The organism is Nonomuraea marmarensis, assembly GCF_043197025.1.
Classification (GTDB): domain Bacteria; phylum Actinomycetota; class Actinomycetes; order Streptosporangiales; family Streptosporangiaceae; genus Nonomuraea; species Nonomuraea marmarensis.
In genome coordinates this window covers 1-110,458 of the sequence record NZ_JBICRM010000021.1, presented here as the reverse complement: position 1 = coordinate 110,458, position 110,458 = coordinate 1, and the positions used below count along the sequence as shown (strand labels likewise).

Annotated in this window: 115 protein-coding genes (1 of these 115 cut by a window edge); 64 read left to right on the top strand and 51 right to left on the bottom strand. The window is 68.8% G+C overall.

Translation table 11 applies throughout. The features are described from left to right. The 5 genes from ACFLIM_RS30485 to ACFLIM_RS30465 form a co-directional block, all read right to left on the bottom strand. Positions 1-719, bottom strand: partial view of an ABC transporter substrate-binding protein gene (locus tag ACFLIM_RS30485; RefSeq protein ID WP_393171289.1) — the 5' portion only. 499 nt of this gene lie to the left of the window's left edge; the window shows 719 of its 1,218 coding nt (coding positions 1-719); it begins with the start codon at positions 717-719; its stop codon lies beyond the left edge, outside the window. 10 nt (positions 720-729) lie between these two features. After that, complete coding sequence (locus ACFLIM_RS30480; protein WP_393171389.1) at positions 730-2,298, bottom strand: FAD-dependent oxidoreductase; 1,569 nt, start codon at positions 2,296-2,298, stop codon at positions 730-732. Between the two features lies 1 nt (position 2,299). Further along, positions 2,300-3,319: a LacI family DNA-binding transcriptional regulator gene (locus ACFLIM_RS30475; protein ID WP_393171287.1), complete on the bottom strand. Its 1,020-nt coding sequence runs from the start codon at positions 3,317-3,319 to the stop codon at positions 2,300-2,302. A gap of 207 nt (positions 3,320-3,526) precedes the next feature. Beyond that, positions 3,527-4,972, bottom strand: coding sequence for an alpha/beta hydrolase (locus ACFLIM_RS30470; RefSeq protein WP_393171285.1), 1,446 nt, complete (start codon positions 4,970-4,972; stop codon positions 3,527-3,529). A gap of 93 nt (positions 4,973-5,065) precedes the next feature. Continuing rightward, positions 5,066-5,278: a DUF2530 domain-containing protein gene (locus tag ACFLIM_RS30465; protein WP_393171283.1), complete on the bottom strand. Its 213-nt coding sequence runs from the start codon at positions 5,276-5,278 to the stop codon at positions 5,066-5,068. Between the two features lie 82 nt (positions 5,279-5,360). Between ACFLIM_RS30465 and ACFLIM_RS30460 the strand changes: the two genes are divergently transcribed. The 4 genes from ACFLIM_RS30460 to thpR all read left to right on the top strand — a co-directional run bounded on the left by ACFLIM_RS30460 (position 5,361) and on the right by thpR (position 9,428). After that, on the top strand, positions 5,361-6,803 hold the full coding sequence (locus ACFLIM_RS30460; protein ID WP_393171281.1) for an NCS2 family permease: 1,443 nt from the start codon (positions 5,361-5,363) through the stop codon (positions 6,801-6,803). A gap of 226 nt (positions 6,804-7,029) precedes the next feature. Next, complete coding sequence (locus ACFLIM_RS30455; protein WP_393171279.1) at positions 7,030-7,482, top strand: MarR family winged helix-turn-helix transcriptional regulator; 453 nt, start codon at positions 7,030-7,032, stop codon at positions 7,480-7,482. Between the two features lie 23 nt (positions 7,483-7,505). Beyond that, positions 7,506-8,729, top strand: coding sequence for an MFS transporter (locus ACFLIM_RS30450; protein ID WP_393171278.1), 1,224 nt, complete (start codon positions 7,506-7,508; stop codon positions 8,727-8,729). 141 nt (positions 8,730-8,870) lie between these two features. Continuing rightward, positions 8,871-9,428: an RNA 2',3'-cyclic phosphodiesterase gene (gene thpR / locus ACFLIM_RS30445; RefSeq protein ID WP_393171276.1), complete on the top strand. Its 558-nt coding sequence runs from the start codon at positions 8,871-8,873 to the stop codon at positions 9,426-9,428. A gap of 137 nt (positions 9,429-9,565) precedes the next feature. On the opposite strand, the gene ACFLIM_RS30440 is transcribed toward thpR, so the two are convergent. After that, on the bottom strand, positions 9,566-10,534 hold the full coding sequence (locus tag ACFLIM_RS30440) for an aldo/keto reductase (RefSeq protein ID WP_393171274.1): 969 nt from the start codon (positions 10,532-10,534) through the stop codon (positions 9,566-9,568). Between the two features lie 84 nt (positions 10,535-10,618). Between ACFLIM_RS30440 and ACFLIM_RS30435 the strand changes: the two genes are divergently transcribed. Continuing rightward, positions 10,619-11,893, top strand: a complete 1,275-nt coding sequence (locus ACFLIM_RS30435; protein WP_393171272.1) for an MATE family efflux transporter — start codon at positions 10,619-10,621, stop codon at positions 11,891-11,893. A 63-nt stretch (positions 11,894-11,956) separates the two neighbouring features. Beyond that, complete coding sequence (locus tag ACFLIM_RS30430) at positions 11,957-12,961, top strand: hypothetical protein (RefSeq protein ID WP_393171271.1); 1,005 nt, start codon at positions 11,957-11,959, stop codon at positions 12,959-12,961. 20 nt (positions 12,962-12,981) lie between these two features. Here the strand turns inward: ACFLIM_RS30430 and ACFLIM_RS30425 are convergent, their stop codons facing one another. Further along, the gene (locus ACFLIM_RS30425; protein ID WP_393171269.1) at positions 12,982-13,353 is read right to left on the bottom strand and encodes a hypothetical protein; all 372 of its coding nucleotides are present in this window, start codon (positions 13,351-13,353) and stop codon (positions 12,982-12,984) included. 71 nt (positions 13,354-13,424) lie between these two features. Here ACFLIM_RS30425 and lhgO point away from each other — a divergent pair, with 71 nt between their 5' ends. The 6 genes from lhgO (at position 13,425) to ACFLIM_RS30395 (ending at position 21,081) form a co-directional block, all read left to right on the top strand. After that, a complete protein-coding gene (gene lhgO / locus ACFLIM_RS30420; protein WP_393171267.1) occupies positions 13,425-14,615 on the top strand; it encodes an L-2-hydroxyglutarate oxidase in 1,191 nt (396 codons plus the stop codon). Between the two features lie 17 nt (positions 14,616-14,632). Continuing rightward, positions 14,633-15,325 carry a response regulator transcription factor gene (locus tag ACFLIM_RS30415; RefSeq protein WP_393171265.1) on the top strand — a complete coding sequence of 231 codons (693 nt, stop codon included), beginning with the start codon at positions 14,633-14,635 and terminating at the stop codon, positions 15,323-15,325. Next, positions 15,325-16,734 carry a sensor histidine kinase gene (locus ACFLIM_RS30410; protein WP_393171263.1) on the top strand — a complete coding sequence of 470 codons (1,410 nt, stop codon included), beginning with the start codon at positions 15,325-15,327 and terminating at the stop codon, positions 16,732-16,734. Before ACFLIM_RS30415 ends, ACFLIM_RS30410 begins: the two co-directional genes overlap by 1 nt. 104 nt (positions 16,735-16,838) lie before the next feature. Then, complete coding sequence (locus ACFLIM_RS30405) at positions 16,839-17,495, top strand: response regulator transcription factor (RefSeq protein WP_393171387.1); 657 nt, start codon at positions 16,839-16,841, stop codon at positions 17,493-17,495. Positions 17,496-17,554: 59 nt separating this feature from the next. Then, positions 17,555-19,357: an ABC transporter gene (locus ACFLIM_RS30400; RefSeq protein WP_393171261.1), complete on the top strand. Its 1,803-nt coding sequence runs from the start codon at positions 17,555-17,557 to the stop codon at positions 19,355-19,357. Beyond that, positions 19,354-21,081 (top strand): YfjP family GTPase, encoded by a 1,728-nt coding sequence (locus ACFLIM_RS30395; protein ID WP_393171259.1) that lies wholly within the window; start codon positions 19,354-19,356, stop codon positions 21,079-21,081. Before ACFLIM_RS30400 ends, ACFLIM_RS30395 begins: the two co-directional genes overlap by 4 nt. Before the next feature lie 87 nt (positions 21,082-21,168). Here the strand turns inward: ACFLIM_RS30395 and ACFLIM_RS30390 are convergent, their stop codons facing one another. From ACFLIM_RS30390 to tdh, 3 genes are all read right to left on the bottom strand, one after another. After that, complete coding sequence (locus ACFLIM_RS30390) at positions 21,169-22,071, bottom strand: LysR family transcriptional regulator (RefSeq protein WP_393171257.1); 903 nt, start codon at positions 22,069-22,071, stop codon at positions 21,169-21,171. Between the two features lie 67 nt (positions 22,072-22,138). Then, the gene (locus ACFLIM_RS30385) at positions 22,139-23,308 is read right to left on the bottom strand and encodes a glycine C-acetyltransferase (RefSeq protein ID WP_393171256.1); all 1,170 of its coding nucleotides are present in this window, start codon (positions 23,306-23,308) and stop codon (positions 22,139-22,141) included. A 1-nt stretch (position 23,309) separates the two neighbouring features. Next, positions 23,310-24,410, bottom strand: a complete 1,101-nt coding sequence (gene tdh, locus ACFLIM_RS30380; protein ID WP_393171255.1) for an L-threonine 3-dehydrogenase — start codon at positions 24,408-24,410, stop codon at positions 23,310-23,312. Positions 24,411-24,580: 170 nt separating this feature from the next. Between tdh and ACFLIM_RS30375 the strand changes: the two genes are divergently transcribed. The 3 genes from ACFLIM_RS30375 to ACFLIM_RS30365 all read left to right on the top strand — a co-directional run bounded on the left by ACFLIM_RS30375 (position 24,581) and on the right by ACFLIM_RS30365 (position 27,744). Beyond that, complete coding sequence (locus ACFLIM_RS30375) at positions 24,581-25,729, top strand: ROK family transcriptional regulator (RefSeq protein WP_393171254.1); 1,149 nt, start codon at positions 24,581-24,583, stop codon at positions 25,727-25,729. Between the two features lie 10 nt (positions 25,730-25,739). Beyond that, positions 25,740-26,912 carry a Gfo/Idh/MocA family protein gene (locus tag ACFLIM_RS30370; RefSeq protein WP_393171252.1) on the top strand — a complete coding sequence of 391 codons (1,173 nt, stop codon included), beginning with the start codon at positions 25,740-25,742 and terminating at the stop codon, positions 26,910-26,912. A gap of 301 nt (positions 26,913-27,213) precedes the next feature. Beyond that, positions 27,214-27,744, top strand: a complete 531-nt coding sequence (locus ACFLIM_RS30365) for a hypothetical protein (RefSeq protein ID WP_393171251.1) — start codon at positions 27,214-27,216, stop codon at positions 27,742-27,744. A gap of 84 nt (positions 27,745-27,828) precedes the next feature. Here the strand turns inward: ACFLIM_RS30365 and ACFLIM_RS30360 are convergent, their stop codons facing one another. The 7 genes from ACFLIM_RS30360 to ACFLIM_RS30330 all read right to left on the bottom strand — a co-directional run bounded on the left by ACFLIM_RS30360 (position 27,829) and on the right by ACFLIM_RS30330 (position 34,467). Then, on the bottom strand, positions 27,829-28,905 hold the full coding sequence (locus ACFLIM_RS30360; RefSeq protein WP_393171250.1) for an SPFH domain-containing protein: 1,077 nt from the start codon (positions 28,903-28,905) through the stop codon (positions 27,829-27,831). 3 nt (positions 28,906-28,908) lie between these two features. Then, positions 28,909-29,340: an NfeD family protein gene (locus tag ACFLIM_RS30355; RefSeq protein ID WP_393171248.1), complete on the bottom strand. Its 432-nt coding sequence runs from the start codon at positions 29,338-29,340 to the stop codon at positions 28,909-28,911. 73 nt (positions 29,341-29,413) lie between these two features. Beyond that, the gene (locus ACFLIM_RS30350) at positions 29,414-30,586 is read right to left on the bottom strand and encodes a L,D-transpeptidase (protein WP_393171246.1); all 1,173 of its coding nucleotides are present in this window, start codon (positions 30,584-30,586) and stop codon (positions 29,414-29,416) included. A gap of 78 nt (positions 30,587-30,664) precedes the next feature. Then, a complete protein-coding gene (gene fahA / locus ACFLIM_RS30345; RefSeq protein ID WP_393171245.1) occupies positions 30,665-31,768 on the bottom strand; it encodes a fumarylacetoacetase in 1,104 nt (367 codons plus the stop codon). 64 nt (positions 31,769-31,832) lie between these two features. Further along, positions 31,833-32,630 (bottom strand): hypothetical protein, encoded by a 798-nt coding sequence (locus ACFLIM_RS30340; protein ID WP_393171243.1) that lies wholly within the window; start codon positions 32,628-32,630, stop codon positions 31,833-31,835. After that, the gene (locus tag ACFLIM_RS30335; RefSeq protein WP_393171242.1) at positions 32,591-33,760 is read right to left on the bottom strand and encodes a homogentisate 1,2-dioxygenase; all 1,170 of its coding nucleotides are present in this window, start codon (positions 33,758-33,760) and stop codon (positions 32,591-32,593) included. The genes ACFLIM_RS30340 and ACFLIM_RS30335 overlap by 40 nt, the downstream gene beginning before the upstream one ends. A 77-nt stretch (positions 33,761-33,837) precedes the next feature. Continuing rightward, positions 33,838-34,467: an IclR family transcriptional regulator gene (locus ACFLIM_RS30330; RefSeq protein WP_393171241.1), complete on the bottom strand. Its 630-nt coding sequence runs from the start codon at positions 34,465-34,467 to the stop codon at positions 33,838-33,840. A gap of 89 nt (positions 34,468-34,556) precedes the next feature. Between ACFLIM_RS30330 and ACFLIM_RS30325 the strand changes: the two genes are divergently transcribed. From ACFLIM_RS30325 to ACFLIM_RS30315, 3 genes are all read left to right on the top strand, one after another. Continuing rightward, positions 34,557-35,171: a hypothetical protein gene (locus ACFLIM_RS30325; protein ID WP_393171240.1), complete on the top strand. Its 615-nt coding sequence runs from the start codon at positions 34,557-34,559 to the stop codon at positions 35,169-35,171. A gap of 39 nt (positions 35,172-35,210) precedes the next feature. Then, on the top strand, positions 35,211-36,338 hold the full coding sequence (locus ACFLIM_RS30320; protein ID WP_393171239.1) for an NAD(P)/FAD-dependent oxidoreductase: 1,128 nt from the start codon (positions 35,211-35,213) through the stop codon (positions 36,336-36,338). Positions 36,339-36,437: 99 nt separating this feature from the next. Continuing rightward, complete coding sequence (locus ACFLIM_RS30315; protein ID WP_393171237.1) at positions 36,438-36,890, top strand: hypothetical protein; 453 nt, start codon at positions 36,438-36,440, stop codon at positions 36,888-36,890. Here the strand turns inward: ACFLIM_RS30315 and ACFLIM_RS30310 are convergent. After that, positions 36,877-38,115 (bottom strand): MFS transporter, encoded by a 1,239-nt coding sequence (locus ACFLIM_RS30310; protein WP_393171235.1) that lies wholly within the window; start codon positions 38,113-38,115, stop codon positions 36,877-36,879. The genes ACFLIM_RS30315 and ACFLIM_RS30310 overlap by 14 nt on opposite strands. A gap of 194 nt (positions 38,116-38,309) precedes the next feature. Here ACFLIM_RS30310 and ACFLIM_RS30305 point away from each other — a divergent pair, with 194 nt between their 5' ends. From ACFLIM_RS30305 to ACFLIM_RS30295, 3 genes are all read left to right on the top strand, one after another. Then, positions 38,310-40,280: an MMPL family transporter gene (locus ACFLIM_RS30305; protein ID WP_393171234.1), complete on the top strand. Its 1,971-nt coding sequence runs from the start codon at positions 38,310-38,312 to the stop codon at positions 40,278-40,280. 146 nt (positions 40,281-40,426) lie between these two features. Beyond that, a complete protein-coding gene (locus ACFLIM_RS30300) occupies positions 40,427-41,713 on the top strand; it encodes a hypothetical protein (RefSeq protein WP_393171232.1) in 1,287 nt (428 codons plus the stop codon). Positions 41,714-41,988: 275 nt separating this feature from the next. After that, a complete protein-coding gene (locus ACFLIM_RS30295) occupies positions 41,989-42,321 on the top strand; it encodes a hypothetical protein (protein WP_393171231.1) in 333 nt (110 codons plus the stop codon). A gap of 52 nt (positions 42,322-42,373) precedes the next feature. Here the strand turns inward: ACFLIM_RS30295 and ACFLIM_RS30290 are convergent, their stop codons facing one another. Beyond that, positions 42,374-43,354 (bottom strand): aldo/keto reductase, encoded by a 981-nt coding sequence (locus ACFLIM_RS30290; protein ID WP_393171229.1) that lies wholly within the window; start codon positions 43,352-43,354, stop codon positions 42,374-42,376. Positions 43,355-43,417: 63 nt separating this feature from the next. On the opposite strand from ACFLIM_RS30290, the gene ACFLIM_RS30285 reads away from it, so the two are divergent. The 4 genes from ACFLIM_RS30285 to ACFLIM_RS30270 all read left to right on the top strand — a co-directional run bounded on the left by ACFLIM_RS30285 (position 43,418) and on the right by ACFLIM_RS30270 (position 46,166). After that, positions 43,418-44,290, top strand: coding sequence for a LysR family transcriptional regulator (locus tag ACFLIM_RS30285; protein ID WP_393171228.1), 873 nt, complete (start codon positions 43,418-43,420; stop codon positions 44,288-44,290). Further along, positions 44,221-44,709 carry a glycosyltransferase gene (locus ACFLIM_RS30280; RefSeq protein ID WP_393171385.1) on the top strand — a complete coding sequence of 163 codons (489 nt, stop codon included), beginning with the start codon at positions 44,221-44,223 and terminating at the stop codon, positions 44,707-44,709. The genes ACFLIM_RS30285 and ACFLIM_RS30280 overlap by 70 nt, the downstream gene beginning before the upstream one ends. Before the next feature lie 35 nt (positions 44,710-44,744). After that, a complete protein-coding gene (locus ACFLIM_RS30275; protein WP_393171227.1) occupies positions 44,745-44,945 on the top strand; it encodes an EF-hand domain-containing protein in 201 nt (66 codons plus the stop codon). A 63-nt stretch (positions 44,946-45,008) separates the two neighbouring features. Next, on the top strand, positions 45,009-46,166 hold the full coding sequence (locus ACFLIM_RS30270; RefSeq protein WP_393171225.1) for a helix-turn-helix domain-containing protein: 1,158 nt from the start codon (positions 45,009-45,011) through the stop codon (positions 46,164-46,166). 9 nt (positions 46,167-46,175) lie between these two features. Here the strand turns inward: ACFLIM_RS30270 and ACFLIM_RS30265 are convergent, their stop codons facing one another. After that, positions 46,176-46,358 (bottom strand): pyridoxamine 5'-phosphate oxidase family protein, encoded by a 183-nt coding sequence (locus ACFLIM_RS30265; RefSeq protein ID WP_393171223.1) that lies wholly within the window; start codon positions 46,356-46,358, stop codon positions 46,176-46,178. Between the two features lie 35 nt (positions 46,359-46,393). Beyond that, positions 46,394-47,008 (bottom strand): TetR/AcrR family transcriptional regulator, encoded by a 615-nt coding sequence (locus tag ACFLIM_RS30260; protein ID WP_393171221.1) that lies wholly within the window; start codon positions 47,006-47,008, stop codon positions 46,394-46,396. 66 nt (positions 47,009-47,074) lie between these two features. Here ACFLIM_RS30260 and ACFLIM_RS30255 point away from each other — a divergent pair, with 66 nt between their 5' ends. Genes ACFLIM_RS30255 through ACFLIM_RS30245 form a run of 3 tightly spaced genes read left to right on the top strand, consistent with a single transcriptional unit; the run spans position 47,075 to position 50,368 of the window. Next, positions 47,075-47,809, top strand: coding sequence for an SDR family NAD(P)-dependent oxidoreductase (locus ACFLIM_RS30255; RefSeq protein ID WP_393171219.1), 735 nt, complete (start codon positions 47,075-47,077; stop codon positions 47,807-47,809). 9 nt (positions 47,810-47,818) lie between these two features. Next, positions 47,819-48,583 (top strand): alpha/beta fold hydrolase, encoded by a 765-nt coding sequence (locus ACFLIM_RS30250; protein WP_393171217.1) that lies wholly within the window; start codon positions 47,819-47,821, stop codon positions 48,581-48,583. A gap of 36 nt (positions 48,584-48,619) precedes the next feature. Next, a complete protein-coding gene (locus tag ACFLIM_RS30245) occupies positions 48,620-50,368 on the top strand; it encodes a bifunctional metallophosphatase/5'-nucleotidase (protein ID WP_393171216.1) in 1,749 nt (582 codons plus the stop codon). Here the strand turns inward: ACFLIM_RS30245 and ACFLIM_RS30240 are convergent. Next, on the bottom strand, positions 50,365-51,105 hold the full coding sequence (locus ACFLIM_RS30240; RefSeq protein WP_393171215.1) for a cytochrome d ubiquinol oxidase subunit II: 741 nt from the start codon (positions 51,103-51,105) through the stop codon (positions 50,365-50,367). The two genes, ACFLIM_RS30245 and ACFLIM_RS30240, sit on opposite strands and share 4 nt — an antisense overlap. A gap of 192 nt (positions 51,106-51,297) precedes the next feature. Here ACFLIM_RS30240 and ACFLIM_RS30235 point away from each other — a divergent pair, with 192 nt between their 5' ends. Continuing rightward, positions 51,298-51,513 carry a hypothetical protein gene (locus ACFLIM_RS30235; protein WP_393171213.1) on the top strand — a complete coding sequence of 72 codons (216 nt, stop codon included), beginning with the start codon at positions 51,298-51,300 and terminating at the stop codon, positions 51,511-51,513. Positions 51,514-51,520: 7 nt separating this feature from the next. Here ACFLIM_RS30235 and ACFLIM_RS30230 read toward each other — a convergent pair whose 3' ends face one another. Beyond that, positions 51,521-52,546, bottom strand: coding sequence for a fatty acid desaturase family protein (locus ACFLIM_RS30230; RefSeq protein ID WP_393171211.1), 1,026 nt, complete (start codon positions 52,544-52,546; stop codon positions 51,521-51,523). A 184-nt stretch (positions 52,547-52,730) separates the two neighbouring features. Here ACFLIM_RS30230 and ACFLIM_RS30225 point away from each other — a divergent pair, with 184 nt between their 5' ends. Beyond that, the gene (locus ACFLIM_RS30225; RefSeq protein WP_393171209.1) at positions 52,731-54,026 is read left to right on the top strand and encodes an FAD-dependent monooxygenase; all 1,296 of its coding nucleotides are present in this window, start codon (positions 52,731-52,733) and stop codon (positions 54,024-54,026) included. Here the strand turns inward: ACFLIM_RS30225 and ACFLIM_RS30220 are convergent. From ACFLIM_RS30220 to ACFLIM_RS30210, 3 genes are read right to left on the bottom strand one after another with little or no spacing between them, the layout of a single operon-like run. Further along, positions 53,948-56,797, bottom strand: coding sequence for a BTAD domain-containing putative transcriptional regulator (locus ACFLIM_RS30220; RefSeq protein ID WP_393171207.1), 2,850 nt, complete (start codon positions 56,795-56,797; stop codon positions 53,948-53,950). The two genes, ACFLIM_RS30225 and ACFLIM_RS30220, sit on opposite strands and share 79 nt — an antisense overlap. 56 nt (positions 56,798-56,853) lie before the next feature. Continuing rightward, entirely contained in the window at positions 56,854-57,984 is a 1,131-nt protein-coding gene (locus tag ACFLIM_RS30215) for an amidohydrolase family protein (protein ID WP_393171205.1), read from the bottom strand. Between the two features lie 57 nt (positions 57,985-58,041). After that, positions 58,042-58,779, bottom strand: coding sequence for a hypothetical protein (locus ACFLIM_RS30210; RefSeq protein ID WP_393171203.1), 738 nt, complete (start codon positions 58,777-58,779; stop codon positions 58,042-58,044). Between the two features lie 113 nt (positions 58,780-58,892). Here ACFLIM_RS30210 and ACFLIM_RS30205 point away from each other — a divergent pair, with 113 nt between their 5' ends. Both ACFLIM_RS30205 and ACFLIM_RS30200 read left to right on the top strand, forming a co-directional pair. Beyond that, positions 58,893-59,861, top strand: a complete 969-nt coding sequence (locus tag ACFLIM_RS30205) for an NAD-dependent epimerase/dehydratase family protein (protein ID WP_393171202.1) — start codon at positions 58,893-58,895, stop codon at positions 59,859-59,861. A gap of 107 nt (positions 59,862-59,968) precedes the next feature. Beyond that, positions 59,969-60,649, top strand: coding sequence for a glycosyltransferase family 2 protein (locus ACFLIM_RS30200; protein WP_393171200.1), 681 nt, complete (start codon positions 59,969-59,971; stop codon positions 60,647-60,649). Here the strand turns inward: ACFLIM_RS30200 and ACFLIM_RS30195 are convergent. Beyond that, positions 60,619-61,557: a beta-ketoacyl-ACP synthase III gene (locus ACFLIM_RS30195; protein ID WP_393171198.1), complete on the bottom strand. Its 939-nt coding sequence runs from the start codon at positions 61,555-61,557 to the stop codon at positions 60,619-60,621. The two genes, ACFLIM_RS30200 and ACFLIM_RS30195, sit on opposite strands and share 31 nt — an antisense overlap. Positions 61,558-61,603: 46 nt before the next feature. Here ACFLIM_RS30195 and ACFLIM_RS30190 point away from each other — a divergent pair, with 46 nt between their 5' ends. Further along, positions 61,604-62,203 carry a TetR/AcrR family transcriptional regulator gene (locus tag ACFLIM_RS30190; protein ID WP_393171197.1) on the top strand — a complete coding sequence of 200 codons (600 nt, stop codon included), beginning with the start codon at positions 61,604-61,606 and terminating at the stop codon, positions 62,201-62,203. An 82-nt stretch (positions 62,204-62,285) separates the two neighbouring features. Here ACFLIM_RS30190 and ACFLIM_RS30185 read toward each other — a convergent pair whose 3' ends face one another. From ACFLIM_RS30185 to ACFLIM_RS30150, 8 genes are all read right to left on the bottom strand, one after another. Further along, entirely contained in the window at positions 62,286-62,498 is a 213-nt protein-coding gene (locus ACFLIM_RS30185; protein WP_393171195.1) for a hypothetical protein, read from the bottom strand. Positions 62,499-62,535: 37 nt separating this feature from the next. After that, positions 62,536-62,886 (bottom strand): nuclear transport factor 2 family protein, encoded by a 351-nt coding sequence (locus tag ACFLIM_RS30180; RefSeq protein ID WP_393171194.1) that lies wholly within the window; start codon positions 62,884-62,886, stop codon positions 62,536-62,538. Positions 62,887-62,889: 3 nt separating this feature from the next. Beyond that, positions 62,890-63,207, bottom strand: coding sequence for a DUF3140 domain-containing protein (locus tag ACFLIM_RS30175; protein WP_393171193.1), 318 nt, complete (start codon positions 63,205-63,207; stop codon positions 62,890-62,892). Between the two features lie 50 nt (positions 63,208-63,257). Next, positions 63,258-63,704 (bottom strand): YdeI/OmpD-associated family protein, encoded by a 447-nt coding sequence (locus tag ACFLIM_RS30170; RefSeq protein ID WP_393171191.1) that lies wholly within the window; start codon positions 63,702-63,704, stop codon positions 63,258-63,260. Further along, positions 63,701-64,495 carry an alpha/beta fold hydrolase gene (locus ACFLIM_RS30165; RefSeq protein WP_393171190.1) on the bottom strand — a complete coding sequence of 265 codons (795 nt, stop codon included), beginning with the start codon at positions 64,493-64,495 and terminating at the stop codon, positions 63,701-63,703. The genes ACFLIM_RS30170 and ACFLIM_RS30165 overlap by 4 nt, the downstream gene beginning before the upstream one ends. A 275-nt stretch (positions 64,496-64,770) precedes the next feature. Next, positions 64,771-65,787, bottom strand: coding sequence for a LacI family DNA-binding transcriptional regulator (locus ACFLIM_RS30160; RefSeq protein WP_393171189.1), 1,017 nt, complete (start codon positions 65,785-65,787; stop codon positions 64,771-64,773). A gap of 68 nt (positions 65,788-65,855) precedes the next feature. Beyond that, positions 65,856-66,125, bottom strand: a complete 270-nt coding sequence (locus ACFLIM_RS30155) for a sulfurtransferase TusA family protein (RefSeq protein ID WP_393171187.1) — start codon at positions 66,123-66,125, stop codon at positions 65,856-65,858. Between the two features lie 24 nt (positions 66,126-66,149). After that, positions 66,150-67,163 (bottom strand): LacI family DNA-binding transcriptional regulator, encoded by a 1,014-nt coding sequence (locus tag ACFLIM_RS30150; protein WP_393171185.1) that lies wholly within the window; start codon positions 67,161-67,163, stop codon positions 66,150-66,152. A 109-nt stretch (positions 67,164-67,272) separates the two neighbouring features. On the opposite strand from ACFLIM_RS30150, the gene ACFLIM_RS30145 reads away from it, so the two are divergent. The 5 genes from ACFLIM_RS30145 to ACFLIM_RS30125 are packed head-to-tail and all read left to right on the top strand — an operon-like array spanning position 67,273 to position 72,291. Then, complete coding sequence (locus tag ACFLIM_RS30145; protein WP_393171183.1) at positions 67,273-68,544, top strand: ABC transporter substrate-binding protein; 1,272 nt, start codon at positions 67,273-67,275, stop codon at positions 68,542-68,544. Next, positions 68,541-69,455 (top strand): carbohydrate ABC transporter permease, encoded by a 915-nt coding sequence (locus ACFLIM_RS30140; protein WP_393171181.1) that lies wholly within the window; start codon positions 68,541-68,543, stop codon positions 69,453-69,455. Before ACFLIM_RS30145 ends, ACFLIM_RS30140 begins: the two co-directional genes overlap by 4 nt. Then, positions 69,452-70,216: a carbohydrate ABC transporter permease gene (locus ACFLIM_RS30135; RefSeq protein WP_393171179.1), complete on the top strand. Its 765-nt coding sequence runs from the start codon at positions 69,452-69,454 to the stop codon at positions 70,214-70,216. The genes ACFLIM_RS30140 and ACFLIM_RS30135 overlap by 4 nt, the downstream gene beginning before the upstream one ends. Continuing rightward, positions 70,209-72,038 (top strand): glycoside hydrolase family 127 protein, encoded by a 1,830-nt coding sequence (locus tag ACFLIM_RS30130; RefSeq protein ID WP_393171178.1) that lies wholly within the window; start codon positions 70,209-70,211, stop codon positions 72,036-72,038. Before ACFLIM_RS30135 ends, ACFLIM_RS30130 begins: the two co-directional genes overlap by 8 nt. A gap of 58 nt (positions 72,039-72,096) precedes the next feature. Further along, the gene (locus ACFLIM_RS30125; RefSeq protein ID WP_393171176.1) at positions 72,097-72,291 is read left to right on the top strand and encodes a hypothetical protein; all 195 of its coding nucleotides are present in this window, start codon (positions 72,097-72,099) and stop codon (positions 72,289-72,291) included. A 6-nt stretch (positions 72,292-72,297) separates the two neighbouring features. Here the strand turns inward: ACFLIM_RS30125 and ACFLIM_RS30120 are convergent, their stop codons facing one another. Next, positions 72,298-72,948 carry a TetR/AcrR family transcriptional regulator gene (locus tag ACFLIM_RS30120; protein WP_393171175.1) on the bottom strand — a complete coding sequence of 217 codons (651 nt, stop codon included), beginning with the start codon at positions 72,946-72,948 and terminating at the stop codon, positions 72,298-72,300. A 125-nt stretch (positions 72,949-73,073) separates the two neighbouring features. Between ACFLIM_RS30120 and ACFLIM_RS30115 the strand changes: the two genes are divergently transcribed. The 4 genes from ACFLIM_RS30115 to ACFLIM_RS30100 are packed head-to-tail and all read left to right on the top strand — an operon-like array spanning position 73,074 to position 77,257. Further along, positions 73,074-73,544: a (2Fe-2S)-binding protein gene (locus tag ACFLIM_RS30115; protein WP_393171383.1), complete on the top strand. Its 471-nt coding sequence runs from the start codon at positions 73,074-73,076 to the stop codon at positions 73,542-73,544. After that, complete coding sequence (locus tag ACFLIM_RS30110; RefSeq protein ID WP_393171173.1) at positions 73,541-74,536, top strand: FAD binding domain-containing protein; 996 nt, start codon at positions 73,541-73,543, stop codon at positions 74,534-74,536. Before ACFLIM_RS30115 ends, ACFLIM_RS30110 begins: the two co-directional genes overlap by 4 nt. Continuing rightward, the gene (locus tag ACFLIM_RS30105; RefSeq protein WP_393171172.1) at positions 74,533-76,794 is read left to right on the top strand and encodes a xanthine dehydrogenase family protein molybdopterin-binding subunit; all 2,262 of its coding nucleotides are present in this window, start codon (positions 74,533-74,535) and stop codon (positions 76,792-76,794) included. Before ACFLIM_RS30110 ends, ACFLIM_RS30105 begins: the two co-directional genes overlap by 4 nt. Positions 76,795-76,804: 10 nt before the next feature. Next, positions 76,805-77,257: a nuclear transport factor 2 family protein gene (locus tag ACFLIM_RS30100; protein ID WP_393171170.1), complete on the top strand. Its 453-nt coding sequence runs from the start codon at positions 76,805-76,807 to the stop codon at positions 77,255-77,257. A gap of 6 nt (positions 77,258-77,263) precedes the next feature. On the opposite strand, the gene ACFLIM_RS30095 is transcribed toward ACFLIM_RS30100, so the two are convergent. Continuing rightward, complete coding sequence (locus ACFLIM_RS30095; protein ID WP_393171169.1) at positions 77,264-78,556, bottom strand: ArsB/NhaD family transporter; 1,293 nt, start codon at positions 78,554-78,556, stop codon at positions 77,264-77,266. A 291-nt stretch (positions 78,557-78,847) separates the two neighbouring features. After that, positions 78,848-81,319, bottom strand: coding sequence for an ATP-binding protein (locus ACFLIM_RS30090; RefSeq protein ID WP_393171168.1), 2,472 nt, complete (start codon positions 81,317-81,319; stop codon positions 78,848-78,850). A 242-nt stretch (positions 81,320-81,561) separates the two neighbouring features. Between ACFLIM_RS30090 and ACFLIM_RS30085 the strand changes: the two genes are divergently transcribed. The 5 genes from ACFLIM_RS30085 (at position 81,562) to ACFLIM_RS30065 (ending at position 85,429) form a co-directional block, all read left to right on the top strand. Further along, a complete protein-coding gene (locus ACFLIM_RS30085) occupies positions 81,562-81,927 on the top strand; it encodes a DsrE family protein (protein WP_393171166.1) in 366 nt (121 codons plus the stop codon). An 11-nt stretch (positions 81,928-81,938) separates the two neighbouring features. Continuing rightward, entirely contained in the window at positions 81,939-82,529 is a 591-nt protein-coding gene (locus tag ACFLIM_RS30080) for a carboxymuconolactone decarboxylase family protein (protein WP_393171165.1), read from the top strand. A 112-nt stretch (positions 82,530-82,641) separates the two neighbouring features. Then, on the top strand, positions 82,642-83,406 hold the full coding sequence (locus ACFLIM_RS30075; protein ID WP_393171164.1) for a DUF429 domain-containing protein: 765 nt from the start codon (positions 82,642-82,644) through the stop codon (positions 83,404-83,406). A 161-nt stretch (positions 83,407-83,567) separates the two neighbouring features. Then, complete coding sequence (locus tag ACFLIM_RS30070) at positions 83,568-84,818, top strand: ATP-binding protein (RefSeq protein WP_393171163.1); 1,251 nt, start codon at positions 83,568-83,570, stop codon at positions 84,816-84,818. Positions 84,819-85,132: 314 nt separating this feature from the next. Next, on the top strand, positions 85,133-85,429 hold the full coding sequence (locus ACFLIM_RS30065; protein WP_393171162.1) for a hypothetical protein: 297 nt from the start codon (positions 85,133-85,135) through the stop codon (positions 85,427-85,429). A 152-nt stretch (positions 85,430-85,581) separates the two neighbouring features. On the opposite strand, the gene ACFLIM_RS30060 is transcribed toward ACFLIM_RS30065, so the two are convergent. Then, positions 85,582-85,740, bottom strand: coding sequence for a hypothetical protein (locus ACFLIM_RS30060; RefSeq protein ID WP_393171160.1), 159 nt, complete (start codon positions 85,738-85,740; stop codon positions 85,582-85,584). A gap of 344 nt (positions 85,741-86,084) precedes the next feature. On the opposite strand from ACFLIM_RS30060, the gene ACFLIM_RS30055 reads away from it, so the two are divergent. After that, on the top strand, positions 86,085-86,603 hold the full coding sequence (locus tag ACFLIM_RS30055; RefSeq protein WP_393171159.1) for a plastocyanin/azurin family copper-binding protein: 519 nt from the start codon (positions 86,085-86,087) through the stop codon (positions 86,601-86,603). An 81-nt stretch (positions 86,604-86,684) separates the two neighbouring features. Here ACFLIM_RS30055 and ACFLIM_RS30050 read toward each other — a convergent pair whose 3' ends face one another. Beyond that, a complete protein-coding gene (locus tag ACFLIM_RS30050; RefSeq protein ID WP_393171158.1) occupies positions 86,685-87,014 on the bottom strand; it encodes a hypothetical protein in 330 nt (109 codons plus the stop codon). A gap of 252 nt (positions 87,015-87,266) precedes the next feature. On the opposite strand from ACFLIM_RS30050, the gene ACFLIM_RS30045 reads away from it, so the two are divergent. Beyond that, positions 87,267-88,211: a hypothetical protein gene (locus ACFLIM_RS30045; protein WP_393171157.1), complete on the top strand. Its 945-nt coding sequence runs from the start codon at positions 87,267-87,269 to the stop codon at positions 88,209-88,211. Between the two features lie 284 nt (positions 88,212-88,495). Here the strand turns inward: ACFLIM_RS30045 and ACFLIM_RS30040 are convergent, their stop codons facing one another. Together ACFLIM_RS30040 and ACFLIM_RS30035 are read right to left on the bottom strand one after the other, a co-directional pair. Next, positions 88,496-88,897: a nuclear transport factor 2 family protein gene (locus ACFLIM_RS30040; protein ID WP_393171156.1), complete on the bottom strand. Its 402-nt coding sequence runs from the start codon at positions 88,895-88,897 to the stop codon at positions 88,496-88,498. 160 nt (positions 88,898-89,057) lie between these two features. Further along, positions 89,058-89,423, bottom strand: a complete 366-nt coding sequence (locus ACFLIM_RS30035; RefSeq protein WP_393171155.1) for a DUF4345 family protein — start codon at positions 89,421-89,423, stop codon at positions 89,058-89,060. A gap of 159 nt (positions 89,424-89,582) precedes the next feature. Between ACFLIM_RS30035 and ACFLIM_RS30030 the strand changes: the two genes are divergently transcribed. The 3 genes from ACFLIM_RS30030 to ACFLIM_RS30020 are packed head-to-tail and all read left to right on the top strand — an operon-like array spanning position 89,583 to position 93,282. Continuing rightward, a complete protein-coding gene (locus ACFLIM_RS30030) occupies positions 89,583-90,092 on the top strand; it encodes a PadR family transcriptional regulator (protein ID WP_393171154.1) in 510 nt (169 codons plus the stop codon). Beyond that, positions 90,089-90,781, top strand: coding sequence for an ABC transporter ATP-binding protein (locus ACFLIM_RS30025; protein WP_393171153.1), 693 nt, complete (start codon positions 90,089-90,091; stop codon positions 90,779-90,781). The genes ACFLIM_RS30030 and ACFLIM_RS30025 overlap by 4 nt, the downstream gene beginning before the upstream one ends. After that, on the top strand, positions 90,778-93,282 hold the full coding sequence (locus tag ACFLIM_RS30020; RefSeq protein WP_393171151.1) for an FtsX-like permease family protein: 2,505 nt from the start codon (positions 90,778-90,780) through the stop codon (positions 93,280-93,282). The genes ACFLIM_RS30025 and ACFLIM_RS30020 overlap by 4 nt, the downstream gene beginning before the upstream one ends. 43 nt (positions 93,283-93,325) lie before the next feature. On the opposite strand, the gene ACFLIM_RS30015 is transcribed toward ACFLIM_RS30020, so the two are convergent. The 4 genes from ACFLIM_RS30015 to ACFLIM_RS30000 all read right to left on the bottom strand — a co-directional run bounded on the left by ACFLIM_RS30015 (position 93,326) and on the right by ACFLIM_RS30000 (position 95,110). Further along, entirely contained in the window at positions 93,326-93,958 is a 633-nt protein-coding gene (locus ACFLIM_RS30015; protein WP_393171150.1) for a dihydrofolate reductase family protein, read from the bottom strand. A gap of 196 nt (positions 93,959-94,154) precedes the next feature. Further along, on the bottom strand, positions 94,155-94,484 hold the full coding sequence (locus ACFLIM_RS30010; RefSeq protein WP_393171148.1) for a hypothetical protein: 330 nt from the start codon (positions 94,482-94,484) through the stop codon (positions 94,155-94,157). A gap of 156 nt (positions 94,485-94,640) precedes the next feature. After that, a complete protein-coding gene (locus ACFLIM_RS30005) occupies positions 94,641-94,931 on the bottom strand; it encodes a hypothetical protein (RefSeq protein WP_393171147.1) in 291 nt (96 codons plus the stop codon). Further along, the gene (locus ACFLIM_RS30000; protein ID WP_393171145.1) at positions 94,928-95,110 is read right to left on the bottom strand and encodes a hypothetical protein; all 183 of its coding nucleotides are present in this window, start codon (positions 95,108-95,110) and stop codon (positions 94,928-94,930) included. Before ACFLIM_RS30000 ends, ACFLIM_RS30005 begins: the two co-directional genes overlap by 4 nt. A 166-nt stretch (positions 95,111-95,276) precedes the next feature. Between ACFLIM_RS30000 and ACFLIM_RS29995 the strand changes: the two genes are divergently transcribed. Further along, positions 95,277-95,531 carry a GntR family transcriptional regulator gene (locus tag ACFLIM_RS29995; RefSeq protein ID WP_393171143.1) on the top strand — a complete coding sequence of 85 codons (255 nt, stop codon included), beginning with the start codon at positions 95,277-95,279 and terminating at the stop codon, positions 95,529-95,531. Positions 95,532-96,136: 605 nt separating this feature from the next. Beyond that, positions 96,137-97,687 carry a PIN-like domain-containing protein gene (locus ACFLIM_RS29990; protein WP_393171141.1) on the top strand — a complete coding sequence of 517 codons (1,551 nt, stop codon included), beginning with the start codon at positions 96,137-96,139 and terminating at the stop codon, positions 97,685-97,687. Here the strand turns inward: ACFLIM_RS29990 and ACFLIM_RS29985 are convergent. Continuing rightward, a complete protein-coding gene (locus ACFLIM_RS29985) occupies positions 97,684-98,958 on the bottom strand; it encodes a DNA cytosine methyltransferase (RefSeq protein WP_393171139.1) in 1,275 nt (424 codons plus the stop codon). The two genes, ACFLIM_RS29990 and ACFLIM_RS29985, sit on opposite strands and share 4 nt — an antisense overlap. On the opposite strand from ACFLIM_RS29985, the gene ACFLIM_RS29980 reads away from it, so the two are divergent. After that, complete coding sequence (locus ACFLIM_RS29980; RefSeq protein WP_393171137.1) at positions 98,957-99,541, top strand: very short patch repair endonuclease; 585 nt, start codon at positions 98,957-98,959, stop codon at positions 99,539-99,541. The genes ACFLIM_RS29985 and ACFLIM_RS29980 overlap by 2 nt on opposite strands. Before the next feature lie 94 nt (positions 99,542-99,635). Here ACFLIM_RS29980 and ACFLIM_RS29975 read toward each other — a convergent pair whose 3' ends face one another. From ACFLIM_RS29975 to ACFLIM_RS29960, 4 genes are all read right to left on the bottom strand, one after another. Beyond that, positions 99,636-100,841, bottom strand: coding sequence for a DNA cytosine methyltransferase (locus ACFLIM_RS29975; protein ID WP_393171135.1), 1,206 nt, complete (start codon positions 100,839-100,841; stop codon positions 99,636-99,638). 22 nt (positions 100,842-100,863) lie between these two features. Further along, positions 100,864-101,841: a NaeI family type II restriction endonuclease gene (locus ACFLIM_RS29970; protein ID WP_393171133.1), complete on the bottom strand. Its 978-nt coding sequence runs from the start codon at positions 101,839-101,841 to the stop codon at positions 100,864-100,866. 63 nt (positions 101,842-101,904) lie between these two features. After that, positions 101,905-102,441, bottom strand: a complete 537-nt coding sequence (locus ACFLIM_RS29965) for a hypothetical protein (protein WP_393171132.1) — start codon at positions 102,439-102,441, stop codon at positions 101,905-101,907. 279 nt (positions 102,442-102,720) lie between these two features. After that, entirely contained in the window at positions 102,721-104,067 is a 1,347-nt protein-coding gene (locus ACFLIM_RS29960) for a helix-turn-helix domain-containing protein (protein WP_393171131.1), read from the bottom strand. Between the two features lie 195 nt (positions 104,068-104,262). Here ACFLIM_RS29960 and ACFLIM_RS29955 point away from each other — a divergent pair, with 195 nt between their 5' ends. The 9 genes from ACFLIM_RS29955 to ACFLIM_RS29915 all read left to right on the top strand — a co-directional run bounded on the left by ACFLIM_RS29955 (position 104,263) and on the right by ACFLIM_RS29915 (position 110,334). Continuing rightward, positions 104,263-104,655, top strand: a complete 393-nt coding sequence (locus ACFLIM_RS29955; RefSeq protein WP_393171129.1) for a dihydroneopterin aldolase — start codon at positions 104,263-104,265, stop codon at positions 104,653-104,655. Further along, the gene (gene folE / locus ACFLIM_RS29950; RefSeq protein WP_393171381.1) at positions 104,652-105,269 is read left to right on the top strand and encodes a GTP cyclohydrolase I; all 618 of its coding nucleotides are present in this window, start codon (positions 104,652-104,654) and stop codon (positions 105,267-105,269) included. Before ACFLIM_RS29955 ends, folE begins: the two co-directional genes overlap by 4 nt. 26 nt (positions 105,270-105,295) lie before the next feature. Then, positions 105,296-105,784, top strand: a complete 489-nt coding sequence (locus ACFLIM_RS29945; RefSeq protein WP_393171128.1) for a 6-pyruvoyl trahydropterin synthase family protein — start codon at positions 105,296-105,298, stop codon at positions 105,782-105,784. Beyond that, on the top strand, positions 105,781-106,593 hold the full coding sequence (locus ACFLIM_RS29940) for a hypothetical protein (protein WP_393171126.1): 813 nt from the start codon (positions 105,781-105,783) through the stop codon (positions 106,591-106,593). Before ACFLIM_RS29945 ends, ACFLIM_RS29940 begins: the two co-directional genes overlap by 4 nt. Further along, the gene (locus tag ACFLIM_RS29935) at positions 106,583-107,434 is read left to right on the top strand and encodes a DUF2797 domain-containing protein (RefSeq protein ID WP_393171125.1); all 852 of its coding nucleotides are present in this window, start codon (positions 106,583-106,585) and stop codon (positions 107,432-107,434) included. The genes ACFLIM_RS29940 and ACFLIM_RS29935 overlap by 11 nt, the downstream gene beginning before the upstream one ends. Further along, positions 107,409-108,053 (top strand): AAA family ATPase, encoded by a 645-nt coding sequence (locus ACFLIM_RS29930; RefSeq protein ID WP_393171123.1) that lies wholly within the window; start codon positions 107,409-107,411, stop codon positions 108,051-108,053. The genes ACFLIM_RS29935 and ACFLIM_RS29930 overlap by 26 nt, the downstream gene beginning before the upstream one ends. Beyond that, entirely contained in the window at positions 108,050-109,300 is a 1,251-nt protein-coding gene (locus ACFLIM_RS29925; protein ID WP_393171122.1) for a glycosyltransferase family 4 protein, read from the top strand. Before ACFLIM_RS29930 ends, ACFLIM_RS29925 begins: the two co-directional genes overlap by 4 nt. 294 nt (positions 109,301-109,594) lie before the next feature. After that, positions 109,595-109,828 (top strand): hypothetical protein, encoded by a 234-nt coding sequence (locus tag ACFLIM_RS29920; RefSeq protein WP_393171120.1) that lies wholly within the window; start codon positions 109,595-109,597, stop codon positions 109,826-109,828. Continuing rightward, positions 109,825-110,334: an NUDIX domain-containing protein gene (locus ACFLIM_RS29915; protein WP_393171118.1), complete on the top strand. Its 510-nt coding sequence runs from the start codon at positions 109,825-109,827 to the stop codon at positions 110,332-110,334. The genes ACFLIM_RS29920 and ACFLIM_RS29915 overlap by 4 nt, the downstream gene beginning before the upstream one ends. The last annotated feature ends 124 nt before the right edge of the window (positions 110,335-110,458 follow it).

Below are 110,458 nucleotides of genomic sequence, written 5' to 3'. Positions count from 1 at the left end.
GTGCCAGGGCCGGGCAGCGCCTTGTCCGTGAAGATCGACTTGTGCAGGAACGTCATCGCCTCGACCATGGCAGGCTGGTTGAACCCGCAGGTCGTGCCGTCGTCGCTCCACGCCTTGGCGCCCCAGCCGCCCCACAACGACGCCAGGTTGGTCCAGTTCTTGTAGTCCCAGTCGCCCACGACCAGTCCGGCCTTGCCCTTCTTCGCCACCGCCGCGGCCCCGGCCATGGCCTCTTCCCAGGTCCACCCCTTGGCAGGGAGCTTCTGTCCCGCCTCGCGCAGCAGGTCGGTGTTGACGAACACGCCGAACGGCGAGGTGGAGAACGGGTAGGCGTACAGCTCGCCGTCCTTCTCCCAGAGCTTGGTCGCGGCGGGCACGAGCTCCCCGGCGTTCTCGATCCTGCTCTTGAGCGGCGCCAGCGCGCCGGACGTCACGAAGTCGGGCGCCGAGCCTTCGAGGATCCAGGCCAGATCGGGCGCCTTGCCGCCGGCCATCTGCGTGGTGAGCGTGGTGGTGTAGCTCTCCAACGGGATCGACTCGAAGGTGACCTTGGCCTTGGTGTAGCCGGCGGCGATCTCGTTGAACAGCTTCAGATGGGCCTCGTTGGCGGTCCAGATCGACATGCGCAGCGTCGCGGGGCCGGACTGCTGCGCGGGTGGCCCGCCGCTTCCGCAGGCGGTGAGGGTCAGCAGAGCAACAACGGGGATCAATGCCCGCATGATGGTCTCCCTAATAGCCGGTGACATCGGGCCAGCGCAGCTCGACACCCTCCCGGGTGAGCCTGTGCTGGAAGTCGGCGAGGAGGGTCTCGCTCTCTCGTACGGCGTGCGGTGTGGTCTCCCGGTCCAGGCAGAACGCCGCGAGAGCGCCCGCGGCTTCGCCGATGTTCCACTCGACCGGGTGCAGCCGGTATGCGCCGTTGGTGATGTGGGTGGTGCCGATGTTCTTGCAGGCGGGCAGCAGGTTCGTCATCCGCTGCGGCAGCAGCGCGCCCAGCGGGATCTCGAAGGGAGAGCTGGCCACGTCGATGTAGTTGTCGCCGCCGGTCGAGGGGTGCAGGTCGATGCGGTACATGCCGACGCCGACCGAGTCGGGGTAGCCGACCGCGCCTTTGTCCCCGCGTACGGCGAGTGACAGGTCCTGCTCGACCACCGTGTAGAGGGCCCGGATGCGCCGCGACTCGCGGATGTAGGGCGCCTGGGCCAGCCCGTCGGCGCTGCCGGTGATGTCACCCCGCAGCCGCAACCCGGGGAATCCGGCCTCGGTCTGCATCCAGTAGAGCATCGAGCGCGACAGCTCGCGGGCCGCCTTGACGTGCTGCTCCGCGTCGGGCACGTCGATGACCGACCCCTCCAGGTAGTCGATCATCGGCCAGTTCACCAGCGTGATGTCGCTGGCGTAGGCGCCCTCGGCGAAGGTCCTGCGGGCGGCGATCCGCCGGAACGTCCACAGGTTGCCGTCACCCGGGCTGACCCGCTGGTCGGCCTCGACGAGCAGCGGATCGTCGTCGGGGTTGGGGGTGAACGAACGCTCCATGATCTCCAGCGTGCGCGGATGCGGGCACCGCCACGACAGCAGCCGGTCACCCCAGAACGGGGGCTGGTATTCGCGCCAGAAGTCGTACGTCTCCGGCTTGTCGATCGTGTGGTCACCGTCGACGTGGTCGATCGCGAAACAGACCGAGATGGCCTGCATGTTGTCCGGCTGCGCCTCGGCCGGAGCACTGGGCTCGCCCGTCTCCGACTGCGGCTCGAACCCGGTGACGTATTCGGTGCCGGTCAGCGGCAGCAACTCACCGGTCTCGGTCGCGTCCAGGATGTACGGGGCGCTGGCCCACACCTCCTGGCCGTTGCCGCTGAGCCGTACCGCGGTCACCCGATCGCCGTCGCAGACGGCGGCGACCGGCCGGTAGGGCTGCAGCAGCCGCAGCCGCCCGGAGCCCCGGTAGGGGGCCAGCATCGACTCGATCACCGCGACCGCGACGCGCGGCTCGTGGCACAACCGGCTCACATGGCCCCCACCGGGATTCAGCTCCCGCTTGGCCCTGGCCGCTTCCGTGAGCGGGTAATGATCGCGGTAGTACCGGCGAATGCCCTCGCGCAGCGCCCGGTAGCTCGCGGTGACGCCGAACCGCTCCACCCAGGAGTGCTCGTCCGGCGGCACGGCCTGGCTGGTCAGCTGGCCGCCGAGCCAGTCGTACTCCTCGGTGAGGATCACCGTGCGGCCGGCCCGCAGCAGCGCGAGCGCGGCGGCCACGCCGCCCAGCCCGCCACCCACGACGAGCGCGTCGGCCGTCATCTCAACCACGTGCGAAATCACCTTCCGTCAGTGTGGAACCCTCGACCAGTTCGCAGGGCAGCAGTTCCTGGGGTGTTCCGCCGTCCTCGATCACCCTGGTCAGCAGCTCGACGGCCCTTCGGCCCATCTCGCGGCGCGGTATGAGGAAACCGGCGAAGTCGATGTCGGAGTGGACGGGACGGGTGGCCGAGCCGAACGCGACCACGGACAGGTCTCCGGGGACGCGCAGGTCGCGCTCCGCCGCCGCCTGCACGAAGGCGACGGCGTCCGCCTGCTCCTCGAAGAACGCGACCGTGGCCCCGGTCGCGAGCACCGCGTCGAGAGTCCGTGTGCCGTCGGGCCGCACCTGGATCCCCTCGACACCGAGGGCGGCCACTGCTGCGCGGAAGCCGCCGAAGCGGTCGGCCCACGACTCGGCGCCCTCGCCTGCTCCGACGTAGACGAGCCGGCGATGACCGAGCGCCACCGCCCGCTCCACCAGAGCGCGCACGGCCGAGGGGTAGTCGGCCCCGACGTACGGCACCGGCCCGCCCGCGTCGTCGCGGCGGCCCACCGACACGAACGGGATCTGATCGGCGATGAGCCGGGCCAGGTCGTCGCGGTCGACCGTGCGGCCCAGCAGCACGCACCCGTCGGCCAGCCGGATCCTGCTGTCCTCGTTGAAGATCCGCCGCTTCTTCCCCAAGGCCCGCGCGCTGGTGAACAGCAGCAGGTCGCAACCGACCTCCTCGGCGCACTCCTCGATGCCCACCAGGAACGGGTAGTAGAAGTCGGCGCTGGTGGCGGGAAAGACCGCCTCGTAGGTGAAGACGCCGAGGATGCGGTTACGGCCCTCGGCCAGCCGGCGGGCGGCCGGATCGGCGATGTAGCCGGTCTCCCTGATCACCCGCAGCACCCGCTCCCGGGTCTCGGGAGAGATCCGCACCTCGCTCTCCGCGCGGTTGTTGAGCACGAACGACACGGTGGTCTGACTCACTCCCGCCATTCGGGCGATGTCCTGCTGCGTGAGGCGTCTGGCCACGGTTCCCGCTCCTTGGTAATGCGCATTAGTTGGAGAGTGTGCGGTCTCACCGCCTATCCCGTCAAGAGTGATATCCCAGTAATAATTCGCATTAGCAGGATTCGCGGCGAGCTGGGGACGAGAACGCGCCGAGGGCGTCCCGCACGAGCCCGAGCATCGACGCGAGCCCGCCGGACGCCCTCGCGTCGGCGCGATCGTGCGGCGGCGTCAGGCCGCGCACGTCGTGTTCTGGCGCGGCACCTTCCCCTCCAGCACGTACGCGTCCACGGTGCTCATGACGCACCCGTTACCGCTGAGATAGGCCCCGTGGCCCTCCCCCTCATACGTCACCAGCACGCCTGTCTTGAGCTGCTCGGTGAGCGTCGGGGCCCACTGGTACGGCGTGGCGGGGTCGCCCTTGCCCCCGATGACCACGATGGGCCCGGAACCGGTGGCGTCGATGCGCTTGGCCGCGTCGTCCCCTGGCACGGGCCAGTGGGCGCACACCCCGCCCGACCCGTCGGCCGCCAGGATCGGGAAGATCTTCTTCACCCGGTCGTTGATCTGGGCGGTCTCCGCGACGGTGGGCCGCTCGGTGTTGTCCGCGCAGTTGATGGCCTGCATGGCCGTCATGTCCGTCGAGTACGTCCCGTCGGCCTTGCGGCCGGTGTAGTAATCGGCCAGGGAGAGCAGCGCGGCGCCTTCCCCTTTGATCGCCGCCGCGGCCGCCTGCTCCAGCAGCGGCCAGGTCGCCTTGGCGTACAGCGGGGTGATGACGGCGAGCTGCGCCAGCCCGTACGTCAGCTCCCGGTCCCCGACTTTGAGCGGCTTCGCCTTCAGGCCGTCCAGCAGGGTCTCGACCGTCTTCTCCACGGCAGCCGGGTCGGCCCCGAGCTCGCAACTCTGCGCCACGCAGTCCTTGGCGAACGCCTCGAACGCCCGGTCGAACCCCCCAGCCTGGATCACCGCCCGATCGGCGAACGTGACCGTCGGGTCGAAGGCCCCGTCCAGGACGAAACGGCCGACGTTCTTGGGGAAGTGCGTGGCGTACACGGCGCCGAGGTGCGTGCCGTACGAGAAACCGAGGTAGTTGAGCTGCCTGTCCCCGAGCGCGGTCCTGAGCAGGTCGAGGTCCTTGGCGGCGTTCACGGTGCCGACGTACGGCAGGACCTTGCCCGAGTCCTGCTCGCAGGCCTGCGCGAACTCCTTGGACAGCCGGTCCCCGTCGGCCTCGGTCCCGGCGGCGAGGAGCGTGCCGACTTCGCCGCCGCACTTGACGCCGGAGCTGCGCTCGACGCCGCGCGGGTCGAAGCTGACCAGGTCGTAGCGGCGGCCCAGGTTCCCGAACGCCTGGGCGGCCTGCGCCATCGTGTTCACGCCCGACGCGCCGGGGCCGCCGAAGTTGAAGACCAGCGAGCCGAGCCGGTCGCCGGTGGCCTTGATCCGGATCAGCGCAAGGTCGATCTTCTCGCCGCCGGGCTTGGCATGGTCGAGGGGGACCTGGATCTTGCCGCACTCGACTCCGGGGGCGGGGGCAGCCGCTTTGCCGTCCGCGCCGACCAGGTCAGTGCACCGGCCCCAGGCGACGTTCCCTGTCGGCTCCGCTGTGGTATTGCCGCTGCAGGCGGTGAGAGCCATCGCACCAAGGAGGAATGTCAATAAAGACTTCTTCATGCTGATAAGCATGGTTCGTAAGGCATGTGCCGATGTAGTGGGTGGAAACACCACTCGGGGGTGACTTCGGCGAATGGCCGGAGATGACGAATGTCAGCCGCGTCTGGGCCGGCGGACGAACCAGATGCCGAAGAGGCCGAACCCAACCCCGGTCACGCACGTCCAGATCCACCACGTGTTCTCCGGAGCGGGCCGGAAGATCAGCAGGACGACCAGGGCGACGGCCCACAGGGCGGTGCCAATCGTGAGGGCGGCCGAGTCGTTGGTCTTGATCGGCTCCGGGTCGGGATGCCACTGCTGTTTCACGTGTCCAGCCTAGCTTCCAATCGGGTCTCGATCTCATCACCGACTCTTTTCGCAGTTCACCACGACTGTCACTGTTCGCGTCGTGAGCGACACTCGTATTGCAATAGATCGTTTCTTCGCAATCTCCGCACGAGGCTCGACAGTCTCCCGTGAGGTACGGGGCGGCCTGGCCACGTTCTTCACCATGGCCTACATCGTGGTGCTGAACCCGATCATCATTGCCAACGGCACGGACGTGGACAAGCAGGTCATCGGTGACGGTACGACGCCGAACGTGGCGCTCGTCGCCGCCGGGACGGCGTTCGTGGCGGGCGTACTGACGATCCTCATGGGCGTCGTCGGCCGGGTGCCCTTCGCCATGGCCGCGGGGCTGGGCCTGAACGCCTTCGTCACCTTCAACATCGCCAGTGTGATGACCTGGGAGGAGGCCATGGGCCTGGTCTTCCTCGAAGGTGTCATCATCGCCATCCTGGTGCTGACCGGTCTCAGGGTGGCGGTCTTCCATGCCATCCCGGCCCAGCTCAAGACCGCCATCAGCGTCGGAATCGGGCTGTTCATCGCGCTGATCGGGTTCGTGGACGCGGGCTTCGTGCGCCGGGTGCCCGCCGGGCCGCCGCTGGAGATGGGCATCGGGGGCACCCTGACCTCGTGGCCGATCTTCGTGTTCGTGGTCGGGTTGCTCGCCACGGCGGCGATGGTCGCGCGGAAGGTCAAGGGCGCGATCCTGATCGGCATCGTCGGCACCACCGTGCTGGCGATCATCGTGGAAGCCCTCACCAAGTCCGGCAGGTTCTCGGCGCAGAACCCCGGCGGCTGGCAACTGAACCTCCCCAGTCTCAGCGACCTGACCTTCGACTTCCACAACCCGCTCGTGCTGTTCACGGAGTTCGACCCGTTCGGCGCCTTCAGCCGGGTCTCTGTGGTGCTGGCCGTGCTGTTCGTCTTCACGCTGCTCATCACGGACTTCTTCGACACCATGGGCACCATCGTGGGCGTCGGCCGCCAGGCGAACCTGATCCAGGAGGACGGGACGCTGCCTCGTACCAGGGAGATCCTGCTCGTCGACTCGATCGGCGCGGCGGCCGGCGGCGCCGGCTCCGTCTCCTCGAACACCACCTACATCGAGTCGGCCGCGGGCGTCGGCGAGGGCGCGCGCACCGGCCTGGCCAGCGTGGTGACCGGCGCGCTGTTCCTGGTGGCGATCTTCTTCGCGCCGCTCGTCACGGTCGTCCCGTACGAGGCCGCGGCGCCCGCGCTGATCGTCGTCGGCTTCCTGATGATGACCGCGATCCGCGACATCGACTGGAACGACTTCGAGATCGCCATCCCGGCGTTCCTCACCATCGTCGTCATGCCGTTCACCTACTCGATCTCCAACGGCATCGGCGCCGGCTTCATCACCTACGTCCTGATCAAGCTCGTACGGGGCAAGTCGAGGGAGATCCACCCGCTGCTGTGGGGCGTCACGATCCTGTTCGTCATCTACTTCGCGATCGGCCCGATCCGAGCCCTGCTCGGTCTCTGACCTCCCCGCGGGGGGCAAGCCCCCCGCGTCCCCCCCAAAAAAAATCAAGAGCGTGGTGCTTTGCACGACTCATCATCGCGGGGAGCAAGCCCCCCGCGTCCCCCCCAAAAAATCAAGAGCGTGGTGCTTTGCACGACTCATCATCGCGGGGAGCAAGCTCCCCGCGTGAGACAACTGATTGGGGAAATATCTTGCCTTCGTCTATAGTTAGCAAAGGTAATGACTCATGCTAACCAAAACCCAGCCCAAGATGGACCTGCGGAGCGACGCAGGCCTGGCTTCAGCCCTGCGCGTATCGATGGCAAGGCTGACCAGGCGCCTACGACGACAGGCGGCGGCTCACTCGCTGACTCCCACGCAGTTCGCGACGCTCGCCGCAGTGGAACGGCATTCCGGGATAACCCCCGGCGAATTGGCCGAGCTCGAGAAGGTGCAGCCACCCTCGATGACGCGCGTGATCGCCGCTCTCGAGGAGCGTGGCCTGCTCGCCCGCAGACCGCACCCGACCGACCGGCGACAGGTGACCGTGACCGTGACCGAGGCCGCCGAGAAGCTGCTGAAGGAGGAGCGGCGCCGCAAGGAGGCGTGGCTGACGCAGCGGCTGAAGGAGCTCACGCCGGAGGAGAGGTCGATCCTCAGGCAGGCGGCGCCGATCCTGGAGAAGCTCAGCAAGATATAGAACCTGAGGAACCCAGGACCGGGATGTTCCGGTCGCTCAGGGTTCGTAACTACCGCATGTTCGCAGCGGGTGGCACCGTCTCCAACGTCGGCACCTGGCTGCAGCGCACCGCCCAGGACTGGCTGGTGCTCGATCTGACCCATGGCAGCGCGGCGGCGCTCGGAACGGCGACCGCGCTGCAGTTCCTGCCGATGTTGCTGTTCGGGATGTTCGGCGGCGTACTGGCCGACCGTTACCCCAAGCGGCCCATCCTCATCACCGCTCAGGTGCTGATGGCCTCGCTGGCGCTCACTGTCGGCGTGCTGACGATGACCGGCGCCGCCCAGGTGTGGCACGTCTACGTGATGGCGTTCCTGCTCGGCATGATCTCGTGCGTCGAGGTGCCGACGCGGCAGGCGTTCGTGGTCGAGATGGTCGGCCGCCAGGACCTGCCGAACGCGATCGCCCTCAACAGCTCCATCTTCAACCTGGCCCGTGTGGTCGGCCCGGCGCTCGCCGGTGTGCTGATCTACGTGCTCGGCGGCACGGGACCGATCTTCCTGGTCAACGCGCTGACGTTCAGCGGCGTGATCTCCAGCCTGGTCTTCATGCGCAAGTCCGAGCTGAACCCCGCCGTGCCCGTGCCCAGGGCCAAGGGCCAGCTCCGCGAAGGCCTCCGGTACGTGATCCAGCACGAAGAGCTGCTCATGCCGGTGTTGCTGATCGGGTTCGTGTCGATGTTCTCGCAGTCGTTCTCGATGTCGATCGCGCTCATGGCGCGCGAGGAGTTCGGGGCGGGGGCGTCCTCGTTCGGGCTGGCCTCCAGCATGTTCGCGGTGGGGGCGCTCGGCGGGGCGCTGCTCGCGGCGCGCCGGGTCCGGTTGTCGCGCAAGGTGCTGATGGCCGGGGCGCTCGGGTTCGGGCTCTTCCAGATCGCCACCGGGCTGGCCCCCTTCTATCCCGTCTACCTGCTGCTGCTGGTGCCGACCGGGATCGCGCTGATCACGATCAACACGGTCGCGAACGCCAGTGTCCAGATCGCCACGTCTCCGGACATGCGGGGGCGGGTCATGGGGATCTACATGCTGGTGTTCACCGGCGGGGCGCCGCTCGGGGCGCCGCTGATCGGGTGGTTGTCGGAGCTGGGCGGGCCGCGGATGGGCGTGATCCTTTCCGGCGTGCTGGTCCTGGTCGGCGCCGGCTCGGCGGTGCTCGTGACACGGCTGATCAGCTCCCGCGTCCGCAGGCCGGCGCTCGCCGTGGCGTGACGCAGCCCCAGACCCAAGGCTCTGCTCCAGCGCTCTAGCCAGGCCGTGGCTCGCTCTGCGGCGTAAGTCGGCAAGTGCCTGGCGCGCTGTGGCACGAGTCGGTGGTCGGGTCGGTGGAGTGCGGGGGGAGAATCGGGTTGTATGAGGCTTTTCGCGGCCCTGGTGCCGCCCGACGAGGTGCTGGACGAGATCTCGCGCGCCATCGCGCCGCACGTCGGGCAGGTGCCGGGGCTGCGCTGGCCCGACCGGGCCACCTGGCACATCACGCTGGCCTTCTTCGGCGAGGTCCCCGAGCGGGTGCTGCCCGAGCTGGAGGTGCGGCTAGCCCGTGCCGTACGCCGCCACACCGCCCTCGACCTGGCCTTCACCGGCTTCGGAGCCTTTTCCTCGGCCCGCCGGGCCAGGGTCTTCTGGGTCGGTGTCGCCGGCGACTCCATGACCAGGCTGGCCGACTCGGTCAAGGCGGGCGGGCGGCGGGCCGGTGCCGTACAGACGGATGAGAAGCGGTTCCACCCGCATCTGACGCTGGCCCGCGCCAAGGCGGAGACGGACCTGCGCCCGCTGGTCGAGTCGCTGGCCGGGTTCAGCGGCTCGCCGTGGCGGGCGGAGCATGTCCGCCTTGTCCGCAGTCACACGGGGCCCCAGGTGAGGTACGAGTCACTCGCCGAATGGGCGCTGGCACCCGCTGAGCAGGGTTAGGCTCCAGGTCGTGGATCGTCCTCGTCCCTGGCTGCTGCCCATCGTGCTCGGCCTGCTCCTGCTGATCGTCGTCATCGGCGCCCTGCTGGCCTGAGCCCGCTCGTCACCGCACGTGGTGCGGCGAGCGAGCGGGGCCGTTACCAGGCGTAGTCTTCCGGGGCGGTGCGGTGGCCGGGGAAGATCTCGTCGAGGCGGGTCAGCGCGGCCTCGTCCAGGTCGATCTCGAGGACGCGCAGGGAGCCTTCGAGCTGCTCCAGGGTGCGCGGGCCGATGATCGGCGCGGCGACCGCACGCTGCTTGAGCAACCAGGCCAGGGCGACGTTCGCCGGGTCCTCGTTCAGCTCGTCGCAGAACTTCTCGTACTGCTCGATCTTGTCGCGGTGCTTCTCGAGCTGCTTGACCATGTTGTCGGCGGCCGAGCGGCCCTTGTCGATCTTGCGGAGCACGCCGCCGAGCAGGCCGCCGGCCAGCGGGCTCCACGGGATCACGCCGAGGCCGTAGTCCTCGCACGCGGGCAGCACCTCCAGCTCGACCGTGCGGGTGAGCAGGTTGTAGTGGGACTGCTCGCTGATGAGGCCGTTGAAGTTACGCTTGGCGGCCGACTCCTGGGCCTTGGCGATGTGCCAGCCGGCGAAGTTCGAGGAGCCGACATAGATGATCTTGCCCTGCTGGCGCAGGACATCCATGGCCTCCCAGAACTCCTCGAACGGGGTGTTCCTGTCGACGTGGTGTGCCTGGTAGATGTCGATGTAGTCGGTCTGCAGCCGCTTCAGCGAGGCGTCGCAGGCCCTGCGGATGTTGAGCGCGGACAACTTCTGGTCGTTGGGCCAGTCGCTCATCTTGCCGTTGAGCTTGGTCGCGATGACCGTCTTCTCCCGGCGGCCGCCGCCCTGGGCGAACCACCGTCCGACGATCTGCTCCGTGATGCCCTCGCCCAGCTTCCATCCGTAGACGTTCGCGGTGTCGAAGAAGTTGATCCCCAGCTCATGGGCCTTGTCCATGATCGCGAAGGAGTCTTCCTCCGAGGTCAGCGGGCCGAAGTTCATGGTGCCGAGGCAGAGCGGGCTCACCTGGAGGCCGCTGCGTCCGAGGTTGACGTATTCCATAGACCAACCGTAAACGCCTGGAGTGCACTCCAGGCCATACACTCACTTCATGATCTCGGGCGGAGCGGTCGTCCCCATGGCGACATGATCGCTCTGCTTCGTGCCGCCGTGCCGCTCTTCTTCGCCATGGCCATGGGCATGGTGGGGTCGCTGGTGGTCACCTCGGTGCTCGGCAAGCATGACACCGTCACGCTCGCCGCCTTCGCGGTCATGACCGCCGTGCTCAATCCCGCGAGCGCCGCGGTGCAGGGCGCGCTGCGCGGGCTCGGGCCGTTCGTCGCGCAGTATCGGGATGATCCGGGAGCGGCCGTGCCGATCGTGCGGGACGCGCGCTGGCTCAGCCTCACCACGGGCACGGTCGGAGCCCTGGCGGTGCTCAGCGTGCCGCTGCTCGCGGGCGTCACCGGGGTGCCCGGCGAGGTGGTGCGCGAGCTGGGCCTGCTGCCGTATTTTCTCGCCGCGTATCTCCTGGTCTTCGCCTCCACCGGTGGCACGAGCACCATCCTGATCGCGCTGGGGCGCAGCCGTAACGTGCTCTGGCCGACCCTGGTGTCCGGGCTGGTGCTGAGCGTGCTCACCGCCGCGCTGGTGCCGCCGCTCGGGCTGACCGGGGTGGGAATCGCCTGGTTGATCGCGGGCACGGCGGCGGCGGGCGTGGCGAGCCTCATCCTGCGCCGCGCGCTCGGGCGCCCCATCGGGCAGGCCCGGCCCAGGATCGCCGAGATCATCAGCCTGGCGAAGGTCAGCGTCCCGCTGGCCGGCACCGTATTGATCAAGTTTGGCGTGCTCGGGGTCGTCACCTTCGCGGCGAGCACCACCAGCACGCGCGACACCGCCGCCCATGCGGTGCTGACCACACTCACCGGATTCATGATGATGGCCTCTCTCTCCATCGCCCAGGCCTCGGTGCCGGAGGTGGCCCGCGCCGCCGATACGGCGGGGGCGCGGCGGGCCCAGCGGGCCGCGGCTTTGCTCGCCATAACAGGGACGCTTGTGGGGGCCGGTTTGCTGCTCGGGTTCGGGGAGCGACTGATGGTGTTGTTCAGCGACGACGCCGCGGTGCGCGAACGGGTGCTCGCGCTGCTGCCGCTGATGCTGGTGTCGTCTGCCGCCGACGCCGCTCAGGCGGTGCAGGGGATGGGGCTCACGGCGCTCAAACGGTCGGCGGCCAGCCTGGTGTACTTCGCCATCGGGTACGGACTGCTGGTCCTGGCCGCCGTACCCGTGGCCAGGACGTGGGGGATCACCGGGCTGTGGGCGGCCATGGCGGTGGCCAACGGGCTGCTGGTGGTGCTGCAGGGCACCGGCTTCCACCGCCACAGCGCCAAGGTGAGCACCGCCGCGGCCACCGCCATGTGAACACCCGCCCGGTGACGTCGCAGGCAGGGACTGGGACGGCGGCGCGTGGGGCATGATGGCCGCGTGGGGGATGTCGTGTTCCGGGTGCTCGCCGTCGCGGTGGCGACCTGTCTGCTGTCCGCTGTTCCGGCTTACGCGGCGGCGGATGAGGGGACGGAGAAGCTCTTCACCTTCAAGGACCCGAAGATCACGGAGTCCAGCGGGCTGGCCGTCTCGCCGACGCACGACGGGGTCTATTACACGCACAACGACAGCGCCGCCGCCCCCACCTTCTACGCCGTCGACGGGACCGGCCGGACAAAAGCCACCTTCCAGGTACGAGGCGCCCAGGCCAGGGACTGGGAGGCCATGGCCGCGACCAAGGATCCCGCGACCGGGCGGGGGGTGTTGTGGTTCGCGGACATCGGCGACAACCTGGACGGGGCGTGGCCGGACATCTCGATCTACCGGGTGCTGGAGCCCCAGACACTCGCGGACGCGACGCTGCCCGCGACCCGCTACCGGTTCCGGTACGCGGACGGCGGCCGCAACGCCGAAGGCATCATGATCAACCCGAAGACGGGACGGCTCTACGTGGTGTCCAAGGAGTTCGCGGGATCGGTGTACGCGGCGCCGAAGAAGCTGCGTACCGACCGGACGAACGTCCTGCGCAAGGTCGTCGCCGCCCCGCTCATGGCCACCGACGCCGCCTATGCCCCCGACGGCTCCTCGTACGTCGTCCGCACCTACTTCTCCGCCACCCTCTACCAGCCGTTCGGCAAGATGATCGCCAGGGTGTCGATGCCGGAGTTGAAGCAGGCCGAGTCGATCGCGTACACCCGTGACGGCAAGGCCCTCCTCACCGGATCGGAGGGGCTGAAGAGCCCGGTGTACCGGGTCGCGCTCCCCGACCGCGCCCAGCCCACCGCCACGCCGAGCCCGGCGGCGACGAAGAAGTCGGCGCCCGCGTCACAGGCCGCCTCGGCCACGGGCCAGGGCGGGTTAACCGCCAAGAACATCCTCATCTGGCTCGCCGCCGCCGCGCTCGCGCTGGCCGCCATCACCTTCCTCGCCCGCCGCACCCGCTGACGGCGCCCGCGGGAACGGGTTCAACGGGAACGCATCGTGGCGGTGAAGATGTCGCCGCGCAGGGCGCGTTCGACGACCGCGATCGAGCGGGACAGACGCACCAGCCGCGGCCCCTCCTCGCGGTAGGTGTCGAGCACCTCCTCGATCGCGTGCGGCGGGAGGTGGCTCTTGAGGTCCACCGCCGCCCCCCGGTAGCCGGCCCGCGCCGCCTCGACGGCGGAGGCGACGTGGTGGCGGGCCATGCTGGCCAGCGCCACCGGATGCCGCCTGAGCACCTCGTACGCCCGGTAGTCCGGCGGCACCGCGTCCAGCAGCCAGGCCACGGCAGACGTCTCCCAGTCGGGGACGCTGGGCGGGCGGACCTCGGCGGGCCACTCGGGCGGGACGTACATGGGGACATCGTACTCATGTTCGATTCGCCCGGATATGGCGGGAACGGTCGGTTAGTCGGAAAATTGTTTGTGTGACGGAGAAGATCGGGGTCGTGGGCGCGGGCATCGTCGGGCTGGCGGTGGCGCGCGAGCTGGCCGGTGTCAGGGGCGCCGAGGTGACCGTGCTGGAGAAGGAGAGCCGCGTCGGCGCCCACCAGACCGGGCACAACAGCGGCGTCGTGCACGCGGGCATCTACTACCCGCCGGGCTCGCTCAAGGCCAGGTTGTGCCGCGAGGGCGTGGCGTTGCTCAAGGACTACTGCGCCGCGCACGCGCTGCCGTACCAGGAGGTGGGCAAGCTGGTCGTGGCGAGCACCCGCGCCGAGCGGCCGCTGCTGCGGGCGCTGGCCGAGCGCGCCCGCGCCAACGGCGTGCCGGGCATCGCCGAGCTCGACGCGCTCGCGCTGCGCGAGATCGAGCCGCACGCGGTCGGCATCGGCGCGATCCACTCGCCGCACACCGCGATCTGCGACTTCCCCGCCGTCGCGCGCCGGCTCGCGCTCGATGTCGCGGAGCTGGGCGGGTCGGTACGCCTCTCGCACCCGGTCCGGGCCATCAGGGAACGATCGGGCGTCGTCGAGGTGCTGGCCGGCCGGCGGAAGTTCGCCTTCGACCGCCTGGTGGTGTGCGGCGGCCTGGGGACGGACACGGTGGCGAGGATGGCGGGTCATCCGGGGGATGTGCGGATCGTCCCGTTCAGGGGTGAGTTCTACGCGCTCAAGGGCGCCGCCAAGGAGCTGGTCCGGGGACTGATCTATCCGGTGCCCGATCCGCGCTACCCGTTCCTGGGCGTGCATCTGACGCGGCAGACCGGCGGCGAGGTGCTGGTGGGGCCGAACGCGGTGCTCGCCCTGGCCTACGAAGGCTACAGATGGCGAAATATCCGAAATTTCGGGCAAATTCTTGGTTGGCCGGGAACTTTGCGCATGGCCAGGGCTCACTGGCGTACCGGGATCAAGGAAACCTACGGATCCCTCGTCAAGCGTGCGTTCCTCAACGGCGCCCGTCGCTACGTGCCCGAGCTCACCGCCGCTGACCTCGAAAGAGCCCCCGGCGGCGTACGCGCACAGGCCGTGGCCAGGGACGGCCGCCTGGTCGACGACTTCGTCGTGGACGTGCACGGAAACGTCGTCCTGGTACGCAACGCGCCCTCTCCCGCCGCCACTTCGAGCCTGGCCATTGCGCGGCACATTGCCGGAATTGTCCCAGCACTCGTCCGATGAGGGCATCCTTGGAGGTGATGGAATCACGCCTGCTCATAGTCGAGGACGATCCGAACATCCTCGAACTCCTCGCCGCGAGCCTGAGGTTCGCGGGATTCGACGTGACCACGGCGAAGAGCGGCCTCGACGCCGTCGCCGCCGTGCAACGGCACCGCCCTGACCTCGTCGTGCTCGACGTCATGCTGCCCGACCTGGACGGTTTCGAGATCGTCAGGCGGCTGCGCGGCGGCGGGCTGCACACTCCGGTGGTGTTCCTGACCGCCCGTGACGAGACCGAGGACAAGATCCGCGGGCTCACGATCGGCGGCGACGACTACGTGACCAAACCGTTCAGCCTGGAGGAGGTGGTCGCCAGGATCCACGCGGTGCTCCGTCGTACGAGCGGGGAGCCGCAGGCGGCGCCGCCCCGGCTGACGTTCGCCGACATCGAGCTGGACGAGGAGAGTCACGAGGTGTGGCGAGGAGGCAACGCGGTGGCGTTGTCGCCGACCGAGTTCAAGCTGCTGCGGTACTTCATGACGAACGCCGGACGCGTCCTGTCCAAGCCGCAGATCCTCGACCACGTGTGGGACTACGACTTCAGGGGCGAGGTGGGCATCGTGGAGTCGTACGTGTCCGTGTTGCGGCGGAAGATCGACAACCGTAGCCCGCGGCTCATCCACACCCTGCGCGGTGTCGGATACGTCCTGCGCCTGCCACCGAGTCCCTAATGAGCGGCCTGCCGCTGAGGATCAAGCTCATCGCGTCGATGCTGGCGCTGCTGGGCTTCGGCCTGACCTTCATCGGCCTCGTGAGCGTCTCCGTACTGCACGGCTACCTCATGGACCGGGTGGACAGCCAGCTCAGCCTCCTCAGCGTCAGGATGCACAACAAGGTCCGCAGCGACTGGAAGAAGGGCAGGGAGACCGCCGACCGGCCGATCGTCATCGAGTCCGACGCGATCGTCCTGGTCAAGGAGCCCGGCGACCAGTTCGTGCCGATGCTGACCGACCGCGACGTGGACGTGAAGCCGAAGCCGGTGTTGTCGACCGCGCCCGGTAGGGACGCCTATACCGCGCCCGCGATCAACGGGGACGGCGAGTGGCGGGTGCTGGAGAGCATGGTCCAGCGGCGCACGCTCGTGGTCGCGGTGGACCTGGAGGAGGTCGACGCGATCACCAGGCGGCTCGTGCTCATCGAGCTGCTGGGCGGCGGCGGCATCCTGCTCATCCTGGCCGTCGTGGGCGTCACGATCGTACGGCGGAGCATGCGCCCGCTCGGCCAGATCGAGCGCACGGCCGAGGCCATCGCCGGGGGCCAGCTGGGCCGCCGGGTGCCGGACGGCGACCCGCGTACCGAGGTCGGCCGCCTGGCCGGGTCCCTGAACGGGATGCTGGCCCAGATCGAGGCCGCGTTCGCCGCCAGGTCGGCGTCCGAGGCGGCGGCCCGGCGCTCCGAGGACCGCATGCGCGAGTTCGTCGGCGACGCCTCGCACGAGCTGCGCACCCCGCTGACCTCGATCCGCGGCTTCGCCGAGTACGCCAGGCAGAACCCCGGCGCCGACCCCGCCGAGCTGATGCAGCGCGTGGAGAAGGCCGCGGGCCGGATGAGCCTGCTGGTGGACGACCTGTTACTGCTGGCCAGGGTCGACCAGGAACGGCCGCTCCAGATGCGTCCGGTGGACATGCTGGCGCTGGCGGCGGACGCCGTACAGGATGCCCGGATCCTCGCGCCCGAGCGGGTGGTGAAGTTGGACGTGGTCGGCGGCGCGGCCCTGATCGTCTCCGGCGACGAGGTGCGGCTGCGCCAGGTCATCAGCAACCTCGTCAGCAACGCGATCATCCACACCGAGCCCGGCTCGCCGATCATCGTACGGGCCGGGGCCGGCACGGACACCGTCTTCGTCGAGGTCGTCGACAGCGGTCCCGGGCTCACGCCGGAGCAGGTCGAGCGGGTTTTCGAGCGTTTCTACCGGGCCGACTCCGCCAGGTCGCGCCGTCGCGGCGAGGACCGGGGCACCGGACTCGGCCTGGCCATCGTGCGGGCGCTCATACAGGCCCACGGCGGCTCGGTGACGGTGACGAGCTCCCCTTCCGATGGCTCCACGTTCAGGGTGGAACTCCCGCTCGCCGTGGAATGACCTCTTAAAGGGGCAGAACTCCCACTTGCCGTGGAGTGACCCTTCAGGTAACCCTCAGGTGGCTGCGTCACTCTGGATGGGTGACGAAACCCGAGGCGCTGATCATGGTGGTGGACGACGAGCCCAGCATCAGGGATCTGCTGTCCGCCAGCCTGCGCTTCTCCGGGTTCGAGGTGCTGACCGCCGCCGACGGGCAGGAGGCCGTCGAGGTGGCCGAGCGGGCCTCGCCCGACTTGGTGGTGCTCGACGTGATGTTGCCCGACCTGGACGGGTTCGAGGTGGCCAAGCGGATCGACGCACCCGTGTTGTTCCTGACCGCCCGCGACGCCACCGAGGACAAGATCACGGGGCTGCGGGTGGGCGACGACTACGTGACCAAGCCGTTCAGCCTGGAGGAGGTGCAGGCCAGGATCCGGGCGGTGCTGCGGCGGACCCGGGGCGAGATCGCGCCCGCCAGCAAGCTCAAGGTGGCCGACCTGGAGCTGGACGAGGACGCCCGCGAGGTGTGGCGGGGCGGGCGGCAGGTCCGGTTGTCGCCGACGGAGTTCAAGCTGCTGCACTACTTCATGGTCAACGCCGGGCGCGTGTTGTCGAAGGCGCAGATCCTCGACCACGTGTGGAACTACGACTTCGGCGGCGACGCGGGCGTGGTCGAGTCGTACGTGTCCTACCTCAGACGCAAGGTGGACGACGTCGAGCCCAGGCTCATTCACACGCTCCGCAGCGTCGGTTACGTGCTGAGAGAGCCACCCGCCAGCTAGGTGCGAAACACCGCTACCTGCGGTGGACCGCTGAACGCGGTCCGCCGTAGCGTGGCCTTATGGATCTGCTGGGCGCGCTTGAGGCGCTGCGGCGTCCGCTGGATCGTGAGCTGTTCCCGCTGGCGATCGGCGAGGCCGCGGGCGACCGGCGCGCGCTGCGCGAGCTGACCGGGCAGCTCGACGACTACCTGCTGCCCAGGCTGCGCGCGCTCGACGCGCCACTGCTCGCCGTCGTCGGCGGGTCCACCGGGGCGGGCAAGTCCACGCTGGTCAACTCGCTGGTCGGGGCCGACGTGGCCGAGCCGGGCGTGTTGCGGCCCACCACGCTGGTGCCCACGCTCGTGGTCAGCTCCACCGACCGCGACTGGTTCATGGGCCAGAACGTGCTCCCCGGCCTGTCTCGTGCCACCGGCGACGGTCCCGGGGCGCTGCGCGTGGTGACCTCCTCCGCGCTGGGGGCCGGGCTGGCGCTGCTCGACGCGCCCGACATCGACTCCGTGGTGACCTCCAACCGGGAGCTCGCCGCGCAACTGCTGGCCGCCGCCGACCTGTGGCTGTTCGTCACGACCGCCGCCCGGTACGCCGACGAGGTGCCCTGGAGCTTCCTGCGCTCGGCCCGCGAACGCAGCACCGCGCTGGCCGTCGTACTCGATCGGGTGCCGCCGGAGGCCATCGAGCCGGTCTCCCGCGACCTGTCCCGCCTCCTCGTCGAGAACGGCCTGGAAGACACCAGGCTGTTCACCGTCCCGGAGGCCGCGCTCCCTTCCGAGAAGGCCCGGCTGCCTGTCGAGACGGTGCGGTCCATCGCCTCCTGGCTCACCGAGCTGGCCTCCGACGCCGCGCAACGCTCCCGGGTCGTACGCCAGACGCTGTCGGGAGCGCTCGACAGCCTGGCCACCCGGGTGCCGTCGCTGGCCGCGGCCGTCGAACGCCAGCAGTCCGCCTTCGAGGGCCTGCGCTCCATCGTGTCGGGCGCGTACGCGGGCGGGATGGCCGACTTCGACGAGGGCATGCGTGACGGGTCGTTGTTGCGGGGCGAGGTGCTGGCCCGCTGGCAGGACTTCATCGGCACCGGCGACCTCATGCGCTCCCTGGAGAGCCGGGTGGGGTGGCTGCGCGACAGGATCGTCGGCTTCTTCACCGGGCGGGTGCCGGAGGCCCAGCTCAGGAACGCGCTGGAGAGCGGCGTGGAGGCCCTGATCAGGGGCGCCGCCGACGGGGCCGCCGAACGCGCCCTGGAAGGCTGGTCGGCCGCGCCCGGCGGGCCGGGGCTGCTGGACAGGCTCGGCGCCGTCGACTCCGCCCGCCTCGGCCGCGCCTCGCCGGACCTGGGCAAACGGGCCGAGGCCGCGGTACGGGGCTGGCAGGAGTACGTCCTCGACCTCGTACGCCAGGAAGGGGCGGAGAAGCGCACCACGGCCAGGGTGGCGTCGTTCGGGGTGAACGGGGCCGGGCTGCTGCTCATGCTGGCCGTGTTCGCCTCCACCGGCGGGTTGACGGGGATCGAAGTGGGGATCGCGGGCGGGACTAGCGTGTTGTCGCAGAAGCTGCTGGAGGCCGTCTTCGGGGATCAGGCCGTGCGGTCGCTGACGATCCGGGCACGAGACGATCTGCGGGACCGGGTGCGGGGGCTGCTGGAGGAGGAGTCGTCCCGGTTCACGGCCCAGCTGGAGACGGCGGAGCCACCTCGCGGGACGGCCGAGGCGCTGAGAGCGGCGGCCCAGCGAGTCCGCGACCACCGCACGGAGCTACCCACCGCCGAGTACCCGACCATACGAACCGCGGACCCCTCGACGGCACCGACCGCGGAGCTCCCACCGCCTGGGACGGAGCCCGGCGACACCCCGGAGGAGAGGCCGTGAAGCTGCTGCGCCGTAAGGAGGGCCCGTCCCTCGACTCCCGGCTGGCCGCCCTGCTGGAGGCGGCCTCGCTGGCCGAGGGGCGGTTGTCCGAGCAGGCGGTGTCCGGCGCGCATGCGGTCGCCGAACGAGCCGGGGTACGCCGCAGCCTCTCGATCGACCACACCGTGGCCGCGCTGGCAGGGGCGACGGGCAGCGGCAAGTCGTCGCTCTACAACGCCCTGGCGGGCGAGGAGCTGGCGGCCGTGGGCGTCACCAGGCCGACGACCTCGACCGCCCAGGCGGCCCTCTGGGACGGCGACGGTTCGGGCCCGCTGCTGGACTGGCTGGACATCCCGCAACGCCACGCCGCACCCCCAACCCCCGACATGTCCGGACTTATCCTTCTGGACCTCCCCGACCACGACTCCATCCGGCTCTCCCACCGCCTGGAGGTGGATCGCCTGGTGGAGCTGGTCGATCTGCTGGTCTGGGTGGTGGATCCGCAGAAGTACGCCGACGCCGCCCTCCACGACCGCTACCTGCGCCCGCTGGCCGCGCATCGGGACGTGATGCTGGTGGTGCTCAACCAGGTGGACCGCCTGCCCCCGCAGGCCGTCGACCGCTGCGTACGCGACCTGCGCCGCCTGCTGGACGACGGCGGCCTGGCGGGCGTCCCGGTGCTCGCCGTCTCGGCCCGCACCGGCACGGGCCTGCCCGAACTCCACTCGCTTCTCGGTGACCGCGTCTCGGAACGCAAGTCCTGGTCCACCCGCCTGGCCGCGGACATCACCACCGCCGCCGACCACCTCGCCACCGCCGGCCCACCCTCGGGGCAGGCGGCAGGGGTACCGGTCGAGGGGGACACGACCTCGCGCGCCGCCATCGAACCCGCGAGCCCTTCGAGCGCGGCTGAGGGTGGTGCGAAGCGGACGGCGGGATTGGGCAGGGCGCTCACCGGGGCGCTCTCCGAGGCGGCCGGGGTGCCGTTGGTGGTGGAGGCCGTCGCCAAGGGGCACCGGCATCGGGCCGTCGTCGCCACCGGATGGCCGGTCACCAGGTGGGTCAGGAGGTTCAGACCCGATCCCCTTCGCCGGCTGCGCATCGGCGGCATCGCGCCGCAGGGGAAGCCGAGCAGGCAGGTGCCGCCGGGGAAGCCGGGCCGGGAGATCGTCGGGCGTACCTCGGTTCCGGCGGCGTCGGCCGTACAGAGGGCTCAGGTTGAGACGGCGATCAGGGACGTCGGCGAGGCTGCCGCGTCCGGCCTGCCCGGGCCGTGGGCGGCGGCGGTGCGGCAGGCGGCCAGATCCCGCGCCCTGGAGTTGGCGGACGCGGTGGACAAGGCGGTGGCCACGACGTCTGTCGGCGCCACGAGGCGCCCAAGGTGGTGGCGAGCGGTGAACGTCCTGCAGTGGCTGGTGTTCGCGGCCATGGCGGCCGGCGCGCTGTGGCTCGGGGTGCTGTTCGGGATGGACTACCTGCGCCTGCCCCAGCCGCCGCTCCCGACCGTGGGCGTGGTGCCGTGGCCGACGGTGCTGCTGGCGGGCGGCGCGCTCGCGGGCGTGCTGATCGCGCTGTCGTCGAGGCTGGCCGCGTGGGCGGGCGGCCGGCGCAGAGCCCGCCGTACGGCCCGAGCCCTGCGCGCGGCCATCGGCCAGGTCGGCAAGGCGTACGTGCTGGACCCCGTGGAAGCGGAGCTGGACAGGTACACCCGCTTCGCCGAGGCACTCAAACAGGCCCGTAATTGAGCGCGACCAGGCGTGTCCCCGCCTGAGCGGCGCGGTGGCGGTCCCTTCCGATGGGTGGCCAACACATCTGAGGAGATGTCTGGTGTTTCACCCTGTTCCGAGAGAGTCGGCGACCGTACGGAGAGCAGACAGGAGCGGGCGTAGCAGGGGGTGGGAGTCGGCGCCGCGGCGTACGGCGGCGAAGACGCGGCGTTCCGGCCCCGGCGTGTGGCGCACCACGACCCCGGTCAGCGCCATGTCGCGCAGCGCCAGCCGCGGCACGAGCGCCACCCCCGCCCCCGCCCCCACCAGCGCGACCACGGCGCGGAAGTCGTCGGAGCAGTGCGCCAGGTTCGGCGTGAAGCCGGCCTGCTGGCACGCGAACGTGATCACGTCGTGCACCGGGTTGCCCGGGTACGGCCCGATCCAGGTCTCGGCGGCGAGCGACACCAGGGTGGCCGACTCCGCCAAGGGGTGGTCGTGGGGGAGCACCAGGTCGAACGGCTCGGCGTACAGGGGCAGGCGCGACAGGCGGCGGTCGGCGGCATCGGGCGCGCCCCGGTATTCCACCGCGATGGCCAGGTCGGCCTCCGCGTCCAGCAGCATGGCCAGGCTGTGGTCGCCCTCGGCGTCCAGCACGCGTACGTGCAGCCCGGGGGTGGTGGCGCGCAGGCCGGCGATGGCGGGGGAGAGCACGGCGCTGATCGCGGTGGCGAAGCAGGCCACGGTGACCTCGCCCGCCTCGCCCGTGGTGTACGCGGCCACCTCGGCTTCGGCGCGTTCGAGCTGGGCGAGGACCTCGTTGGCGTGACCGAGCATGATCTTGCCGACGGCGGTGAGGTGCACGCCGCGCCCGTCACGGGTGAACAGACGGTGGCCCACCTCGTGCTCCAGCGCGACGAGCTGCTGAGACACGGCGGAAGGGGTGAGGTGCAGCGCGGCCGCCGCGGCGGTGACCGTGCCGTGGTCCGCCACCGCGCGCAGCGTGCGCAACCGCCGCGTGTCTATCACCCGTGCTCCATGGCCTCACTCCGTGAGGCGGGCTCGGTCGCCCTATGCCTCCCTTGCGGGAGGATACTCACCCCCGAGCCTGGATGAACGCCTGCACCGCGCGGTCGACGTCCTCCGGTGAGTGGGCGGCGGAGAGCTGGACGCGGATCCTGGCCTGGCCGTGCGGCACGACGGGGTACGAGAAACCGATCACGTAGATGCCCAGGTCGAGTAGGCGATCCGCCATGGCGGAAGCCTGGGCGGCGTCGCCGATCATCACGGGCACGATCGGGTGGTCGCCGGGCAGGATGTCGAACCCCGCCTTGGCCATCTCGCTCCGGAACCGGGCGGTGTTGGAGCGGAGCCGCTCGCGGGCCTCGCTCGAGGTCTCCAGCAGGTCGAGGATGCGCAGCGAGGCCGCGGCGATGACCGGGGAGAGCGAGTTGGAGAACAGGTACGGGCGGGAGCGCTGCCGCAGCAACTCGCAGATCTCCTTGCGGGCCGAGACGTAGCCGCCGCTGGCCCCGCCGAGCGCCTTGCCCAGCGTGCCGGTGACGATGTCGATCCGGTCCGTGACGCCGTGCAGCTCGGGCGTGCCGCGGCCGGTCGGCCCCACGAAGCCGACGGCGTGTGAGTCGTCGACCATCACCATGGCGTCGTACCGTTCGGCCAGGTCGCAGATGTCCCGCAACGGCGCGAGATATCCGTCCATGGAAAACACACCGTCGGTCACGATCAGCCGCCGCCGCGCGTCCGACGCCTCCTTCAGCCTGGCCTCCAGCTCGGCCATGTCACGGTTGGCGTACCGGAAGCGCTGGGCCTTGGAGAGCCTGATGCCGTCGATGATGCTGGCGTGGTTGAGCGCGTCGGAGATGACCGCGTCCTGGGCGTCGAGGATGGTCTCGAACACGCCGCCGTTCGCGTCGAAGCACGAGCTGTACAGGACGGTGTCCTCCATGCCGAGGAAGTCCGACAGGCGCGTTTCGAGCTCCTTGTGCACCTCCTGGGTACCGCAGATGAACCGTACGGACGCCATGCCGAACCCCCACCGGTCCAGCGCCTCCTTGGCCGCCTCGACCACGGCCGGGTTGTCGGCCAGGCCCAGGTAGTTGTTGGCGCAGAAGTTCAGGACCTCGCGCCCGGCCACGCTCACCTGGGAGTTCTGCGGGGTGGTGATCACGCGTTCGGGCTTGAGCAGTCCGGCCTCGGTGATCTCGTCGAGCGTCGTACGCAGTTGCTCGCGCACGTTCGTGAACATCTCAAGCGCTCCTGTCCATGGTCGCGGCCGCTTCGGCCTCCGTTGGCTCGTTCCTCGCTCTCTCCGGCCGAGCTCCTCCGCTCCAATCCAGGATGACCTTGCCCGTCCGGCCGCTGGCGGCCGTGTCGAAGGCGGCGTCGAAGTCTCGGTACGAGAAACGATCGGTGATTACGGGGGAGAGGTCGAGGCCCTTTTCCAGCAGGACGGACATGTTGTACCAGGTCTCGTACATCTCGCGGCCATAGATGCCCTTGATCGTGATCATCGACGTCACGATGGTGGCCCAGTCGACGGCGAACTCCTCGGCGGGCAGCCCCAGCATGGCGATCTTCCCGCCGTGGGTCATGTTCGCGATCATGTCTCGCATGGCCCCGGGGTTGCCGGACATCTCCAGCCCCACGTCGAACCCCTCGCGCAGGTGCAGCTGCCGCATGCCCTCGGGGATCGAGGCATTGGAGACGTTCAGGGCGAGGGAGACGCCGAGCTTGCCGGCCAGCTCGAGCCGCTCGTCGCTGACGTCGGTGATCATCACGTGCCGCGCGCCGACGTGCGTGGCCACGGCCGCCGCCATCAGCCCGATCGGCCCGGCCCCGGTGATCAGCACGTCCTCGCCGACCAGAGGGAAGGACAGAGCAGTGTGTACGGCGTTCCCGAACGGATCGAAGATGGCCGCCACATCGGGGTGGACGGGGATCCGGTGCACCCAGACGTTCGAGGCGGGCAACGTGACGTATTCGGCGAACGCGCCGTCCCTGTTGACCCCGAGGCCGACCGTGTTGCGGCACAGGTGCCTGCGGCCCGCCATGCAGTTGCGGCACTTGCCGCAGACGATATGCCCCTCACCGCTGACGAGGTCGCCGACGGAGATGTCCTCGACGCCCGGCGCCACCTCGACCACGTGCCCGGAAAACTCATGCCCCACGATGAGCGGAAGTTTCAGGGTATGCCGCGCCCAGTCATCAAATTTCCGGATATGCAGGTCGGTGCCGCAAATGCCGGTCCGCAGCACCCGGATCTTCACCTCGCCCGGGCCGACGGCGGGCTCCGGCACGTCCACCAGCCGGAGTCCGGGCTCTGCCTTCTCCTTGACCAGCGCTTTCATGGCTCCCATTCCCCCTAGTCCGAACCTAACGCACTGTGCCCGCTCCCCTCCGGACGTGTCCATCGAGGGATTCTTAAGTGCCCCCACAGCTCCGCTTCACGCCGCCCCGGGTGCTTGCCGGGCCGGGCAGAATTAAGCAAGAATGTTGGATAAATTTACGGAGGTATGCGGTGCGACAGCAGCTCAGCGGCGACGCCTCCGTTCTGCGCAGGCTCAACTCTGCGGCGATCCTGCGACTCCTGCGCGAGGCCGGGGTGGCGACACTGTCGGAGCTGGCCAGCGGCGCCCGCGTGTCCAGGCCGACCGCCGAGGCCATCGTGGAGCACCTGCTCGCCGAGGGGTGGGCGGAGGAGTGCGGTGAGGAGCCGGGCGACCGGCAGCGGGGGCGGCCGGCCAGGCGGTTCGGGTTCCGCGCCGCGTCGGGTCACGTGATGGGCGTCGGCATCGGCGCGTCCAGGTTGCGGGCCATGGTCGCCGACCTCAACGGCACGATCGTGGCCGATCGCCGGGCGCCGGGCGATCCGGACATGCCTGCTGAGGACCGGCTCGACGCCATCGCCGAGCTGGCCGCGGCGGTCGCCGGACAGGCCGGGCTGTCGTTCGCGGACATCGTCGCCGTCGGTGTGGGCACCACCGGCACCGTGGACGGCGCGGGGCGGGTCGTGAAGAGCGTCGCGCTGTCCGGCTGGACCGGCCTCGACCTGCGGGGCGAGCTTGGCGACCGGATAGGCGCGATGGTGCTGGTGGACAACGACATGCGCCTGGCCGTGCTGGCCGAGCACTGGCGCGGCGCCGCCCAGGGCCGCGACGACGTGATCTACCTGTTCACCGGCGACCGGATCGGCATGGGCCTGCTCATCGGCGGCCGCCCGCACCGGGGCGCCCACGCGGCCTCCGGCGAGATCGGCGCCCAGCCCTACGAGCACTGGAACGCCTTCAAGCACGTCATGGACTACGCGCTGGCCGTGGAGCCGGGCGAGCTGCGCTCCAGCAGGCAGAGCGCGGAGTTCGCGATCGCGCGGGCGCGCTCGGGCGACGCGAAGGCCGGGCTGGCGGTCAGGGAGCTCGCCCGCGGACTGGCCGCCGGGCTGATCACCGTGGTCAACCCGCTCGACCCGGACTTGGTGGTGATCGGCGGCAGCCTCACCTCGGCCGGCGACCTGCTGGTGGGGCCGATCAGGGAGGTGTTCGAGGAGTACTGCCTCTACCCGCCGGAGGTCGTGGCGTCCGGGCTGGGCAGCGAGTGCATCACGTTAGGGGCGGTCCGCTTCGCCCTCGACCACGCCGAACGCCACCTGTTTTCGCAAGGAACTTTCTGAAAGGATATCTGTGGACGATCTGCGCATCGGAGTGATCGGTCTCGGCCTCCGTACCAGCCTCGCCCTGGCCGCCCACCGCCCGGGCAAGGGCGCGGTCGTGGCCGCGCTGTGCGACTCCGACCCGGCGGCGCTCAAGCGGCAGGCGGGCAGGTTCGAGGCGGAGTTCCTGACCGAGGACTATCGCGAACTGCTCGAACGGCCGGACCTCGACGCGGTCATCGTGATGACGCCCGACGACACGCACGAGCGCGTCGCGATCGACTGCCTGGAGGCCGGCAAGGCCGTCTACCTGGAAAAGCCGCTCGCCATCACGGTGGAGGGCTGCGACAACATCCTGCGCGCCGCGCGGCGGACGGGAACCAGGCTGTACGTGGGGCACAACATGCGGCACATGGGCGTGGTACGCCTGATGCGCGACATCATCCAGAAAGGCGTGATCGGTGAGCCCAAGACCGTCTGGGTGCGCCACTTCGTCTCCTACGGCGGCGACTACTACTTCAAGGACTGGCACGCGGACCGCACCCGTACCACGGGCCTGCTGCTGCAGAAGGCTGCGCACGACCTGGACGTGATCCACTGGCTCGCCGGCGGCTACACGACCAGGGTGAACGCGTTCGGCGACCTGATGCTCTACGGCGACCTGCCGCGCCGCGAGCCGGGCACGCCGCGGCCGGAGGGCTGGCTCCAGGAGTACGAGTGGCCGCCGGCCTCGCGGGCGAACCTGCATCACATCGTAGACGTGGAGGACGTGTCGGTCATGAACATGCGCCTCGACAACGGCGTCATCGCCGCGTACCAGCAGTGCCACTTCACCCCCGACTACGTGCGCAACTACACGGTCATCGGCACGGAGGGCCGCCTGGAGAACTTCGGCGACGGCCCGGGGGACACGGTCAAGGTGTGGAACACGGGGCCTACGGCATACCGGGATGATTGCGACATCGCGTACAAGGTGCCGCTGGCGCAGGGGACGCACGGGGGCGCGGACCCGGAGATCGTGACGGAGTTCCTCAGGTTCGCCAGGGACGGCGGTTCGACGGACACCTCACCGGTGGCGGCCAGGATGAGCGTGGCGGCCGGCTACATGGCCACGATGTCGCTACGGAACGGCGGCATGCCGTACGACGTGCCGGACCTGGACCCCACGCTGGCCGCCTACTTCGACAACGGCCAGGGCTATTAGTAGGCGCTCCAGGGTTGGAAGTGCCGTTCTAACTATGCAACACTGTTGCAAGGTTGGTACAGGTCAGTCGAGGAAGACATCAGCACAACGACATCAACGGGGCTTTGAAGGCGGCCCGCAAGATCGAGTCGTTGACCGTGGTGGAAAGCCACAACAGGCACGTCTGGGGACGGATCGAATGCATCTGTGGCGACGATACGCAGCCAGTCTGGTGCACCCCGCGTAACCCAGGCGCCCACGCGAAAAGGATTCTCCGGTGGGTCAACGATCACGCCGAGTGCGCAAAGAACGAGGAGGGGTCATGATTACCTGGGACTTCCGCGTCACTCTGAACCGGCAAGTAACCGATGAAGAGCTGAACGCTCTGTTCGAGGCAGGTCTGGATGACTGCACGATATCGGGAGGCAAGGACGGCAGCGTCTACGTCATGTGCGACCGCGAGGCGGAGAGCATGCTGGACGCGATCGCCTCCGTGATCGCGCAGATCAAGACGGTCTCCGGCCTCTGGCCGGTCGGCGTGGGGGAGGACGACGGCGTGACCCTGGGAGACGCCGCACGCCGGCACGGCGGGCGCACACAGGCCAGCCTGCGCCAGCTCGCCACGGGGCAGCGCGGTCCCGGCGGATTCCCCGCTCCCCTCATCGAGGCCGACAACATCAGCATCTATTCGTGGGCCGAGATCTCGGAGTGGCTGCGCACGCGGATGGGGGATGACATTCCGCAGGAGAACCCGGACGTCGTTCTGGCGGATGCGCTGGTCAAGGTCAACTGCCGGGCCCGAGCCGCGCATCGGGAGGACGGGCTTCGCCACCTGTTCGAGGTCATCGCCTGACCCGGCGCCTCACCCCTCAACCTCACCTCTTCCACGGCAGAGGTGCCCGCCACGTGGCAGGCACCTCGCACGAACCCCGGAGCGTCAGTGCTCGGCCTCCGTGGTCTTGCGGTCCAGGTCCGGGAACGGGGACGGCTCCTTGGCGGCCTGCGTGAGCTGGCGAGGCCCGTTCGGGCTTTCCGCGTCCTGGGCGTCCGCCACCGCCTCGGCCGCCGCCTCCGCGGCCTTGGCCACCTCCTCGTCCATCTCCGCCGGCTCAGGCAGCTCTTCGCGCGTGGCCGCCGACTTGGGCAGGGCCTCCGTGAACGCCTTCGAGACGCCCTGCAGCGCCGACGTCACCTCGCTGGGAATCACCCAGAACGTGTTGCCCGAACCCTGCGCGAGCTGCGGCAGGACCTGCAAATACTGGTACGCCAGCAGCTTCGGATCCGGGTCGTTGCGGTGGACCGCCTGGAAGACCTGGTCGATGGCCCGCGACTGGCCTTCGGCCTCCAGGATGGCCGCCGCCCGGCCGCCCTCGGCGCGCAGGATGCGGCTCTGCTTGTCACCCTCGGCGGTGAGGATCTGCGACTGCCGCTGGCCCTCCGCGTTGAGGATCGCGGCCCGCTTGTCTCGCTCGGCCCGCATCTGCTTCTCCATCGCGTCCTTTATGGTCTTGGGCGGGTCGATGGCCTTGACCTCGACGCGGTTGACGCGCAGGCCCCACTTGCCCGTGGCCTCGTCGAGGACCCCGCGCAGTTGGCTGTTGACGGTGTCCCGGGAGGTCAGGGTCTTCTCCAGGTCCATGGAGCCGACGACGTTACGCAGCGTGGTGACGGTGAGCTGCTCGACGCCCTGGATGTAGTTGGCGATCTCGTACGCCGCCGCCCGCGGGTCCGTGACCTGGAAGTAGAGGACCGTGTCGATCTCCACGACCAGGTTGTCCTCGGTGATGACGGGCTGCGGGCGGAAGGAGATGACCTGCTCACGGAGATCGATCATGTTGTAGACGCGGTCGACGTACGGGATGACGAAGTTGAGACCCGGCTTGAGCGTGCGCTGGTAGCGGCCGAGCCGCTCGACGTTGCGCGCCCGCGCCTGCGGGACGATGCGTACGGCCTTGAGCACGGTGAACACCGCGAAAAGTATGACGAAAATTCCGACCAGCAACAGCGGATCCATGAGTCACTCCCGGGGATATACGAGGGCGGTAGCTCCCTCGATCTCGATGATGTCGACGGTCGCCCCCGTGGGGATCACCAGGGTTTCGTCGTAGGCACGTGCCGACCACTCCTCGCCCCCGATGCGTACACGCCCGTCGCGGCCGGTGACCTCCACGACCACGTAGGCGGGCTTGCCGACGAGTGCTTCCACGCCGAACCGCTGCAGCTGTGGCTGCCTGATATGACGCATCGCGAGCGGCCTGAGCACCATCAGCCCGGCCGCCGATGAGACGGCGAAGAAGAGCAGTTGCAGGGGAACGGGCAACCCGATGGCAGCCGTCGCGGCGGTCAGGAGAGCGGCCACGCCCAGCAGCCCCAAAGAGGCCGTGAGCGTGAAAATCTCAGCCACGCCGAGGACGACTGCGAGGATTACCCAGACGATCCATTCATCCATGTCCGGCCCTCCTAGTAGGACAACGGGCCTGTGTTCGCGAGTGGTTCCCCCTTCTTCTACCGTAATCCTGGAATTACCTCTGCGGCACCCATCCACCTGCGGAATCGGTGTCGCGCAAGGCACTGCCCTCTCGCCATTTCGCCCACGGGAGTTGCCAGAAGCCCCATCCGTTGTCCCACTCCAGGTCACGGCTGGTGCCGGTGATGGCGACCGGGTCGCCGCGCAGGGAGGTGTCGAAGAACCAGGCCGCCTGGTCGGGCCGGGAATTGATGCAGCCGTGGCTGACGTTCGCCCGGCCCTGCGCCCAAACGTTGTTCTTGGCGTGCACGTATTCGCCGCTGTTGGAAATGCGCACAGCATGGTCGATCAGCAGGTCGTAATAGCCGGGGTCGTCTTCGGAACGCCCTGGTGAGACCATGCGGACCGGGTTTCCCTTGTCCATGGTCAGGTGGATGCCGCTGGTCGTGGTGTATTCGGGGGTGGTGGCCATGCCCGCGCTGATGGCCATCTGCTGCACGACCTTGCCGTCGCGGCGCACGACCATCTGGTGTGTCCTGGTGTCGATCGAGCTGGTCTGCTTGCGGCCGACGGTGAAGGCGAAGGTGGAGTCGGTGGCGCCGTAGAGGCCCTCGGCCGCGCGCACCCCGGCCAGGTGGGCGGTGACCGTGACCGTCTGCCTGGGCGCCCAGAACCGCCGGGTGCGGTAGACCACCTGCGTGTCGCTGGTCCACCGCCACACCCCCTCGACCGGGGTCTGCGACCTGACCTCGAGCGCCCGCTCGACGGCCGCCTTGTCCTCCACCGGGGTGTCGAAGTCGATGATGATCGGCATCCCGGTGCCGACCGTCTCGCCGGGCAGCGGCGCGGTCGAGGCCACCTGGAACGTGCGCGCGGCGGACCGGGTGCGGAAGCGGCCCATCGCCACCGTGGCGGGCCCGCGGGCGCCCGCGGCCGTGGCCGTCACCGTGTATTCGGCCGCGGGTTTGAGCGTCCAGTCGGAGCGCCAGGTGGTGCGGGAGTCGTCGAGCCGGCCGGGCACGGACTCCCCGCTCTCGTAGACCAGGACCTTGCTGAGCGTGCCGCCCCGCACCCTGACCACCAGGCCGCGGTCGGGGCGGGCGCGCTTGCTGTCGAACGAGGGCGAGATCTGCACGACAGGGGGCGAGGACGGGGTCTCGGCCGTCACGGAGGCGCAACCGACCAGGAGGAAGACGACACAAATCAGCACGGCACGCCGCAATGTCACTCCTGCTTCCGAGGGATGTTCACGAGGGAGGGAGACCCCAGGGTAGCGGCGAGTCAGCGGTCAAGCACGTTGAGTCACTTATGCGACAGTTCCGGAAACCTCACCCAATGTCAGGTCGCCCGCGGTGGCCCGGATGGTGACGGTGTCCCCGTCCTGGAGGAATGAGCGCGTCTCGCCGCTCGCGAGCTTGATCGGATCGGTCCCGTTCCAGGTCAGCTCGATGAGAGAACCGCGCTCACCACGCGAGGGCCCGGAGATTGTGCCGCTGGCGAACAGATCCCCGGTACGCAGCGACGCCCCGTTCACCGTCATGTGCGCCAGCATCTGGTCAGGAGTCCAGTACATCCCCGAGTACGGCGGCCGCGCCACGACCTCCCCGTTGAGCAGCACTTCGAGCGAGACGTCCAACCCCCAGTCGGCCCGCCTGCGCAGGTAGGGGAGCGGTGCAGGCTCCTGGGGGCGACCGGGGATCCTGGGCAGCGCCTCCAGCGGCGTGATCCACGGCGACACCGACGTGGCGAACGACTTGGCCAGGAACGGCCCGAGCGGCACGTACTCCCACGCCTGGATGTCCCGCGCGCTCCAGTCGTTGACCAGCGTCACCCCGAACACGTGCTCCTCCAGAGCCCCGGCGGGAGAGCCGTCCGCGGTCGGCACGCCGACCACGAACCCCAGCTCCGCCTCGATGTCGAGCTTCGCGCACGGCCCGAACACCCCGGCCCCGAGCTGCCCGTGCGGCCGCCTGACCGGAGTGCCGGACACGACGACCGTGCCCGACCTGCCGTGGTAGCCGACGGGCAGGTGCCGCCAGTTGGGCAGCAGTGGCTCCGAGCCGGGACGGAAGATCTTGCCCAGGTTGCTCGCGTGCTCCAGCGAGCAGTAGAAGTCGACGTAGTCGGCCACCTCGAACGGCAGGTGCAGCCGCACCTGCTCCAGCGGGATCAGGTGCCGCTCGGTGACGGCGAGGTCGCCGGTGAGCTTGTTCTGGATCAGGGTCCTGGTGTCGTGCCAGGCCGCGCGGCCACGGGCCATGAACGGGTTGAGCGAGGGGGCGGCGAACACCTCGTCGTGCAGCGCGGGGGCCAGGTCGAGCACCTTTTCGCCGTACCGCACGCCCACCCTCGGCGTCTCCCCGGGACACGAGAACACCCCGTAGGGCAGATTGTCCACTCCCCAGCTCACAGGCCCTCCCTCGTCGGTCCTGCGAGCAAGCTGCTGTGTCTACCGGTTCGCTCGCTTCGCTCGCTCACGTGATCAGCCCCAGCGTGCGCAGGTCCTCGATGGGTGTGCTGGTGCTGCACGAGCCGTAGCTCACCAGCAGCCGCCGCGCACGTTTCGCGGTGTCCTCCTGTACGGAGTGCGCGAGGCGGACGAGATGGCCCACGTCCGTGGTGCGGAGCACGGGCACCGGGTCGTGCCCCTCCACGGCCTCGCAGACCGCCAGCAGCAGGTTCAGGAAGCCGTGCCGGTCGACGCCGATCGAGGGGTCGAAGTGGCGTACGGCGTGATGCAGCCCGGCCGTGGCCTTGAACGGGATGTCGTGCTCGACGCAGTACCTGATGAACCCCGCGAGGTGCTCGACCGGCGGGAAGTCGTCGGCGGCCGGGCCGCCGCAGCGCACCTTCAGCCCCACGCCTTCCGGCACGTCGATCGCCATCTTGCGGGGCGGCGCCACCTCGACGAAGAGCCGCACGCTGTCGGGCAGGTCCAGCCGGTCGGCCAGCCCTTCGATCGTCGAGTCGGGCGGCAGCCGCGACTCGACGAAGTCCACCGGCAGGTCGTCGAAGGACGGCAGCCGCTCGGTGTCCGCGATCAGGCCGATCCGGCGCGGCCGGTACGGGATGCCGCGCAGCCGGTCGAGCCGGCTGGCCGGGCACAGGAAGCGGTGCGTCAGCACGTCGATGCCCCGCTCCAGGTCCCGCCGATTGCGGGCCAGGGCCTCGTCCATGTGCAGCGAGGTCGGCGGGAACAGGCCGGCGTCGTCGATCAGAGCCGTGTAGACGCTCATCGCGCCCAGGTCCAGGCGTAGCCGGGATCCTCGCACGCCAGGGCGCCCTGGCCGAGGTCAAGCGGCCGGAATGTGTCGATCATCACGGCCATTTCGCTCGTCGTCGTGACGCCGCGGGCGACCGCGTCGATCACCGCCTCGACCGCCCCCGGTTGCGGCCCGTGGGTGAACCCGGCCGGATGCAGCGAGATCGAGCCCACGTCGATGCCCGAGCCCTTGCGCGCGGAGTAGTCGCCGCCCACGTAGAACATGAACTCGTCGGAGTCCACGTTGTGGTGGTTGTAGGGGATCGGGATGGCCTCGGGGTGATAGTCGAGCGGCCGCGGGCAGAACGAGCACACCACGAACCCCGGCCCCTCGAACGTCTGGTGCACCGGCGGCGGCGCGTGCGTCTTCTTCACGATCGGCTCGAAGTCGTTGATGTTGAACGCGAACGGATAGAGGTATCCGTCCCAGCCGACCACGTCGAACGGGTGGTTGCGGTAGACGAGCCTGGTCAGCCCGCCGCGGGTGCGCACCAGCACCGGCACCTCCTCGCCCTCGACGACGAGCGGCTCGGCGGGGCTGCGCAGGTCGCGCTCGCAGTAGGGCGCGTGCTCCAGGAACTGCCCGTGTTGCGACAGGTAGCGCTTGGGCGGCCTGATGTGCCCCGACGCCTCGATGGCCAGCACGTTGACCTGCCCGTTGGGCACCCACCGGTGGATCGTGCCGGTCGGGATGACGATGTAGTCGCCCTCCCCGGCCTCGATCGCGCCGTAGGCGGACTCGAAGCGGACGTTTCCGCGCTGGACGTAGACGCACTCGTCGCCCATGGAGTTGCGGTAGAGCTCGCTCGCCCGGTCGCTGGTGGCGTACGACAATCGGACGTCGCCGTTGCCCGCCAGTGACATGCGCCCCGTGATCACGTCGCCCGCGCTGGACAGCTCCTGAGTGCGGAAGTGGCGGGGCGAGAGTGGCAGGTTGGGCTCGAGTCGCGGCTCCGTGGTGGGCGTGACCGCCTCCGCCTTGACGATCGCGGTCGGCAGGTAGCGGTGGTAGAGCAGCGAGGAGTCGGCCGAGAACCCTTCCTCGCCCATCAGCTCCTCTGCGTAGAGACCGCCGTCCGGCCGCCTGAACTGCACGTGCCGTTTGCGCGGCACTTCCCCAACGACCCGGTAGTACGGCATCGCCCCTCCATGATGTCCGTTATCCGGACGGATCTGTCCTTTATACGTAAGTACCGTCCGCCATCGGCCTGGAGATGTCAACCCAGCGCGGCGGCCAGTTCGGCGGCGGCCACCACCACCCGCGGCCCCGTGGACTCCTCCAGCGGCCCGAACGTCACCACCCCCACCGACGCCTCCAGCCACGGCAGTCCCGTGACGGGCGCGGCCACTCCCCGCGCCCCTTCCTGCAACTGCCCCTCCGTGACGAAGTAGTCGTCACGCCCGTCACGCAGCGCCAGGATCGCCCGCCCCGCCGCGCCTTTCGCCAGCGGATGGCGCGAGCCCTCCCGGTAGGCCACGTGCATGTCGGTCCAGGACGGCTCCACCACCGCCACGGCCAGCCCGTCGTCGCCCTCGGCCACGGTCAGGTGCGCGGTCGCGCCCACCTCCTCGGCCAGCCGCCGCAGCGTCGGCACCGCCGCCGCCCGCAGCAGCGGCTGCACGGCCTGCGCCAGCGCCAGCAGCCCGAACCCGAGATGCACCCGCCCCTCGGCGTCCCTGCGCACGAAGCCCTCGTTCGTCAGCGTCGTCAGCAGCCGGTACACCACGGGACGGCTCAGCGACAACTCGGCGCTCAGCTCCGTCGGCGTGCGCCCCACCTTCTCATCGGCGAGCAGTCTCAGCAGGCGGAGCCCGCGTTCCAGGGTCTGAGCGGATTCAGCGGCCATGAGAACGATTATCTAGTGACGCTGCTATCTGGTGACTCAGAGCGCTGAAGAGGGTACGTATCGAACGGGAGGAAGATCCGGGGGGTTGAATGATGCGGCAGAAGTGGGTGCTGCTGCTTGCCGTGCTGCTCGGGTGCGCTTTGTCCCCCGCCGTGCCCTCGCTCACGATGACCCAGGTGGCCCGGGAGACCCCGCTCGACCCCAGCCTGGTGGAGGACACCTTCTACGTCACCGAGGGCATCGAGGTCAGCCAGCGGTTGCGGCCCACCGCCAAGGGCCTCGCGTTCCGCGCCGCCTATCTCGCGGTCGGGGTCAAGGTCGACAGGAGCGGCAAGCTGTACGGCACACCGCAGCGCTCCGGCACGTACGTGGCCCCGATCAACGTCTGCGCCGGCCGGTCGTGCCAGGAGCGGGAGCTCACCCTCGTGGTGCTGCGCTACGTGCCCTGGGAGCCGCGCGAGCTGACCTTCCCCGGCAAGGCGGGCAGCACGCTGAACGGCGAGATCGGCGTCAACGGCGGCCCGGCCGGCGTGATCCCCACCTTCACCGTGACCGACCACGCCAAGCTCCCCCAGGGCGTGACCATCGGGCCCGACGGCCACGTGGGCGGCGTTCCGGCGGCGCCCGGCATCTCCGAGGTCCCGCTGCGGATCTGCGTGGCGGGCAACTGCGCGGGCGTCGTGGTCCGGCTCATCATCGTGTGAGTCTTGCTATCGCCCGCTCTTTCCGGTCACCGTGGTCTCATGAAATCGGTCATTGTGGTCGGAGCGGGCATTTGGGGGTCGTCACTGGCGTTGCGGCTGGCCGAGGCCGGCTGGCAGGTGACGCTCGTCGAGCAGCACAAGCCGGGCCACGTACGGCAGGCCAGCGCGGGCGAGACCCGGCTGCTGCGCTGCGCGCACGGCGACGACGACTGGTACGCCCGGCTCGCCTGGGAGGCCAGGGACGGCTGGCGGCGGCTGGGCGAGCGGGCAGGGGAGGAGCTGTACCAGGAGGCGGGCATGGTGTGGTTCGCCGGTACGCCGGACGGGTGGGAGCACGCCAGCGCCCGAGTCCTGAAAAATCTGGACATCGAGTGTGAGGTGCTGGACCCGGCCGATGGGGGCAGGTTCTTTCCCGACTTCCGCGGCGACGATCTCAGCTTCCTGCTCTGGGAGCCGCACGCGGGCGTGATCAGGGCCAGGCGGGCGACCCAGGTGACCGCGGGTCTGGCGGTGGCGGCCGGGGTTCGCCTGGTCAGGGGCCGGGCGGTGCCCGTGGTGGGGGACGCGGCGCCGTACCGGAACGCGGTGGAGATCGACGGCGAGGTGCGGCACGCGGACCGGGTGGTGTGGGCGTGCGGCGCGTGGTTGCCCGCGCTGTTCGACCTGCCGCTGACGGTCACGAAGCAGGACACGCTGCACTTCGCGGTGCCTCCCGAGTGGTCCGTGCCCGAGACTCCCGCCTGGGTGGACTACGGGGCCTCCGCCTACGGGCACGGCGACGTGGACGGGGTGGGGATGAAGGCGACCTCCGACGCCGAAGGGCCGCCGTACGAGCCCGAGCACGGCACGCGCGTCGTGGACGCGGTGAGCGTCGAGCGGGCCAGGAGCTACCTGGGGCGCAGGTTCCCGTCGCTGGCGGGGGCGCCGGTGCTGTTCAGCCAGGTGTGCCAGTACGCGCTCACGCCCGACGCCGAGTGGCTCATCGCCGAGGTGTCACCCGGGGTGTGGGTGCTGGGCGGGGACTCGGGGCACGGGTTCAAGCACGCTCCCGCGCTGGCCGGGTACGTGGCGGGCGTGCTCGACGGGGACCGCGGGCCGGAGCCGCGCTTCGGGCTGCACGCGCGCACCCCCTCACGCGGGCTGAGGACGAGCGGCCAGGTCTGGTAGGGCGGGCCGTACCCGAAGTCGGGGGACGGCGGGCATGATCCGGGCAGGTCGCGCGGCGGACACTTCAGAGGTAACCCACCCCGGCAATGGAGGCCCGCCATGAGCACACTCACCCACCCGCGTTCCACCGAAACTCCGCCCGTCGTGCACACCGCCGCCACGCTCTGGTTCTGGGCGGTCGCGTTCGGCGCGTTCGAGACCGCGCTGGTGATCTTCACCAGCGGTTCGGCGTTCCTCGACCTGCTGCCCGGCGTCGCGTTCCGGCTGGCGGTGTTCGCGGGGGCGATCTTCCTGGCCCTGCGGCTCAAGCGCGGCGCGAACTGGGCGCGCTGGACGCTGGCCGGGACCCTGGGCGTGTTCGGCACGCTCTCGCTCGTGCTCGACCCCGTCCTGTGGCTGCTGGACGGCGGCTCGATCGCCGAGGCCGTCGCCGGCGCGGACACGATGGGGCTGGTCTTCGCGGCCAGCAGAATCCTGCACGTGCTGGCCGTGCTGGGGGCGGTGGTCCTGATGTTCCAGCCCAGGGCCAACGCCTACTTCAGGTCAGTGTGAGCCGGGGCGCGCGCAGGTTGCGCACGCCCGGGGACAGCAGCGCGGCGAGCGTGGACAACACGACGATGGCCGCGCACCCCAGCAGCGCCTGCTCCGTGCCGAACAGGCTCGCCGCCGGCCCCGCCAGCAACAGCCCGATCGGGCCGAACATCAACGACCCGAGCATGTCGTACGAGCTGACCCGCGAGAGGGAGTCGGCCGGGATCTCGCGCTGCATCGTCGTCTGCCACAGCACGCCGAACACGTCGAAGCACACGCCGAGCACGAAGGCCCCGGCCACGATCCCCCAGAGCGGCGCGTCGAGCCCGAGCAGCACGTACGGCAGCGCGGTCGGCAGGCACAGCAGCACCGCCACCAGGATCGGCCGGCGCGGCCGCAGCCGGATGGAGAGCAGCACCCCGGCGATCGTCCCGACGGCCTCACCGGCGAGGAACGCCGACCAGGCCGCCGGGCCGCCGAGGGTCTCCTTCGCCAGCAGCGGGCCGAGCACCCCGTGCCCGGCCTGGATGGCCATGACCATCAGCGAGAACTGCGCCACCACCACCCAGATCCACTGCCGCGAGGCGAACTCCCGCCAGCCGTCACGCAGGTCCGCCAGCACCGAATGCCGCTCGGCCCGCGGCCGTTCGCCCGGCTGTACCCGCAACATCGCGATCAGCACGCCCGCCACCGCGAACAGCGCGCCGCTCACCACCAGCGCCCAGCCCCCGCCGAACAGCACCACCGTGCCGCCGCCCAGCACCGCGCCGGCCACGCGCGAGGCGTTCGCGCCCAGGCCGAGCAGCGCGTTGCCGGTCTGCAGCCGGTCGAGCGGCACGACCTCGGGGATGATCCCGGTCAGCGCGGGGAACGTGATAGCCGTGGCCACCCCGCTCAGCGCCGCCGCCGCGCTCAGGGCGGGCAGCGGGGTCCAGCCGGTGAGCAACATCGCCGCCAGCGCGAAGAACCCCGCCGCCATCAGGAACTCGCCGGCCATCATCACCCGCTGTCGCGGCAGCCGGTCCGCGATCACGCCGCCGACCAGCATGAACACGATCATGGGCAGCGACTCGGCGGTGAGCACGACGGACAGGGTGGAGGCGGTGGCCCCGGGCAGGTTGAGGATGCCGAACGCCAGCGCGACGGGTGCGAACGCGCTGCCCAGAACCGAGATCGTCCGTGCCGTCAGCAGCAGCGTGAACCGGCGGTCCCGGAGCAGCCCCAGATCGCGTACATAGCTGTCCACCGGCCTGAACCCCCTGAGAAAACGGTCAAACCTCGCTAGTCTGCCGGTTCTCTTGACCCTTGTCGTCCCAATATTCAGCCGGTCTTGTCACAGGGCCAACAAGACCGAACTAGGAATGTGCAGGGGTTTGGCAAGAATCGCGACACCTTCTCCCGTAATTTGCTAGGTCCCTGCTGTCGGAGAGGGGACCAGGCATGCGCTTGTTCGAGTCCGCTGGCCGCCTGGTCCATCGCGGCCGGTGGACGGTGCTGGTGCTGAGCCTGGTGGCGGCCGTGCTCGTCGCGCCGCTGGGGATGGAGCTGTTCGGGCGGATGGCGGGCGGCTTCGAGGACCCGCGCGCCGACTCCACGACCGCCGCACGCTGGAACGACGAGTGGTACGGCGGCGACACTCCCGACGTGGTCGTCCTCTACCGGCATCCGGCGGTCGAGGTCCGGGACCCGCGTTACAAGAAGGCGGTGCACGACTCGCTGCGCGGGCTGCCGGGCTCGTACGTGCGCGGGATGGCCACGTACTGGACGACCGGGTTGACGGAGATGGTGTCGGAGGACGAGCACTCGACGTACGCGCTGGTCACGCTGAAGGGCGAGGCCAGGGAGAGCTACGCGGCCATCGCGGACCGCCTGAGGAGCGTCGAGAACCTGCACGTCGAGGTCGGCGGGTCGGTGCCGCTGCGGGCGGAGCTCGACGAGCGGGCCGCCGCCGACCTGGCCCGCGCCGGGGCCGTCTCGCTGCCGGTGCTGCTGGTGGTGCTCGTGGTGGTGTTCGGGAGCCTGGTGGCGGCCGGGCTGCCGCTGGTCGTGGGGCTGTTCGCGGCGCTCGGCGGGCTGGTGCTGCTCCGGCTGCTCACCGAGGTCATGGAGGTCCCGGTCTTCGCCATGAACGTCGTCGCCCTGCTCGGGCTCGGGCTGGCCGTCGGCTATTCGCTCCCCGTGCTCAAGGCGTTCAGGGCGGAGATCAGGGCCGGGGCCGGCAGTCAGCAGGCCGTGGTGCGGGCGATGGGCACGGCCGGGCGTGCCGTGGCGTTCTCCGGGGTGGCGGTGGCGGCGGCGCTGCTGGGGCTGGTGTTGTTCCCGCAGCCGTTCCTGCGCTCGATCGGGTTCGGGGCGGCGGCCGTGGCCTTGTTCGCGCTGGTTGCCGCGCTGGTGGTGCTGCCCGCCATGCTGGGGATTCTCGGGCGGCACGTGGACACGCTGCGGATCATGCCCGATTTCGGGCCCTGGCGGCGGGACGGCGGGGTGTGGCACGGGGTCGCGTCGAGCCTGCTGAGCCTGGTCGCGGTGATCGTGGTGCTGGTCCTGCTGGCGGTGCCGTTCCTGCACGTCGAGAACGTGGATCCCAGGGTGTTGCCCGCCGCCTCCGAGAGCCGCAGGGTGGCGGAGAGCATGGACCGCGACTTCGCCGGGAACTCCATGGCGCTGATCGACGTCCACGTCCTGGTCGAACGCTCCTTCACCGGCCGTTCCGCGACTCGTGGACCTCTCGGGCAGGGCTATTCGCCGATCAGCTCCGTCACCCCTGTTTCCCGTGCCGACGTCCGGCCCCTCATGGACCGGCTGAGGAGACTTCCCCATGTCACGGGCGTCGACCTGGCCGGGCTCTCGCAGACCGACGGCGCCGTGCGGCTGGCGGTCCGCCACGACCGGGACCCCATGTCGGACGAGGCTCAGGAACTGGTCACGTCGATCAGGTCCCTGGCGCCCGAGCCGGGGCTTCGCCGGGTGGTGGTCGGCGGGCCGACGGCGGCCCGGATGGACCTGCTGGACAGCTTGTCCGCCATCTTGCCGTGGCTGGCGCTGGTGGTGTGCACGGCCACGGGGGCACTGCTGTTCGCCGCCTCGGGATCGGCGAAAGGCTCCACCACCACCACGCCGCCGCCGGCCGCCGCGCCGCCTGAGGTGGTCGCTGCGCCGCGGCGGGAGGCGCCCGCCCAGCTGCCCGCTCTGCCGAGCGCCGGGCCGCCGGTGACCGTCAACGGGCGTGCGGCGATCTTCGGCGTGGACACCGATCCCGTGCCCGTGTCAGCCGAACACGTGCCTGTCAAACCGGCTGAGCCCGAGCCCGCCGGGGAAGAGCGGCCCGCATGGGTGAGGGTGACCGAAAGGCGTGCCAAGGTCGTGCGGGCGGATCCCGACGGTCCCGGGTGGGCGTGGGTGGAGGAATGAGCCTGCCGTACCGAACGATCGGAGTGACTGGGAGGGCTACTCCGCGTCGGGAGCGGGCGTGAAGAAGGGCATAGATCTCATTGAACGTTGTTGATCGTCCGGATATGGTGCATATGCCCACGATCACCCCCTGGAAGTAAGGCCTCATGCGACTGCGGCAGATCTTCGCCATCGGACTCGCCCTCTCACTCCTAGGCATCGGTGCTCCCGCGTGGTCGGAGGACGACCCGAGGAGCTGCAACGACCTGATGTCCGCCGACACCCCGGCGTACGTGGTCTGCCGGTGGATGGCCACCCCCGAGGAGGCCGCGGACATCGCGAGGTTCTGGCTCGACAACGACGGCCAGAACATGATCGACGCCGGTCCGCAGGACCCGATCACGATCGACTGCACGGAGCCGGGCAACCAGTGCGCGACCGACTCCGAGGGCGACGGCGAGATGCATGACGTCGGCGACCCGGACGTCGAGGGCGCCGAGGACGGCGGCACGCCCGAGTGCCAGAACGGCGAGCAGTGCTACGTGGACGGCAACGGGATCAGCGCCGCCGAGAAGGCAGCCGCTCAGGAGACCCCGGCCGGGCAGGCCACGCAGGCCGTCGCCCAGACGAACATGCGCGTCTGGATCGAGACCGAGCTGGCCGACGACTACAAGGCGGGCAAGCTCACCGAGGCCGTCAAGAAGGTCGCCGCGCTGGCCGCGACGCAGCCCGGGGTCGTCGGGATCAGGTTCACCTCTCAGCTCGGGTTCAACCAGACGTTCACGACGGCGGACGAGATCGACAAGTTCGTCACCGAGGCCACGACCGCGCTGCGCACCCTGGCGCCGGGCAAGAAGCTGGCCGCGCACACGGTGGTGCCGCTGTTCGGCTGCGGCGCGAACGACGCCTGCAAGGCCGAGATGACCAAGAAGTACCCGCTGCTCGACCCCGACCGCGTCGGCGCCTGGCTCAGCAAGGGCCTGATCGACCAGCTCACCCTGGACAGCGGCCGGCTGGCCACCGAGTACGCCACCTGGAAGATCGACGCCGCTGAGGCCCAGCGCAACCAGTCGATCCAGGTACGTGCCCGCGCCTGGGACGCCTACGGCCAGATCGCGTACGAGGACGCCTCCTTCGCCGCCGCCGGGACCGCCCAGCTGACCGAGGAGCAGGCCACCAAGGCCATCACCGACCGCATCGCGGCCCCGCTCCAGGACGACGCCGCTGAGACGATCACCCTGTGGTCCCGCTGGCAGAACGACCAGGGCCAGGTCAGCCGCGTGTACGGCGAGAAGTGGGCCGCCAACGCCACCTGGGACCAGCTCAAGAAGCTCGGCACGGTCCGCCCCCGCCTGGCCACCATCTACGACCCGGCCAGCCCCGAGGTGGACGTGGCCACGGACCTGAAGAACCTGTCCGAGGTCTTCGGCCAGGTGTACCTGCACGCCGCCTGACCCCGACCCCCGACGCCGGGTATCGCCTGTCGAGGCGATGCCCGGCGTTCTGTTGTCCACTGGCGATCGGCGCCGGCTATCGCGGCCACACATATGGCTGGATCACTTGGTCGTGGCTTCGTCGTTAGGGTCCTGTGGCGGTCCCGGATGTCCCGTTGCCCTGCCTGCTGGCGCGTGAGAGGTTCAAGGCCACGGGAAGAGGTCATCATTAAGTGATGAGTTCACTACTTACGGTGACCTTGGGGGGTTGGCCAAATCCAGAAGGGGGATCCACCATGGCGGAAAACTTCGCCGACCTGCCGGCGTCCGCGTCCGTGCGGCTGATCGACTTCGAGGAGGCGAGGGTCGTACCAGGGATCGTGCCCAACTCGTTCATCCTGATCGTGAGCGGCACGAAGCCCTACCTGAACATGAAGGTCTCGCTGTCGCCGCTGGTCTACATCAAGCAGCCCGAATACTGGGGCATCGAGGTCGTGGGCTCGCTGCCCGGCATCGGGCTCCCGGCCACGGCTCCCTACACGGTGTCGATCCCGCTCGACGGGATCCTCGGCACCAAGGGGATCGAGGTCATCGGGGCGACCAACCGCAAGACGTTCGACGTTCCGTAAGAAACGCATGACCGCCGGGCCAGGAGCCGCCGCACGGCGCCTCCTGGCCCGCTTAGAGCAGGGTCGCGCCGGCCACGTCGAGCTTGGCGAGGGCCTCGTCGATCCTGGCCAGCGTGTCGGCGTGCAGGGTGAGGTCGGCGGCGGCCAGGTTCTCCTGGATGTGGGCGGGGGTGCGGCTGCCCGGGATGGTCACCACGTGCTCGTCCTGGTGCAGCAGCCAGGCCAGGGCGAGTTGCGCCGGAGCGATGCCGAGTTGCGCGGCCAGGGCGCGGATCGGGGCGTAGCGGTCGTTGTTGCCGGACAGGTTCTCGGCGGAGAAGCGGGGGGCGTTGTGGCGGAAGTCGCCCTCGGCCAGCGATCGTACGGTGCCCGTCAGGAAGCCGTTGCCCAGCGGGCTCCAGGCCACCAAACCCACACCCAGTTCCCGGGCGGTGGCCAGCAGGTCCGCGTCCAAGGGGCGCCACATCGACCATTCGTTCTGCACGGCCGACACCGGGTGGACCGCGTGCGCCGCTCTCAGCTGGGCCGCCGTCACGTTGGACAAACCCACGTGCTTGATCAGGCCGGCTCGCACCAGGTCGGCCATGGCGCCGACCGTGTCCTCGATCGGCACGCCCGGGTCCGGGTAGTGGGAGTAATAGAGGTCGATCACGTCCGTGTCCAGGTTGCGCAGGCTGCGTTCCGCGTAGCCGCGGATCAGGCGGGGGTCCGCGTTCACCCGCAGTTCGTTGAACGCGTAGCCCACCGGGTGCGACCTGCTCGGCTCGCCCTCCGGGATCGCCAGGCCGAACTTCGTGGCGAGCACCACCTCGTCCCTGCGGCCCTTGATCGCGCGGCCCACCAGGCGTTCGTTGTGGCCGTCCACGCCGTACGCGTCGCTGGTGTCCACGTGGGTCGCGCCCGCGTCCAATGCCGCCTCGATCGCCACTTCCGCGCGGGCGTCGTCGATGTCGCCGTACACGCCCGGTGACAACACCATGGCGCCGAAACCGATGGCGGGGACCTGCAAGCTTCCGAGTGCGCGTGTCTTCATGGTCTGAAATCCTGCCGCTCGCACATCAGCGCAGTCCAAGACCTTTTGTTATAACCAGTGGTTATGGATGTGCATCTGCGGGAGTTGCGGTACTTCGTCGCGGTGGCCGAGGAGTTGAACGTGACGCGGGCCGCCGAGCGCCTGTTCGTGTCCCAGCCTGCCTTGTCCAAGCAGCTCCGGGTGCTGGAGCGGCAGCTCGGGTTCCGGTTGTTCGAGCGGGTGCACAGCGGGGTGGTGCTCACCAGGCAGGGCGCGGTGTTGTTGCCGGTCGCCCGCGACCTGCTCGAACGGTGGACCGGCGGGCTGGAGAGCGCGCGGGCCGCGGCACCCACCGGGACGCTGGTGATCGGGATGCAGACGGCTGTCGGGAGGGGACTTCAGCAGGAGGCGCTGCGGCGGTTCCGGGCTTCGATGCCGGGGTGGGAGGTGTCGTTGCGGCTGGTCGGGTGGGACGATCCCAGCGGCGGGCTGGCCGACGGGTCCTCCGACGTGGCGTTCATCTGGTTGCCCGTGCCGCCGGGGCTGAACACGTACGTGCTGGTCACCGAGGAGCGTGGGGTGGCCATGCCGGACGATCATCCGCTGGCCGAGCTGGCGGAGGTCCCGTTCGCGGCGCTGCGGGACGAGCCGTTCATCGCGTTGCCCACCTCCTCGGGGCCGCTGCGGGACTTCTGGCTCGGGCTCGACGCCCGGGACGACGAGCCGGTCGTCGGGGTCACCGCCAACACACCCGAGGAGGTGTTCGAGGCCGTGACCAGTGGGCTGGGCGTGGTGCTGGTGGCCGAGGGGAACGCCACCCTCTACAACCGCCCGGGAATGACCTACCGGCCGGTGACCGGGCTGCCTCCCGGCGAGCTGGCGATCGCCTGGCGGGAGGGGGACGGGAGGCCGCAGGTGGTCGCATTCGTCGAGTCCCTCCGCCGGGCGGTTACGTAGGGTTACATGGTGCTTCATACCCTGTTATCCGAATAGGACGTCTTCGCGGGGATCCGTCCGGGTATGCGGATCGTTCGGCTGGCCAATTTCGTCACACCGACCTCGGGCGGGCGATCCAGGAGGCGCTCGCGTCCGGCGTCCCCGTCGTCGCCCCGGCCGCGGGCGGCCCGCTCGACGTCGTCAGGCCCGGGGTCAATGGCCTGCTCTACCCGCCGGGCGAGCCCGAGCCGCTGCGGGCCGCGGTCGCCGCACTGGCCGCGGACCCGGAAGAGCGGGCCAGGATGGGGCGGCTGGCCCGGGAATCCGTACGGGAGAGGGGCTGGACGGCGGTCTGCGACGACCTTCTCGGTCACTATCGGGGTGTTCTGGAGCCTGAGCCGATAGTCTTCGCGCGAAAAATGCCTTCTGGCCTGTCTTGAAACAGGTCCCGATTGGACTCGCAGAAGGGCGACCCATGAGCGACTACGCGATCACCTTCGACCTGATCGACGCCGACAACGACGGCCGGATCTCCGCCGTCGAGCTCGTACGGCTGATGGAGGTGCTCGGCCAGCCGGTGACCCTGGAGGCCGCGCAGCAAGGGGTGCTGAAGCTCGACAAGGACGGCGACGGCTTGATCGACAAGGAGGAGTTCGGCGCGTTCCTCCAGATGTGACAGAAAACAAGCTCTTGCTAGATTCTCTTGTTGCCTGGGTGACAATGGCGACAGGAGGGGACGATGGCCATCAAGAGTGACATCCCTGAGGGCATCGCGAGAGTGCTCAGGTCGGGCATCGGCAGTGTCTCGGAAGAGGTGATCGAGGAGATCCAGACCCGGATCCCCGAGTACGCCAGGCCGTCGGACGGGCTCTACCTCAAAGTCGTCAGGATGGCGGTCGAGCAGGCCATCGAGGGCTTCGTCGAGCGCATCGAGCACCCGGGCGTCCCCTGGGACCCCGAGCCGTTCCGCATGATCGGCAAGGGGGAGGCGGCCGAGGGCCGCAACCTGGAGCCGCTCCAGGCGGCGATGCGGCTCGGCGCCCGGGTCGGCTGGCGGCGGCTGACGGAGATGGCAGACCCGCTCGGGTTGTCCCCGCAGTCTCTGTACGACCTGGGCGAGGCCATCTTCGTCTACCTCGACCAGCTCGCCGACGCGGCGGCCGAGGGCTTCGAGGCGGCCAGGGCGCACGCCGCGGGCGAGGTGGAACGCCGCCGCCGCCGCCTGCTCGACCTGCTCCTGAGCCGGCCGCCGGCCGCCGCGGAGGCCATCGCCGACCTGGCCAAGGCCGCCGGGTGGCGGCTGCCGAAGACGGTCGCCTGCGTGGCGCTGGACGACCGGCGCGGCACCTGCCGCACCCCGGCGCTGCCGCCCGACGTGCTCGCGGGCCTGGAGCGGCCGGCGCCGTGCCTGCTGGTGCCCGACCCCAACGGGCCCGGTCAGGCTCAGCAGCTGGACCACACCCTGCGCGGGCTCGGGGCCGCGATCGGGCCGGCCGTGCCGCTGGCCGCCGCCGCGACCTCCCTGCGATGGGCGCGCGAGGCGCTGGAGTTGTCCCGGCGGGGCGTCCTGCCCGGCGGGTTGCTGCGGTGCGCGGACCACATGGCCACGCTGGTGGTGTTCAAGGACGAGGAGCTGGTCAGCGCGCTGGCGGAGGTGCGGCTCGCGCCGCTGGCGCACCTGCGGCCCACGCAGCAGGACCGGCTGGCGGAGACGCTGCTGGCCTGGTTGCGGCACGGCAGGGGCGCGGGCGAGGTGGCCGCCCGGCTGCACGTGCACCCGCAGACGGTGCGTTACCGGCTGCGCCAGCTCGAGGAGCTGTACGGTGACCAGCTCACCGATCCGGACATCCGGTTCGAGCTGGAGATCGCGCTCCGGGCCAGGCAGGCCGTCCTCTGAGCCCTTGGTTCAGCAGTGGACGGCGCGTCGCGACTCGTACCAGGTGTCGCCGACGGGCTCGCCGGCCATGTTCCAGCCGTCGTACTCGAACGCCAGCGGCACCACGTCCGGCTGCCCGTCGGCGCCCAGGGTCGCGACCCGAGCGAGTGGTTGCGACCGCAGGTAGGCGAGCTCTTCGTCGGTGAACGACATGCTGGGTGTCTCCTTTGCGAATGTTTCCCTCTTCTCTATACGAACGGATGCTGCCCGGATCGACCAGTGGGCGGCCAGGCCGACATGGCGAGGGCGGCGACGCGGAGGAGATCCGCCTCGGAGGCGCCGTCGCGGGACTGCGTGGACATGCCCTGGATCACCGAGGCGTAGAACGTGGCCAGCCCCGCCGTATCCGTGCCGGCCGCCAGCCGCCCCGCCGCCACGTCGTCGTCGATCCGCCGCTTCAGCGCCGCCTTCGCCTCCTCCCTGAACCCGCGCAACAACTCCTCCACCTCGGCCGACTCGGGCCCGCAGTTCACCGCCGCCGTGATGATCAGGCAGCCCGTCGGATGCTCCCGGCTCGCGTACTCGGCGGCCGCCTCGCGCAGCACCCGCTCGATCGCCTCCCGGCCTGTTGGCTCCTCCGCGAGCGCCCGGGTGGTGAACGCCCCGTACGTGGCCTGGTACCGGCGCACCGCCTCCTCGAACAGCCGCCGCTTGTCCCCGAAGGCCGCGTACAGGCTGGGCGGTCTGATCCCCATCGCGGCGGTGAGCTCGGCGATCGAGGTCGTCTCGTAGCCGTGCCGCCAGAACGCCCGCAACGCGCTCTCCAGCGCCGCCTCCCGGTCGAATGCCCGCTGTCTTGCCATACGCCCATTCTATAGCGATCGCTATGTTATGGTTTCTGTATCGATCGCTAAAGTAAGGAGTCAGGGATGCGGACTGCCCTCGTGACGGGAGCGAGCCGGGGGATCGGCCGGGCCATCGCCCTGCGCCTGGCCAGGGACGGCTTCCGGGTGGCGGTCAACTACGCCGCCGACGCGACCTCGGCCAAGGAGGTCGTCGGCCTGATCGAGCGGGGCGGCGGCAGCGCGTTCGCCGTGCAGGCCGATCTGGGTGTGCAGGAGGACGTGCGGCGGCTCGCGGACCGGATCAGGGGCGAGATGGACGTGCTCGACGTGCTGGTCAACAACGCGGGCATCGGCATGTCCAAGCCCATCGGGGAGGAGACCCAGGAGGCGTACGACCGGGTGTTCGCGGTCAACGTCAGGGGGCTGTTCTTCCTCACCCAGCAGGTGCTGCCGTTGATCCCCGACAGCGGCAGGATCGTCAACATCACCTCGGGCGTGGCCCGCATCGCCTTCCCGGAGGGGATCGCGTACGCGATGACCAAGGGCGCGGTGCGGGTGTTCACCCTGGCCCTGGCCAAGGAGCTGGGCCCGCGCGGCATCACGGTCAACGACGTCGCGCCGGGGATCATCGACACCGACACCAACGCGGCCTGGTTGCGCGACAACCCGGAAGGGCTGGCGTACGCGGCCAGCAGGCACGCGCTCAACCGGGTCGGCCACGTGGACGAGATCGCGAATGCCGTCGCGTTCACCGCCTCGCCCGAGGCGAGCTTCATCACCGGCACCACCATCGACGCCACCGGCGGCGGCAACCTCTAGGAAACGCGCATGCCCACAGTCACCCACAGTTCAGGCACCGTCCACTACCGCCGGGAGGGCAGCGGTCCCGGCCTGGTCATGGTGCACGGCACCGGCGGCGACGCCGTCACCAACTACGCCCACCTCGTGCCGGGCCTCGCCGACATCCGCACCGTCATCACCCCCGACTACGCGGGCAGCGGCCAGAGCGCCGACCCTGGCGGCGACCTCACCCTGGACCTGCTCGCGGGCCAGGTCGCCGCCACCTTCGAAGGCCCGTCCGACCTGGTCGGCTTCTCGCTGGGCGCGGCCGTGGCCGCGGCGGTCGCCGCCGAGCGTTCCGAGCTGGTCAGGCGGCTGGTGCTGATCGCCGGCTGGACGCACCTGGCCGACTCCCGGCTCGAACTCGGCCTGCGGACCTGGGCCAGGCTGGCGGCCACCGACCCGGCGAGCTTCGCCGCGTACGGGCCGCTCGTGGGGTTCAGCCCTGGATTCGTGAGCTCGGTCGGCGTCGAGGCCCTGCTGGCCGGCGAGCCCCCGCACGGGACGCTGCGGCAGATCGAGCTGGACCTCAGGATCGACCTCAGAGACCTGCTGCCGAAGATCACCGCTCCGACCCTGGTCGTCGGCAACAGCCAGGACCACCTGATCCCCGTGCGGCACGCCCGCGCGCTGCACGCCGCGCTGCCCGGCAGCGAGTACGCCGAGCTGGACAGCGGTCACGTGGTCCTGCACGAGCGACCGGCCGAGGTCACGGCGCTGATCCGGGACTTCATCGGAAGGGGGGATTCGTAACCAACGCTTCATTTGTCCCGATTACTCTCCAGCCTCATGCAGAACAAGAAGCTCACCCTCACCGGGGCGGCCGCGTTGTGCGCGCTGGCTCTGGTGGCGCCCCCCGCCCAGGCCGGGGCGAAACCCGTCACCGTGACGGTGATGGGCACGTCGGACATCCACAGCAACGGCCTCAACTGGGACTACTTCAAGGACACCGCCTACGCCGACAGCGTCGGCAACACCGTCGGCCTGGCCCAGGTGTCGTCGCTGGTCAACAAGATCAGGGCGGAGCGCGGGGCGGACCACACGCTGCTGTTCGACTCGGGTGACACCATCCAGGGCACGCCGCTGGCGTACTACTACGCCAAGGTCGAGCCGATCACCCAGACCGGGCAGATCCACCCGATGGCCAAGGCCATGAACGCCATCGGGTACGACGCCGTGACGCTGGGCAACCACGAGTTCAACTATGGTCTGCCGCTGCTGGCCACCTGGATCAAGCAGATGAAGGCCCCGGTGCTCGGCGCGAACGCGGTCTACGACAAGACGGGGCTGCCGGCGTACAAGCCGTTCGTGATCAAGACCATGAAGGTCAAGGGCGAGCAGCCGATCAAGGTGGGCGTGCTCGGGCTGACCAACCCGGGCGTGGCCATCTGGGACAAGGCGAACGTCGAGGGCAAGCTGCGCTTCACGGACCTGGTCGAGTCGGCGAAGAAGTGGGTGCCGGTCATCCGCGGGCTCGGCGCGGACGTGGTCCTGGTGACCGCGCACGCGGGCGACAACGGCATGTCCTCCTACGGCACCGACCTGCCGGTCGAGAACGCCTCCGCGATGGTGGCCGAGCAGGTGCCGGGCATCGACGCGGTGTTGTTCGGGCACGCGCACAACGACGTGCCGCAGCGGTTCGTCACCAACAAGGTCACGGGGCAGCAGGTGCTGCTGACCGAGCCGGGCAGGTGGGGCCAGCGCCTGTCCAAGCTGGACTTCCAGCTCACCAAACAGCGCGGCAAGTGGGTCGTCACCGGCAAGTCCTCCACCACGCTCAACACGAACACGGTCCAGCAGGACCCGAAGATCGTCGCGCTGCTCAAGCCGCAACACGACACCACGGTCGGGTACGTGAACAAGGTCGTGGCCAAGTCGGCCGAGGAGCTGAAGGCGGAGGAGTCGCCGTACAAGGACACGCCGATCCTGGACTACATCCAGCAGGTGCAGGTGGAGACGGTCAAGCAGGCGCTGCCGGGCAACACGCTGCCGGTGTTGTCGATCGCGGCGCCGTTCAGCCGCAGCGCGGTCTTCCCGGCCGGCGACATCCGCGTCAGGGACGTGGCCGGGCTCTACGTCTACGACAACACGCTGCTGGCGGTGAAGCTGACCGGCGCCCAGATCAAGGACTACCTGGAGTACTCGGCCAGGTACTTCAACCAGCTGAACCCGGGTGACCCGGTGGACGTCGCCAAGCTGACGAACGCGAACAACACCCCCGACTACAACTACGACCAGCTCTCCGGGGTGTCGTACGACATCGACGTCGCCAAGCCCGCCGGGCAGCGCATCGCGAACCTGACCTACGACGGCGCGCCGGTCCCGGCGGACAAGCAGTTCGTGGTCGCGATCAACAACTACCGGCAGTCGGGCGGTGGCGGCTTCCCGCACGTCGCCGGGGCTGAGGTGGTCTACAACGCGCAGGTGGAGATCAGGCAGGCGCTGATCGAGTACGCCACCGCCAAGGGCACCATCAACCCGACGGACTTCGCCGCGTCAAACTGGAAGCTGACCCGGGACGGCGTACCGCTCTTCTAGAGGTACGACGGCCCCGGGACCCGGTGCCGGAAGGTCCACCACACCCACGCCTGGGCGGCCACCAGGAGCGGGATCATCGTGAGGATCACCGGCACCAGGACGGGGCCCGACGTCCCCGCCTCCAGGGGCAGCCGGAGCCCGGCCAGCACTCCCACCGCCAGCAGCGCCGCGGAGGTCAGCACATACGTGCGCGCCTCCCGGGCGCTGCCGGACAACACGGCCGCCCGCGCTCGCAACGTCCCGCGCAGCCGCAGTGCCGCGAACGTCAGCCCGTGCGTCGCGAACAACGCGGCCACCAGCAGCGCGGGCAGTGCCGCGAGCGGTCCGCGGCTGCCGAGCAGGACGTGGCTGAGCAGCGTCCCCCAGCTCAGCGCCAGCCCCCAGCTGCCGGCCACGATCGCGCCGTCCCAGAACGCCTGCCAGCGCGCCCCCGGCACCCGCCCCCGCAACCACAACCCCATGTCGCGCACGACCCACGCCAGGAGCAGCGCCACGACCAGCGTGTGGTTACCGCTGAGCAACTCGCCCTCCAGCTTGGGGAACAGCCCTGCGAGCACCCCCGCGGTGGCCACCAGCCACACCTCGTTGCCCAGGAAGAACGGCGCGATCGCGGCGATCACCTCGCGCCGCTCGGCCGCCGACCGGCCCAGGTACGGCAGCGCCAGGCCGACCCCGATGTCGGCCCCGGCCAGCACGAGATAGCCGAGCGCGAAGAAGGCCAGGACGAAGATCTCCATGAGGGGTCCTCTGGGCGAGGTCGACGGTGTCCATGCTCCGAGCCTCGGGGTACGGCTCCACCGCCACATCCGCCTCTGGCGGGCACCTGGCTACATCCGCGGTAGCCAGGGGCCCTGGGGCGTACAACTCAGGGAGTACGCGGGCACATATGGCCGGGTAATCGGCGGGGCGCATCTGGGTAGAGCCGGTAAATGACCACAAAGGATGAGCTCCGGCAGGTCGAAGAGGACCTGGACCGGTTGCGGCGGGAGAACCAGGAAGTGCGCGACCAGATCCGCGACATGGGCGTGACCGACCAGGTGGAGATCTCGGCCATGATCAGCCAGGCCGACGAGCAGGTCGAGCTGATCGCCGGACTCGAACGCCGCCGCGACAACCTGCGGCGGCGCCTCGAGGAAGAAGGATGAACGCGGCTCAGCGGAGTGGGGCGCCGACCTGGTGCAGGTGCCTCAATGCCTGCCCGTAGGACTCGACCAGCCCGGTCTGCAGGTAGCTGACACCGATCTCCGCGCAGTACTCCTGGACGATCGGCTGCGCCTTACGCAGGTTCGGGGCCGGCATGTTGGGGAACAGATGATGCTCGATCTGGTAGTTGAGCTGGCCGAGCGCCACGTCGGTGAACCAGCCGCCCCTGACGTTGCGCGAGGTCAGCACCTGCTTGCGGAGGAAGTCCAGCTTGTCCTCCTTGGTCAGCACGGGCATGCCCTTGTGGTTGGGCGCGAACGTGCACCCGAGATAGATCCCGAACAACCCCTGATGCACGACCACGAACAGCAGCGCCTTGCCGAACGGCAACACGGTGAAGACCAGGCCGAAATAGAGCACGAAGTGCGTGACCAGCAGCGTCAGCTCCTGGCCGCGCCGTTTGGCCGACGGCTTGAACAGCGCCTTGAAGCTGGCTATGTGGAGGTGCCACGCTTCGAGGGTGAGCAGCGGAAAGAACCAGAAAGCCTGATGTTTCGCGAGAAATCGCGGTATGCCCTGACTTCTGGCGGCCTGATCCTCGGACCAGACGATCACGGCGGGGGAGACGTCGGGGTCGTGATCCTCGTGGTTCGGGTTGGCGTGGTGCCGGTTGTGCTTGCTGGTCCACCATCCCCAGCCGAGCCCGATGCCGAAGTTGCCGATCACCAGTCCAGCGATGTCGCCCGGCCGCCGTGTCCTGAAGACCTGCCGGTGACCGAGGTCGTGGGCGACGAACCCGAGCTGCGCGAAGACCACCGCCATGCCGACCGCGACCAGCAACTGCAGCCACGAGTCGCCCAACCAGGCGAACAAGGCCCAGCCGCCGAGGTAGGCGACGGCCGCGATGCTCAGCCTTGTCGCGTAATAAACAGGACGCCGGTCAAGGAGACCGGCGTCGGTGATCTTATGGGCTAGTCGGGCGAAGTCACTGCCCCGAACGTCGAGCGTGCCAGGACTGGCCACAAGTCTCCTCACTTCGCGATGGAAGGTTGCCCTAACCTTGGCGCACTCTCGGCCAAACCGAAAGATTTCACGGCACATGAGTCAGCCACGCCGCTTCTGTCCTCGTAGTTTGGCGGGCACTTCGTCTTCACAGTACGTCACGGCGCCGGCAGCGGCTGACAGAGATCTGGCAGCGTGTCCGGGCATCGTCGTTCCCATGACACACGTGCTGATCGTCGGCTCCGGGCCGACAGGACTGACGCTGGCCATCGAACTGGCCCGCAGGGGCGTCGACCTCCGCATCGTGGAGAAGTCGCCGGAACCGCCCGCCGGGGTACGCGGCAAGGGCCTGCAACCACGGACGCTGGAGGTCTTCGACGACCTCGGCGTGATCGACGAGATCCTCGCCACTGGGCGCGAATATCCGGACCTGCGCAGCTACCAGGGCGACCAGGTGGTCTGGGAAGGGCGGATGGACGAGATCCGCGAGCCTTCGGCCGCCGTGCCGTACCCGAACCTGATCATGCAGCCGCAGTGGCGGACCGAGCGGATCCTGCGCGACCGGCTGGCCGCGCTGGGGCATCGGGTGGAGTTCGGGGCCGAGGTGACCGGGTTCGAGCAGGACGACGAGGGCGTGACCGTCACGCTGAGCAGCGGCGAGAGCGTGCGCTGCGGCTACCTGGTGGGGGCGGACGGCGGCCGCAGCGCCGTGCGGAAGGGGCTCGGCGTCGGCTTCGCAGGCGAGACGTTCGAGAGCGAGCGCATGCTGCTCGCCGACATCAGGACTGGCGACCTGGACCGCGACCACTGGCACGTCTGGGGGTCGATGGAGAAGCAGGTCATGTACTTCACCATCTGCCCGCTGCCGGCCACGGACGTCTTCCAGCTCGTCGCGCCGGGCGATGGGGACCTCGTCGCGCTGGTCGCCGAGCACGCGCCGCACGTGCGCATCGACGAGATCGTGTGGCGCTCCGAATACCGGGTCAACATCCGCATGGCGGAACGGTTCCGCGTCGGCAGGGTGTTCCTGGCCGGTGACGCGGCCCACGTGCACTCGCCCGCCGGTGGTCAAGGGCTCAACACCGGGGTGCAGGACGCGTACAACCTGGGGTGGAAGCTGGCGATCGGCTCGGAAGCGCTGCTGGAGACGTACGAGGACGAGCGGATGGCGGTGGCGGAGCACGTGCTGGGGCTCAGCACCCGCCTGTACCGGGAGGCCGACGCCCAGCGCGGCGACAACACCAACCAGCTCGACCTGGCCTACCTCGGCAGCCCGCTGTCAGTGGGCGAGCGCGGCGGCGAGCGGCTCGGGGCGCTGTTCGCCGAGCAGCGCGGCACCGGCTTCCTCCAGCTGGGCGGCACGGGGCGGGTCCTGCCGCCGCTCGACGGCCAGAAAGGGGTCATCCTGGTACGCCCCGACGGCTACATCGGGTATCACGGGGACGAGAGCGGGCTCAGCGCGTACCTTTCGGGGTTCGGCATCGACGCGCCCCTCGCCAGGGCCGCGCGGTAGCGGTCCGCGCCCAGAGCGGCCAGGCACCGTCCCGCCAGGTCGTTGACGAAGGGATCGGCGGACTCGCCGATCCCGCGCAGCGTCCGCGCGGCGCCGAGCAGCTCGGCCGCGGGGAGCGGCGCGAGGTGCTCGGCCACGCCTTCGAGCACGGTCGCCCGCGCGGTCCTGTCGGAACAGTCGGCCATCAGCTCCAGAGCCGCGCGCAGCGGCTTGCCCGGCTCGGGGCTGACCCGGGCCAGCTCCACGTTCATGAACGCCCTGAACTGGGCGGGAAGCTCGATGTCGAAGGCCAGCGCGTCCTGGAGCAGCCGGGCGGCCGCGCCGGGGTCGCCGGTCCGCCTGAACAGCTCGGCCCTGGCGTGCATGACCCTGGCGACCATGCCCTCGTCCTCGGAGCGCACCGCCGCCTCCCAGGCCCGCTCCAGCGCGTGCGCGGCCCCGGTGTGGTCACCTGCCCGGCCTTTGAGCTGCCCGACCCGCAGCAGGAACGTCATGGGCCCCAGAGGGGTGTCGAACCCCGACAGCTCGGCCGCGAGCCGCTCGGGCTCCTCGCCCAGCACCACCGCTGCGGCGAAGTCCCCGTGGTTCTCCGCCACCAGCGAGAGCCAGTAGAGCGCGGCCCACTGCCCCCACCGGTCGCCGGTGACACGGAACCCGGCCAGCGCCGGCTCCAGCAGATCCTCCGCCCCCGCCACCGCCCCGTACTCGAACCGCACGATCCCTCCGACCAGCAGCGCGGACGACCTGGTCCAGAGGTCGGGGTGCGTACGCAGCCGCTCGACGCCCCGCTCGGTGAGTGCCACCACGTTGGCCGGCGGGCCGAGCACGGTGGCCATCGCCCACCAGTTCAGCGCGGCCGGGTGGTCGGACTCGCGTACCGCCTCGGTCGGCTCGGCGCCCGACAGCACCAGGCACAGGCCGTACGCCAGCTCGCGCCCCTCGGGAGGCACGTCACCGACCCTGCGCAGCACCGACGCGGCCTGCTCGCTCATCTCGCGCCGCCTGCCCCGCATGATCCAGGGCCAGAACCTGGGCAGGATGAGCCTGAGCGGGTCGTCGGAATGCCGCAGCGCCGCGTCCAGGTTGCCCTGCTCGGCGTCCAGCACCGCCAGCCACCTGAGCTGCTCCCCCGTCCGCAGGTACGGCTCCGCCGCCTCGGCCAGCCCGGTGTAGTAGCGGGCGTGGGCCTGGCGGAGCTCGGGGAGGTCGGCGGCGGCGTACTGCCTGATGGTCTCCAGCATCGTGTAGCGGTCGCCGGAGACCGCGATGAGCGACTTGTCCACCAGCGAGGACAGCAGGCCGGGGTCGCCGCCGCAGACGCGGGAGATCGCGTCGTACGTGGCGCCGCCCGAGAACACCGTCAGCCCGCGCAGCAGGTCGCGCTCGCGTTCCGACAGCAGGTTCCAGCTCCAGTCGATGACGGCGCGCAACGTGCGGTGGCGCGGCTCCGACGTGCGCCCGCCGCGGAAGGCCAGCCGGTCACCGAGCTGCTCGACCAGTACGGACACCGGCATCGTACGCAGGCGGGCGGCGGCCAGCTCGATGGCCAGCGGGATGCCGTCGAGCTCGCGGCAGATCCGCGCCGCCTCCGGCCGGTCCACCACCAGGTCGGGCCTGGCGGCGGCGGCCCGGTCCCGGAACAGCTCGACGGCCTTGTCCTCGGGGAGCGCGAGAACCGGATGCAGGCTCTCGCCCGGGATGTCGAGCGGCTCCCTGCTGGTGGCGAGGATCCGCAGGCCCGCGACCTCGGACAGCAGCCGCTGAGTCACCCGCGCGGCCTCCTCGATCACGTGCTCGCAGTTGTCCAGCACGATCAGGGGCGAGGTGCCGCGCAGAGCGGTCGGGAGATCGGTGGCCTTGAGCACGCCCTCCACCGCCGCCTGGACCCCTGCGGCATTGGCCAGTTCGACCAGCCACACGCCGTCCGGCACATCGAGCGCCGCGGCCGCCTCCACGGCCAGCCGCGTCTTCCCGGCTCCACCGGGTCCGACGAGCGTGACCAGCCGGGCTTCGCCGGTGAGCAACCCCCCAAGTCTGGAAATATCCGCCGATCGCCCCACAAAGCTCGTGAACCGCGCGGGCAGGTTGCTCCTCGGGGGCGGCTCCGCGTCCCGCAACGCCGCCAGGTGCGCTTCCCGCAGCTCAGGCCCCGGATCGACACCGAGCTCATCGGCCAGAGCCGCTCTGATCCGCTCGAAGACCTCGAGCGCCTCCCCACGCCGCCCCTTGGCGACGAGAGCCCGCATGAGCAGGGCATGGAACGGCTCCCGCAACGGATGTGCGGCGACCAACTCCTCCAACTCGGCCACCAGTTCAGGCCCGCCGGTGGCGAGGTCGTTCGCGATCCTGGTGGCCAGGGCCGTGAGCCGCAGCTCCGCCAGCCGGGCCGCGGGAGCGGCGGCGAACGGCAGATCGGCCGCGTCGGCCAGTGGCGACCCCCGCCACAACTCCAGCGCCCGACTCACCTCACCGTCCCGCACGAGCCGCTCGAACGCCCACGCGTCTACGTCACCGGGCGGCATGTCGAGCGAATATCCGGCGGGATGCGAGGAGATCACCCCAGGCGCCTCCTTGCGCGCCCGGGACACCAGCGACTGCAACGCGCCCATCGGATGTGCGGGCGGATCATCCGGCCACAGGTCGTCGATCAGCCGATCGGCGGTCACCACCCGACCGGGATCCAGCGCCAGCCGCACCAGCAGCGCCCGCACCCGGGCCCCGCCGATCTCGGCCCCCGCCACCTGAAGCGGCCCCAGAATCCCGACCCGCATCCACCCTCCACGACAGCGCGCCGACTCCACAGTACGCACCGCGCGGACGGATATGGTCAGGAAAGTCGTACGCGCTCGCCCATCCGGTAGACCGCCACCGGCCGCCGCAACGCGCTCATGTCGCCCAGCGGATCCCCTTCCACGGCCAGCAGATCGGCGTCGAACCCGGGCGCGACGACCCCCTTGCGCTCCTCGATCCGGCACGTGCGGGCCGCGACCGAGGTGATCGCCCGCAACACGTCGATGGGCGCGTACCCGGACTGCACCAGCATCTCGGCGCCATAGGGCAGCAACCCGTGCGGTTTGGGCGGCCCGATCCCCGCGTCCGTGCCGATCACGAAGTCCACTCCGGCGGCGTACAGGGCGCGGATCGTCTCCATGATGCCGGGTAACCGGCTCAGGACCCGGGGCGGCGGTTGCATGGAGCCGGGCACTATCCCGGCCGTGACCGAGACGACCACGTCGGAGGCCGCCAGCCGCGCGATCAGCCCGTAATCGACGTCCACCGACTCCTCGGTGAAGAACGAGCAGTGCTCGATCGAGTCGAACCCGGCCTCCAGCACGCTCGCGACCCCTTCCGCGCAGTGGGCGTGCCCGGTGATCGGCAGCCCGTGCGCGTGGGCCTCGTCGGCCGCCGCCTTGAGCTCGGCGGGCCCGTACTGGAGCTGGTGAGAGTGCGTGCCGGGGGTCATCTCGCCGCCCGTCACCATCATCTTGATCACGTGCGCGCCGCGCCTGGCCCGCTCCCGTACGGCTTCGCGTACCTCCTGCTCGCCCGCCGCCTCCCCGCCCAGGAACCAGCAGTGGCCCTTGGGGGTGGTGATCGGCGGACCGGCGGAGAGGATCTCCGGGCCGTCGAGCCCGAGCTCGAGCCGGAGCGCGAGGTAGTCGCGGTCGCCCAGGTCGCGCACGGTGGTGACCCCTGCGGCGAGGTGCTGCCTGGCGGCGGCCCGCATCCTGTCGATCAGCCCGGGCGCCTCCAGCCCGGCCACCGCATCGGGACTGGCGTCGAAGGCCAGGTGGACATGGCAGTCGATCAACCCGGGCAGCAGCGTGACATCACCCAGGTCGACCGTCGCGGGTGCGTCGCCGGAGACGGCGGCGATCCGGCCGTTCTCGATGACCACTACTCGGTCGTGATGTAATTCCTGGCCGTCGAAGAGGCGGCGAGCACGTATGGCGAGCATGCGCCCACCTTCGCACCCGATCGGCCGGAGCGCCTGAGTATGCCCCTACTCAGATACTCACCAGCCGAGACGCTCCCGGAGCAGGTCCACGGGCAGGTGCGGCACCGTCGCCTCACTGAACTCCGGCAGCCCCACGACCAGCCCGTCGTCCGCGACCCGCAGTCCCGCCGCCGCGGAATAGCCTCTGATGTGCCGGGGCTCGACGTTGTAGAAGCTGCCCGTGCCGTAGTCGATGCGTACGCTCTCCACCGACGGCCGCGCGCTGGCCAGGCACGCCCCCATCGGCAGCCCCAGGTCGGTCGGCGCGGTCGGGGTGTGGGCGTTGCCCGCCACGACGAGCGCGGGCTCGGCGTGCGCCGCCAGCACCCGCTGCGCCATTAACGCGTCCCGCTGCGACCAGTCCCCGGTGAACATCCCCCCGTCGAACAACGTCACCGTCAGCCCCGCGATCGCCCCGAGCACCGCCAGGTGCCCCGCGGTGACCCGCCCGTCCCCCAGCCACCACATCGGATGATCGAGCCCGGCGCCCTCGGCCAGGTAGAGGTCGAGGTGCGGCTGCAGATCCGCCGGCCACTCCAGGGCCAGGCTGGCCAGCCCGAGCGCCCGCATGAGGCCGAGGACGACCAGCGGATTCTCCCTGACGCCGTGCACCTCGCCGAGCAGCAGCAGCCCGGACTCCTCGATCGAGCGCCTGGCCCGGTCGAGCGCCGCCGCCTCGACGGGCAACTCGTAGTCGTCCGTCTCGAACTCGGCGACGGCCCGCAACAGCCCGTCCATCGTGTCGACGCCTGGCATGCCTCCACAGTGTTCGTCCCGGTCTCGGCGCGCAACTGGCCCATGAGAACGCCTTGCGTGGCGTTCCCGCTTCGTAAGATCCACGAGGCGGGGGCGGGTGTTGGATCGTCGGCATGCGCGTGTTGCTCACCGGCTCGGCAGGCTTCATCGGCAGTCACATCGCGGAGGCGCTCGACCACGAGGTGGTCACCGCCGACGTTCGCACGGGCGTGGACATCCGCGACCCGGATGCCCTCGACCGCCTCCTGCCCGGCGTGGACGCCGTGATCCACCAGGCCGCCAAGGTCGGCCTCGGCGTGGACGTGGCCGACCTGCCCGGCTACGCCTCGGTCAACGCGTACGGCACCGCGACCCTGCTGGCCGCCATGGCCAGGCACGGGATCGGCAGGCTGGTGCTGGCCTCGTCCATGGTCGTCTACGGCGAGGGCGCCTACGACTGCCCGCGCCACGACCGGGTACGCCCCGGCCCGAGGCAGGTGGAGGACCTGGCGGAGGGCGTGTTCGACCCTCGATGCCCGCTGTGCGGCAGCGTCCTGTCCCCGTCGGTCATCGCCGAGGACGCCGCGCCGGACCCCCGCAACGCCTACGCCACCACCAAGCTGACCCAGGAACACCTCGCGTCGAACTGGGCCCGCGAAACCTCCGGCACCGCCGTGGCCCTGCGCTACCACAACGTCTACGGCCCCAGAATGCCGAGGAACACTCCGTATGCCGGGGTGGCGTCCCTCTTCCTGTCGTCCCTGCTCGCCGGCCAGGCCCCGAGGGTCTTCGAGGACGGGGCCCAGCAACGGGACTTCATCCATGTGCGCGACGTGGCCAGGGCCAACGCCCTCGCGCTCGGGGCTGGGACTCCTGGGCTGCTCACGGCGTACAACATCGCCAGCGGCACCCCACACACGGTCGGAGAGCTGGCGGCGGCCCTGGCGGCACAGACCGGCGGCCCGCGCCCGGTGACGACGGGCGACTACCGCCTCGGGGACGTCCGCCACATCGTCGCCTCCCCGGCCAGGGCGGCCAGGGAGCTGGGCTTCACGGCGAAGATCCGCTTCGAAGACGGCCTCAAGGAGTTCGCCGCGTCGTAGGGGTTCACCTTACGTATTCGCCTGACACCACGCGCTTCGGCCGCATGACCCGTGACGTCACTGGTCTGTAAGGGTTGAGAGGGCGTGTGCCATCTAGCGTCTGACACGTGATCGATGTCGTGTTGCCCTGCCTCGACGAGGCCGAGGCGCTGCCCTGGGTGCTGGAACGCATGCCGCCCGGTTACCGTCCCATCGTGGTCGACAACGGCTCCACGGACGGCTCCGACCGGGTCGCCGCCGCTCACGGAGCGCGAGTCGTACGCGAGCCGCTCCGCGGGTTCGGCGCCGCCTGCCACGCCGGGCTGCTGGCCGCCTCCAGCGAGGTCGTCTGCTTCATGGACGCCGACGCCTCCCTCGACCCCCGCCAGCTCCCGCTCGTCGCCGATCCCGTGCTCGCGGGGGAGTCGGACCTGGTGCTCGGGCGGCGGGTGGCCGCGGCCCAGGGGGCCTGGCCGGCCCACGCGCGGCTGGGGAACGCCGTGCTGGCCCGGCGGTTGCGGCGCGGCGCCGGGGTTGTGGTGCGCGATCTCGGGCCGATGCGGGCCTGCCGGCGTACCGGGCTGCTCGGGCTGGAGCTGGCCGACCGGCGGTTCGGGTATCCGCTGGAGATGGTGTTGCGGGCCGCCGCCGCGGGATGGCGCGTCACCGAGGCCGACGTCCGCTACCTCCCGCGCGCCGGGCGCTCCAAGGTCACAGGCACGGTACGCGGTACGCTCCGAGCCATCGCCGACATGCGGGCGGTGCTGGCCAGGCACGATCAGGGACAGCGTACGACCATGCCCGCGTAGGACAGGTTGCCCCCGAACCCGAAGAGCAACATCGGTGCCCCGCGTCGCACCTCGCCCTGCTCCAGCAGCTTCGACAGGGCCAGCGGCACGCTCGCGGCCGAAGTGTTGCCGGACTCCACCACGTCACGGGCGATGATCGCGTTGACCGCGCCGAGCTTCTTGGCGATGGGCTCGATGATGCGCAGGTTCGCCTGGTGCAGCACGACGGCGGCCAGGTCCTCGGGGGTGACGCCGCCGCGCTCGCACGCCTTGCGGGCGATCTCGGGCAGCTGGGTGGTGGCCCAGCGGTAGACGGCCTGGCCGTCCTGGGAGAAGCGGGCCGGGGTGCCCTCGATGCGTACGGCGTTGCCCAGCTCCGGCGCCGAACCCCACACGACGGGGCCGATCTCCGCCTCGGGAGCGGCGCTCACCACGGCCGCCCCCGCCCCGTCACCGGTGAGCACGCACGTGGTCCTGTCGGTCCAGTCGGTGACGGCCGTCATCTTGTCCGCGCCCACGACCAGGGCGTTCGTGGCCGCGCCGGCGCGGATGGCGTGATCGGCCAGGGCCAGGGCGTGGGTGAAGCCGGAGCACGACACGCCGACGTCCGTCAGCGCGGCGCTGGGCACGCCGAGCCTGGCCGCGACGCGGGAGGCGACGTTGGGGGCGCGTTCGGTCTGCGTACAGGTGGCGATCAGCACGAGGTCGATGTCGGACGGGTCCAGGCCGCTGCCGGCCAGCGCCTTGGCGGCGGCGTGTCCGGCCAGGTCGGCCACGCTCTCGCCGGGCTCGGCCACATGTCTGGTACGGATTCCGACCCGCTTGCTGATCCACTCGTCGCTGGTGTCGACGATGGCGGCCAAATCATCATTTGTCAGGACTTTGGCTGGTTGGTAGTGGCCTGTCGCGACAAGTCGTGATCCGTTCATGCCGTCGGACTATAGCAAGCGAACGTTCGGACGCTAAAGTGACCGCATGAGCCCGCGCAGGTCCGTCGCCGAAGCCCTGGGCACCCGTTCGGCCATTCTCAACCGCTCGGTCGCCATCGCCTCGGCCGAAGGTCTCGAAGGGCTGACCATCGGCCGCCTCGCCACTGAGCTGGACATGAGCAAGTCCGGCGTACTCGGGCACTTCGGCTCCAAGGAGGCGCTGCAGCTCGCGGTGCTCGACCGGGCAGGGGAGATCTTCCGCGCCGAGGTCTGGGAGCCCGCCCTGCCCGTGAAGCCCGGCCTGACCAGGTTGCGGGTGCTCTGCGAAGCGTGGATCTCGTACCTGGAACGCGAGGTCTTCCCCGGTGGTTGCTTCTTCGTGGCCGCGGCACACGAGTTCGACGGCAGGCGGGGGGCGGTGCGGGACGCGGTCGAGTCCAGGTTCGACGCCTGGCGCGGGCGGTTGCGCAAGGAGACGCTGCGGGCCGTGGACGCCGGCGAGTTGCCCGAGTGGACGGATCCGGATCAGCTCGTGTTCGAGCTGCTGGGGCTGCTCATGGCCCTGAACCACGCCATCCAGCTCCACCACGACACCCAGGCGGCCGGCCGCGCCCGCCACGCCGTACAGACCCGCCTCGGCGGTTAACCGGACCGCCGACAGCGGCCGTCCGGTCGCACACCGGTTTGCGGCGGCCGCCTGACGTGCCGCCTGTCGTGCGCCAGTACGGCTAGTCGGTGGAAAGCTGCTCGAAGATCTCCACCGCGGCGTCCCGCACCTCTTCCGGCGTGACCCCATCGAGTGTCTTCCGGGCATGCGAGATGTCACGGGTCGTGGCCAGGGTGATGGCCACAGACGAGGCGGCAGCGCGGTCGATCGATCCCGTCGGGGCGGCGTCGGCCAGCTGCTGGGCGCTCGCGGCGAGGTCGAGGTTGTCTCTCAACGGATCTCCTCGGGTGAAGACGGCTCGGCCCATTGCATCACTTTGCGTCGTGTCGCATCCACCATTCGGTGAATTCCCGGCATCGCCCGTCGGGAGCGAACCGGATCACCCACAGGTTACTGTACGTTTTGTCCTGGTATGTCGTGACCCCCTGGATAACGCTCACGTCGTCCGCCACGTTCACCGGATGCCACTCGAACGTGGCCTCACCAGGCTTGTCCCGCCGTTCCAGCCATTTCGCGACGATCTCGTCCCGCCCCTGCCACGGCGCGCTGTACGGCTCGGTGTAGTACACGGCGCCCTCGGTGAACAGGGCGGCGATGTCGTCGGGAGCGTTGGAGTTCCAAGCACGTACGTAGCCCTCGATCCACTGGCGCGGCTCAACCATGTGCTATCCCCTCAGCGGGTCGTGGCCAACGGACATGAGTTCGCGCCGCGAGTCGTCGTCGGTCCGGTCGCCCATCGTCTCGACGAGTTCCACCACCTGGCGCATCACCTTGAGATCACCCTTGGTGAGGTCGCCCTTCCGCTTGCTCAGGATGTGCAGCACGCCCCGGCCCAGTTCGTCGATGCCCAGGTCCGGGTCTGGGGGGAAACTCTCCTCGTTGGAGGCCTCGGCGAGCAGGTACGCGCGCAGCTCCCCGGAGTTCATGTTGACCATCCGGTGGAACTCATCCCAAAGCATGTCGGTGTCGAAGCCCTCAGTCATACCGCCCGCCTACCCGTCATGCCCCGCGTTACGCGCCGGGCGTCAGGCGTTCAGGCGATGCCGTCGGCGAGCTTGGCGATCGTGTCGGCGATGCGCCGCTGCCGCGTCTCGGCCTTCTTGGCGCCCTCCACCTGCAGCACGTACCGCGACTTGCGCGAGTAAGACAGACTCTCGAAGAACTTCCTGGCCTCCGGAGCGCGATCGAGCGCCTCCGCCAGGTCAGCGGGCACTTTGACCTCCCGAGGCGCGGTGTCGAGCTCCAGGGACACCTCGACCTCGTCCCCGGCCGCCACCCCGGCCCTCTGGCGGTTCTCGGCGCTCAGGGGCAGCATGAACCGGCCGCCCATCACCGCCACCGTGCTGCGATAGCTGTAGGAGTTGATCGTGACGGTCACGGCGGGCCGCTTGCCGCTGCCGAGCCGCTCGACCACCTCGGCCGGCACCTCGAAGCCCGTGGCGGTCTTGCCGCCCAGCTCGATCGTGCTGCGAAACCTCATCGGAAGAACCCTTCCAGGACCGGAGCCAGCGCGGCCGGCTTGACGATGTGGGTCTGGCCTTCGAGCGTGCGGTGCTCGGCATTGGGCAGCAGGGCGGCCAGCGACCTGGCGGCGTTGCGGATCCACGCCGGGCTCTTGCCGCCGTCCATGACGAGTGTGGGCGCCTTCACCGAGGCCCAGTTCGAGGCGGGGTACGGCGTGCCGTGCTCGTACGGGGCCACGAACGCGACGTCGTACGGCAACGTGTGCGCCACGGCCTTGAGCTTGGACCAAGCCGGCATGAACCGCATCATGGCCACGACCACGCCCGGCAGCCCGACACCCGTGCGCATGAAGTAGCGGACCGCGTCGGCGCGCCGGTCGGCGGCCACCAGCTCGCCGATCCGCCGCACGTAGTCGTCCGGGATGGCCGGGCGGGTGTCGTCCACGATGAACGGCGGCTCGTACAGCGCCAGCTTTTCCACCGGCACCCCGCTCTCCACGGCCGCCAGCGCGAGGGCGGCGCCCGACGACGTGCCGTACAGGCGGGCCGTGCCGCCGGCCTCGGCGACGAGCGCGGCCAGGTCCTCGACCTCGCGCTCGGGCGCGTACGGCGCCGTGTCGCCGCTCTCGCCGCGTCCGCGCCGGTCGTAGGTGTAGACCGTGAAATGTCCGGCCAGCGCCGTGGCCAGGTCGGTGTTGATGCTCTGCGCGCGGTGGCTGAGCGCGCCGTCCACCAGGATGACCGCGGGGCCCTGGCCTGCGCGGGTGTAGGCGATGGGAGTGCCGTCGCTGGAAATGAGCTTGCTCATGATGTCCTCCGTTCTCTGTTGTTGAGAGTAGTAGCCGACAAAAAAAATTGTCAAGAACGGCGGGCAATTCGTTTAGGTATGGAGGTACTCAGGCGCCCCCCTCCGCGCTCCTTCATGGTGGGAGTCGTCTCGACGTGGGGGGACGCGGGACGGCTCCGGCATTCGTGCCGCGAGGAGGGGACGGCACGTGCCGCGGGTCGGGACGGACGGTCTGCCAGCCGTACGTCCCCACCTGCGGCACGTGCCGGGGGCACCAGAGCTCGGGGCCGGCCGGCCTACGTGCTGGAGTGAACCGGGCCCGTGCTGCCGCGCGGCGTGAGCACGGCCGCCTGGTCCTCGAAGGGCGGCACGCTCTCACCGGAGATCAGGGCCAGCAACCGCTGCGCGGCGTGCGCCCCATAGGCCGGGATGTCGCGGGTGAGCGCGGTCAGCGGCGGGCGTACGACCTGGGAGAGCGGTGAGTCGTCCCAGGCCACGATGGACAGGTCGCGCGGCACCTCGACCCGCATCTCCTGGGCCACGGACAGGCCCGCCACGGCCATGATGTCGTTGTCGTAGACGATCGCCGTGGGCCGCTCTGGCGAGCTGAGCAGCCGCCTGGTGGCCCTGGCGCCCTCCTCGCCGGTGTAGTCGGTGTGCATGGTGACGTGTTCGGCCACGCCCTCGCACGCCTGGGCGAACGCCTGGTCGCGGACGGTCGTGTGGACCAGCTCGGGCAGCCCGGCCACCCGGGCGATGCGGCGGTGGCCGAGCGCCACCAGGTAGCCGACGGTCTCGCGCACGGCCTCGCCGTCGTCGGACCAGATGGCCGACAGCGTGCCCGACTCCGAGGGGTGGCCGATGACCACGACCGGCATGCCGAGCCGCTCCAGCTCGGCCACGCGGGCGTCCGAATAGTGCAGGTCAACCAGGAACACGCCGTCGATGCGGCTCTCGCCCCACCAGTGCCGGTAGACCTCGCTCTCCTGCTGGTGGCTGGTGACGACCTGGAGCAGCAGCGCGTAGGAGCGGTCGGCGAGCACGCCCTCGATGCCGCTGATCAGCTCCATGAAGAACGGCTCGACGCCCAGGATGCGGGCGGGCCGGCAGAGCGCGAGGCCGACGCAGTTGGCCCTGGCGCCGTTGAGCGCCCGCGCCGCGCTGTTGGGCCGCCAGCCGATCTCGTCGGCGATGGCGATGATCTTTGCCCGCGTCGCCGCCGACACCCCCGGCTGCCCGTTGAGCGCGTAGGAGACCGCCACCTTGGACACTCCCGCCCGGGTGGCGATGTCGGCGATCGTCGGTCGCTTCACGGGCTCCCTCTCCTGAACCGGGTAACCCCCTTACTGTAGGCCACCCGGAACCCCAGGGCGTTAACCGTTTAAGCCGCGTGCCAGGGCCGGTTCTCCTGCGTGAGCTTGGCGCCGTCGCCCACGCGCACGGCGTACGTGGGCCGCGCCGCCCCCGGCACGGGACCGAGGTAGGTGTGCCCGGTCATGTGGCACCACGCGGGCAGGTCCACGACCGCGGCGGGGTCGGAGGTGATCAGGTGGACCACGGCTCCGGGAGCGGCGCCGAGCACGTGGTTGCGCAGCTCGATGAGCACCTGAACGCAGCGCTTGTCGCCGCCGTCCACTACGAGATCAGGCATACGTATAGGAAACCACCTCCGGAGTCAGGACACTCCGGGTGGTGAGGTGGAGTCCCGGATCACGAGGTGGCACGGCATCTTGTGCACCCCCGGCGTCGCCTTGCCGTCGATCGCCGCGAACAGGTGTTGTGCGGCGGTCCGGCCGAGCAGCTCCAGGTTCATGTCCACGGTCGTCAGCGTGGGCCGGGTCTCGGTGGACAGCACCTCCCAGTTGTCGTAGCCCACCACCGCGATGTCGTCGGGCACCCGCCGCCCGCGTTCCCTGGCCGTCTCCACGAACCCGGCCGCGATCTGGTCGCTGCCGCAGAACACCGCGTCGATCTCCGGCTCGGCCATCAGCAACATCTCCGCCGCGTGCCGCCCCCACCGCTGCGACCACACGCCCGACAACGTCTGCCCGGCCTGGGCCACCCCGGCCTCGGCGAGGGCCAGGCGGAGCCCCTCCTCGCGGTCGCGCGCCGCCTTGTAGTGCGTCGGCCCCGTGACGTGCGCGATCCTGCGGCGGCCCAGGGCCAGCAGGTGGTTGACGACCATCGTCGCCGCGCCCACGTCGTCGGGCACGAAGGACACGTCGTCCGGGTCCTCGGACGGGCCGTAGGCGTACACGACGGGGATGGGCAGGTCCTTGCTCACCGACGGGCGCGGGTTCGTGCTCTCGCCCACCACGATCAGCCCGTCCACCCGGCGCGTCAGCAGCGCCCGCAGGTGGTGTTGCTCCCTGATCGCGTCGCCCCGCGCGTCGCAGAGCAGCACGGCCATCTCGCCCGCGCCGAACGCGTCCTCCGCGCCGAGCAGCACCGGGATGCCGAACCGGCCTACGCTGTCAGAGGTGAGCAGCCCCACCGTGCGCGTCTGCCCCGAGATCAGCCCCCTGGCCAGGGCGTTCGGCTGGAAGGAGAGCTCCGCCGCGGCGGCCAGCACGCGCTCCCGCGTCGCCGCCCGCACATCCTGGCGCCCGTTGAGTGCTTTGGACGCCGTGGCGATCGAGACCCCCGCCAGCGAGGCCACATCATTGATGGTCGCCCGCTTACTCGCCATGTTTCGAAACCCTTTTCGGTCTTGTGAACTGGGTAGAACCCTAGCACCCATTGACATGGCCTCGTGTTTCTTCTACGTTTCCGAAAACCTTTAAGTCCAGGAGCACATCATGAGACGAAGGCTGGCCGGGATCTCCCTACTCGGTGCGTTAGCGCTCACAGCGGCGGCCTGCGGTAGCGGCGGCGGCGGTGGTGGGAGCACGCAGCCCACGGACGGTCCCGTGACGATCACCATGTGGACCCGTGCGGCCACCCAGGCGCAGACAGAGCGGCTGGTCAAGGCATACAACAGCAGTCACAAGAACCAGGTGAAGCTCACCGTCATCCCCACCGACAACTACCAGCCCCGCATCGCCGCGGCGGCCGGCGCCAAGCAGCTCCCCGACGTGTTCGCGTCCGACGTCATCTTCGTCCCGAACTACACCTCGCAGGGCCTGTTCCTGGACGTCACCGACCGGATCGCGGCGCTGCCGTACAAGGACAAGCTCGCGCCCTCGCACATGAAGCTGGGCACGCTCGACGGCAAGCAGTACACCGTCCCGCACACGCTCGACCTGTCGGTCTGGTTCTGGAACAAGGACCTGTACGCCAAGGCCGGGCTCGACCCCGAGAAGGGCCCGAAGACGCTGAAGGAGTTCGCCGAGCAGGCCACCACCGTCCAGGAGAAGCTGGGCAAGGACGGCAAGGTGCACGGCACGTTCTTCGGCGGCAACTGCGGCGGCTGCTACGTCTTCACGTTCTGGCCGTCGGTCTGGGCCGCAGGTGCGCAGGTCATGAACGCCGAGGGCACCTCCTCGCTCAACGACCAGGCCGCGATGACCGACGTGTTCAAGATCTACCGCGGCCTGTACGAGAACAAGGTCTCGGGCCCGACCACCAAGGAGGAGCAGGGCCCGACCTGGACCGGCTTCTTCCCCAAGGGTGAGATCGGCGTCATGCCGATGCCCTCCACCACGCTCGGCCAGATGCCCAAGGACATGAAGGTCGGCGTCACCCCGATCGCCGGTCCCGACGGCGGCGAGTCGACGTTCGTGGGCGGCGACTCCGTCGGCATCTCCTCCACCACCAAGAACGCGGACGCGGCCTGGGACTTCGTGTCCTGGACGGTCTCCGACGACGCCCAGGTGGAGGTCATGGCCAAGAACAAGGACGTGCTCGCGCGTACCGACCTGGCCGGCAACAAATACTCCGCGGAGGACCCGCGCGTGGTGATGATCAACTCGCTGGTGGCCAAGGGGCAGACGCCGTACGCGCTGCGCTTCGGCCAGACCTTCAACGACCCGCAGGGGCCGTGGTTGCGACTGGCCCGCGAGGCCGTGTTCGGTGACGCCGCGAAGGTCCCCCAGCTCAACACCGAGATCACGAAATCGCTGCAACAATGACTTTGACGATCACGCGATCCGGGCGGCGGCCGGCCCACTCCGCGCCGCCCGCCCGGTGGCGGAGCAGGAAGGTCCAGGGCTGGCTGTACGCGGCCCCGACGGCCGTCATCGTGGGCGTGTTGTTCATCGCGCCCCTGGTGCTGGTCGTCTGGATGTCGTTGAACCGCTGGCCGCTGCTGGGCCAGGCCACCGTCAACTTCCCCACCAACTATCTCAAGATCGCTGACAACCCGCTCTTCGTCGACGCGGTCCTGTTCACGCTCAAGTACACCGCCATCACCACCGTCCTGCTGTCGGGCGTGGCGCTCGGCCTGGCCCTGCTGGTGCAGGAGCGCAGGCCGGGCATCGCCTTCTTCAGGACCGCGTTCTTCCTGCCCGGCGCCGTCGGCTTCGCCGCCGCCGGGCTGCTGTTCTACGGGATGCTGAACAACGACTTCGGCCCCATCGACCCCATGCTCCAGGCGCTGGGCATCACCAGCGAGCCGGTGAAGTGGATCGGCACGCCCAACATGGCGCTGTTCTCCACGATCACGCTGGTGCTCTGGCGCTTCGCCGGGTTCAACATGCTGATCCTGCTGACCGGCCTGCAGGCGATCCCGACCGAGGTCTACGAGGCCGCCAAGAGCGACGGCGCCAACCGGTGGCAGATCTTCACCAAGATCACTCTGCCGCTGCTGCGTCCGACGCTGGCGCTCATGCTGATCCTCAGCGTGACCGGCTCGCTGCTGGCCTTCGACCAGTTCTTCGTCTTCACCAACGGCGGCCCGGACAACAGCACGGTCTCGATGGTCATGGTCGTCTACCGGGACGCGTTCTTCCGCTTCGACCTCGGCGGCGCGGCGGCGATCTCGGTCGTGTTGCTGGTGGCCCTCGTCGGGCTGAACACGCTGATGATGCGGAGGCTGCGATGAGCCGATTTATCACGCTTTCCGCGCTGGCGGTGCTGTTCCTGTTCCCGCTGGTGTGGAGCGGCTACGCCTCGCTGGAGGACCCGTCCAACTACCTGGAGATGGCCAGCTTCGGCGAAGGGCTCGGCACGTACGCCACCAACAGCGTGCTGGTGGCGGTGATGACCGTGGCGGGCACGCTGGTCGTCTCGGCGCTCGGCGGCTACGGCTTCGCCCGCTTCGACTTCCCGGGCAAGAACCTGCTGTTCCTGGCCACGCTGGCGATCCTGATGGTGCCGTACGCGACGATCCTGATCCCGCTCTACGTCCTGCTCGGCTACATCGGCCTGCAGAACTCGCTGGTGGGGCTCTCGCTGGTGTTCGTGATGTTCCAGCTGCCGTTCGCGTTGTTCATGATGCGCAACGCGTTCGAGGCCATCCCGCGCGAGCTGGAGGAGGCGGCGCTGGTGGACGGGTGCGGCACGTTCCGGGCCTTCTCCAGGATCCTGTTGCACGCCGTGCGGCCCGCGCTGATCACGGTGGGCCTGTTCGCGTTCCTCGCCTCGTGGAACGACTTCTTCGCGCCGCTCATCCTGCTCAACGACGGCTCGTCGTTCACCCTGCCGGTGGCCGTGGTGAGCATGACGCAGCAAACGTTCGGCGCGATCGACTACGGCATGCTCCAGTCCGGCGTCATGGTCATGGCCATCCCCTGTCTCATCCTCTTCATCGTGTTGCAGCGCCACTACGTGCGCGGATTCATGTCAGGAGCTCTGCGTGGCTAATCCCGTCCTGCCCTCATCGGGCGTCCTGTCCCCACTCGGTCTCGACGCGGTACGGCTGTCACCCGGTTTCTGGGGAGACCGGGCGGCCCTGAACCGTGAGGTCACGATCGCCCACTGCCAGGAATGGGAAGAACGCGAAGGCTGGATCGGCAACTTCAGGGGCGAGCGGCCGCGCCGGGGCCGGGAGTTCAGCGACTCGGAGATCTACAAGCTGCTGGAGGCCATGGCCTGGGCCGACCACCCGGACCTGCCCGCGCTTGCCGAGACCGTGGCCCAGGCCCAGGAGGGTGACGGGTACATCAACACCCGCTGGTCGGGTAGCCGCTACACCGACTTCGAGTGGGGGCACGAGCTCTACTGCTACGGCCACCTCATCCAGGCCGGGGTCGCCAGGCTGCGCATGCACGGCGAGGACCGGCTCACCCAGGTCGCCATCAGGGCGGCCGACCACGTCTGCCGCCGCTTCATGGACGGCACTCAGACGTGCGGGCACCCCGTGATCGAGATGGCGCTGGTCGAGCTCTACCGAGCGACGGGAACCCTGCGTTACCTGGAGATGGCCCGTCGCTTCGTCGAGCGGCGCGGCCTGCCGGCGCTCGCCGACATCCCCTTCGGCCGCGCCTACTACCAGGACGACATGCCCGTCAGGCAGGCGCAGGTGTTCCGCGGGCACGCCGTACGGGCGCTCTACCTGGCCTCCGGGGTGGTCGACGTGGCCGTCGAGACCGGGGACGAGAAGCTGCTGAAGGCGGTCGAGTCGCAGTGGGAGCGGACGATCGCCCGGCGTACGCACCTGACCGGCGGCATGGGGTCGCGGCACACCGACGAGTCGTTCGGCGAGGACTACGAGCTGCCGCCGGACCGGGCCTATAACGAGACCTGCGCCAGCATCGCCTCCATCATGCTGGCGCACCGGCTGCTGCTGGCCACCGGCGACGTCCGGTACGCGGACGTGGCCGAGCGCACCCTGTACAACATGCTGGCCACGGGGGTGGCGCTGGACGGGCGGTCGTTCTTCTACGCCAATCCGCTGCACGTGCGGGTGCCCGCGGTGCCGCTCGACGGGGTGAACCACGCGCCCGAGGGCGGGTTGCGCTCGCCCTGGTTCGACGTGTCCTGCTGCCCGAACAACATCGCCAGGACGCTCGCCTCGCTGCCCGCGTACGTGGCCTCGGCCACCGCTGACGGGATCCAGATCCACCACCACACGCCGTCGGAGATCCGGCACGGCGGGCTGGCGCTGCGGGTGGAGACGGGTTACCCGTGGACCGGCTCGGTGACCGTCCGGGTGGTCGAGGGCGGCGAGGGGCGGATCGGGCTGCGCGTCCCGGCCTGGGCCACGGACGCCACGCTCGCGCACGTCCCCGTGTCGTCACCCGAGGCGCCGCTGCCCGAGGGGCCGGTCATCCGTCCGGCGAGCCCCGGGTACGCCTACGTCGACGGGCCGTGGCGGGCCGGGGACGAGATCCGGCTGGAGCTGCCGATGGCGCCCAGGTGGACGTTCCCCGACCGGCGCATCGACGCGCTGCGGGGGAGCGCGGCGGTGGAGCGGGGGCCGCTCGTCTACTGCGCGGAGTCGGTGGCCGACGAGCCGCCGCTCGGCGACCTGACCGCCCGCATGTCGCCGCCCGTGGAGCACGACGTGGACGAGGCCGTCGAGCTGGAGGTCGAGGCGTCGCTCGGCACTCCGGATGGCGGCGGCTGGCCGTACACGCCTTCGAACGGCCGCGCGGGCGGCGCGGATGTCCGGTTGCGGCTCGTGCCGTACCACCGGTGGGGCAACCGCGGTCCCGCGACCATGCGGGTCTGGCTACCGCTCTAGGAGGCTGAAGGGCTCGGTCACCGTCGAGCCCGGCAAGATCGTTCGGACCAAGATGCAGATGGGGTTCGTCACCGAGGAGCTGGCCGGGTCGCGCTCGGAGTACGACGGGTACAAGGGGCGCTCGCCGGAGCAGGCGCTGCGGCGGCAGTTGCAGGACTACAACGCCTGGTGGGCGGAGAACCTGCCGTACATCGACGTGCCCGACGAGAACATCAAGAAGCGGGCACCCGCGTGGAGGTCATGCTGCCGCTGATGGGTTTCAGCCCCTGAGCGCCGGGAGGCCGGCGGCGAGGGCGCTGAGGGCGCGGGTGAGGGTGGGCACCATCTGGGGGCAGGCCGCGGCGATGTCGGGGTCCTGGGCGTACAGCTCGATCATGGTCGGGGAGGGGTGGGTGACCGGGTAGAGCATGCCGGCCAGCCCGGTCGCCGCGGACGCCAGCTCCACGCCCTCACTCTCCGTCAGCTCCGTGACCTGCGAGATCAGCGTGCCCACCGCGGCGATCACGCTCAGCACGGCGCGCTTGAACGTGCGGGCCGCGGGCACCGACACGTTGTGCTCGAGGGTGGTCGTGGTGTGGCTCATCAGGTCGCAGAACAGCGGCCGGTCGGTGAGCGTCTCCGCCAGGGCTGTCACCACGTCGCCGGTGCCGTCACAGTCGCCCAGCCGGTCGGCGATCGCCTCCGACCACTGCCGCCACTCGTCGGCGGCGAGGATGAGGTAGATCTCCTCGCGGGTGCCGAAATAGCGCATGATATTGGACTTCGCCAGGCCCACGGCGTCCGCGACGGCTGCCAGGCTGACGTTGCGCACGCCGGAGTCGAGGGCAAGCTCGCGGGCGGCGGCGAGGATCGCCTCGCGCCGCTGCTGCTTGTGCTCCGGCCGCCGGGCCCGGACGAATGCTGACGTCATGTTCCTCCAGAATACTGACAGAGGATAAAAGAACAACGTTCTCTTGTTAAGTGAACGACGGTCTGTTAGCGTCGCCCGCAGAAGGATCGGATTCCGGCGGGAGGAAGCGCGTGACCGAGATACGGATGCGGGTGAACGGCCTCGACGAGAAGCTCGACGTCGAGCCGTGGGTCAGCCTGCTCGACGCGCTGCGCGAGCGCCTCGGGCTGACCGGCCCGAAGAAGGGCTGCGACCAGGGTGCCTGCGGCGCGTGCACGGTGCTCGCCGACGGCGTGCGGATCAACGCCTGCCTGGCCCTGGCCGTCCAGTACGCCGGCAAGGAGATCACCACGATCGAGGGCATCGCGACGGGCGATGAGCCGCACCCGTTGCAGGCCGCGTTCGTCCGGCACGACGGGTTCCAGTGCGGTTACTGCACCTCGGGCCAGATCTGCTCGGCGGTCGGGATGCTGGCCGAGCACGCCGCGGGCATGCCGAGCATCGTGGGGGCCGAAGAGCTGAGCGAGGCGGAGATCAGGGAGCGCATGAGCGGCAACCTGTGCCGCTGCGGCGCCTACAACGGCATCGTCGACGCCATCAAGGAGGTGGCGTCGTGAGGCCGTTCGCGTACGTCAAGCCGGTCGACGTCGCCGAAGCCGTGCACGCGGTCGCCACCGAGCCGGGCGCGAAGTTCATCGGCGGCGGCACCAACCTGGTCGACCTGATGCGCGAGGGCATCGAGAGCCCCGACACCGTCGTCGACGTCGGCGGGCTGCCGCTCGACGGGGTGGACGAGCTGCCGGACGGCGGACTGCGCATCGGCGCGCTCGTGCGCAACAGCGCGCTCGCCGCGGACCAGCGCATCCGCACCCGCTATCCGCTGCTCTCGCAGGCGATACTCTCCGGCGCCTCCGCCCAGCTCCGCAACATGGCGACCGTCGGCGGCAACCTGCTGCAGCGCACCCGCTGCCTGTACTTCTACGACCAGGCCGCCGCCTGCAACAAGCGCGAGCCGGACAGTGGTTGCGACGCGCTCAGCGGGTTCAACCGCATGCACGCCATCCTGGGCGCGAGCGACAGCTGCATCGCCACGCATCCCTCCGACATGTGCGTGGCGCTGGCCGCCCTGGACGCCGTCGTCGAGGTGGAGAGCGTGCGCGGCACCCGGCGGATAGCGCTGGCGGACTTCCACCGGCTGCCCGGCGGCACGCCCGAGATCGAGACCGAGCTGGCCGCCGACCAGCTGATCACGGCGGTCGAGCTGCCGCCCGCGCCGGTCGCGGCCAACTCCCGTTACCGCAAGGTACGCGACAGGGCGTCGTACGCGTTCGCGCTGGTCTCCGTCGCGGCGGCGCTGGAGGTGCGGGACGGGACCGTGACGGAGGCGCGGCTGGCGCTGGGCGGCGTCGCGGCGAAGCCGTGGCGGGCCCGCGAGGCCGAGCAGGTTCTGGTCGGGGGGCCGGCGACGGAGGAGTCCTTCGGCCGGGCGGCCGACGCCGAGCTGGCGGCAGCGAGCGTGCGGCCGGGCAACGCGTTCAAGGTCGCGCTGGCCCGCGCCACGATCGTGGCCACGCTGCGCGAGCTGAACACCGGAGGGGGCAGGGCATGACCGCCACTGAGACCGAGCAGCGGACGACCTATGTGGGCCGTCCCATCGACCGCCTCGACGGCCGGGCCAAGACCACCGGCGAGGCCAAGTACGCGGCCGAGCACAGCTATCCGGGCCTGGCGTATGCCGCGCTCGTGCACGCCACGATCCCCCGGGGCCGGATCACGGGCATGGACACCGCGGCGGCGCGGGCCGTGCCCGGCGTGATCGAGGTCCTCACCCACGAGAACGCCCCCGCCATGAAACCCGCGCCCAAGCAGAGCATGCTGAACCTCAGCTCGCTGGCCTCCGGCACGTCGGTCAACTACCTGGCCACCGACGAGGTGCACTGGAATGGCCAGCCCGTGGCGGTCGTGGTGGCCGAGACGCTGGAGACCGCCCGGCACGCGGCGTCCCTGGTGCGGACGACGTACCAGGAGCTGCCCGCCGTGGTGGACTTCGCGTCCGAGGCGCCGAACGCCACCCCGCAGAAGAGCAACGCCATCGCGGAGGCCGGGGCCGACAAGGGGGACGCGCCGGCCGCGCTGGCGGCCGCGCCGGTGGCGGTGGACCTGCTGTTCACCACGCCGCCGCACAACCACAACGCGATCGAGCCGCACGCGACGACCGCCGTATGGGAGGGCGACCGCCTGACCCTGCACGAGGGCACGCAGAACATCGCGTGGCTGCGCAGTCACCTCGCCTACCGGTTCGGCGTCCCCGAGCGGAACATCCGGGTGCTGTCCCCTTACGTGGGCGGCGGGTTCGGCGGCAAGGGCTCGGTCTGGGCAGGGGTGTTGCTCGCCGTGCTGGCCGCGCGGGCGACCGGCCGGCCCGTGCGGCTGGCGCTCACCCGCGAGGGCGTCTACCACACGGTCGGCGGCCGCACTCCCAGCACGCAGCGGGTCGCGCTGGGCGCGGACGCGGACGGGAGGCTGACCGCGCTCATCCACACCAGCGTGTCCAGGACGGGACGGGCCGGGGGCCTCCCGGAGCAGATCACCTCGGCCTCCCGGCACCTGTACGCCGCCCCGAACATCCACCTGCAGCAGAGCCTCGTCCAGCTCGACGCGCTGCCCAACACGTATATGAGGGCCCCTGGCGAGTCCATCGGCACCTTCGCCGTGGAGTCGGCCATGGACGAGCTGGCCTTTGAGCTGGGCATCGACCCGATCGAACTGCGCATGCGCAACGAGCCCGAGCGCAATCCGGTGGACGGCAAGAGGTTCGCGCACCGGATGTTGCGTGAGGCGTACGCGCTGGGGGCGGAGCGGTTCGGCTGGCATGAGCGCGATCCGCGGCCGGGGTCCATGCGGGACGGGCGGTGGCTGGTCGGCATGGGGGTCGCCACGGCGTACCACCCGTCGTGGCAGATGCCCGCGAAGGTCACCGTGCGGCTGTCCGCGGACGGCACGGTCGTGGTGCGCTCCGCCTTCCACGAGATGGGCATGGGCGCGGCCACCGCGCAGACGCAGATCGCCGCCGACGAGCTGGGCGTGCCGCTGGAGGCCGTACGCGTCGAGTACGGCGACTCCGACCTGCCGCCGGGGCCCGGCGCGGGCGGTTCGGCGCAGACGGCGAGCGTGGCCGCGGGCCTGGTCGCCGCATCCCGCAAGCTGAAGCAGTCGGTGCTCGCCCTGGCGCGGCGTTCGGCCGGGTCACCGCTGCGCGGGCGCAAGCTGGACGACCTCGAAGCCCGCGACGGGGGCCTCTATCAGGGCTCTCGGGGCGAGACGTATGCCGCGATCCTGACTCGTGCGGGCCGTGATCACCTGGTGGCCGAGGGCGGGGTGGGCGTGCTCGGGTTCCTGGCGAAGACCATCCGCGACCGCCGGAACTGGGTGAAGGCGGCGTGCGGCGCGCAGTTCTGCGAGGTGCGGGTCGATCGGGACACCGGTGAGGTACGGGTGTCGCGCTGGCTCGGCGTGTTCGACGTCGGCACGGTGATCAACGCCAAGACGACGGCCTCGCAGCTGCGCGGCGGCATCGTAATGGGCATCGGGCTGGCGCTGTCGGAGGAGACCCTGGTCGATCACCGTACGGGCCGCATCGTGAACCCGAGCCTGGCCGAATACCACGTCCCCGTGCACGCCGACATCCCGCACCTCGACGTGCACTACCTCGGCGAACCGGACCCGACGATGCCCCTGGGCCTGATCGGGGTCGGGGAGGTGGGCATCACGGGAGCCGCGGCGGCCGTGGCCAACGCCGTGCGCCACGCCACGGGCAAGCGCGTCCTCGACCTGCCCATTACCTTGGACAAACTGCTCCCGCTCTAGGCTGGTGCTCATGTCACGACCACCCGTTCCGCCGTTCACCGAAGAGTCCGCCCTGGTCAAGGTCCAGTCCGCCGAGGACGCCTGGAACACGTGCGACCCGGACCGCGTCGCGCTCGCGTACACGGAGGACTCGGTCTGGCGCAACCGCCACGAGTTCCTGACCGGGCGCGACGAGATCAGGGACTTCCTGCGGCGCAAGTGGGACAGGGAGCTGGACTACGCGCTGCGCAAGGAGCTCTGGGCCGTGACGGGCAACCGCATCTCGGTGCGGTTCCAGTACGAGTGCCACGACGCCTCGGGGCAGTGGTGGCGCAGCTACGGCAACGAGCAGTGGGAGTTCGACGAGTCGGGGCTGATGCGGCGCAGGGAGGCCAGCATCAACGACCTGCGCATCGCGGCGGCCGACCGCCGCATCTTCGGCCCCCGCAGTGGTCCCGAGCCGGGCCTGCTGCCCCTTCGGTGAGGTAACTCAGGTTAGGTAGCGGAGCCACAGGTACGGCGTCGACAGCGCCACGGTCACGAACGTGACGACCAGCCCGTACTTCGTGAACTGCCAGAAGCTGATCGGGGTGCCGTTGCGGGCGGCGATGCCGAGGATGACGACGTTGGCCGCCGCCCCCACGGCCGTGGCGTTGCCGCCCAGGTCGGCCCCGATGGCCAGCGCCCACCAGAACACCTGCGCGGACCCGTGGCCGCCGTTGGCCTGGACGAGGTCGGCGACGATGGGGCTCATGGTGGCGACGTACGGGATGTTGTCGATGACGGCCGACAGTACGGCCGAGCCCCACAGCAGCAACATCGTGGTCAGCCCGAGCTCCCCGTGGGTGGCCTGCGCCACGGCCCTGGAGATCTGCCCGATGACCCCGGTCTCCACCAGCGCCCCGACCATGACGAACAACCCCGCGAAGAACACCAGGGTCGGCCACTCCACCTCGCCGATGGCGTCCTCGGTCGTCACCTTCGTGGCCGCGACCAGCACCCCGGCGCCCAGCAGCGCCACGACGGACGGCTCGTAGTGCAGCACCGGATGCAGCACGAACGCCGCCAGCACCAGGGTCAGCACGGCGAGCGACTGCCACAGGAGTTTGTGGTCGGCGATGGCCTCCCGCTCGTTCAGCGTCATGATCTCGGCGGCCCGATCGGGGTCGTACCGGAACGACTTCCTGAACAACCACCGGCAGAGCACCAGGAACACCGCCACCAGCACCACGATCAGCGGCGCCAGGTGCACCAGGAAGTCGTTGAAGGTCAGCCCGGCGCGGCTGGCGATGATGATGTTCGGCGGATCGCCGATCAGGGTGGACGTGCCGCCGATGTTGGACGCCATCGCCTCGGCGATCAGGAACGGCGCCACGGGCAGCGCCAGCCGCTCGCACACCAGGAACGTCACGGGCGCGATCAGCAACACGGTGGTCACGTTGTCCAGCAACGCCGAGGCGGACGCGGTGATCACGATCAGCAACACCATGAGCCGGAACGGCCGCCCCTTGGCCCGTTTGGCCGCCCAGATGGCGAGAAACTCAAAGATGCCCGTCTGTTTCAGGACACCGACGATGACCATCATGCCGAGCAGCAGGAAGATCACATTCCAGTCGATCCCGGAATGCTCGTCAAAGAACGCCGCACCCGCGTGGGTGGCATGGATCACCAACATGATCCCCGCCCCGCCCAGCGCCGCCGCCACGCGGTGCATCTTCTCGGTGGCGATCAGCGTGTACGCAATGAGAAAGGCGGCCACCGCCACCCACGCCGTAACGGTCACACGACCACCTGGCGCTCACGGGGGATGAACTGGGCGGCGGGGCGGTCGAGGTGCATAGGCTCTCCGGGAACGACGAGTGAACCGCCGACCAGACTTCCCGGCACACCCGTCAATAACCTATCAAGAGCCGTAACCGTGTCAGCAGCCCCAAATCCCTGACGAACCCCCGTACCGACCACTTCCGGATGGTCGTCAAGTTCCGCATATGCCAATGATCCGGCCGGCCCAAGAGATCTTCACCCTGACCGGCACGACCGTCGACCCCAGGTGGTCACGCTACCGGCGGGGACGTCAGTCGCCTGGCGTGCGGTCCACCAGCGGTGATGCCTGAAGAATCGCTGGCACGCGAGTCAACGGTGTCTCGTACCCGTGGGCGAAGGCGGAGTCGAAGCCCACCGGGCCGAGCCGGTCGCGCAGCGCCGCGCGCAACTCCTGGTCGGTGACGAGGGCTTCCCGGTCTTCAGGGCTGAGTCGTTCGGCGGCGCCGAGCAGGGCGGCGGCGCGTTCGAAGTGGCCGGTGGCGTGGTCGGACCCGGCGAGCAGGTGCAGCCCGATGGCGGTGATGCGCACGTCCCCGAGGCCGACGGCGATGTGGGTGCCCTCGGCGAAGTGCAGCCGCGCGCTATCGCGGTCGCCGCCGAAGGCCGCGGCGCGACCCAGGCCGAGCAGGCAGCGGGCCGCGCAGCGCAGGTCGCCGATCCGCCGGAACTCGGGGAGCAGGCCACCGAAGCGGGTCTGCGCGATGGCGTGGTCCCCCCGGTGCTGGTCGAGGGTGGCCAGGTAGATCTCGGCGTGTAGCCGTTCGTGGTCGTTGCCGCTGGCCCGGGCCAGCCGCGCGGCCTCAGCCAGCCAGCCGGGCACGTCGTCGAGGCGGACCCCAGCCTCGATCGCCCGGATGCTCATCTGATTGAGGCAATTGGCGCGCTTGACGTGGTCGTTGAGCCGGCCGAACAGCTCGGCGGCCTGGACCAGCCGGGCCAGGGTGGTCTCGGGGTCGGCGGCGTACACGTGGGCGGACAGCGCCATGGCGCGGTGCCAGTCGTCGCCCAGCAGCTCGAAGAGCTCGGCCGCCTGGGCCAGGTGCCTGAGGGAGTCCGCGTGCTGCTCGCCGTACCTCATCGTCCAGCCGCGGGCGAGCAGGGCGAGTGCTTGATCGTGCCCGGTGCCGCTCACGGCCATCCGATGCGCCCGCTCGGCGAACTCCTGCGCCCGTTCTGTGTCCTGATAGCACAGCACGATGGAGCAGGTGATCGCGATCCGGAGGCGCAAGGCGCCGTCCGGCAGCGGTCGTTGGAGTAGCTTGTCGAGCCAGTCGAACAACTCGCCGCTGCAACCGACGACCTCCCACGCCGTACCGATGCCGGCGATGAACTCCCAAGCGCTGGTGGTGTCGTTCCGATCCAGGGCCCAGCGCAAAGCGGCCGTCAGGTCTGCCGAGCGACGGTTGATCCACCGTAGCGCGGCGACCTGGTCTCGGCCGCGCAGGTCCGGCACGGCGGCCACGGCATGGCGCAGATGGTGACGGGCGTGCTGCTCGCGCGCCGTTTCTGCGGCACCGCGCGCGACCAGCCGCCGACGCGCGAACTGCCGGACGCTCTCCAGCAGGAGATACTCGGTTGTCTCGTCCCTGCGGTGGGAAGAGATCAGCGATCGGTCCAGCAGGCGCGAGAAGATCCGGATCAGGTCGGCGGAATCCAGCGGCGGGTAGGGGACGACCTGCGCAGCCGTGTCGTAGTCGAACTCGCCCGGGAACACCGAGCAACGTTCCAGCAGCAGCCGCTCGTCCTCGTTCAGCAGCTCGTAGCTCCAGGTGAGGGCCTCCTCCAAGGTACGGTGCCGGTTCGGAGAGCCGTGCGCCCCATCGGTCAGCAGGGCGAACCGGTCGTGCAGCCGGGCCAGCAACTCGCTGGGCGTGAAGAACCGTACCCTTGCGGCGGCGAGTTCGATCGCCAGCGGCAGGCCGTCCAGGCGGCGGCAGATCATTGCGACCTGCCTGGCGTTTCCGGCGGTGACCTCGAACCCGGGCGAGACCGCGGTGGCGCGGTCGGCGAAGAGCAGGCCGGAGCCGGAGTCCAGTACGGCGGCCGGGTCGTCGAGCTCGGCGGGCAGCGGCAGCGGCGGGATCTCGTAGACGACCTCCCCCGCGATGTGCAGTGCTCCGTGGCTGGTGGCCAGCACGTGCAGGTGGTCGGTGGTGGCCAGCAGGTCGGCGAGCAGCGCCGCCGCAGTGGCGGTCACATGCTCGCAGTTGTCCACGACGAGCCAGTGCCGACCCTCGGCGAGCGTCCCGCGGATCAGGGCGCGCAGCTGGTGCTCTTGCCCGGCGACGCCCAGTGCGTCGGCGAACGCCCGTTCCACGGCGTCTCCGGGGGTCATGGGGGCGAGATCGATTAGGACGGCCGGAGGCAGCGTGGTCACCGAGTGGGCCAGGTGCAGGGCCAGGCGGGTCTTGCCGGTGCCGGCGGGGCCGGTCAGGGTCACCATCCGGTGCGTGTCGAGCAGTCGGCGCAGGTCGCCGATCTCCCTGGCTCGGCCAACGAATGATGACAGCGGTCTGGGCGGGACACCGCGGGGTTCGCGGCGTGCGCGGAACCGGGCCGCCGCGTCGACCAGGGCCAGCCGGTTGGTCCCGCCGAGCTTGCGCAGCAGGGACGACACGTGGCTCTCGACGGTACGTTCCGACAGCCGCAGCCTGGCGGCGATCTCCTGATTCTGCAGGCGGTCGCCCACGAGCCACAGGACCTCTAACTCGCGCGGTGTCACGCCGGCACCTCGTAAATCGGGAAAGACGTCCGTACCCATGACCTGAGTATGCCGCCGCTCGGGCGGATCTCCACGGTCTGGCACTGAGCGGGTTTCCGTACTGAGCACGGATGCGGAGCGGGCGAGGTGCGGGGTGGAATGGCGGCATCCGCCACACGCTTTCCCACACGTCGGCACCGATGCTTCGAGCGCGGTCGACGCGAGCCGGCGACACGAGAGAACGACCGAGAGAAGGAGAGATCATGGCAGGCAAGGCTGTCATCAGCTTGACCACGGGGCTTGAGGACCCAGAGCGGGTCACGGTGGCGTTCCTGGTCGCGCTCGGCGCGGCCGAGCAGGGCCGTCCGACGCTGATGTTCCTCACCAAGGAGGCCACCCGGCTGGCCCTGGACGGCGTCGCGACCGGTGTCGCGTGCGACGGCTGCCCGGCGCTGGCCGACCTGGTGGCTCGGTACGCCAAGGCGGGTGGAACGTTCCTGGTCTGCCCCATCTGCTTCGATTCCCGCAAGCTCGACAAGAGTCTGCTGATCGAGGGCGCGGAGCTGGGCGGCACCATTCCGATGTGGCAGTGGATCGGCGACGAGGGCGCCACCACCTTCAGCTACTAGGGTCAGTCGTCATGGGCGATATCGGATTCCTCCAGGCTCCGGAACCCACCCCGGAGGCGCAGCGACTGTTCGACGATGATCTCGCCGAGGTCGGCTACATTATGAACATCACCAGATTGTGGGCGTACGAGCCCGCCATCGTGAGCGGGCTGTTCGACCTGATGGGGCAGGCAGGCAAGGCGGCGGGGTTGAGCTACCGCCAGCGCGGGATCCTGGTGGCCGCCTGCGCGTCGGTTCTCGGCGACTCTTACTGCTCGCTGGCCTGGGGAAGCAAGCTGGCCGACGCGACAGATGCGCGAACGGCCTCCGGAGTGCTGCGGGGCGATGACGACGGGCTGAGCGCCGCCGAGCGAGCGATGGCAAGCTGGGCGCGGAAGGTCGCGCGCGACCCCAACGGGATCGGCCGGGCGGATGTGCGGGCGCTGCGTGACGCCGGATTCGATGACGCCCAGATCTTCGGGATCACGGTGTTCGTCGCACTGCGCATCGCGTTCTCGACCGTCAACGACGCGCTCGGCGCACGCCCGGACGCCGCCTTCCGCGCCACCGCCCCGCAAGCCGTGCTCGACGCCGTCACCTTCGGCCGCCCCATTGCGGAGTAGCGGCCGATGAGGGACGCATAACGTAACAGCCTGGTCATTCCCGGCTCTCAGATGCGCAGATGCCAGGACGTACGCAGAACGCACCCTGCGAGTTCGCTCCTATCGTGAGGGGATGTTGACGGTAGGTATCGATCTCGCGGCGGAGGCGGTGCGGACTGCGGTGGCATGGCTCGACTGGTCGGCCGGCCGGGCCCGGCTGGTCAGGGTGGAGGTCGGGGCGGACGACGAGCTGATCGTCGAGGCGGTGATGGCCGCGAGCAAGGCGGGGATCGACTGCCCGCTCGGCTGGCCCGACAGGTTCGTGGACTTCGTCACCGCCCACCGTGCCGGGCACGTCCGGGTGCCGGAGGGCTTGGCGGGTCGGGCCTGGCGGCGGGATCTGGCGTTGCGGGTCACCGACCAGGTGGTGCACGAGCAGACCGGGCTGACGCCGCTGAGCGTGTCCGCCGACCGCATCGGGCACGCCACCATGCGCTGCGCCGCTGTGTTGGCCGAGCTCGCGCGGCGGGGCCAGCCGGTGGATCGGCGCGGCGGTGGGGCTGTTGTGGAGGTGTACCCGGCGGCCTGCCTGAAGCGGTGGGGGCTGCCGTACCGGGGCTACAAGCGCACCGCCAACCTCACCGAGCTGGGCCGGCTCGTGGACCTGCTGCTGGAGGCGGCGCCGTGGCTGGAGCTGGGCGAGTACGAGCCGCTCTGCCGCGCCTCGGACGACGCCACCGACGCCGTCGTGTCCGCACTCGCCGCCCGCGCGTCAGCCCTCGGCCTGGTGACCGTACCAGCGGGGGAGCAGGCTGGCACGGCGGCCACGGAGGGCTGGATCGCTCTGCCCACCACGCCCCTGGACCACCTCATCACAGCCGGGTCGAAGCCCCGCTAAAGGTCCATCACCGTGCCCTCCACTCCAAGCCATGCTCGCAAATGTCGGTCGAAGCCCCTCGGAAATGTCAGTAGCCGATCTCAGGTATGTCGGTTTGAACGGCCGTGAAATGTCGGTGCGCCACCTGTAAGATGTCGTTCTCGCCGGTAGGAGGGACTGCGGTGGATCTTGTCGCCCGACGTATCGCTGATCATGCTGTGGAATTCTTGGAAGCGTTCAGAGTAGTGATCATCAACGGGCCTCGCCAGTCCGGGAAGACCACCTTGCTTCGTCAGCTGGAGGCTTGTCGTGGCGGCACGTACCTGACCTTGGACGATGGCACACTCCGTGCCGCCGCACACGCTGACCCGGAAGTATTCGTCGCTGATGGACCCAGGCCGATGATGATCGACGAGATCCAGCGGGGCGGCGACGATCTGGTCCTGGCAATCAAGGCGTCAGTCGACCGTTCACCGGGACGCGGGCAATTCGTCCTCGCTGGTTCGACCAGGTTTCTGGCGACCCCTTCGCTCAGTGAGTCCCTGGCCGGACGAGCGGCCATCATCGACGTCTGGCCGTTCGCGCAACAGGAGCTGGCCGGGGGCGACACTTCCTTTCTCACGAGGGCGTTCGAGGAACCGGAGTCCTTCAGGACGACGGCACAGAGTTCCTGTGGCAGGGCGGACTACTTCGACCTCATCGGCAGGGGATTCTTCCCCGAAGTCATAGCCATGCGATCCGAGCTTGCTCGCGCCGAGTGGTACGACTCCTACGTGCAATCGATCATCGACACGGACATTCGCGAGATGGCGAAGATCGATGAGCCCAGCAACCTGCGACAGTTGCTGAGGCTGGCCGCAGCCTCCACCGCTCAGGAGCTCAACGTCGTCAAGACCGCCAGCGACCTCGGACTCCACCGCACGACGATCAGCCGCTACCTCGGCCTGCTGGAAACGGTCTTCCTGGTGCAGTCGCTGCCCGCGTGGTCGCGCAATCTCAACGCCAGAGCTGTACGGCGACCCAAGCTGCACATCACCGACACCGGGCTGGCCGCGCACTTGTTGTCGGTTGACGCCGAAGGGCTGGGAGCGCGCATAGCACCCGCTCGTGGGGCGCTCGTGGAGACATTCATCGCCAACGAACTGGCCAAGCAGGCGACGTGGTCCCCCTTCCGGCTGAATCTCTTTCATTGGCGCGTCAGCCAGGGGGCAGAGGTCGACCTGGTGGCCGAGCGAACCAACGGCCGGGTGATCGGAGTGGAAGCCAAGGCCACGGACGCCGTCGACCTCAGGGACTTCAAGGGCCTGACCACGCTCAGAGACTCTCTTGGGGACCAGTTCGTTCACGGGTTCATACTCCACACAGGGAGGCGATCACTCGCCTTTGGTGATCGACTGACCGCGCTGCCGATCAGCGCGCTGTGGGACCGTTAGGGACCGAGAACCGGCGGTGTGCTCCGATCACGCCGGTTGGCCTTCACGTGGGTCTCCTGGAAGGCCGCAGAACTCATCATGCGGGCCCCGAACGGCGATGTGAATCATCCTGGTGCGCTCCCGGGAGACACTTGTGCACTCTTGACCTCCAGGGGCCCTTCTGTCGGCCGCAGTGTGGCTAGCGGGTCGGGGGATGGCGAAGGTCAGGGTCGATCAATTCCCCCAGAGATCTAAAGATCCTTAGGTGGAGGGATAAGTACTTAACTGAATACGAAGGGTAGGTTCACGGCGTTCCGACTAGGAAAGGACGTCTCATGGAACAGCAGCAGGCTCAGCAGATCGAGCAGCAGTTGCGGCAGAACTGGCAACAGATCAGGTATCGGATCCTCGACCAGTTCGCCGAGGTCAGCCCATCCGATCTCGACTTCGCTCGCAACGTCAACGATCTGGTCGAGCGGATCGCGGACAAGTCCCACCACAGCGATCGGTACGTTGAGACGCGACTGCTGGAACTGGTCGGCGTCGGGGGCACCTCGATGGGACCGCAGGGGCAGCCGTTCGGCTCCTCGATGGGGCAGCAGGGCGGACAGCAGGGCCGTTTGGGGCAGTAACGGCGCGAGCGCGTCGGAGATGAGGCGATGGGCTGGTCAGGCGATGTCGATCCGATGCGTATCGGAAGCGCACGTCCGGCCAGCCCATCGGACGGTTGCACCTGCAAGGGGAGCGAGGCGGTCGCCTCCAGCCATCAGGACAGGACCCACGATCAGATAGGCAGCATGGACCGGTAGTCCAGCAGATCGTCGATCAGATCGGTGACCGACCGATCGCGAGGCATCTGCTGTAGTTCGGTCAGCATCGCGTCCACCTGTTCGCGCGTAGGTCGATCGTCCACTGACGCAGCCAGACTCACCAGCCTGCTCATAGTGCCTCCCAGGGCTAGTTTGTCCCGTTTCCGTAATAAATGTACCATTTTAGCTTGCCGTTGAGGTGAGACGTCAACTCCTTCGACCTGGCCCGACGCACTCAGCGTCGGCAGCGGCGTTGGCGGCGACGTGAACGGCTGGTGCCGGAGCCGTTTCTCAGAGTCGGAAACGCCCTGGAAGATCGGGCGGCAACAACCGGACAGCCGCGCCGACATGGTCTTCTCCCATGGCATTGGCCGTCCTGCCCGTAGTCTGGAAGAAGGGACGCTCGCCGGTCGAGCGCGACCGGGACGCGGGAGACGGGTGAGCGCATGCAGCACACGCGCACTCGGGGGTGAGCCTGATGAGGCTTCACGACGTGTGGTTCACAGGCACCGCGGCGGTCGCGATGACGGCCGCGCTAGTCGCCGGCGCACCAGTGGCCACAGGGCAGGTGGCCGAGTCGCGGCTCGCGCAACTGTGCACCGCTCCGCCACTGCCGGGCAAGGTGGTGGATGTGAAGCTGACCGACATGAAGTCCGGGTCGATGCGCCTGACGGTGAACCCGGCCAAGGTCCCGTCGGGCACCGTGTCGTTCCGCGCGTCCAACACCGGCACACTGGCCCATGAACTGGTCGTGCTGCCGCTCGTGAAGGGGCAGGCCATCGGGAAGCGGCCGGTAGGAACCAATCATCGTGTGAAGGAGACGGGCAGTCTCGGCGAGGCGTCGCACAACTGCGCCGCGGGTGAGGGCGAGGGCATCGCGCCGGGGTCCATGAGTTGGGTGACGCTCAAGCTGCACCCTGGACGGTACGAGCTGGTGTGCAACATTCCTGGGCATTACGCCGCAGGTATGCACGCAGAGTTCAACGTTACCCAGTGAGGATCGGGATCTGGTTCGGCGAACGGGCGGGCGATCAGCGGAGTGGGCGCGGCGGCCACGGAGGGCTGGATCGTGGTCCCCTTAACGTCCCTGGACCACCTCAAGGATCTTGATGGTGCCGATGTCGCCTCCGTACCAGAGGCGGTACTCGGCTGGTGGCTTCACGTAGCGACCGGCATCCTCGTACCACAGGAGTCCGGTGAGCGTCAGCGTGCGGCCCAGCGAGGCCGCAAGTATTTTCGGCTTGCCATCGTTCCGTACGCTCTCAACGGGCACAGATGCGTGTCCGCCCTCGGGATACGTGCTGAAAATGAGCGGCATGGCAGCCACCGGGCCGCTGTTCTGCGCGGTCGCAGCGGTGAGAGCTGCTGTGACTCCTCCGGCAAGCGCCACGAACACCGCGGATATCACCGGCCATGACGCTGGTCGAGCCGGCCGACAAGGTCGGGATCACGCTGCTCGCACCCGCGGGAAACAACAGGCGAAACACCTGGCAAACACACGGGTAATTACGCCCGTTTTTCCCACGAATCTGCGGCAGAACTACTCCAAAAATAACAGTCCAGTCCTTAATTCCGCCGCCCTTGTTTCTATGCGGGCCACAGGTTGTCACCATGATCGGTGACACGCCCTCGCCCCCCGGAGGTCCTTTTGACTGCCTTCTTGCGTGCTCTCCTCGCGTCCACGGTGGCGGCACTTGTCGCGCTGCCCGCCGTACCGGCCGCCGCCGTAGCCGCCGCGGCCCCGGCCGGAATGTACAGGTTCGTGGTCGCCATCGGCGGCCTGAAGACCACCTCGCGGGAGAACTGGGTGCGCCTCGCGACCTACTCCCTCACGGCCGACGGCAAGGCTTACGACTCCCACTTCCACTGGTCGCAGCGCGTACGCGTGAACCGCAGCTACACCGGCGTCAGCGGCGGCGACTGCGGCGTGCGGGCCTGCCAGGTGCAGACCGCCAACGGCTTCCAGGCCACCAGCTCTCCCAAGCAGCTCAGCGGCACCTACACGGTGACCGGCTCGGTGCTGCGGATCACCTGGACCGGTAACGGATGGGAGGAGTGGACGGTCAGCGAGCCGATCGCCGGGCAGCTCGCCAAGCTCACCTACCGGGGCAGCTCTTTCGGTGCGACGCACGGGTACGGCTACGGCAGCAACGCCACATGGAGCAACCGCGCGTCGATGGCGGAGATCGCCGCCTTCGACCACACCCGGCTCAAGCACGACTACCACCTGTGGAAGACCGACGCGGGCACGCCGTACCTCGACGAGGGCGCGGGTAACCCGTTCTGGAAGACCGGGTGGCAACGGTGTACGAGCGGCCGATGCCTGGGCGGCGCCACGACGGGCACCGACTACTACCTGTCCACGGCCAACGCCACCTCGACCGACCGCAGGGACACGATCTGGCACTGGCGGCGCGAGCTGGCCGACGGGCGCGGTGAGCACTGCTACACCGGCAACTCGCACGTCAAGCCCATGCTGCAGATCATCGACAACGCGGGCGGTTTCCACGGCTGGGTGGCCGTGGAGGCCTCGCTCAACCAGACCTCCCCGAGCCAGGGCACCTCGGCCGACGACATCGGCGTCTTCGAACTCAGCGAGTTCTAGGCCACTGGGGACTGAGCCGACAGGCAGATCCGGACGCGCAACCCGCCGTTCAGACCGAGGCCGCGGAGCCGGGGGCCGATGCCGTCGGGATCGCGGAGCCATGCCCCGTCGTCCGCGGAGTCGTCCTCCGGCAGGTCGAACTGCGCAAGCCATTCCTCACGGGTCTTGAAGGGAGGAGGCGGCGGCTCGTCGACATAGCCCAGCGCCGACTTCCAGAAGTCCGCAAGAAGGAGATTAGCGCTGGGAACCCAGCTGCCTGACCACTGAAGGCGTCAGCCGAGCCGTCATCGGCGCCAGAAAGCGTCGTGGGCGCGCTGGTCAGCCACATATTCCCAGCGTTCCACGACCAGCCCTCGCTCGAAGCCGTAGACGTTGAAATTGTCCATCTCGACGCGCTCTCCACGGCGCTCCGCTGTCCAGCGGTGCAGAGTGACCGAGTAAGAGTCGTTGGCCTGTACAGAGAGCAGCCCGGTCTGGAAGGTGCCGCCCGTCTCTTCGAGCGCGAGCATGCCGAGCCTGATGATGGCGTCCTTGCCACGATGCTCGCCTGCCACGATGCTGTCGCCGCCGATGTGGAAAATGGCGTCGTCGGCGATCAGGTCGAGATAACCGGTGAGATCGCCATTGCCGATCAGATCGTACAAGCGCCGGGTAAGCACGGCGTTCGGGTGTGTGTCAGGTCTCATATGGTCACCATGCCGCGGCGGCGTGGCGAGATGGCATAGATCTTTGGTTATAGGTCGCTCGGCTGTACAACGTGCCCCCTGCCGAGTGGGTCTTATGGGGATGTACGGCAGGAGGCGGCGATGAGGTTCGCATTGCCACTGTGGCTTTCCAACCTGATGGTCAACGGGCGGCCAGCAGCGCCGCCATCAGTCCTACCTCGACCACCAGGTAAAACCCAGTGGGATAGCACCGCGACGGCCGCTCCAACAGCATGGAGACGACCCGGCCCGCGGCCATGCCGCCCAGCGCCAGTGCCACCGCCACCAGCACGCCGTCACGCAATGTGCCCACGCCGAAGGCGGCCAGCGCCAGCGCCGCCGCCGTGGCGAGCCCGAACCCCCCGTACACCGCCCGCACCTCATTACGGCCGTCCGCCGAGGCCACCCGGATGCCGAACGGCGCCACCAGCGTCCCCGGCGCAACCAGGCCGTACACGCCCATCCCGGCGAAGAAGACCGCCACCACACCGATGATCACGTCCGACATGCCCGCATCCTGCCATCCGCTCCCCGTGCCGGCCATTACCTAGCGGGTAGTGCCGCTGGCTAGGGATCGTCGCAGCCCCTGCTGAACAGCCGATGCCGCGTCCTAGCAATGCGGCGAACCCCTTGAGTTGTGCATACTGCGTATGCATACTTAGTACTCATGCCAGTCAGACACGGGCTGCTCGCCCTACTCAGCAGGGGGCCCCGGCATGGCTACCAACTGCGGGTCGAGTTCGAGGCGTCGACCGGGGCGACCTGGCCGCTCAACATCGGCCAGGTCTACACGACGCTGTCCCGCTTGGAGCGCGACGGCCTGGTCACGCCGGGGGAGTCGGACGAGCAGGGCCGGGTCGTCTACACGATCACCGAGGCCGGCCGGGCGGAAATGGTGCGGTGGTTCAGCAGCCCCGTCATCCACTCCGACCGGCCGCGGGACGAGCTGGTCATCAAGCTGGCCATGGCCGTCGCGGCCCAGAAGGTGGACGTCGCCGAGGTCATCCAAAAGCAGCGGACGGCGACCATGCGAGCCCTTCAGCAGCTGACCAGGGCCAAGCGAGCTGCCACGGAAGGCGCAGCCCAGCGGCTCGTGCTCGATTCCATGATCTTCCATGCCGAGGCCGAGCAACGTTGGCTGGACCACTGCGAGGCCTTTCTCAAGGAGGAAAGATGACGTTCGTACGGCTGGCTGAGGTGGCCAGAGTCCATGGCGAAGGAGCGACAGTCGTACACGCTCTGAAGGGCGTAAGCCTCGAGGTCGACGCGGGAGAGCTGGTCGCGGTCATGGGCCCGTCCGGGTCCGGCAAGTCGACTCTGCTCAACATCGCGGGCGGGCTCGACCGGCCCACGTCAGGGACGGTGCACATCGGCGAGCAGGACCTGGCCACCGTGCGCGACCTGGCGGCGCTGCGGCGCCGCAGCGTCGGCTATGTCTTCCAGGACCTCAACCTGATCACGTCGCTGACAGCGGCGGAGAACGTGATGCTGCCGCGCGAGCTCGACGGCCAGCGCTCAAGCCTGGCCCGGGAGGAGGCCATGGCCGTGCTGGCGGAGATCGACGTGGAATACCTGGCCGACCGCTTCCCCGACGAGCTGTCCAGTGGCCAGCGCCAGCGGGTCGCGATCGCCCGCGCTCTGGTCGGCGAGCGGCGTCTGCTGCTGGCCGACGAACCGACCGGCGCGCTCGACACGCGCACCGGCGACGAGATCCTGCAAACATTACGGGCTCGCTGTGACGCGGGCGCGGCGGTCCTGCTCGTCACCCACGAGCCGCGCTACGCCGCCTGGGCCGATCATGTGGTGTTCCTCCGCGATGGGATGATCACGGACACCACGGACACGTCGCTGGTGAGCGCCCGATGAGCGTCGTACTGGTCGCGCTGCGCCTCGCCCGCCGAAACGCGTGGCGTTCCCGGGGACGAAGCGCGCTCATCATGGTGATGATCGGCTTGCCCGTCCTGGTGATCACGGGGGTCCTCACCCTCACCGAGACCATGAACGTCACTCCGCGGGAGGGGCTGGTGGCCGAGCTCGGCACGGCCGACGCCCGGCTCGTCCAGACACCTGAGGGCACAGTGCTCCAGCAGCAGCCGAACGGAGCGAGCTGGAACACGGGCGGCGACGACGACGGAGCTGCCGCTCCCGAGCTGGGCGCCGCCGAGGTGGCGGCCCTGCTCGGACCGGGCAGCCGGTTGATTCCCTTCAGCACCGGCGTGCTCCGGGTGGGCACCGAACGGGTCGACGCGCTGGAGACCGACCTGCGCGATCCCCTCACCAGGGGGATGCTGACATTGAGCGAGGGCAGATTTCCCGCCGCCCGAGAGGTCGCGGTGACACCCGCGCTCGGCCTGCGCCCCGGCGACCTCCTGCGGCCGTCTGGCGCGGAGCCGCTAACGGTGGTGGGCGTGGTCGAGCACCCGCACCGGCCCTCGCTTCGCGAGGTCGTGGGTCCGGATCTGCCGCTGGCGCCCCTGGATGACTTCTGGTCGCCGAATATGTACGGCCCCGGCTGGCTCGCCGACACCGCGAAGCCCGTGTCCTGGACCGCCGTGCCCGCGCTGAACAGGGCCGGCCTGTACGTCACTTCCCGCGCCATGATCTCGGACTCGCCGCGCGCCCTGGTTCGTTTCTCCCCCTTGGACGTCCAGCACACGGTCGGGCTCGGCGCCATGGTGATCATGGTGGTGCTGGAGACCGTGCTGCTGGCCGGGCCCGCCTTCGCGGTCGGGCTCAGGAGACGGCGCCGGGAACTGGCCGAGATCGCGGCGCAGGGCGGCTCGGCCGGGCACCTGCGGACGATCGTGCTGGCCGACGGACTGGTCCTCGGCGGTGCGGCCACCTTCGTGGCGACGGTGCTGGGCATCGGGGCCGGAGCGCTGGGCGCCCCGGTCGTGGCGCGCTGGGGAGGGCAGGTCGGCCCGGCGGAGGTGCCGTGGGCGCCGGTGCTGGGCGTTGCCGCGCTGGGCCTGATCGCCGGGATCGTGGCGGCGCTGGTGCCTGCCGTGCAAGCGGCTCGGCAGGACACCGCGACCGTGCTGGCCGGCCGCGCGCCCGCGGTGGCCGATCGGCTGGGATGGCCCCTGGCGGGGGCCGTGCTGGTGCTGGCCGGGCTAGGGGCGACCGTGGTGGCGCGCCGCCAGCCGGGCTCGGTATGGGTGTGGGCCTCCGCGGTGCTGGTCATGATCGGCCTGGTGGTGCTGACACCATGGCTGGTCCGCTTCACCGGACGGGCGGCCACGCGGTTGCGGCTTCCGCTGCGGGTGTCCGTCCGCGACGCGGTCCGCCACCGATCCCGGACGGCGAGCGCCGTGGCGGCCGTCATGGCGGTCACGGCCACGGTCGTGGCTATGAGCATCGGCACTCAGAGCGAATACATGGACCAGCGCAACGCCTACACCTCGGCGCGCCCGACCGGCATGCTGGCGATCTGGGGCGGCACCATGGCCGACGCGACCTGGAACAAGCTGCGCGCCGCAACGGCCCGCCAGTTGCCGGGCGTGCCGCTGGCCGTCGGCTATCAAGCGAAGGACGCCCAGGGCCACCGCTACGCGTTGCGTTATACGGTGCGATGGAACGGGATACGCACGCGTCGCACGGCGGCCATCGGAGACCAGGCCCTGCTCAGGCTCCTGCAAGGGCGCCATGACCCGCAGGCGGCCGCGGCGCTGGCGAGCGGTAAGGCCGTGGTGTTCGACGCGGCCGCGGTGCGCGATGGCAAGCTGGCGCTGCGGGCCGGCTCCACGTCCGGCCCCGCCCGCAAGCTCGAAGTGCCGGCGGTGCTGGCCATACCCGCCGATGAGCACCAGGGTGGGGCCCTGCTACCGCGCACCCTGGTTGAGCAGGCCGGTTTCGCGACGGCGGAGCGTCAGCTCTACGCCATGTACCGGCCGCCGGCCGACTCCGCGCTGGGGCGCGATCTCGCCAAGGTGACCCGCCGCGTCACGGTCGCCTCCGAGGAGGGCTATCGCAATGTGCCCGCCCCCGGCTTGTGGGGCTGGCTTGTGGGCGCTCTTGTCCTCGTCGTCGGTGGCACGCTGGCCGCCACTCGCCTGGCAGCCGCCGACATGCGGCCCGAGCGCTCGACGATGATGGCCATCGGCGCACCGCCAGGGACGTTGCGGATGGTCGTGGCCGGCCAGGCCCTCTACATCTCCGGGCTCGGCGCGCTGGCGGGGCTGGCCGCGGGAACGGTGACGGGCGTGGCGCTGAGCCGGCCGATGACGACGCACGGCGCCGGAGATCCCGCCACGATCGCCATACCGTGGCCATTCGTGATCGCCGTGGTGGTGGGGCTGCCCGTTCTGGCGACCGCGGCGGCGCTGATCACCCGGACCAGACTGCCCCTCGACCCCCGGCTCCTGTGACACGGAACCTGGACTGCACGCGACCACCCCGACACGCCTCAACTCAATCGCGCACCAGATCGTTAGGCCGGTAGGTGGCGATGAGCACCCCGGAGCCGGTCGTTGCGGAGTCGACCAGCTCGAACGTCAGGCCGATGCCCGAGTCCGGGAACAGCCGCCGGCCTGCCCCGAGCACCAGCGGGTGGATCAGCAAGAGGAGCTCGTCAACGAGGCCGCCCGCCATCAGCGACCTGACCAGCACCCCGCTGCCGAACACCACCAGGTTCTCGGCGATCTCCTTCTTGAGCCCGGCCACGGCGTCGGCGGCGTCGCCCTTGAGGAGGGTGGAGTTCTGCCAGGGCAGCGGCTCGGCCAGCGTCGTGGAGGCCACATACTTCTGGACCCTGTTGAGCGCGTCGGTGAACGGGTTCGGCGCCTGGCGGGGCCAGTAGTCGGCGAAGCGCTCGTACGTCGTGCGCCCCGCCAGCAGGGACCACGCGCTCGACATGCGGGCGCCCATCGCCTCCTGCATGGCCGGGTCCTGGGCCTGGGCGGCCCAGCCGCCGTGCCGGAAGCCGTCTCGCGGGTCCTCATCACGGTGCCCTGGGGCCTGCATCACGCCGTCCAGCGTCAGGTGCTCGATCACGATGACCTTGCCCATGCCGTACCTCTCTTCCTGGTCGTCTGGCTCTCTCACCCCTATACGAACGGGACGCCGCCGAATCGACAGCAGGCTGGATCTGGCCGACGACGGCCGGAACGATCACGCGCGAACGCGCCCCAAGGCGAAGAAATCTAGTTGGGGGCACCACACCCGCCTCATGTCGGGGGAACGCAGCGCGGTGAAGATCGGGGCACCCGGGCTGACGCGGCTCACCGCGTAACCGAGCGGCTCAGGCAGACAGCAGCAGTTCGGCTCGATCGTCAGCAGAAAGCCCGGCCTCGGACAACCGGGCCAGCAACTCTCGATGCGCCTGCCACACCTCGGCCGAAACACCGGGAAGATCGTAGACGTACTCGACCGCGATCACCGCGTCCGCCGGCAATCCGAGGACGAAATGCTTGATCGACTCGGCCGCCGCCCGCAGCTCCGCGAGCGTCGCGGCGGACACGCCCGAGCGCATCGGAGCGTCCACGGGAGCGGCGTACCAGACGTCGGCATCGACATCGAGAGCACGTTCCCGGCTCACCTGGAACATCAGGCGGTGCACAGCGGCGCTCACTGCAACCAGTCCTTCCCGAAGTGAGGGGCCTCGAAGATTCCGGACAGCGTCTGGTCGTGTGAGGCTGAGCCCTAGGGCATGGATCGCACACAGTGAAGCTGTCTTGTAGTGGAGGGCGCGGCGGATGCTCACATGCGGGCGTCCACCGCGCTGCTCTCATCGGGCCTCGCCGCGCATGATCTGCTCGAAGGTGCGTCTGGCGGCCGCGGTCAACGTCCACGTGGTTTCGCGGACGGTCCCCTCCTTGCGGTCCGTACGGCGGACGAAGCCCTGGCCGGCGGCGGCGCACAGCTCGTACGTCGTTTGGCGGCACTCACAGGTATGCGAGATCACGCGGATACGCTGTGCCCGGCGGGTCGGTTCGTACCAGGTCAGCTTGACGTGGCCAGGCCGGGGCGGCTTGACGTGCGGGCTGTGGAAGTCGGGGATCTCGCCGCGCAATATCACGCAGTCCTCCCCTCGAAGACCTCGACGAGGTTCTTGAGCGCGATGTCGACGCGGCCCATGACAATTTCGCGAACGTGATCGCCGCCTGGAGGCAGCCGGTAGCCGTGCTTCTCGAGTACGGCCTGAACCTCGGCTGTCAGGCGGGGTTCGAATCGAAGGTCTGTGATTGGGTTACTCATGGGTCGGACCTCCCGCGTCCGATCAAGGGCCCGTCCCGGCGCATGCATCGCTGGGCGGGCCCGCTGGCTTTAACTGCAGCGTACGTGCAACTCGTTCATCTCGTCTAGCACGTCTAGCACATACCACAAGGTCGGCCTATGACTACATATCTTTAACGTGTTGTCCGTGACGGTTGACCAGCTCGATCCCACGCCCATCTATGAACAACTGGCGTGGATCATCAGGGAGAAGATCAAGTCCGGTGATCTGGAGGAGCGCCAGTTGGTGCCCTCCGAGAGTTCGCTGCAGCAGGAGCATGGCATTGCTCGCGGTTCGGTGCGGCGTGCCATGGAACTTCTGCGCGAGGAAGGCTGGGTGGTCACGATTCAGGGCCGGGGAACGTTCGTGGCGCCACGGGAGAAGTGGCCCGAGAAGCGATAAGTTCACGAGCTGGGGCTACGGCCGATCACCGGTCTCACCGCCAAGATGTTTGGTCATCCGTAGCACCGGAACCACTCGTCCCGCCGCATCCACGGCTGTCATGACCCACGCCATGACGACCACCTGCCGCAACCGCTTCCATGGTCGTGGTCGTGAGGAGGGATCGACCCACATGAGATCGCCAGCAGAACCGGCACTCTCGGTGGTCCGAGGCGGAGCCTCGGCAGAACTCAGGCGAGCCCGTACTTCTGATCGAGGCGGCTTCCTCTTCGGTCACCTCACTCGGCGTATGGCCCAGCACCTGACGCAGCTCGTCCATGATCGCCTGCCCGGAGGTTACGCGTCCAAGACGGGATGATAGGGCTCACACCTGTATCTATAGAGATTGCTGTGACCTTGTCGAACTCGTGCAGTATATGGCGATTTCCGCCAGTATTGGCCAATTACCTCCCTTCTGAGTAGTTGAAGAGCCTTTCCCAGGTGCTCGATCGCATAGATCCGGACAAATCAGCCTTAACCCTGTACCCTGCATGGCTGAGAGAGTTCTGCGGGCACATAAGGCTTAGGAGCGGAGGCCGAGAGTGGGCGAGGGTAAGGACCCACGATTGCTGCACCAGTACAGAACTTGGTTGCAGCGACCCGGGGGCGAGGAGGATGACGCACAGCACCGCGAATTCTTTGAAAACGCAATGATTGTTTTGGATACGAATGTCCTCCTAAGTCTTTATGAGCTTCACGCGTCGGCCAGAGATGAAGTTATCGACGCTCTCGCGCGCGTACAGTCACGGCTGTGGCTTCCCTATCAGGTAGGACTAGAATTTGTCCGGCGTCGGCATGCTGTAATCGCAGCAAGGACACGTTCACTGAGCGAGGCATTAAGGGATGTCGATAAGAGGTTCATAGCTGCTCGGCAGGCAATCATTGCTGCGCGCGATGAGGTTGGACAACTATATGTCAAGTATGCATGGAACTATGAAATTACGCAGGAGCTCTCCGAGTCAATAACGCAACAATCCGTTGATGCGGCCGTGTCAGCCATAAAGCAGGATCTCCGCCAACGGGTCAAAGACCTGAAAGATAAGCATGATCTTGCGCTCGGATCGATTGATTCTGATGATCATATTTTGCCGATAGTTGCAGACCTATATGGTAATCAAGTAGCCGCCCCTGTGCCGCCCGAGACGGTCCGCAACCGGGTGACTGAAGCAATCACATATAGATTCCCAAACGAGATACCTCCAGGATTCTCTGACGCTACGAAAGGCACAGACCTAAACCGAGCCGGAGATTATTTGATCTGGGAAGAAATTATTGAACGCGCTCGGCAGTTACCCGAGCCAAGGCGTGTTATTTTCGTTTCATCTGATGGAAAGGAAGATTGGTATGAACCGGCTGAGCCGGGGCGTGCAGCGCGACCCTGGCCAATGCTATCGGATGAGCTGTGGGCACGTGCAGGTGCGAACCTTCGTATACTCAAGTCGGCGCAGTTCTTCGAAGGCGCTCACCGGTATCTTGACGCGCAGATCAGCACGACGACATACAAAGAGATCGATCGCGCGACAGAGACGCTTGAGGAGTCGAGAGTTCATCAAGAGGCTGTTCGCGCTGTTGACGACCTGCGCACCCACCTCATGGCGGGGGAATTCTCAGAAGAATTGCTTGACTCATATCTAAACGTAAAGCGAGTCCTAGCCGAGTCGATGCAGGCTGTTGTGCAAGATCAGCTTTCTGATGGCTGTCCTGCCTTCCATGAGCTCCGTGAAAAGCTGTCATTGTTTATGGCTTCGAAGATAGAAGAAAGAATTCCGGAAAAGTACCTTAGAGTGCCTTACGGAAGTCGAATCCATGAGGATCTTTTCGCGATCCTCTACCAGAACATTGGTAGTCCTGTACCTGCCGGACGCCTTCGTATTGTTACTGGCGATTCCGTCCACACTGAGCGGCGCACAAGAGAGTTGCGTGAGCTAGGCTTCAATATTGACGCGCGAAAGCAAGGCAGTGAAGACGTATATACACTGCATGGCCTAAGTCTCGATCACACACTGGTTCGCTCTATTATTGGAAATAACGTTCGGCGCGACTCGGCTCTCTCCACTAGCGACAGAGAAGAGATCTTGCGTATTCTGGGCGACATTGACTTTGATGCTGGTGATTAGCTAATGCGCGCTCGGTGTTTGAGGAATTGTGCATTCCTATCGTGATCTTGCTGGCCCAGAAAAGCCTTAAAGGTGCCCAGTCTATAGGCGGTTTCATTTGCACCGTTCCGGACTTCCATATGGAAATCACGACCGAGAAGACTGATTCGCCGTTCGAGGTCATGCAATTCCAATGGAGAGGGAAGCTCGCGGAGGATCTGGGCGGCAGTCATGAAGTCATTGCTTTTGCGTAGGGTGATGTAGATAGGATCAACTTCTAGTGCAGGATCATCTGCGCGCTGCTCTCCTTGGCGATTGAGTGCAGCGACAATCGCTTTTCCAAGTTGCATCGCGACGGGCGGCGGGAATGCGTTGCCAATCTGGCGATACATTGAGGTCTTCCTGCCGGTGAAGTCCCATGCGAATTCCTCTTCATCCCAGCCCTGGATTCGAGCTACCATTGCGCAGGTGAGCTTCGGCCCACGATCAGGGTTGGTGATATCCGCATCGGTTCGCGGCGCGCTATCTGCCAAGCCGAGCGCATCGACCCCTAGGAGGCGCCATGCCTCCTTGGCCCGGGACGGCCCAAGGTCGGCACCGCCATGCTTTTTGGAGCCACCTACGATAGTAGGAGCAATGTCGTCAGCCTTTAGCGCCCATTCCTCGGCTCCGGACCAGCCTTCTGCGCCCATGAGCTGCCTGAGTACCTTCCCTACGGTGGGGGGCTTCGTGTCAAAAGGCTTAGGCCAATGGAAGTAGGCGAAGTCCTCAGGCTTCATCGCAATGAGCACAAACCGTGGGCGAAGTTGAGGTACACCGTACTTAGATGCATTCAAGAGACGCCAGTCTGCGGCATAACCCAGCCTGCGCAACCGGTCTAGGACATGCTGCCGATACCCTGCAAAGCGCGGCATGCTGAGCCCACGAACGTTCTCCAGCATCAACGCACGCGGCTTGACCACGCCCACCTGCTCAATGGCCCATGCGAATAGATCACGTTCGTCGGATGCCCCCAGCTGCTTGCCGGCGATCGTGAATGGGGGGCAGGGCACCCCTCCCGCCAGTAGATCCACCCCAGCAAATGTCTCTGGTTTCCAGAAGGAAGGATTGGCGACGTCGCCCTCGACTACCCAATCGTCGCTGGAGACCTTGAGCCGGTCGCTGTTGGCTCGCAGGGTGTTGCAGGCGTTCGAGTCAAGCTCGAAGGCAAGACGGTGGGTAAAGCCTGCGCGATGCAGCCCAAGCGCCTGCCCACCTGCGCCGGCGCAGATCTCGATAACCTCAAGAGGCATGAGGAAGTACTCCCTTCAGACCGATGCACCGCACGGTCCTGTTGCCAGCTGTATCTTGCCTGAGAAGACCGAGCTTTGGGTGGACATGTCTGACAGTCGAAGAGAACAAGCGAGACGGCAGGCGCACGCGAAGCGGCTCTACCCGGCACCGTTGAGTGAGGGCCGTTCCCGGAACATGAGATCTAACCGCCGAGCGGACACCAAGCCGGAGGTTGCTCTGCGCAGTGCCTTGCATCAGCTGGGGTATCGATACCGCAAGGACCATCGACTCGATCTTGAGGGGACGAGGGTACGGCCCGACATCGTCTTCACCAAGAAGAAGATCGCTGTGTTCGTTGATGGCTGCTTCTGGCATGTCTGCCCTGACCATGGTCGCCAGCCGGTGGTGAACGAGTGGTACTGGACACCCAAACTGCGTCGCAATATCGAACGTGATCGAGCCGCTGATGTGGCGCTCCGCGCTGCTGGGTGGCGTGTCGTACGTGTCTGGGAACACGTGGAGCTGCCCGAGGCAGTGGCCCTCGTCGTCGCAGCTCTGGATCCCGTGTCCGAACACGTGAGCGACGTTAGCCGAAGTGGCTGACAAAATCACATTGACAGTATCGATCCGGGTCTATCGAGCGACTTGAGGGTGCGAGAAGGCAGGACTTCGGTGGAGCAGCTTACACCAGATGCACTCATGTGCAGAACAGGCACTCCTCCGCTGGTTGATGGCCACCGATGCAGCCGTGGAAGCTTGGCAGATCCGCTCCTGGAGCGAAGACGAGCCCGTGGACATGCGTGGCAATGGCTTGGGAAAGGATGGGCGGAACAGCATTGCCGATCTGGCGAGCAATTTCGATGTTGCTACCAGAAAAGATATAGGTATCTGGGAATGTCTGAATGCGCGCTGCTTCACGATGTGTGATGGGCCGGTCGGCTTCCGGATGAAGATACCTGCCCTTCTCTGGCTTAAAGAATTCGGTACGGATAGTTGGTGCCGGACGATCCCACCACATCCGTCCCATAACGTCTGTTGTGCCCTTGGGCTTGTTGGCCCAGCAATTGGGTAGCAGATCAGGACGGATCCGGGCGAGATCAAACCGATTACCGCCCGGGGGGATGGCCCTGTAGCGTTCCAGGGATTCCTGTGTGGGCTTGCGCCCGAAATGAAGGTGTTGACGCCCATGTCCATCCACCCGTACTGCGAACCCGTCAGTCTTAAATGGAAGGTCGAAAATCGCATCTCGGACCGTCCGGTGGGGTGGCATATCTGACGCTTTGGGCCCATGGCTGGGAATGGGTGGCCAAGGTATGCTTATATCTCGGATGCCGATAATAAATGCTCGCGAACGGTTTTGGGGCACGCCGTAGTCGGCGGAGTTAAGGATGCTGTAGTCGAGGTTGTATGTTTTTAGAACGGAGTCAGCATGTGCAAATTGCATGAAATGTTGAAACTGTTGAGCATTCAAAATCCGCGGGACGTTTTCGATCAAGAAGACCTTCGGCTGCACATCGCGTACGACTCGGACGAAATCCCAGAGCAGCTCATTTCGCGGATCATCCTCCCTTCTACGTCCGAGGGTGCTGAATCCTTGGCAAGGAGGGCCGCCGATTACCACGTCTGCATGCGGGAAGTCGGATAGCTCCTGGATAGGACCACAGTGCACTTTGCAGCCGATATTCCTGTATATTGTCTCCGCCGCCCAGCGATCAGCCTCCACCGCGAGAATTGTTTTGTAGTTCCGGTGCGAATTATGGAATCCGAGAGACAAGCCGCCCGCCCCGGCGAACAAGTCAATGATACGAATTGGTTTGGTGTTGCTGTCGCTGCTGATGGCAACCTCCGTACTGCATCTCATGAACTGGCCAAATGGTGCAACAATGTGAACTGCTAGCCGCATGAATTGATAGGGAGAGTTTGAACTACGACGGCATTCGCAGAGGACTTGCTAACTTCCTAAGATCAGGAAGTTCGGGAGCATTTTCTATAGGATCGCCTGGCTGCCATGTAGTCCACTTCTCCCCGTCCAGTTGGACATATGGACGATCAGCATGAGCTGCACGTGTTAGGCGAATGCTGACGAATTCGCTATCACCAGGAATAGGTAAACCTAACTGTTCCGCGATGATCCTGTGGTTTATATAGTCGCCTAGGATTATGATGCCCTCGTTGCGGAGTTGGTCGCGAGCGCCGCCATTCTTTCGGAGCCGCTTGAGGGGATCTTGCTTGGGCTTATCGTCTCCAGTAGCCACCGTGCAGATGACATTCCTAGTGAGAAGGCGGCCTTGGGCTCGGCGGAGTAACTCATTGAGGCGCTGCTGCCCAGACCGCTTCGCAAAGACGGCTTCGACGTCGGAAGGTGGCATGTGGACTAGCACATTCTCAGGCAAGGGCTGATCGGAGAGTAGCCAGCGAATCTCATTCCTTCCATGCTTACTGAGTTGCCGTTTCTTGTCGCGATTCCCTTGGCTTTCTTGCAGGTATTCGGGACGAGCCCGAATCGCTCCGGCTGACCAGACGCCTATCTTGTCGTTCGCCCACAGGCCGAGTATGATTTCATTTACGGCTTCTGGAGGAATCATCCATTTGGCAAGATCCTGTGAATACTTGCAGTCCACCTCGATGCCGCATAAGGAGTAATCGAGCTTTCTGCCATCGGCGAACTTGAACTCTCTTTGAAGGTTGATCTCGACCAAGGTTCCGCAGTGCGTCTTCTCAGTCTTGAAGAGTTGATCCCATCGGTACCGGCCGGTGTTGGGACCATCGAGCAGCATGTCGAACGTGCGACGGAGCACGGCAGCGGTACGCGACCCATCTGGGTCCAGGTCACGAAAGTGTGCATATACCCGGTCTAGCTCAGCATCGGGCGTTCTCAAGCCGGGCAACGGTTCATCGATCACGTGTTGAAGGGTAATCCTTCTACCCACACATGGGCGAACCCTTTCAAATCGGGCATCTGGGTCTCAAGAGATACCCGTAGATGGGGCCGTTTCAGCAGGTGAGCCTGTCCACTGCCTTCCTGGGCAGGGCTCAGCGTCGAGAGATGGCCTTGCCCAGTCGCTGGTGGGCTTGTCCTTGGTGGCGGTGGGTTCGGTGCGCTGGCCGATGAAACTGCCCTGGTTGGTGATCGTGTAGATGAGTCTTTCGTCGCGGAGTCGTTGCATGGCCTTGCGGAGGGTGCGGCGTCCCGTGCGTGATGACGCGATCTCGTGTGTCTGTGAGCTGGTCAGCAATGCGATCTTGCATTCGAGGTCCGCAGGCGGTGTCTTCACGGTCGGCATCTGGCTGTTCAGGACCACCGTCAGGGTTGCGGTGAAGGACGCCGGGGGAGTGAACGAGCCGTCCTGCGTGCCTGTCGTTAGTGGGAGATGGCTGAAGGTGGGCGAGGGTTGGCCATCGTGTCTGCCCTCTGCACTCGGCTTGGCGTCGCGGAGGGTGAGAGCGGGTGCGTTGTCAGGGCTGATCTGTCCTGCGAGGGCGGGGCCAGCGTCGTGTTCCACGGGATGACGGTGTGCTATCGGAGATTGCCTGCGAATGCTGCTGGGACTGAACGGCTGGCAGTCCCGTATGGTGACTTCCGCCGCGCTCTTGGGAGGCGAAATGGCTCATGGCTGACCACGGGTCTTCATACTGGCTGGTCGAGCGAGTGTATGGGCGCTTCCCCGTACCGAAATCAAGAGCCGAGGTTGAGCCATCCCGCATCGACGACTCGGCGGGCGAGTTCGGCCAGACGTGGATGCCCGCTCCGCACAGGGGCTTGGGCGGCAGAGAGTCCAGTGTTAGACGGTGACGAGGGACTCGTGAAAGGCACGGGTGTCGCTGTGGTCGGGCCAGCGTTCGAGCAGCTCGCCGTCGAGGGTATGCAGCTCGCGGCGGATGCGCGCCGAGCCGGTCTGCTGTGCGACGCCGATCGCCTGGTGGCCGAGGTAGGTGGCGCGGGCCGGGTCGTGCTCGGCCTGGACCACTGCCACGGCCAGCTTGGCGGTCAGGTGGCCGCGGTCACGTACGAGATTGACGGGCAGCTTGGCGATCTGCTCGGTCAAGATCGTCACGGCGACGTCGGCGCGGCCAGCGGCCCGGTAACAGACCGCGGACTGCTCTTGAAGGGTGTCGGAGTCGTAGTAGTGCAGGTAGACCGGCACCTGCGAGCGAGTGACGTGCGGGTGGGCGCGCAACGTCTCGGCCGCGGCGTCCAGTAGATCGAACGCCTGTCTGTGCTCGCCGAGCATGGCCAGGCCGCGGGCCTGCTGCTGGGCGGCCAGCGCGTCCAGTTTCGGCTCGAGCTCGGCCGGGCGGCGGCGCGCGGCCGCAGCCAGCTGGACGACGGCGGCGTAGTCCTCGGTCAGGCACGCGATGTTGGCCTGGCGTACGAGCATGTAAGCGGCCATTTGGGCGTCGCCAGCGCATTGGGCCCACTCTGCCGCCCGCCGAGTCCAGTCCATCGCGATCTCGAGCTCGCCCAGATCCTGGTGCAGCCAACCAGCCATCTCGGCGTATTGGGACAGCACCTGCAGTAGCGGATCGGCGTGTGCGGTGCCGGCGCCGCGGCGTAGCTCGTCCAGTGCCTCGATCTGCGCCAGCACCGGCCGCAGCAGGTTGCGGGGGCCGAGCATCTTGTCGGCCGTGTAGTGCTCGTTCAACACCCGGCGGAAGTAGTCGATGACCTCGCCGTCCACGCGCGCTGGCTGGTCGAGGGCGCGCGCGACCCGCTGCGCCTGCTCCTGATCGCCGAGCGCAGGCAGGATCGAGGAGAGCGCTCCGCTGGCGAGCAGCTGCGCGAACTGGCGGCGCGAGATCGTCACCCTCACGCTCCTTCCATCCGGGGTCTGCATGTCCAGGATGACGGGTTCGCCCTCCTGGATGCCAGCGACCCCGGCCATAAGCGGCGCGGCGGGCCCATCGCCCCGGCGCAGCGCTGTCAGCAGCCCGCCGGCGCCCAGCACGGTGTCCATGGCCTCGACCCGGTCGAGCGGCGCCAGCCAGTCGCCCTGCTCGGCGCGTGCGATCCGGGTGTGGTCGTAGAACGTCAGCTTGGCCAACTCACGCAGCGACAGGCCCGCCTGTATACGGAGCTGTCGCAGGACCGGCCCGAACGCGTATGCCGCGATGTTGTCGCGCTGGTCCATCGCCAAGCCTCCTCGGCTGCGCTTCGGTGTTGCTTTTTCTGGCAACACCAGCCCTCTGGGCTACCCGGCCACACTGGGTGACGATCTGTACAGGCGGATGGTCGGAGCGTAATCCGCATGGTCAGCTTTGCGCACCCCGTTCATCAGGACCATTACCGCCGCGACACACCGTCGAGTCACGAGATTGGAGAGCGAGTGGACGAAATCGAGATCATCGGTCTGCGGCTGCGCTGCATTATCGGCGTCAAAGAGGATGAGCGGCGCGACCGCTCCGACGTCGTCATCGACCTGGTTATCGGCGTCGACCTGCGGCCCACCGGCCGCAGCGACGACTTGGCCGGCGGTCTGGACTACCGCGCCGCGGCCAAGAGCGTCATCGCCCTGGTGGAAGGCTCGGCCTTCCGCACGGTAGAGGCACTGGCCGAGTCGGTCGCGCAAGCGGTGGTCATCGGCCATCATGCGCCGACGGTGTGCGTACGAGTGCACAAGCCCGGCGCGCTGCGCTTCGCCGACAGCGTGGGCGTTGTGATCGCCCGCACCGCCGATGACTTCTCCCAAAGCAGTAACCAGACGAGGTGCGTGGCATGACGGTCACCAGTATCACCAACGCGCGCGTCGACCGCGTGCCCGTTCGGCACAACGCGACCGCGCGCGACCTGGCCGGAGCGGAGCAGGCAGCTGTGGCGATGCTCACCGCGCTCGGCGTCGACCTGAAGCGCGAGGGCATGGCCGAAACACCCGGCCGCATGGTGCGCGCCCTGGCCGAAATGTGCACTCCGCGCGACTTCGACCTGACCACCTTCCCCAACGAGGCCGGCTACGACCAACTGGTGATCGAGCGGCGCATCCGCTTTCAGTCCCTGTGCGAGCATCATCTGCTGCCGTTCACTGGCTTCGCCTACGTCGCCTACCTGCCTGGCACTCGCATCCTGGGCCTGTCCAAGCTCGCTCGGGTGGTCGAGTTGTTCGCCTGCCAGCCCCAGGTACAGGAACAGCTCACACAGCAGATCGCCGACTGGCTGCGGGATCAGCTCAAGCCGAAAGGCGTCGGCGTCGTCCTGGATGCCGAGCACATGTGCATGACCCTGCGAGGCGCTCGCGCCGAGGGCTCGACGACCGTTACCTCCGCCCTGCACGGTCTGCTGCTCGACGATCTGCGGGCTCGTGAGGAGTTCTTCCTTCTAGCCAAGGTTGGCATCTGACACAGGACAGGAGGAACCAGCACCTGATGAGTACATGGATTGAGATCGGCGGGGACGCCTTCACCTTCTCTGCGGCTCACGCTGGCATCCACGGAGGGCAGATGGAGCCGTTGCACGGCCACACCTTCGCCGTCACCGCGTCCCTACTGGGCAGCCGGGACCGGGCGGGCATGATTGTGGATTTCCACCTGGTCAAGCGGGGCCTTCGCGCGGCGATCGAGCCGCTGCGGCGGCGTACCCTGATGCCTGCTGAGCCGGTCGCCGGCACCTGCCACATCGAGGATGGTCAGATCATCGTCGAGTGCGGCGACAGGTGGTATAGCTTCCCCCAAGATGACGTGGCACTGCTGCCCATCCCGAACACGACGACCGAGGCATTGGCCGGATACCTGCTCGGTCGGCTCCTGCCGTACCTGAAGGACTCGGCCGGGCTGGAGCGGGTGGAGCTCACGCTTGCCGAGGCCGCCGACACGCGGGCCAGCGTGACCGCCGACCATGGCGAGGGATTGTGGTGAGCGAGATCATGGAGCTGCCACCCAAGGATGTGCCCAAGGCGCTGCTCGGCCTGGCGTTGCAGCGCCGTCTGGCCGGGCAGGCGGCCGCAGTGGAGGTGCGGGTCTCCAGCCCGTGGGATGTGTGGTGGGTGGCCTATCGGGCCGCCCTTCCGTTCGGCGAACTGGGCCTCGAGCCGCTCCTCCCGTACGGGGCGTGCCGGCGATGCACGGCCGACGCGCTCGAGTGCGCGGCCGCCGATCCGCCTCGCCACCCCGATGACGTGGGGGAGCGGCTGTGTGGCTGCCTGCGCATGTGGGCAGTGCGGATACGCAGTAGCGCCAAGCCGGTCGTCTGGCCGTGCTGGTCGCTCACGATTGCTCTGATCAAGCCTGGTGCCCCGGCCGAGGCGATCTGTGATCGGCTCGCGGCCGGGCATGACATTCTCAACGCCCAGACGCGGATGCTCACCCCGGCTGACGCTCGTCGCATGTACCCCGACGCTTACGGCGAGGACTACATTGCTGCCGTCGACGCCTACTTGACCAGCGCACCTGTGCATGTGCTGCTGCTGCGTTCGCGCGCCCCGGACACGAGCGGCGGCATCAAGATGCGTATCCGAGCTGAGTTCGGCGGGGACAGGCTCCACAATTTCCTGCACATGCCCGACAACCCCGGTGAGGCGCTGGCCGACATCGCGCATCTGGCCGGATGGGCCTTCCTACAGGAGCACGAGAGGTTCGATGATGACGCTGCCGCCCGCCTGGCGTTCTACCGGACTGCACTGGGAGTCAGGGACTCCGACGCTGACAGTTTCGGCGTTGCCCGGTAACCCAGCGACGGGGGAGCGTCGCCGTCCCGCGGTCGTAGGCCGCCTGCTGGCCTGGCAACTGGGCGGGTCGCGCGTGTGCATCGGCGTCTGGGCGGCCGGGGCACGGACCCCGTGCCCGGGGCGCCGGTCCGTCAGGGCGGGCACCGACGCCCAGTGCGCCGGGTGCGCGGCGGGTGACAGCGGCCGCGCGCTGGCCCGCAATGCCATCGCGGGCGAGAACGACCGCGACTGGAATCTCTACCTGGCGTGGTTCGGGTCCGGCCTGGTCAAGGTCGGGCTCACCGCCGCCGATCGTGGCCGCGATCGGCTGCTGGAACAGGGCGCGATCGCCTACACGCTGCTGGCCACCGGCCCGTTCACGGCGATCCGCCGCGCTGAGCAGAGCGTCTCTGCCACGGGGTTGGCCCGCGAGCGGATTGGCAGCCGCGCCAAGGCTGACGCCTGGTGGAGCCTGCCCGACGCCGCAGGGCGGGCCGAGCATGTCGCCAAAGCCCACGCCGCCATCACCGCGGCCACGGACTGGCCAGACACTCTCGAGGTGACCGGCTGCCGAGTGCACGACCTGGCCGCCGCCTACGGGCTCGACCAGGAGCCGCTGCCTTCGACCTTCCAGGAGCTCACCGGGGTCGACGACGAAGCCGCCCTGGCCGGCCGGATCCGTGCCGTTGTGGGGCGGCGATTGCTGCTCGACACCTTCGCCGGTCCGCTGCTGGCCGACATGCGTCGCGTTGCCGGATACCCCTTCGCGGCCGCCGGGGAACAGACCCGCCCGACCGGCCTTCAGTCCACCCCTCGAACCAGACCACGAGACCCTCATGAAAACGATCAGCCATTGTTCTGAGATCGGCACTCAGGCCTGCAGACTCGTCGTCCTGGAAGGTATGCCGGGAGCGGGCAAGACCACGATCGTCGAGAAACTGGCCGCCCACGGCTGCCCAGTGCTTGGCGAATACACCACCGGTGTCGGCGCCACTGTGGCGCTGCAGGACCACCCGGGCGTCGACCACGACGACGCCCACCAAGCAAACTGGACCAGGAAAGCCGCCCAGGCCCGCCACCTCCTCGCCGCGCACCCTGCGGTGATCTGCGACCGGGACTGGCTGTCGGCCCTGGCCTACGCCTACTCCACCGGCGACACCGCGCTGCTGCAGCGGCGCGCCATATGGGCGCTGGAAGGGCTGAAGGATCAGCGGCTGCTACTGCCCGAGGTGTATGTGGTGTTCGACCTCGACCCGGTCGTCAGCCTGGATCGCCGCCCGCAGGCCACCAACGGCCATCCGTGGAGTCATCTCCATCCGCTGCACCTGCTGCGCGTCTTCTACCGTGATCCCGCCCGCGCCGTGGCCGCGCACAGCCCGGTCCTGGCCGAGCTGATCCGCTCGAGGCAGCGCCGGCACCTGTCTGGCCACGACCCGCGAAGCGTCAACCTGGTCGCCGTCCGCGCGGCGGTGGCCCCGTGAACGCGGCGACGGCGCCCACTGTTGTGGTCGCCTTCCATGACGGGTTCTACGGGCATGGCACGGGCGCCGGGCGTTGCAACAGGGCCCTTCTCGACAGCCTGGTCGGCTCGCTCGCCCCCGGGGTGCGGCTGGTAGTGCTGCCGATTTACCTGCGCCCCGACAGCCCCGAGTACGACGCCGGCTGGCACGCCGCCACCCAGGCCGTCGTCACCAAGGTCGGCGGCCACGTGGTGCCGTTCGACAATGGGACCGGCGGCATGCGGCGCTTTGCCGGGCTGGACGGTTTCCGGCGGGCCAGCGCTTCGGCGGCCGACATCATCAGCCGCCTGATGCCGGAAGCCAGGCCGATGCTGATCGTTGCCTCCGACGTGCCGTTCTACGGGCTGGCGCCTCTGCTGAGCGAGCGGGTCCGCGCGCATACCGTGGCGATCGCCCACTCCACAGCTGTGCTGCACGACCCGGATGACCATGCGCGGATCGCGTGGGAACAGCATGGGCTGCGCGAGATGGTCGCCTACGGCGGGCACGTCGCAGCGATCTCCACGCACATGCGCCGGCATCTGGTCACCGAGTACGACCTGCCGGCCAACACGATCGTCGATCTGATCGATGGGCTGACCAGCGACGAATGGCGCATTCCTGCCCCGCAGACGAGGCTGTTGCCGGCCGCGGCGGCAGGCGGGTTCCTGCTCGGGTACGGCCGCGCCGAGCCGTACAAGGGATGGGATGATCTGCTGGATGCGATCAGCCTGGCAGGGCCGCTTCCACACACGGTGCTCGCCGCCGTCACCGAAGGCCGCGAACTGTCTCCCTACCAGTGTCATCTGGCCCGCCGGATCGCAGACGAGCGGCTGAACGTGACGCTGCTGCCCCGCTTTCACCCGGGCGTGCGCAGCCTGCTGGCTCATCCGGGACTGGCCGCACTGGTCGTGCCCTCGAGGGTGGAACCGTTCGGAAGGATCCCATTGGAGGCCTTCGTCGCCGGCGCTGCCCCGGTGGTGGCCACCACAGCAGGCGGGCTGGCTCATCTCGTCCTGCACGAGCAGACCGGCTACAGCGCAGCGCCGGAGGATCCGCGGTCGCTGGCGGCCGCGATCCGGCGGGCGGTAGACGCCGACCCCCGTGAACGGGCGCGGCTACGCCAGGCGGGCCGGCAACTGGTGGCGACGCGTCATGACTATGAGCGGAACATACGGGGGTTCCTTCACAGGCTCGCGCCGTGGGCACTGGCGTTGGGCGGGCGCTGACTCCGGACGCAAGCGATGTCCCGGCGGCTTTCCGCACGGCCGGGACATCACACCTGCGAGTGCGGGCCGGTAGCTGTCGAGCTGTGCCAGGCGGGTGGAATCATGTTCATACAACGGACTCCGTTCGCCACGCGGAGGCGAACCGCATGAAAGCGCCTGGCTCGCATGCGCCGGTGCATAGCGGCTCTGGGACCTCCTCCATGGGCTTCCCGGGTAGCCCTCTGCGCCCCGTGAAGGGCTCTGACCTGAGGGTGCCGACGGGCGCGCTGCACCGCGTACGCGACCTGCGACGCGATGCGCCCCCTGCACACCTACCCAATCTTCACCGCGCTGCGCTCCTCGGTCACCCCCTACCAGACAGGCGCCGTCCGCACTGGCTTCCCCGTCAGCGAGCATCTGGCCGCTTGCTCGGTCCGGGTGGACCTGCCTGCCGTGGACGACGCGGCCAGTCATGCCTACGGCCAGGCCATCACCACCGCCCTGAACGACGCCCTGACCGGTCTGTCCACGGCTAGGCTGGCCTCGTGACCCACCTGCAGCAGCTGATCGACGACGCCGACCGCGACGGGATCGACAAGCTCGTGGTCGGCGCCGTCGTCCACTCGGGCGGCCAGGTCCTCATCCTGCGCCGCACCGTGGACGACTTCATGGGCGGCATCGAGGAACTCCCCTCCGGCGGCGTGGAGGGCGGCGAAGACCTCCTGCAGGCGCTCGCCCGCGAACTGGCCGAAGAAATCGGCTGGCATCACCCGCTGACCGTCGAGCCCGGCTTCGCCGCCACCTTCGACTACACCAGCGGCTCCGGACGCGCCGCCCGCCAGCTCACCTTCGCCGTCTCAGCGCCCGACCGCGCCGTCACCCTGTCCGCCGAGCACACCGCCTGCCGCTGGATCGACCCGGCCGACGCCGACGACACGGACCTGACCCCCGAGTCAGTCCAGATCATCCGGGCCTGGGCGCAGCACACCATTCAGCAGGACGGCGAACCCGTTCGAGCTTGTCACCTGAAGTGTGTAAAGATCCTTTCTGAGTGATGGAGAACCCTCTTTACCTGATCCGTCCTGGGTAGGCGATATCAAGTTCGATGAGTGCCTCGCGCCAGCCGATGGTGCGCTGCCCCTCGATCAGGCGCGCGGTGCTGGGCGAGTTCTTGATCTT

Excerpts from the sequence above, each read along its gene's own strand:
- tdh (WP_393171255.1), bottom strand. The coding sequence starts at position 24,410 with ATGAAAGCGCTGGTCAAGGAGAAGGCAGAGCCCGGACTCCGGCTGGTG.
- ACFLIM_RS30040 (WP_393171156.1), bottom strand. The coding sequence starts at position 88,897 with ATGAGACCTGACACACACCCGAACGCCGTGCTTACCCGGCGCTTGTAC.
- ACFLIM_RS30180 (WP_393171194.1), bottom strand. The coding sequence starts at position 62,886 with ATGGTTGAGCCGCGCCAGTGGATCGAGGGCTACGTACGTGCTTGGAAC.
- ACFLIM_RS30315 (WP_393171237.1), top strand. The coding sequence starts at position 36,438 with ATGAGCACACTCACCCACCCGCGTTCCACCGAAACTCCGCCCGTCGTG.
- thpR (WP_393171276.1), top strand. The coding sequence starts at position 8,871 with ATGAGGCTTTTCGCGGCCCTGGTGCCGCCCGACGAGGTGCTGGACGAG.
- ACFLIM_RS29930 (WP_393171123.1), top strand. The coding sequence starts at position 107,409 with ATGAAAACGATCAGCCATTGTTCTGAGATCGGCACTCAGGCCTGCAGA.
- ACFLIM_RS30295 (WP_393171231.1), top strand. The coding sequence starts at position 41,989 with ATGGCGGAAAACTTCGCCGACCTGCCGGCGTCCGCGTCCGTGCGGCTG.
- folE (WP_393171381.1), top strand. The coding sequence starts at position 104,652 with ATGACGGTCACCAGTATCACCAACGCGCGCGTCGACCGCGTGCCCGTT.
- ACFLIM_RS30075 (WP_393171164.1), top strand. The coding sequence starts at position 82,642 with ATGTTGACGGTAGGTATCGATCTCGCGGCGGAGGCGGTGCGGACTGCG.
- ACFLIM_RS30425 (WP_393171269.1), bottom strand. The coding sequence starts at position 13,353 with ATGTACGTCCCGCCCGAGTGGCCCGCCGAGGTCCGCCCGCCCAGCGTC.
- ACFLIM_RS30400 (WP_393171261.1), top strand. The coding sequence starts at position 17,555 with ATGGATCTGCTGGGCGCGCTTGAGGCGCTGCGGCGTCCGCTGGATCGT.
- ACFLIM_RS30145 (WP_393171183.1), top strand. The coding sequence starts at position 67,273 with ATGAGACGAAGGCTGGCCGGGATCTCCCTACTCGGTGCGTTAGCGCTC.
- ACFLIM_RS30155 (WP_393171187.1), bottom strand. The coding sequence starts at position 66,125 with ATGCCTGATCTCGTAGTGGACGGCGGCGACAAGCGCTGCGTTCAGGTG.
- ACFLIM_RS30405 (WP_393171387.1), top strand. The coding sequence starts at position 16,839 with ATGGTGGTGGACGACGAGCCCAGCATCAGGGATCTGCTGTCCGCCAGC.
- ACFLIM_RS30025 (WP_393171153.1), top strand. The coding sequence starts at position 90,089 with ATGACGTTCGTACGGCTGGCTGAGGTGGCCAGAGTCCATGGCGAAGGA.
- ACFLIM_RS30060 (WP_393171160.1), bottom strand. The coding sequence starts at position 85,740 with ATGAGCAGGCTGGTGAGTCTGGCTGCGTCAGTGGACGATCGACCTACG.
- ACFLIM_RS30175 (WP_393171193.1), bottom strand. The coding sequence starts at position 63,207 with ATGACTGAGGGCTTCGACACCGACATGCTTTGGGATGAGTTCCACCGG.
- ACFLIM_RS29920 (WP_393171120.1), top strand. The coding sequence starts at position 109,595 with ATGCGCCCCCTGCACACCTACCCAATCTTCACCGCGCTGCGCTCCTCG.
- ACFLIM_RS29975 (WP_393171135.1), bottom strand. The coding sequence starts at position 100,841 with ATGCGGCTAGCAGTTCACATTGTTGCACCATTTGGCCAGTTCATGAGA.
- ACFLIM_RS30285 (WP_393171228.1), top strand. The coding sequence starts at position 43,418 with ATGGATGTGCATCTGCGGGAGTTGCGGTACTTCGTCGCGGTGGCCGAG.
- ACFLIM_RS30385 (WP_393171256.1), bottom strand. The coding sequence starts at position 23,308 with ATGTTCACGAACGTGCGCGAGCAACTGCGTACGACGCTCGACGAGATC.
- ACFLIM_RS30085 (WP_393171166.1), top strand. The coding sequence starts at position 81,562 with ATGGCAGGCAAGGCTGTCATCAGCTTGACCACGGGGCTTGAGGACCCA.
- ACFLIM_RS29945 (WP_393171128.1), top strand. The coding sequence starts at position 105,296 with ATGAGTACATGGATTGAGATCGGCGGGGACGCCTTCACCTTCTCTGCG.
- ACFLIM_RS30415 (WP_393171265.1), top strand. The coding sequence starts at position 14,633 with ATGGAATCACGCCTGCTCATAGTCGAGGACGATCCGAACATCCTCGAA.
- ACFLIM_RS30455 (WP_393171279.1), top strand. The coding sequence starts at position 7,030 with ATGCTAACCAAAACCCAGCCCAAGATGGACCTGCGGAGCGACGCAGGC.
- ACFLIM_RS30260 (WP_393171221.1), bottom strand. The coding sequence starts at position 47,008 with ATGGCAAGACAGCGGGCATTCGACCGGGAGGCGGCGCTGGAGAGCGCG.
- ACFLIM_RS30410 (WP_393171263.1), top strand. The coding sequence starts at position 15,325 with ATGAGCGGCCTGCCGCTGAGGATCAAGCTCATCGCGTCGATGCTGGCG.
- ACFLIM_RS30115 (WP_393171383.1), top strand. The coding sequence starts at position 73,074 with ATGCGGGTGAACGGCCTCGACGAGAAGCTCGACGTCGAGCCGTGGGTC.
- ACFLIM_RS29960 (WP_393171131.1), bottom strand. The coding sequence starts at position 104,067 with ATGGACCAGCGCGACAACATCGCGGCATACGCGTTCGGGCCGGTCCTG.
- ACFLIM_RS29985 (WP_393171139.1), bottom strand. The coding sequence starts at position 98,958 with ATGCCTCTTGAGGTTATCGAGATCTGCGCCGGCGCAGGTGGGCAGGCG.
- ACFLIM_RS30100 (WP_393171170.1), top strand. The coding sequence starts at position 76,805 with ATGTCACGACCACCCGTTCCGCCGTTCACCGAAGAGTCCGCCCTGGTC.
- ACFLIM_RS30140 (WP_393171181.1), top strand. The coding sequence starts at position 68,541 with ATGACTTTGACGATCACGCGATCCGGGCGGCGGCCGGCCCACTCCGCG.
- ACFLIM_RS30325 (WP_393171240.1), top strand. The coding sequence starts at position 34,557 with ATGATGCGGCAGAAGTGGGTGCTGCTGCTTGCCGTGCTGCTCGGGTGC.
- ACFLIM_RS30320 (WP_393171239.1), top strand. The coding sequence starts at position 35,211 with ATGAAATCGGTCATTGTGGTCGGAGCGGGCATTTGGGGGTCGTCACTG.
- ACFLIM_RS30065 (WP_393171162.1), top strand. The coding sequence starts at position 85,133 with ATGGAACAGCAGCAGGCTCAGCAGATCGAGCAGCAGTTGCGGCAGAAC.
- ACFLIM_RS30335 (WP_393171242.1), bottom strand. The coding sequence starts at position 33,760 with ATGCCGTACTACCGGGTCGTTGGGGAAGTGCCGCGCAAACGGCACGTG.
- ACFLIM_RS30125 (WP_393171176.1), top strand. The coding sequence starts at position 72,097 with ATGGGGTTCGTCACCGAGGAGCTGGCCGGGTCGCGCTCGGAGTACGAC.
- ACFLIM_RS30265 (WP_393171223.1), bottom strand. The coding sequence starts at position 46,358 with ATGTCGTTCACCGACGAAGAGCTCGCCTACCTGCGGTCGCAACCACTC.
- ACFLIM_RS30170 (WP_393171191.1), bottom strand. The coding sequence starts at position 63,704 with ATGAGGTTTCGCAGCACGATCGAGCTGGGCGGCAAGACCGCCACGGGC.
- ACFLIM_RS30305 (WP_393171234.1), top strand. The coding sequence starts at position 38,310 with ATGCGCTTGTTCGAGTCCGCTGGCCGCCTGGTCCATCGCGGCCGGTGG.
- ACFLIM_RS30300 (WP_393171232.1), top strand. The coding sequence starts at position 40,427 with ATGCGACTGCGGCAGATCTTCGCCATCGGACTCGCCCTCTCACTCCTA.
- ACFLIM_RS30210 (WP_393171203.1), bottom strand. The coding sequence starts at position 58,779 with ATGCCAGGCGTCGACACGATGGACGGGCTGTTGCGGGCCGTCGCCGAG.
- ACFLIM_RS30435 (WP_393171272.1), top strand. The coding sequence starts at position 10,619 with ATGATCGCTCTGCTTCGTGCCGCCGTGCCGCTCTTCTTCGCCATGGCC.
- ACFLIM_RS30365 (WP_393171251.1), top strand. The coding sequence starts at position 27,214 with ATGATTACCTGGGACTTCCGCGTCACTCTGAACCGGCAAGTAACCGAT.
- ACFLIM_RS30055 (WP_393171159.1), top strand. The coding sequence starts at position 86,085 with ATGAGGCTTCACGACGTGTGGTTCACAGGCACCGCGGCGGTCGCGATG.
- ACFLIM_RS30165 (WP_393171190.1), bottom strand. The coding sequence starts at position 64,495 with ATGAGCAAGCTCATTTCCAGCGACGGCACTCCCATCGCCTACACCCGC.
- ACFLIM_RS30450 (WP_393171278.1), top strand. The coding sequence starts at position 7,506 with ATGTTCCGGTCGCTCAGGGTTCGTAACTACCGCATGTTCGCAGCGGGT.
- ACFLIM_RS30120 (WP_393171175.1), bottom strand. The coding sequence starts at position 72,948 with ATGACGTCAGCATTCGTCCGGGCCCGGCGGCCGGAGCACAAGCAGCAG.
- ACFLIM_RS30000 (WP_393171145.1), bottom strand. The coding sequence starts at position 95,110 with ATGAGTAACCCAATCACAGACCTTCGATTCGAACCCCGCCTGACAGCC.
- ACFLIM_RS30235 (WP_393171213.1), top strand. The coding sequence starts at position 51,298 with ATGACCACAAAGGATGAGCTCCGGCAGGTCGAAGAGGACCTGGACCGG.
- ACFLIM_RS30355 (WP_393171248.1), bottom strand. The coding sequence starts at position 29,340 with ATGGATGAATGGATCGTCTGGGTAATCCTCGCAGTCGTCCTCGGCGTG.
- ACFLIM_RS30440 (WP_393171274.1), bottom strand. The coding sequence starts at position 10,534 with ATGGAATACGTCAACCTCGGACGCAGCGGCCTCCAGGTGAGCCCGCTC.
- ACFLIM_RS30215 (WP_393171205.1), bottom strand. The coding sequence starts at position 57,984 with ATGCTCGCCATACGTGCTCGCCGCCTCTTCGACGGCCAGGAATTACAT.
- ACFLIM_RS30035 (WP_393171155.1), bottom strand. The coding sequence starts at position 89,423 with ATGTCGGACGTGATCATCGGTGTGGTGGCGGTCTTCTTCGCCGGGATG.
- ACFLIM_RS30290 (WP_393171229.1), bottom strand. The coding sequence starts at position 43,354 with ATGAAGACACGCGCACTCGGAAGCTTGCAGGTCCCCGCCATCGGTTTC.
- ACFLIM_RS30225 (WP_393171209.1), top strand. The coding sequence starts at position 52,731 with ATGACACACGTGCTGATCGTCGGCTCCGGGCCGACAGGACTGACGCTG.
- ACFLIM_RS29980 (WP_393171137.1), top strand. The coding sequence starts at position 98,957 with ATGAGGAAGTACTCCCTTCAGACCGATGCACCGCACGGTCCTGTTGCC.
- ACFLIM_RS30255 (WP_393171219.1), top strand. The coding sequence starts at position 47,075 with ATGCGGACTGCCCTCGTGACGGGAGCGAGCCGGGGGATCGGCCGGGCC.
- ACFLIM_RS30205 (WP_393171202.1), top strand. The coding sequence starts at position 58,893 with ATGCGCGTGTTGCTCACCGGCTCGGCAGGCTTCATCGGCAGTCACATC.
- ACFLIM_RS30270 (WP_393171225.1), top strand. The coding sequence starts at position 45,009 with ATGGCCATCAAGAGTGACATCCCTGAGGGCATCGCGAGAGTGCTCAGG.
- ACFLIM_RS30275 (WP_393171227.1), top strand. The coding sequence starts at position 44,745 with ATGAGCGACTACGCGATCACCTTCGACCTGATCGACGCCGACAACGAC.
- ACFLIM_RS30360 (WP_393171250.1), bottom strand. The coding sequence starts at position 28,905 with ATGGATCCGCTGTTGCTGGTCGGAATTTTCGTCATACTTTTCGCGGTG.
- ACFLIM_RS30480 (WP_393171389.1), bottom strand. The coding sequence starts at position 2,298 with ATGACGGCCGACGCGCTCGTCGTGGGTGGCGGGCTGGGCGGCGTGGCC.
- ACFLIM_RS30195 (WP_393171198.1), bottom strand. The coding sequence starts at position 61,557 with ATGAACGGATCACGACTTGTCGCGACAGGCCACTACCAACCAGCCAAA.
- ACFLIM_RS30220 (WP_393171207.1), bottom strand. The coding sequence starts at position 56,797 with ATGCGGGTCGGGATTCTGGGGCCGCTTCAGGTGGCGGGGGCCGAGATC.
- ACFLIM_RS30135 (WP_393171179.1), top strand. The coding sequence starts at position 69,452 with ATGAGCCGATTTATCACGCTTTCCGCGCTGGCGGTGCTGTTCCTGTTC.
- ACFLIM_RS30020 (WP_393171151.1), top strand. The coding sequence starts at position 90,778 with ATGAGCGTCGTACTGGTCGCGCTGCGCCTCGCCCGCCGAAACGCGTGG.
- ACFLIM_RS30470 (WP_393171285.1), bottom strand. The coding sequence starts at position 4,972 with ATGAAGAAGTCTTTATTGACATTCCTCCTTGGTGCGATGGCTCTCACC.
- ACFLIM_RS30030 (WP_393171154.1), top strand. The coding sequence starts at position 89,583 with ATGCCAGTCAGACACGGGCTGCTCGCCCTACTCAGCAGGGGGCCCCGG.
- ACFLIM_RS30190 (WP_393171197.1), top strand. The coding sequence starts at position 61,604 with ATGAGCCCGCGCAGGTCCGTCGCCGAAGCCCTGGGCACCCGTTCGGCC.
- ACFLIM_RS30240 (WP_393171215.1), bottom strand. The coding sequence starts at position 51,105 with ATGGAGATCTTCGTCCTGGCCTTCTTCGCGCTCGGCTATCTCGTGCTG.
- ACFLIM_RS30245 (WP_393171216.1), top strand. The coding sequence starts at position 48,620 with ATGCAGAACAAGAAGCTCACCCTCACCGGGGCGGCCGCGTTGTGCGCG.
- ACFLIM_RS30250 (WP_393171217.1), top strand. The coding sequence starts at position 47,819 with ATGCCCACAGTCACCCACAGTTCAGGCACCGTCCACTACCGCCGGGAG.
- ACFLIM_RS30330 (WP_393171241.1), bottom strand. The coding sequence starts at position 34,467 with ATGGCCGCTGAATCCGCTCAGACCCTGGAACGCGGGCTCCGCCTGCTG.
- ACFLIM_RS30105 (WP_393171172.1), top strand. The coding sequence starts at position 74,533 with ATGACCGCCACTGAGACCGAGCAGCGGACGACCTATGTGGGCCGTCCC.
- ACFLIM_RS30150 (WP_393171185.1), bottom strand. The coding sequence starts at position 67,163 with ATGGCGAGTAAGCGGGCGACCATCAATGATGTGGCCTCGCTGGCGGGG.
- ACFLIM_RS30080 (WP_393171165.1), top strand. The coding sequence starts at position 81,939 with ATGGGCGATATCGGATTCCTCCAGGCTCCGGAACCCACCCCGGAGGCG.